The sequence below is a fragment of the Methylomonas sp. 2F7 genome, from assembly GCF_057126975.1.
The window spans coordinates 2,477,699-2,593,041 of sequence record NZ_CP195203.1 but is presented as its reverse complement, the minus strand read 5'-3'; the positions used below and the strand labels follow the sequence as shown (position 1 = coordinate 2,593,041).

Here is a 115,343-nt window from a genome sequence, read left to right as displayed (position 1 = left end):
CGAACAAGAACAGGCCTATCAAACCCTGATTTCCGAACTGCGCTGCCTGGTTTGTCAAAATCAAACCATTGCCGATTCCAATGCCGATCTGGCCAAGGACTTGCGCCGCCAAGTGTATGAAATGCTGCAACAAGGTAAATCCCGCCAAGACATCGTCGATTTCATGACCGACCGCTACGGCGATTTTGTTATGTACAAACCGGCTTTATCACTCAAAACCATGTTGCTTTGGCTTGGTCCCGTGCTGTTTTTAGTGATTGGTTTGGCGACAGTGTGGGTATTGCGCAGCAAGCCTGCTGGCACTGAGGCAGCGTTAAGTAAAGAACAGCAGGCCAAGCTCGATAGCATTCTGGACAAAGGTGACGACGCGTGAATCTTGAGTTTTGGCTAATCATAGCCGTTTTAGTGGCGCTGGCCTTACTGGTGTTGTTGCCGCCGCTGTTTAAGCTGACGCCGCTACGCACCGCCGACGGCGAGCAACGAAATACCAGCATAGCCCGCCAACAACTCGCTGAACTTAAATTGCAATTGCAAAACGGGGTATTGTCGCAAGATCAATATGATGGGCAATATCGCGAACTACAGTTAACCCTGCTGGACGACCTTGAAGGACCGGTAGCCGTCGCTGCAAACTCTAAAACCGGGCGATGGGTAGTGCCAATCATCGCCTTGGGCGTGCCGCTGATCAGCCTGTTTTTTTACGGGATGTTAGGCGAGCCGCAGGCATTGGCCAAGGCTGAGTTGGTGGCTAGCAATCAAAAAGCGGCCGACAATGTGGCAAATATGGTGGCCAAGTTAATTGAGCGACTCAAACAACAGCCTGATGATCTGGAAGGCTGGATGATGCTCGGGCGCTCGTATGTCTACATGCAGCAATACCAAAACGCTGCCGATGTGTTCGCCGAATTGAACAAACGCAAACCCAACGATCCTGCGGTGATGTTGCATTACGCCGATGCCTTGGCGATGGCACGTAACGGCCAAATGGGTGGCGAACCCGCCGAATTGGTTTTTCAGGCGTTGAAATTTGTGCCGGAAGATCACACCGCCTTATGGCTGGCCGGGATGGCCAAAGCCGAAGCCGGGGACTTCGCGCAAGCGATAAGTTATTGGAAAAAACTCTCCGGTTTGCTGCCTGCTGATAACGAAAGCCAGCAACAATTGCAGAAAATGATCCAAATGGCAGAGGCCGAACAGCAAAAGCCGCAGGGCGCCGCATCATCGGCCGGGTCAGTTGATATTCAGGTGAAAGTAGTGATGGACGATGCTTTAAAAACCAAAGTGGAGCCTCAACACACTGTCTTTATCTACGCGCAAGCCATTAGCGGTCCAAAAATGCCATTGGCGATCATCCGTAAACAGGTATCCGATCTGCCGGCCAGTGTGGTGCTGAACGACAGCGTGGCGATGCAACCGCAAACCCATCTGGCCGATTTCAAGCAACTGCGCATCGTCGCCCGGATTTCCAAAACCGGTAATGCGATGTCACAGCCCGGCGATTTGCTGGGTACGGCGCAACTGGATGCGGTAGAAGGTAATCCCAGCGTCAGCATTACCATCAATCAAGAAGTGCAGTAATGGATCAATCAATCAAATTCGACTTGGACTTAATCAAACGCTACGACAAGTCCGGTCCGCGCTATACCTCGTATCCCACTGCATTGGAATTGCACGAAGGCTTCGGCGAAGTCGAATATTTACAGCATATTCAAAAATCCAATGCCGCCGGCGGGCCGCTGTCGTTGTATTTTCATATTCCGTTCTGCGATACGGTGTGTTTTTACTGCGCCTGCAACAAGATCGTCACCAAAAATCGCGCGCACGCTGTGCCGTATTTGGAAAACCTGTGCCAGGAAATTGCCATGCAGGGCAAACTGTTCGATAACAGCCGCCCGGTCAATCAATTGCACTGGGGCGGCGGCACGCCGACGTTTTTAAGCTACGAGCAAATGAAACAGTTGATGGATACCACCCGTCAGCACTTTAACTTACGCGACGATGACAGCGGCGAATATTCCATCGAAGTCGATCCGCGCGAAACCAATGATTTAACCATCGCCCAATTGCGCGAGCTGGGTTTTAACCGCATTAGTTTAGGTCTACAGGATTTCGATCCGGATGTGCAAAAAGCCGTGAACCGCCTGCAAAGCCAGGAGCAAACCTTCGCGGTGTTGGAAGCGGCACGTAAGGAAGGCTTTCGTTCCACCAATATCGATTTAATCTACGGCTTGCCGCTGCAAACCGAACAAACCTTTGCCAACACGCTGGAGCAGGTGCTGGCTTATGCGCCGGATCGCTTTTCGATCTTTAACTACGCGCACATGCCCAGTCGCTTCAAAACCCAGCGGCAGATCAACGACAACGATTTGCCGACAGCGGCGGTGAAGCTGGAAATCCTGCAAATGGTCGGCCAGAAACTGACCGATGCCGGTTACGTTTACATCGGCATGGATCATTTCGCCAAACCCGATGACGAACTGGCCGTGGCGCAGCGCGAAGGCAAGCTATATCGCAACTTCCAAGGCTATTCCACCCATTCCGACTGCGATTTAGTGGGCTTGGGCGTGACCTCCATCGGCCGGGTCGGCGATGCCTACATGCAGAACTACAAGGAACTGGACGAATACGACGCGGCGATCTCGCAGGGTAAACTACCGGTGTTTCGCGGGGTGGATTTAGATGAAGACGACAAACTACGTCGGGCCGTAATTACCCAGTTGATTTGCCATTTCGAGCTCAGCTTCGGCAAAATCGAAACCGAGTTTAAAATCGATTTTGCCGAGTATTTTGCGCCCGAGCTGGAAAACCTGCGGCTGATGAAAGATGACGGCTTGCTGGAACTAAACGCCAATAGCATCAAAGTGTCTTCGGCAGGCCGCTTGCTGATCCGCAATATCTGCATGGTGTTTGACAAATACCTGGCGCAGAAACAGCAGCAGTTCTCTAAAGTGATCTGAGTTTAAGGCTCCGAGTTGGTTTCGATTTGATCACCCGATAAAGAGCGGTAAGTCTTCCCAACACAGGTTAATTTTAGTTTGTGGGATTTAAGCAAATACTGTCATGCCCGCCTAGCCGCGGGCATTCAGTCAAACGTCGGCCCCATTCATACTGCCTCGATCTCGGCAATCCCTGCCGGAATCATGATCACCTTTTAGAATCTGACAAAGTGGAGTCCAGCAGAAACGCGGAAGCCCTGGCTTTACCGGGGGTGTTTACTAGGTATTCCGGCCGGACTGGGTGATTGGTTCAGCTCAGGAACTGATCCGGCGGCAGATAATTAAAACCAAACGCGTCGGCGATTCCTTGGCAAGTAACATTGCCGGCAACTATATTCAAGCCTTTCAGTAACGCCGAATTCTCGCGTAGCGCTTGTTGCCAGCCCTTGTTGGCGAGTTGCAGGGCATAGGGCAGGGTGGCGTTGGTTAAGGCCAGCGTCGAGGTGCGTGGCACCGCGCCGGGCATATTGGCGACCGCATAATGCACGACATTGTCGATAACATAGGTAGGATCGGCGTGGGTGGTAGGGTGAGTGGTTTCCACGCAGCCACCTTGGTCTACCGCTACATCGACGATCACCGCGCCGGCTTGCATCAATTTTAAATCTTCGGCGCGGATCAGCTTGGGTGCGGCTGCCCCTGTGACCAGTACGCCGCCGATGACCAGGTCCGCTGTGCGGATTTGTTCGAGAATGGCGTGCCGGCTGGAGAACAATAGCTGCACATTGGCTGGCAAAATATCGCTAAGTTGGCGCAGACGTTCCAGTGACAAATCCATGACCGTGACTTGCGCGCCCAAACCGGCCGCCATTTTTGCCGCCTGCGTGCCGACTACCCCGCCGCCCAAAATCAAGACTTTGGCCGGCAATACCCCCGGCACGCCACCTAATAACATGCCGCGTCCGCCATAGAGTTTTTCCAGATAGTGCGCGCCTTCTTGCACCGCCAGCCGGCCCGCTACTTCCGACATTGGGGTCAGCAAAGGTAATTCGCCGGACGGCAATTGCACGGTCTCGTAAGCGATGCAGATAGCGCCGGACGCCAGATGTGCCTCGGTCAGCGGACGATTAGCGGCAAAATGAAAATAGGTAAATAAGGTTTGGCCGGGACGAATCCGTGACCATTCGGGTTCTATCGGTTCCTTGACCTTGACGATCATCTCCGCTGAGGCCCAGACTGGCTCGGGCCCGTCCACCAGCTGCGCGCCGGCGGCCTGGTATAGCGAGTCTACAAAGCCGGCGCCAACGCCGGCGCCGCTTTCCATGGTGACGCTATGGCCGGCACTCACCAACGCGGCAACGCCGGACGGTACCACCGATACCCGGTTTTCGTTAGGTTTGATTTCCTTGGGTATGCCGATTTTCATATTCACCTCTTGTGCAATATTAAATGATGCCGGTTTGATGACAGCAATAATCAGACCGTAAGGCTTTGTCAGTCAAAAGTGCCAAATGTTCAACGACTTACTATTATGGGCGTGGCGCCATGTTGTCGCGTTTGTAGCGATTTGTTTGCCATTTTGGCGCAAAACCGCTGCTCTGTCCCTGGCGGATGATTAGACTGTTGTGGCCGGGACGGACCTTAAAAATCGTCTAAGCTTAGCCCAGCGGCTTTACTAGAGAGAACATCATGACGCAGCAAACGCAAAATATCCTCATCGGCCATTTAACCGAAGTCAGAGGTGACGGTATGGATGCCCGTATTACCGAAGAACATTCGACTGCGGCGCCCATCATCAAGCTCGGCGATGAAGAAATCCTGGCCGGCCATATCGGTTCCTATGTGGTGATCCGCCAGTCGCATATCGGCGTGCTGGCGCTGGTGTTCAAAATGTGGGAACGCGATCGCTTCGACGCCGCCGGCAATCGGGCTACGGACCGCTTTATTGCCTTGATCCCGGTCGGCGAGTTGAATGAAAGAAATGTCTTCATTCGCGGCGTGCGTCACTATCCGACGCCGGGCGCGGCGGTATATGCGGTCGGCCTCAGCGAGATTAACGCCATTTTTTCCAAATTCCGCGATTACGAATTTTTTATCGGGCAGTTAGCCAGTCATAAGGATTATCACCTGAGCCTGGACCCGCGCGCCTTGTTCGGCCGGCATTTTGCGATCATAGGCCAGTCCGGATCAGGGAAATCCTGGACTGTGACCAGTTTGATCCAGCATACGATGCGGGCGATGCCGAAAACCCATATGATTATGCTGGATCTGCACGGTGAATATTGCTGGAAGCGCCCGGATGGCAGCATCGAATCGGCGTTTCCCGAAGAGCAAGTCAATTACGTGGATGCCATGGAGCTGGAGATGCCGTATTGGATGATGTCTTACGCCGAGCTGGTGGACTTGTTCATCGATAGAGACGATAGAGGCGCGTCGATGCAGATGTCTTTCATGCGCGAAGTACTGCAACAACTGAAACGCAAAGAGGCCAAAGCCATTGGCCTGGGCGTGGTTTCGATAGACACGCCGATTTATTTCTCGCTGGCGGAAATGTATATGCAATTTAAAGCAGCCAACGAAGAACGCAAGGATTTCGGTAAAACCAAGGGTGCCTTGTTTGGCCAGTTCGATGAGTTTCTGGTGACGATGCAGAGCCGTTTCAATGACGTGCGTTACGACTTTTTGTTAAAACCCAAAAAACGTAACAACTCGGCCAGCATGGCGGATTTGCTCAGGCAATTCGTGGGTCTGGGGCAAAAAAAAGCCAACATCACCGTGGTCGATCTCAGCTCCGTACCGACCGATGTGCGGCCAGCGGTGTCCGCGCAAGTCGGCCGACTGGCGTATGAATTCAATTATTGGAATCCACGACGCCGCGAGTTTCCGATCACGCTAATCTGCGAGGAAGCGCATGCCTATATCCCGCGTGAAAAAGGCGGGCAGTTCGATGGCACCAAAAAAATGATGGAGCGGATCGCTAAGGAAGGCCGTAAATACGGGGTGTCCATCGGCGTGGTCAGCCAGCGGCCCACCGAACTGTCGGAAACCATGCTGGCGCAATGCAGCTCGTTTATTTGCCTGCGCACCACCAACCCGGACGACCAGCAATACATTCGCGGTTTGGTGCCGGAGGCGGAAGGTGATTTGGCCGATATTCTCAGTTCGCTCGGTAGAGGTGAAGCGTTAGTGCTTGGAGAGGCCGCGCCGCTACCGACCCGAGTACAAATCTACCGGCCCAACCCGGAACCGAAAAGTAACGATGTCGATTACTACACGAGCTGGCGCGAGGGCCCGGATGACCTGGATGTGGAAGGCATAGTCGAGAATTGGCGGACGCAGAATCGGCATTGAGTGCTGACGGTTTATGTCTGTTCCGGATACCAAATCAGCAAGGCGTGGCTGTCGGTTGTCTGGGCTACGGTAAAGTCCAGTGTCGCGTAAAACCTTAGCGCGCGTGGATTGTTCAACGCCGCGACCAAGGTCAGCGGAGCTCGGGTTTGAGCGGCGGCTAGCTGTAGGGCTCGGATCACGTGTCCGCCGTGACCTCGATTCCGCGCCGCCGGCAGCAAGGCCAAGTCGATCACTCTGACTTCGTTGTGTCCGAAATCGACGGCGACTCGGCCGACGGCTTCGCGTTGAAGTTCGATAATGAAATACATCGCGTTCGGAAATTGCTGGCCGTAACCTTCACGCTGGGCGCGAAACTGCATTTCAATCAATTCCTCGACGAAAGCATGCTCAGCCTCGAGCATGCGCAAATCGTCCCGCAACGTGCGGTACAGCGCCGCTAAAAACGCCGCGTCGTTATCGCGTTGCGGCCGCAAGTTTAAGCCGGCGGGCAGTGGTGCTATCGCCATTATCGCCTCCTCGTGGGTTTAGGCGGGCCGGGCCGCTGCTGGCGGCAGCCGTATTAGTTGAAAACCGCCTGAAACAGGCTAGCCGGCTGTGGGCCGGTATTTAAAACGCGAGTTAGATAAATGCCGGATACCTCGAGCGCGCCCGCAATTCGTAGAGTGAACACACCGTCCAGATGTGGGCAATCTGCGTCGCCTTTCAGCAATAGCGCGAACGGCGTGCGACGCGACTCGGCTGTCGGCTGGCGGGCCGCCGGTTTTTCGTCCACCCGTTCCAAGACCGTGGCGATCATGATCGTCCCGTTTTCCAATAGACAGGGTTGACCTAAAAAAGGCGAAAAATACCGGCTATGCAATTCGCCTATCATTGGCGCGTCCAGTGTGGTTTTCATCGTCGTTACTGTTGAGGTGGGAATAGACCGTTGAGGGCGATGCAGAAATTCAGCGCTAAATAGGGCGGCATCGTTGCCGGCACGTTGAAATTTAGCGGCGCGCTGACTGGCGCGCCGGCGCCGGTATTGCCGACCGCGACCGTGCCGTTGCCGCTCAGTGTGGTCGTCACTCCGCCGAGGGTGATCGGATTGGTTTGTGGCGTGGCGGCGGGCAGAAACACCGCGGCCGAGGATTGGCCATTAGGTGCGTTAGTCAGCGTGGCATTTGCGTCGGGGGTGACGCCGCCGCCGGCGCCGGTGGAAACCTTGATGGCCGTCGCGGCGTTGACGCCGGTCAGCGATAACTCGGCGGAGTGGTTGTGAGACGGTAGATTGGCGGTCGTCAAACTGAACGCGGTTTGAGTCTGTACCGCGTTGCCGGTGGTACCTCCGACTTGGGCAAGCTGGTACGGTGCTGCGTTGGGAATCGGATTGGCGCCGAAGTGAATCGGCGCCCGGCCTTGCAGATTGGGCAAATTGAAGTAATTTCGACCGTCGCCGCCGAATCGCGTCCCTAGCAGCGCGTACAACGCCGCTTGCTGTTGAATCGCCATTTGCTGGCCATTGCAGAACGCCCAATCTTGTGGCGCGTACGCAAAACCGAATATGCGGATTTCTCCCAAAAATGGATCAGCCATGATGGACCTCCCAGGGTCGATGGATAGAAAGTGGTGTGACGCCGCTAAGTATGCTTTCCAGTGAAATGACAGCGCTTAGAGCTATTTATTGCGGGAGTAAGCTTAGTTGTTTCTAACGGAAAAGCTAGGCGGTTGATCGAATCGCGGCTATAGTTTCGTTCCTTAGGCTTAGTCTGTTTGACAAGGTCACTGTCTGCGACTACTTTTCGAATCGAAACTATCGCCCGCTTGCAAAAACTTCTACCGACTTTGTGCTAATGAAAAATAACGATACGCTTGGGGTTGTTAAAACGACGATTCGCGTCGAACCGGTCGGTTCGCGTTGAGCCACCGTTATCACTTTATTTCCGGCCTGCCGCGCTCTGGCTCGACGCTGCTGGCCGCCATTTTGAAACAGAATCCGCGCTTTCATGCGGGCATGACCAGCCCGGTCGGCTCATTCTTTTCGGGATTGCTCGATCAGGTCAGCGCCGGCAGCGAGTGGGGGCCGGTCGTGACCACCGAGCAGCGTCGCCGGTTGTTGCGCGGGCTGTTCGATAGTTACTACGCCGCCGAAACCGACAAGGATGTGGTGTTCGACACCAATCGCGCCTGGTGCGGCCGCCTGCCTGCCTTGCTGGATCTGTTCCCGGACGCCAAGGTTATCGCCTGCGTCCGAAACGTGGCCTGGGTCATGGATAGTCTGGAACGCTTGTACCGGGCCAGTCCCTACGAAAACAGCCGCTTGTTCGCCGACGATGCCGAGCGCAATACTGTGTATAGCCGGGTGGAAACCTTGGCTCAGCGCAATCGCCTGGTCGGTTTTGCCTGGTCGGCGCTGAAGGAAGCGTTTTACGGCGAACAGGCCGCTTCGCTGCTGGTCGTCGATTACGACTTGCTGGCACGGGCGCCCGAGAAAGTGGTGCCGTTGATTTACGATTTTCTTGGCGAGCCCGCGTATCCGCACGATTTCGCGAATCTGCATTACGACGCGCCGGCCTTCGACAATAATTTAGGCTTGTCCGGTCTGCACAGCATCCGGCCGCAAGTGGGCTTGGAGAACCGGGCGACTATTCTGCCGCCGGATCTATTCGAGCAATACGCCAATATGGCGTTCTGGCGCGACGGCCGCGGCAGCCGTGCCCACGTTGTTTCCGCGCAACCGGCCATCGCCGGGTCGCTGGTGAAATCCGTTTGATGTATCGTCGATTTTGGGGAGTAAGACCATGAAATTATTCGAGCGTATTCGCACGGTCAGCTCTGCCGAGGCACGCCATCGTCCGAAGCCTCCCCCGCTACATGCCTGGGCCTTGGAACCGCGTATTCTGTTCGACGGCGCGGCGGCGATCAGTGCCGACGCCGCTCAAGCGGACGCGGCGCCGACCGCCGACCAGCCGCCGTCGGCATTGGACGCTCAACATTTGCTGGATGCCGCGGCAGCCTGCAATTTTCCGGAAGCGACGGCCGATCAGTCTACCACCGTCATCTTCGTCGACAGCCGGGTCAGGGACGCCGATACCTTGTTGGCCGGCGCCGATCCGCGCGCCGAAGTCGTGATGTTGGCGGCCGGCCGCGACGGCGTGCAACAGATGGCCGATTATCTGGCGGATCGCCGCGATATTTCGGCGATTTCGATAGTCGCCGAGGGCGGCGAGGCCAACATTTGGTTGGGCAATGCCTGGCTGAACAATGATTCGATAGCCGACTACGCCGCGCAACTCGATACGATAGGCCAGGCGTTGGCGGCGGACGGCGACCTGCAAATCTATTCCTGCAACCTGGGACGGGGCACCGAAGGCGCCACGTTTGCCCAGACCCTGGCCGATCTGACCGGGGCCGACGTGGCGGTGTCCGACGACCGCACGGGTGCCGGCGGCGATTGGGACCTGGAAGTCCGTACCGGTGATATAGCCGCGTCGACGCCCTTCGCCGAGTCTGCGTTGGCGAACTACGGTTACACACTGGCGACAGTCACCGTGATCAACAATAACGACAGCGGCGCCGGCTCATTGCGCAATGCGATTTCGACGGCCTTGTCCGGCGACACCATCACTTTTAACGCCGGGATGACGATTACCTTGTCCTCCGGCCAACTGGCGATTGCTAAGAATCTGACCATAGACGGCGACCTGGACGACAACGGCAGCGCGGACGTCACCGTCGATGCCAACTACAACAGCCGGGTCTTTTCGATCACCAGCGGTACCGTGTCGTTGGACGGGTTGACGATCACCCACGGTTTGGTATCGGGCAACGGCGGTGCGTATAACAGTGTCAACGGCGGCGACGCACTAGGTGCCGGAATCTCGGTGACCGGCGCCGGAACCAAAGTGACTTTCCTGCATTCGACGATTACCGGCAACGTCGCGGCCGGCGGTGGCGGCAACGGTGGTAGCGACAACGGAACTTACGGTTACGGCGGTGGCGGCGGCGCGGGTTGGGGCACAACAGTAGGCGGGTCGGGAGGCGCATTCAATGCCTCTACGGCAGGGGCTTCAGGTTCGGCGGGCACGGGTGGCGACGGTGGCTTCACCTCGGTCCCCAGCGCAAAAGGTCGGGGAGGTAGTAGCGGCGTCAGTGGCGCCGGCGGCGCGGGCGGAACCAGTGGTATTGCCAATGCAGGCGGAACCGGGGGAACCGCCGGCTCGGGCGGACTGAGTTTTATCGGCGGTGGCGGCGGCGGATACGGTTCCGGCGGTAGTGGCAGCGCGGTGGTTGGTCGGGGTGGGATTGCTGCCGGCGCTTTAGCGATTGGTTCCGGAGCAACCGTGTACATGGCGTCGACCTCGATCACCAATAATCTCGGTGCCGGCGGCGGCGGCGCGGGTGGCTACGGTGTCGATGGCGGCGACGGCGGAGCCGGCGTCGGCGGAATATACAACAATGGCGCGTTCAAATACGAAAACGCTACCATTACCCACACTTCGAATTACGGAGACGGCGGTACCGGCGGAACTTCCTCGGGCGGCAACGCCGGTACCGCCGGTTCGGGCGGTAACGCCGGAACCGAATGGCTAGACGGACCGGGTAGCACGGCCGCCTGGACGCCGCCGGTGGCGCTCAGTAGCAATCCGACATTGACGTTCTCGACTAATAGTAGCGATATCACGTCCGACGACATTGCACGGGACGGCGAGGGTGGCTCGATTGTGATTTCGGATTTGAATCTCGATACCTACGCCGTGAATGGCAGCGTCAACCAATTGAATGATCTGCAGTTTGTCAATTACAACTTCTTGAATATGTTGACTTACGAGGATGGCAATAGTACGGCGTTTTACGGCTTCGTCATCAAATCCGCTGACGGTAGCAATTTCTCGCTACAAGCCTTGGATGTACACAATTGGGGCGATTACTCCGGCGCCACCGTTAAAGCCGAAGCCTTTGACGGCGGCGTTTCGGTCGGCAGCATCACCTTTAGCGGAAATACCGCGAGCGCTTTCGTGCATCTCAACCAAGGCGACGAAATGGGTAGTACCTTCTTGAATGTCGATGAGATCAGGCTACATCTAAACGACGATAGCCTCTCCTGGTTGGGGGTTAACAATATCCAGGTCGGTTCTCCGGTTAGCGGACCTTCAATCACCTCTGCGACTTACGACGCCAGCAGCAACGTGCTGACTGTCACCGGCGCCAACATGACTACCGGCGATACGATCGATGTGTCGAAACTGACGTTGACCGGAGAAGGTGGCAACACTTATGTTTTGACCAGCGCCAACGTGACCGCCAGTAGCGCCACCAGTTTTGCGTTGACCTTGAACGCCACCGACCAGATTAACGTCGAAGGCTTGTTGAACAAAAACGGCACATCCGCCGTCGGCGCTAGCGCCTATAACTTGGCGGGTGCTCTGAATTGGGACGCTACCGCGTCGGCGCCTGCCGACACGACCGGCAACACCGTGACCGTCAGCAACGTACAAACGCCGACCATTACCGGCGTCACCTACGACGAGAGTACCCATGTCCTGTCCGTGACCGGCACCAACCTCGTTAGAACCGTCGGCGCTACTAACGACATCACCGTCAACAAACTGACCTTCACCGGCCAGGGCGGCGCCACCTATACCTTGACCGCCGCCACCGCGAACGTCGAGATTACCGATGCTACCTCGTTTTCAGTGACCTTGGCGGGAGCCGATATTGCCGGTGTCGAGGCCTTATTGAACAAAAACGGCACCGCCTCGTCGGGCGGCACCACCTACAACCTGTCCGCCGCCGACGATTGGGACAGCGTGATAGGCAGCACCAACATCCAATCGTTGACCAATGGTATTACCGTCAGCGGCGTACCGACTATCACCGGCAGCACCTACGACGCCAGCACCGGCACCCTGGTGGTGACAGGTACCGACTTCGAAGCCAAGGCCGGCGTTCTCAACGACATCGCCGTCTCGAAATTGACCCTGAAAGGCGAGGGCGGCAACACGTATACGCTCACCAGTAGCGACGTCGAGCGCGATAGCGCTACCCAGTTTACCGTTGTGCTGAACGCGGCCGACCAACTGGCAATCAACGGCTTGCTGAACAAATCCGGTGTCACGGCGGTGAGCGGTACCACCTACAATTTGGCGGCGGCCGACGACTGGGATGCTAATCACACCTCGGGCGACACCGCGACCCCTACTACCGCAGTGACAGTTAGCAACGTCCAAATGCCAACCGTCACCTCAGCCACCTACGATGCCAGTACCGGAGTTCTGGCGGTGACTGGTACTCATTTAGTGGCAGCCAGCGGTGCGGCAAACGACATTACGGCCAATAAACTGACGTTTACCGGTCTGGGTGGCGCGACTTATACCTTAACGGATACTTCAAACGTCGAGCTTAGCTCCGCCACCGCTTTTACCATTACGCTTAGCGCTACCGATAAAGCGGCGATCAACTTGATCATCAACAAAAACGGCACGAGCGCTACCGATGCCAGCACTTACAACTTGGCTGTCGCCGATGACTGGAATACCGTTATCGGCAATACCGACATATCCGATGCCACGGGCAACGGTATTACTGCAAGCAATGCTTTCGCCACACCGACCTTGGGCGGTGCCGGCGGCACGACCGCAGCCACCGAGCAGGTGGCCGTTGCCGTCGTGCCGGGACTGACTGTGGCCGATGCCGATAGCGCGACCTTGGTTAGCGCCACTGTTTCGCTGACCGGCGGATTTCAGTCCGCCGAAGACTCGCTCGGGTTTACCAACGACGGCTCGACGATGGGAAATATCTCGGCAGCCTATAACTCGGGAACCGGCGTTCTGACTCTGACCTCTGCCGGCGCAACGGCAACCTTGGCCCAGTGGCAAGCCGCCTTGCGGGCGGTGACCTACACCGATGGTTCGGACAATCCGAATACCGCTAATCGAACAGTCAGCGTGGCGGTTAACGATGGATCCGCTAACAGTAGCGCCGCGAGTCAGACACTCACAGTATCCGCCGTCAACGATGTTCCGACCGCTATCGCATTGAGCGCCACCACCGCATCCACCTACGACAGCGGCAGCAATATAGCGATCGGTTCCCTGAGCCGCACCGATGTCGATGGCGGCGGTCCGACTTACTCGGTCGTATCGGTCGACGCCAACACCTCGGGGGCGACTTACGACCTGTTCAATATCAGCGGCGCCACGTTAAGGGCGGCCAGCCCCTCCACGACCACGCCAGGGAACTACACGGTAGTGATCCGGGTGAACGACGGCGACAACAACTACGACCAGAGCTTTACCATCACCGTCAGTAACACGTTGATCGTGGATACCACCACTGACGACGCGGACGGTGGCGGCACCTACGCTGCGGAAAAGGCGGACGGTACCGGCCTCAGCCTGCGCGAGGCCGTCGGTATCGCCAACCGGGCGGGCGGCGCCACGATCAGTTTCGCCTCTGGCTTGGGGACCGTAACGCTGGGATCCAGCATTACAATCGGCGAGAACATCGCGCTGGACGCCGATGTGGTCAACAGCATCACCGTCGGCGGTGACATCTCTATCGCCAGCGGCAAGACGCTGACCGTCACCAACGGATCGGGCGACACGCTGACCCTATCGGGAAATATCACTGGCGCCGGCAATTTGGTGAAGAGCGGGGCGGGCACGCAAGTCCTGAGCGGCAGCAACAGCTATTCCGGCAATACTACGGTGGCGGCCGGCACCCTGAGCATCGACGGCGATGCCAACCTGGGCTCGGACAGTGCCACCGTCAGCTTGAGCGGCGGTAATCTGACCATCACTTCCGCCGGCACCCTAGACGACAACCTCGCGATGTCGGCGGGCGCCACCATCACCAATGCCAACGCCGTCACTCTGTCGGGGAACATTACCGGCAACAACGCCCTGACCAAGGCCGGGGCCGGTGAGCTGACGCTGTCGGGGACGAACGTTCTTGCCTCATCCACCGTCATCGGCGGAACCCTGACCGTCGCCGACTCGACTAACTTGGGGGCTGGGGCTGTGACGCTGAACGGCGGCAGCCTGACCGTCACCGGCAGCGGGGTCACCGTTAGCAATGCCGTCGCGCTGACCGGCGACGGCACGATTAGCAATGCCAATGCGGTTGCTTTGTCGGGGATCGTCAGCGGCACCGGCGCTTTGACGAAAGCGGGCGCGGGAACGTTGACCCTGTCGGGCGACAACACATACAGCGGCGCGACGGCTGTCAACGACGGCACGCTGGTGGCGGCGCATAACAATGCGCTGGGAACCACTGCCGGTTCGACGACGGTGGCTAGCGGCGCCGCGTTGGGCTTACAGGGCGGCGTCACGGTGGCCGAAGCAGTGTCGGCGGCGGGGACTGGCATATCCAGCGCGGGGGCGATTTACAACGTCAGCGGCACCAACATCCTGTCCGGCAACGTGACGCTGACCGGCGCTACAATTCTGGGCGTTACGTCCGACCAATTGACCATCGGCGGCAATATCGGCGGCGGTTTCAATATCACTAAGGCCGGTGCCGGTGCCCTGGTGCTGTCGGGAAGTAACTCTTACAACAATACCTCGGTTTCCGCAGGCACGTTGAGTCTGGCGACCGACGCCAACCTCGGCTCCGGCGCGGTGACCTTGGCCGGCGGCACGACGCTAATCGTCACCGGCGCGACTACCATCGACAACGCCCTGACATTGTCGGGTAACGCCACACTAGACAATAGCACCGCCGTTACATTGTCGGGCGCCATCAGTGGAGCGGGGACGACTTTAACCAAGAGCGGGGCCGGCACCTTGACCCTGTCCAGCACGTCGAACTCCGCCGCGACCACCACGGCACTGACGGTGACCGGCGGCACGCTGTCGGTAGGGACAGCCACGACGATGGTCGGCGGCACGCTGACGTTGAACGGCGGTAGCCTGACGATCACCAGCGCCGGCAACACCTTCAGCAACGCCATCGCGCTGTCGGCCGACGCCACCATTAGCAACGCCAGCGCCGCCACTTTGTCGGGGCAGCTCAGCGGATCGGCAGCGCTGACCAAGGCCGGGGCCGGCACGCTGACTTTGAGCAACACCGGGAACTCCAGCGCCGCCTCCACCTTGACGGTGACGGCGGGCACAGTGTCGGTGGCTTCGGACAGCCGGCTGCTTGGCGGAGCCGTCACGCTGAACGGCGGCACGCTCAACCTCGCCAACGCGGGCACAATCGACAATGCCATCTTGCTGGGAAGCGGCAACGGCACTATCAACGTCACCAATGGCGCTGCGACGCTGTCGGGCATCATCAGCGGAACGGGGGCGCTGACCAAGACCGGCGGCCCTGCGCTGACGCTGTCGGGAAACAACAGCCATTCCGGCGGCACCACCATTCGCGGCGCCAACGGGGTGAGCATCACCGGCAGTTCCACCGGCGCCATGAATCTGGGAACCGGCGCCGTGACGGTGGAGGGCGGCAGCACCCTGGCCATCACCGGCACCGGCACGACGGTGTCCAACAACATCACCCTTCTGGACGACAGTGATCCCGGCACGTCGGCGACCATCACCAACGCCAACGCCGTCACCCTGTCGGGGATTCTCAGCGGCGCGGAGGCGCTGAACAAGGCCGGCGCTGGGACGTTGACGCTGACCGCGACCAATACCCACACCGGCGCGGTCACCGTGTCCGCCGGCGGATTGACGTTGGAAGGCGGTAGCAGCATCGGCGATAGCAGCGCGGTGACCGTGGACAGCGGCGCTACCCTGACTTTGAACGGCGGGAACGAAACCATAGGTTCGTTGGCCGGCGCCGGCAACGTTGTACTGAGTTACAGGTTGACGGCGGGCGGCGACAACACCAATACCACGTTTTCCGGAGTGATCTCCTCCACCAATACCAGCGGGATCGACAAGTTCGGCACCGGCACTCTGACCCTGTCGGGGGCCAACACCTACACCGGCTCCACCACCGTCTCGGCGGGTACGCTGGCGCTTAGCGGCAACAGCGCCATCGCCGACGCCTCGGCGGTTACGGTGTTGAACGGCGGCACGCTGAACGTGTCGGGCACGGAAACGGTGGGATCCATCGCCGGGGCCGGCGCCATCGCGCTGGTCGGCACCCTGAGGGCCGGCGGCAACAACACATCAACGGAGTTCAGCGGCGCCATCAGCGGTTCCGGCGGCGGGTCGCTCACCAAACAGGGCACCGGTACGCTGACCCTGTCGGGAACCAACACCTACAACGGCGGCACCACCATTTCCGCCGGTACGGTCATCGCCGGCTCCACCGGCGCCCTGGCGGCGTCCGGCGTCGATCTGGCCGCCGGCACGACCTTGACCTTCGTGGCGTCGGGGAGTTTCGGCAACTATATCGCCTTGAGCGGCAGCGCCACCATCAATGTCGGGTCTGGATACGCCGCCACCCTCAGCAACACCATCGACGGCGCCTTCAATCTGACCAAGACGGGAACCGGCGCGCTGACCGTGAGCGGCGCGACGACCTACAGCGGCACCACCACGGTGTCGGAGGGCACGCTCTACGTTACCGGCTCGCTGGGCGCCACCAGCAGCCTTTCGGTGGCGTCGGGGGCGACGCTGGGCGGCACGGGCAGCATCTTCGCGGCCAGCTCAGGCAATAATCTGACGATGAATGACGGCGCGACGCTGGCGCCGGGCGTGGCCGGGGTCAACAATGGGATCGGCACGCTGACGGTCAATGGTAACCTGCGGGTCAGCGGCAGCACGATGATCGACGTGGCGGGCAATGGCGCGGTTGGCGGCACCGACTTCGACCAGGTGATGGTCAACGGCACCGTTGCCTTGAACGGCGGCTCGCTGACCGTCAGCCGAGTCAACAGCTACACCGCGACCAACGGTGCCACCTACCGGATCATCGACAACGACAGCACCGACGCCGTAACTGGCGCGACCGGCATTTTCGGCAGCGTGGCTGAAGGTACGGATCTGACCAGCAACGGCGACATCTACACGGTGCGCTATGCCAGCGGGACCGGCAACGATGTGGTGCTGACGGCGGTGGTTAACCCATCGGTGACCGGCGTATCGGCAACGACTGCCGACGGCACTTACAATGCAGGCGACACAGTGACGATCACCGTTACCTTCGACCGGTCGGTGACGGTGACGGGAGTGCCGACACTGACCTTGAATACCGGGCAGGCTGCGACCTACGCCGGTGGATCCGGCGGCACCACGCTAAGTTTTAGCTACACTGTGCAGGCTGGCGACACGTCCGCCGATCTGGACTACGGTGCGACCTCGTCTCTAGCGCTGAACGGCGGGACTATTCTGGACAGCTCGACCAGCTTGGCTGCTGTTTTAACCCTGGCTTCGCCGGGCGCCGCCAATTCGCTGGGCGCCAATAAGGACATCGTGGTCGACACTACGGCTCCCGCAGCGCCTGGTTTGGCTCTGACCTCCGATAGCGGTAGCAGCAACAGCGACAGGATTACCAACATTGGCGCGATCACCGTTTCCGGCTTGGAGGGCGGCGCTAGTTGGGAGTACAGCACCAATGGAGGCAGCAGCTGGACCACCGGCAGCGGCAGCAGCAGCAGCTTCACGCTGAGCGGCGACGGTGCTAAATCGGTAGTCTTGCGGCAAACGGATACGACAGGTAACACTTCCGGTTCTTCCAGCGCTTATACCTTTACCCTGGACACCTCGGCCACCGCACCCACTCTAACTCTGGCCGAGGATAACGGCAGCAGCAATAGCGATGGCATTACCAATAATGCCACGGTAAACCTCACTGGTTTGGAAACCGGTGCCAGTTGGGAGTTCAGCAGCAACGGCGGTACCTCCTGGACCGCCGGCAGCGGCAGTAGCTTTAATCTGTCAGGTGATGGCGCCAAATCGGTAATCGCCCGCCAGACCGATACTGCAGGCAATGTCTCCGGCAACTCCGCCGCTCTGGCCTTCAATCTGGATACCAGTGCGCCGACACCCCCTGTCGGGACCCTCGGCGTGGCTGAAAATTCGGCCAATGGTACGGTCGTGGGCTCAGTTAGCGCTACCGATACTTTAAGCATCGTTTATAGTTTGGTGGACAACGCCAACGGCCGCTTCGTTATCGACGCCGCCAGCGGCGAGGTCAGCGTAGCCGACGGTAGTCAGCTGGACTACGAAGTCGCAGCCAGCCATGCCGTTACGGTGCGCGCTACCGATGCGGCCGGTAACAGCTCCGACACAGTCCTGACGGTGGCTCTGACCGATGCTAACGATGCGCCGACGGGGGATGTGACCATCAGCGGCACTGCTGTCGTGGGCGAAACGCTCTCCGTCAGCACTACGCTCGCAGACGCTGATGGTCTGGGTAGCATCGTCTACACCTGGACAGATGGTAACGGCAACATCCTGGGGAACGGTTCCAGCTTGGTTCTGACCCAAGCGGATGTTGATAAAACCATTATCGTTACCGCCAGCTATACCGATGGTCTGGGTAAGGTCGAGACCGTCAGTTCGACGACGACCGTTGCAGTGGCGAGTGGCAGCGCCACCAATGCCACGCAAACCGTGGAGTTCAATTCCAGCTCATCCGGCGGCTTCAGCGGCGGGTCCTTTACTACCGGCAGTCAGATCCCGACCAACTTGATACAGCCAATCAATAGCGGTTCTGGCCTTGGCGTGGGAGGGGGGACTGGCGGCGCGCCGACCGGCCCAGGTGGCGGATCGGGCGGCTCCGGCGCCTTTAGCATGGGCGGCGCGGCTGGCGGACTAGGCGGAGGTTTGGGCGATAGCTTGGGTAGCGGTACTGGCGGTGGCTTTGGTTTCGGTCCTTCGATTTTCTCGAGCAGCTTCGGCGACTCGGGTACGTCGTCCACCGGCACGCAAACCACCTCGCTGCAAATGGAGGCGCAGCTCGATACCGGTAGCAACAATAGTTTCACCATGCCCGCAGAAGCCTTGTTGGGTTTGGACACCAGTACCGGCGTCAGTTTTCAGGCGGCACAAGCGAACGGCGGTAGTCTGCCGGCCTGGGTAAGCTTCGATTCCGGGACCGGCAGTCTGAGCCTGAAGGAAGGCGGCGGTGAGAGAACGGTGGTTAAAATTACCGCGACTGACGGTAAGGGTAATCAGACCGTGATTACCGTAGTGTTGAAACCTCAGCAACCGGTGCAGCGTCAAAACGGCGAAGGCAGGCCGGGTGGGCAGGAAGGTCGAGGTGGTCAGGGCAGATCCAATCAGAGCCGGCCGGCCGGCGGCGAACCGCGCGCTCAACTGGGGAAAATGCCGCTTAGCGCGCAGTTGCAAGCTTTCGGTACGCAGCGTACGCACCAGGATGCCGATGCCTTGCTGGAAAATCTGGCGCGTTTGTTCGCCGAACCGCGGGATGCCGCATGAAATTCATTTAAACAGGAACTTGTTATGGCTAAATATCTTTCGCGGCCGCTAGAGCGGTTTGCCCCCAGTAAGCTGGCGATGGCAATTAGTATCGTGTTGCTGAGCGGTTGTTCGTTAGCGCCTTCGCCGCTGACCCAACAGGAACGGCAAAGTCAGATCGGTAGCGATCAAGCCAAGCTGTTCCAGCAGCAGGAGCCGTTGACCGCGCCGCTGACTTTGTATCAAGCCATGTCCCGCGCGCTGAAGTACAACCTGGACCATAGGGTGAAAATGATGGAACGCGCGGTGGCGGAAGGCCAGGCCACTTTGGCACGCTTCGATTTGCTGCCGGATGTGGTGGCCTCGGCTGGTTATAGAAGTCGGGATAATTACAATGCCTCCAACAGTCGTTCTATCTCCACCGGTAGGGAATCGTTGGAAACTTCCACTTCTCAGGACCGTAGCCGGTTCATGGGCGATTTAAGCCTGCGCTGGAACATTCTGGATTTTGGCGTCAGCTATTTCCGCGCGCAGCAGGAAGGCAACAAGGCCTTGGTGACGGCCGAAAGCCGACGCAAAGTCAGCCACAATCTAATGAAAGATGTGCGCAGTGCCTATTGGCGGGCCTTGAGCGCGCAGCGGATGACGGCCAGAATTCAGCCGGTGCTCGCTGAGGCGCAACATGCGCTGGCGCTGGCCGAACAGGCCGAGGCGGAAAAACTACGTTCACCGCTGGACGCGCTACGTTATCGAAAAAGCCTGCTGGAAATTGTGCGCCGCTTGGAAGGGCTGCTGGAGCAGCAACAAATGGCCAAATCCGAGTTAGCGGGTTTGATCAATTTGCCGCCTAATCAGGACTTTAAGCTGGCGGACGATAGTGTCAACCCGTGGCCGCAAGTGGTTAAACCGGAATTGGGTGTCGACAAAATGGGTGATTTGGCGCTACAGCTAAGGCCGGAATTGCGTCAGGAAATGTATCAGACCCGCATCGGCTCAGCCGAAGTCAAAAAAGCCATGCTGCGTTTATTGCCCGGTGTGGAAGTGCAGCTGGGCGGCAATTACGATTCCAACTCTTATCTTTTAAACCAAAGTTGGGGTGAGATCGGTACGCAGATTTCCAAAAACCTGTTCGAATTGCTCTCCGCTCCGCAAGCGATCGCCACCGCCGAAACCCAGGAGTCCTTGGCCCATTCGCGGCGCTTGGCCGCGCACATGGCGATTCTGACTCAGGTTCATCTGGCACAGCAACAGTTGGCCTTGGCGGACAAACAATACCAACGTAGCTCCGAACTGGACGACGTTAACCAAAAAATTCATCACCATGTACTGAATAGCGAGTTGACCGAAGCGATGAGTTCTGTGGAGCGGATTCGGGTGTCGGTCGATTCGGTATTGTCGGAATTGCAACGCCGCCAGGCCTATGCCGAGTCTCAAGATGCCTTGGGCAAACTGTATGTGTCCTTGGGTTTTGATCCGTTGCCGGCGACGATGGCAGATGACTCAGTCGATACCCTGGCCAATGCCATTGAAGCCATCGATCAGGAATGGAACCAGGGGCATTACCCGGTGCAAGCGACTGACGATCCGCAGCCGGAAAATACCGGTGCGGCGCTGGGGGCAGGCAAATCGTGATGCTGAGAAAATCATTGTATGTATGGACGCTAGCCTTATTGCCCGCCTTGTCTTTGTCCAATGCCTCGGCCGAACCGGCTCCCGCGCAATCTTCGTCTGTCGAAACCGAAATCCGCGCCCAACTAATGCCTCGTAACGAAACCACGCTGTCAGCGGAAGTGGCGGCGGTGATTAAAGATTTGACGGTGCGGGAAGGCGAGCGCTTTAAAAAAGGTCAGGTGCTGGTGGGTTTCGATTGTTCGATCCAGCAGGCACAGTTGCAAAAAGCCCAAGCTACCGCGGACGGCGCGGGCAAGACCTATGATGTCAATTCCCGGCTGTCGCAATTGGAATCGGTCAGTTCGCTGGAAGTGGATGTGGCCAAAGCCAAGTTGGGTGAAGCCAAAGCCGACATCGCGCTGACCAAGGCCGGCCTGGAAAAATGTCGGATTCACGCACCGTTCGATGGCCGGGTCGCGGCGCTAAAGGCCCATGAGCATCAGCATTTGAAAGTGGGTGATCCGATCATGGATGTATTGGACGATAGCCAGCTGGAAATCAAATTAATCGTGCCGTCGTTGTGGCTGCGCTGGTTAAAACCAAAACAGGTATTTAAGGTGCACATCGACGAGTTGGACCGGGACTATTCGGCGGAGGTTGTGACCTTAGGTGCTCGCATCGATCCGGTGAGTCAAACAGTTTCGATCACTGGCCGGGTTACCGGCAAGCATAGCGAGTTGCTGGCGGGCATGAGCGGCCGGGCGCTGTTCCCGGATAAGGCGCATTGATTTGGCTGTGCAACAAGAAGACCCTCAGCAACGCCAGTTGCGGGGGCTGGCGCTGCTATTACAGCTGCAACGCAAGGCGCGTGCCGCCGAAGATTTAGCAGCCTTAGGTTTTGTCATCGTCAACGAGAGTCGCAGTTTGGTGGAATACCGCCAAGCCGCGCTATGGTTGGATAGACCGATGCAACCGGTGGCGGCGGTATCCGGCATCGCCCAACTCGACGCGCAAGCCCCTTATATTGTTTGGTTGAACGACGTTTGTCGCCGGCAGTTTGAAGCCGACAATAATTCCACTTATCAATTATTAAATGCCGAAGATTTACCGGAGAGCTTGCGGATAGAGTGGCAGCAATGGTTGCCGGCCTGCGGTTTATGGCTGCCGCTAAAAGTTCAGGGGCGGACACTGGGCGGATGGCTGTTGGCGCGCGAGCAAGCGTGGCAGGAGGGTGAAGCGGTGTTGCTGGCCGAACTGAGCGATGCCTATGCCCATGCCTGGCAGGCTTTGCAGCCGCGTAAGCCCTGGTGGCGCGGTATTTACACGCTCACTGCTCTTAAAAGCTGGGCGGTTGCAGTAATTTTGTTGCTATTGATTCCGGTGCGCCTGTCAGTGCTGGCCCCAGCCGAAGTGATTGCTTCCCAACCGACGGTGATTCGCGCGCCTCTGGAAGGCGTGGTCGACACCTTTCAGATTCAACCCAATCAAGCCGTCGCCGCCGAGCAATTGCTGTTGACGCTGGAGAACACCGATATTGCCAATCGCCTGGAAGTTTCGCGGAAAGTGTTGGCAGTATCCGCAGCCGAATACCGCAAGACCGCCCAGCAGGCTATGTTCGATGCCGACAGCAAGGCGGAAATGACGGTGCTGAAAGGCCGGATGGAGCAGCATGCAGCCGAAGTAGAGTATCTGGCGGAACAGTTGGCACGCTCGCAAATCAGGGCGCCGCATGCCGGCGTGGCAATATTCAGCGATGTACACGACTGGATCGGCCGGCCGGTGGCCTTGGGCGAACGGATATTGAATCTGGCCGATCCGGCGCGAGTGGAGCTGGAAATGCGGGTGCCGGTTGCCGATTTTATTGAATTGGCAGATGGTGCCGAGGCCGTGATGTTTTTGAATATCGATCCGCAACACCCTCTGGATGCTCAGGTGTATTCGCTCAGCTACCAGGCCGAGGTTGGCACCGATCAGGTGTTGGCGTATCGGGTCAAGGCCAGATTGGCGGCTGCGGAGCCATTGCCGCGCATCGGTTTGAAAGGTACAGCCAAACTGTATGGACAACGGGTGACGCTGTTTTATTACCTGTTTCGGCGACCGCTGTCCGGTGTGCGGCAATGGCTGGGGCTGTAGAGACCGCGTCGGCCCTAGCGCCGCTGCGCGAAGAGTTGCATTGTCTGCCCGGACCGCAAGGTTTCGATGGTACGCCGACCTGGACCTTGCATGATCCGGCCAATAACCGGTTTTTTCGGATCGGCTGGCAAGAGTTCGAAATTTTAGCGCGCTGGGCCTTGGGGCAAACGGAAGCGATTGCCAAAGCCGTGAACCGCGAAACCACTTTGCGTCTCGATGCGAGTCAGGTCGGCGCATTCGCTCAATTTTTATTGCACAACAACCTGCTGCGCCTGAGCGGCGATGCCGGGCTCCAATGGCTGCGGCAACAGGTGGCGATGCGCAAGCAAAGCTGGGCGCAATGGTTGCTGCATAATTATCTGTTTTTTAAAATTCCCTTGCTAAAACCGGATGCCTTACTGGCTTGGCTGTATCCGCGCTTGGCCTGGATTTACAGCGGGCAATTCGCCGTGTTGTTGATGGGTTGCGCGCTGCTGGCCGGGTTTTTACTGTCCCGGCAATGGGAACGCTTCTTGGCGACATTTCCGCACTTTTTCAATTGGTCCGGGTTGGCGCAATATTTTTTGGCTTTAATGCTGGCCAAGACGCTACATGAATTCGGTCATGCCTTGACCGCGCATCGCTATGGTTGCCGAGTACCGACCATGGGTGTCGCGTTCATGGTGATGTATCCAATGCTGTATACCGACGCCAGCGAAACCTGGAAGCTCAGTTCGCGTCGGCAGCGGGTGGCGATTGCCGGGGCTGGAATTGCCGCCGAGTTGGGCTTGGCTGTGTTTGCGGCCTTGGCCTGGAGCTTTCTGAGCGACGGCCCCTTACGCAGCGGCGTGTTTTTATTGGCAACCTCGACCTGGATCATGACGCTGGCCATCAATCTGAGTCCGTTCATGCGCTTCGATGGTTATTATTTGTTGGCCGACTGGTTGGGAATCGAAAATCTGCAACCACGCGCATTTGCCTACAACCGCTGGCATTTGCGGCGTTTGCTATTTGGACTGGATCAACTGCCGCCGGAATCGTTATCGAAACGCTGGCACTGGTTTTTTATCGGCTACGCCTGGTTTACCTGGTTGTATCGTTTCTTTCTGTTTCTGGGCATCGCGCTACTGGTCTACCACTTTTTCTTTAAGCTACTAGGGCTGTTGATGATGGCGGTGGAAGTAGGGTGGTTTATTCTGCGGCCGATTTGGTCTGAATTGGCGGCCTGGAAAAACCTGGGACCCGATGTTTGGACTAGTCCGCGGAGTCGAACCTTTCTGTTGCTATTAGTTCTGGGCATCGCGGTTTTGGTTGTGCCGTGGCAAGGCCATGTCAATGCGCCAGCACTGAGTAAGGCGGAGCGTTACGCCGAAATCTATTTGCCAACCGCGGCGCGCCTGGACGCCTGGCAGGTCAAAACCGGACAAGCGGTGAAAAGCGGCGAGTTGTTGGCGCAACTAAGTTCGCGCGAACTGGATTTTCAAGCCCGCAATTCCTCGCTGGAAGGGCAGTTGGTCGAATGGCAACTGGCATATCAGGGATTGGAGCAAAACTTGAATCAGCGCCGGCAGGTGTTACTGAAGGAACTGGAATCGGCCGGCGCGAAGCAAGCCGGTTTTCGGCATCAGCAAACCCAGTTAACGATACAAGCACCGTTTGACGGATTGGCTTTGGATTTAAATCAGCAAGCGCAAGAGGGACAGTGGTTGAAGGAAGGCGAGGCCTTATTGATTGTGGTCGATCCGCGTAGTCAACTGATCGAAGCCTACGTGGCCGAAGAGGATTTACAAGCGGCAGGGCAGGCCGACGGTGCGGTGTTTTATCCCGATCAACCGGGAACGTCGCCGATAATTTGCCGGGTAGAGCGTATCGATCAAGGCGGGGCCGCTCGGGTTCCGCCGATGTTGGCTTCGATGCACGGCGGCGATATTGCTGCCCGGTCCGATGCGCAGCAACAAGCTGTGCCGGAAAGCGCCGTTTACCGCATCATCTTAAGGCCGGAGGCTGAGAGTCAGAACCTCGCACATTTTCCGGGAGAAAGGCGTGGTAGTGTCAGACTGGATACGCCGGCCACTAGTCTGTTGCATCGTCTTGTCCGGCAAGTCGCGACGGTGCTGGTACGCGAATCCGGGTTTTAAGCGAATGCGAAACGTCTGCCTAACCTTGATTCCAAAAAAAAAACAGCGTTTATAGATTCAAACTAAATCGCAGGTATCGAAAAACAGTTCCAACCTATCCAATTCGCTGTTGGCCATTTCCAACGCCGCATCGAAGGTTTGAAAATCGTCGGCGTGCGCCGCGATGTCCAGCATAAGATCGCACAGGGTTCCGGTTTTTAGCAGCGAATCGTGCTTTTTGCCGAGGTTTTCCAGTTGGTCTTCCGTTATCAGATAAAATTTCATTTCTATGACCTTGTTAGTCCAAAGTGAATATTCACGGCTATTTGCGAAGTCTTGCCGATACAAATTAATTTTTTTGGCAACTTTCTTTGTATGATTTTGCGATGCAAATAACAAATGCCGAGCGTTGCGCATATCTTCGCCTTGATGGTAGTCAGTTCGGTATTGTTCTAGCGTACAGGTCTCAGCGATTTTTTTGGCAAAAGCACGGGTGTGAAGTGATTGCTCAAGCCGGGTTCCGACTTAGGCGTATTAGCTGGGCCAATTCGTTTTAGCTGTCATTGCCATATAAGTGGGAGCGATGATATTCAATAGTCGGGTTCAATTAGGATAATTTCCCATTTGGCGAAAGGATGTAATCCCGCCGAGCTTCAGGTTAAACTTCCCAGCTCTAAGGGAGGATATTTGTTGTGAAATAGCGTGTTATGGGTTTTATAACCATTCATCTCCGCGGATTACATCGATTTGTTAGTAAAGCGCAAATCCTCGTTACCCAATAGATCAGTAAAATGACATCAGGCATACCAAGGAAAAATTTATGCACCCGATAAAAATGGCCGGAATGGCCGCCTTCTTATTGGCTTCGGCCGCGCAAGCCGAAACCGTATTCGTCACACTGGAAAAAGATAATGCGATTGCCGTGCTCGATCCCGTCGAAGGCAAGCTGGTCAAAACCGTTCCGGTCGGCCAGCGGCCACGCGGCATAGCGATAAGTAAGGACGGCAAGACCTTGTTCGTTGCCACCAGCGACGACAACACCATTCGCATAATCGACTCGGAAACGCTGAAGGAAATAGGCAAACTGCCGTCCGGCGAAGACCCTGAAACTTTCGCGTTAAGCCCGGACGGCAAATTCATGTACGTGTCCAATGAAGATGATGCGGAAGTGACGGTGATCGACATTACGGCGAAAAAAGCCGTCGCTAAGGTCAAGGTAGGCGTCGAGCCGGAAGGCATTACCGTCAGCCCTGACAACAAATGGACGATTAGCGCTTCTGAAACTACCAACATGCTGCACTGGATCGATACCAATACTCGGCAAATTGCGGATAACACGCTGGTCGATCCGCGGCCGCGCGCTGTGACGTTTACCGACGACAGCCAGCAATTGTGGGCCACCTCGGAAATGGCCGGCACGCTGACCATCATTGATGCGGCGTCCAAACAGATCGTGCAGAACATCAAGCTGGACGTCCAAGGCGTCAGCAGCGACCAGATTCAACCGGTGGGGATCGCGATCGATAAGGAGCGGCGTTACGGCTATGTGGCGATGGGGCCGGCCAATCGCGTTGCGGTGATCAACGCTCAAACCTATAAAGTGGAGAAGTTTTTATTGGTTGGGCAACGGGTTTGGAATCTGGCGTTTTCGCCGGATCAAAAACGTCTGTACACCACCAACGGCGTCAGCAACGATGTATCGATTATTGATTTGGAAAACCATAAGGTGACTAAATCAGTCGCGGTTGGCCGTTATCCTTGGGGCGTGGCGGTTAAACCATGACCGAGATTGCGTTAGCGGTTGAAAACCTGAGCTTTGCCTACGGTGCGAAAAAAGCACTGGATGCCGTGAGTTTTAATGTGCAATCCGGCGAATGCACGATTTTGCTAGGGCCTAATGGTGCTGGCAAAAGTACGCTGTTTTCCTTGATCACCCGGCTTTACGACGCCAGGGACGGGCGCATCGAGCTTTGCGGTTTTGATCTTAAAAAACAAAGCCTGCAAGCTTTGGCGCGCTTAGGTGTAGTGTTTCAACAGACAACGCTGGACCCTGACTTGTCGGTGACGCAAAATCTGCGCTATCACGCGGCCTTGCACGGTATAGGCCGCAAAGCCGCCGATAAGCGCATACAGGAAGAGCTGGAGCGTTTGAACATGTTCGAACGGCGCGGTGAAAAAGTCAGGCAATTGAACGGCGGCCACAAGCGCCGGGTGGAAATCGCCCGAGCTTTGCTGCACAAGCCCAGTTTGCTGTTGCTGGACGAGCCAACCGTGGGCTTGGACATGCCCAGCCGTCAGGCTATCGTTAGCCATGTGCATGACTTGGTTAGTCAGCAGAAGCTAGCGGTGCTTTGGGCGACGCATTTGATCGACGAAATCGCCGCCGAGGACAGTTTGATCGTGCTGCATAAGGGCCAGGTCAAAGCCAGCGGCAAACTCTCGGAGATATTGCAGAGCACCGGTTGGGCCGATCCCGGCCAGGTATTCCAAAAACTGACTCAAGGATCGCAAGCATGAGGCTGTTACATTACTGGCGAGCAACGATCGGCATCGTTGGCCGCGAATTGCTGCGCTTCTTACATCAGCGCGAACGCTTTGTCTCCGCTTTGGTGCGGCCGCTGGTTTGGCTGTTCGTATTCGCCGCCGGCTTCCGAGCCGCGTTGGGTATAGCCATTGCGCCGCCCTACGAGACTTATATCCTCTACGAGGTTTACATTACTCCTGGTCTGCTGGGCATGATCCTGCTGTTTAACGGCATGCAAAGCTCGCTGTCTATGGTTTACGACCGGGAAATGGGCAGCATGCGCATGTTGATGGTCTGCCCGTTGCCGCGCTGGTTTTTATTGTGCAGCAAACTGATCGCCGGTACGGCGGTGGGCGTGTTGCAGTCCTACGCTTTCCTGGGCATAGCTTGGCTGTACGATATTCAAGCGCCGCTGATGGGCTATATCTGGATTTTGCCGGCCCTAGTGCTGGCGGGCATGATGCTGGGCGCCTTGGGTTTGTTGCTGTCGTCGTTCATCAAACAATTGGAGAATTTCGCCGGGGTGATGAATTTCGTCATTTTCCCGCTGTTTTTCATGTCTACCGCTCTCTATCCGTTATGGAAAATCAAAGAATCCAGCGAAGTGCTATATACGCTGGCGCAATACAACCCATTCTCGCAAGCAGTGGAATTGATTCGTTTTGCGTTGTACGAGCAATTTAATCAGCAAGCGCTGATCTTTACCGGCGCGGCATTTTTACTGTTTATGGGGGCGGCAATCATGGGCTATAACCCGAGTAAGGGTATGATGGTTAAAAAAGGTGGTGGAGGAGATTAGTAGCGAATTGCCGAATTTTCTTTAGATGGCCGCAATCCCCTAAAGTAAAGCCGTGCGTGTTGAGCACCGCTAAGCCATGGACTGTTTAAGCCTTCATCCTGCGACAGAGCAAGGCCCGCATCGTAAAAACCAAGCGATAATCTTTAACTCAGCCACATTGGTTGGCGGGGTATTGATCTTATTTTGCTTCGTGACATAACGTATTGCCTTGTAGAAAAGAGTATCCGCAAGACCAAAGTCCTTGCCTCACATTAGAGGTGACCCGGACGTGTGAAAAAATGAGTTGCAATTGTTGCTCAGTGGCGGCCTTAAGAGCAAACGGATTGGGTTTGGTATGCTGCTGGCGGGGAGTCTGCTTTGTCGATAGCGATTCCGGATGGTTTGCAAATAGGCGTGTCCTAGGTATTTTTCCATGGTGGTAACCCGCTTGATTTCGGTTACACACAATGTAAGGCAACGACCCGCTTTTAATGACCCCTTTGGGTTACTTTTAATGTGAGGCCATTCCGGGATTTGGACGACGTCATCGCCTGGGAAGAATCTACGATATAATTCCAAAATTTTCCGGCAACACATATCGCATTGCCGGAAATGTACTTTTAATTTTGTGTACATAGCTATGTACACAACTATGCAAATTCAAATAAAACAATCAATGGAATTCCCTGAATACAAGCGGCGCCGCACTTTTGCCATCATCTCCCACCCCGACGCCGGTAAAACCACCATCACTGAAAAATTGCTGCTGTTCGGCGGCGCCATTCAGTTAGCCGGCTCGGTCAAAGGTCGCAAAGCGGCGCGCCACGCCACCTCCGACTGGATGGAAATGGAAAAAGAGCGGGGGATTTCCGTCACCACTTCTGTCATGCAGTTTGAGCATAATGATTGCATCATCAATTTGCTGGACACCCCGGGCCATGAAGACTTTTCCGAAGATACTTACCGGACATTAACAGCCGTAGACTCGGCGTTGATGGTGATCGACGTGGCGAAAGGGGTAGAGGATAGAACCATCAAATTGATGGAAGTATGCCGGCTACGGGATACGCCAATCCTGACCTTCATCAACAAGCTGGACCGTGAAGGCCGTGAACCGATCGAACTGCTTGACGAAGTCGAAAGCGTGCTAAAAATTCAATGTACGCCAATGACTTGGCCGATAGGTATGGGCAAGCGCTTCAAAGGGGTTTACCAGCTGTATAAAGATGAGATCTTGCTGTTCAGTCCACACCACGGCGGTCGTATCGCCAAGGCCGAAATCATCAAAGGCTTGAACAATCCTAAGCTCGACGAACTGCTAGGCTATCAGGCGGAAGAATTGCGTGACGAGATTGAACTGGTAAAAGGTGCCAGCCACGAATTCGATCATGCTAAATATTTGGCGGGTCAACAAACGCCGGTGTTTTTCGGTTCGGCGATCAATAACTTCGGCATCATCGAATTGCTGGACGCCTTTGCGGAATACGCGCCCGGTCCTAGATCACGCCAAGCCGAGCAACGCGAAGTGCTGCCCGATGAAGAAAAATTCACCGGCTTTGTGTTTAAAATCCAAGCCAATATGGATCCGGCGCACCGCGACCGCGTGGCTTTTTTAAGAATCTGTTCCGGCAAATTCGATAAAGGTATGAAGGTCAATCATGTGCGGATTGGCAAAAACATCCAGGTCGCCAACGCCATTACCTTTCAGGCGGACAGCCGTAAAAACGTCGAGGAAGCATATGCCGGCGACATCATAGGCTTGCATAACCACGGCACCATTCAAGTTGGCGACACCTTTACCCAAGGCGAAGTATTGAAATTCGGCGGCATCCCATACTTCGCGCCGGAATTGTTTCGCCGCGTGGTGTTAAAAGATCCGCTCCGTGCCAAAGCGCTGCAAAAAGGTTTGATTCAATTGACCGAAGAAGGCGCTACCCAGCTGTTCCGCCCGCTGAAAAACAACGATTTAATCCTTGGTGCGGTGGGTATTTTGCAGTTTGATGTCACCGCCCATCGTCTAAAAAACGAATACAACGTGGAATGTGCTTACGATGTTTCGCCGATCAATACCGTGCGTTGGGTCAGCGCGAAAAATCCGGCCAAACTGGAAGAGTTTAAGAACAAGGCCTTTGAAAATCTTGCCGAAGATGGCGGCGGCTATTTGGTTTATCTGGCCAGCAGCCGGGTGAACTTGCAATTGACTGAAGAGCGTTGGCCCGACATTCATTTTAGTCAGACTAGAGAACTTTGAAAGCTCATTCAAAGCCAATCTTTTAAGTCGAAATCATGCGGAATCGCTTGAGGCCAAGCGATTCCTGCAAAGCTCTTCCACGGCCGACACCATCACCCGCAGCCGTTGATTGTCCACGAAAGACCCCGTGCCGCTATACCCCAGCACAAAAACTCAGCTCAATAAAAATTTGCTAACCAATTAATATTTATAGATATATTTGCATAAGGGATATACACTGCCGAAGCCAATCCGATAAAGATACGACTTTAAGCAACATCCGCAGGAGTAAGCTTATGCGCACACTTTACTATAGTCACCCGGATTTTTTGGGCCACGACACCGGCGTAGCCCATCCAGAGAGCATCGACCGGCTCCATGTGATCGAACAAGCGTTGTCGGCACCCCAATTTGCACCATTGCAAAGAATCGCACCCGATATTCCCACCGATATCCAAGATAAGATTGGCTTGATACACAGCAAAGCCATGATAGCGAAAGTGCTATCAACCATCCCTGAACAAGGCTACGCCAATTTTGACGCGGATACCGTGGTATCGCCCGGCTCCAAACCAGCGGCTCTGCGCGCGGTGGCCGCAGTGTGCGACGCCGTCGATAGAATTTGCACCGGCCAAAACGCCAGGGCCTTTTGCGCTACCCGCCCTCCCGGCCACCATGCCATGCCGGATTATGCGATGGGGTTTTGCCTGTTCAACAATATCGCCATTGCCGCCGAATATGCCCGCAGCCGCTACGGCCTGACCAGGATAGCCATCGTGGATTTTGACGTGCACCATGGCAACGGCACCCAAGCGGCTTTTTGCGAACAGCCGCAAGTACTGTATGCGTCCAGCCATCAATGGCCGCATTACCCCGGCACCGGCCATCCCTCGGAATGCGGTGTCGGGAACATTATCAATGTTCCCCTACCCACAGGCAGCGGCGGCGAGGTTTTTCGGGATAAATATCGCCAGTCCATTTTGCCGGCACTGAAAACATTCAACCCCGAACTGATTTTGGTTTCCGCCGGTTTCGACGCCCACAGAGACGACCCTTTAGCATCACTTGGCCTAGTGGAAGACGACTATCGCTGGATTACCGACGAATTGCTTTGCATCGCCGATGCCTGCTGCCAGGGGCGAATCATTTCAGCATTGGAAGGCGGATACAATTTAAGCGCGTTGGCTAACAGTGTTGCCGCCCATGTCGGCAGTTTGATGGGTAGCCCAACTAGAGGCGAATGAACCGCCTCTTGTCTCAAAAAACCGCGTTTATTGGAGATTAGGCAGGGTATAAACGTAGTCGCTGTCTTTCATGGGCAAATGGCAAGCGAAACACGGCGCGGATTTTTCTTGATCCAGCATTTTTAAGGTTTTGCCTTCCCAAATGCCGAAACCCCAACCGCCGGTATCAGCGTATTTCTTGCTGTCTTTCACCATCGCTTCCGCAGCGGTGAATTCGCCTGGCACAGTCGCTTGTTCCCAATTCGGATGCTTTCTTTCGCCCCACTTAATTTTGGCTATGATGCTGCCGTCCGGCCATGGTTTAACTTTACCTGCGCGTGCGGCGGTGATAGCCACATGGTTACCGACGATGGCGCGTATGCTGTTTTTGTCGTGGCGCAAAGATACACCCAACAAACGCCAGTCGCGGTATTCGCCATGTTCGGGTTTAGCAGTCGGTTGGGCTTCCGCGAAAGCCCAGCCAAACGGCATTAAAGCCAAAGCAACCAAACATAAACCGCTGAAAATCGTTCTGTTCATCTTCTCGTCCTCCTTTATCTGTAATGGATAGCAAGTCTTAATTATACGCCGGCAAGTCAGCGGCTAAGGCCTATTCAATCCACTTGAACAAAACCAGCCAATGGCGGTGGCGAATTGACGGTAAAACTGTTCAAAACAGTAGGTTTCCGAGCTAATCCGCCAACAGCAATTGACGCTGACATGCTACCATTTTGCGAACTCTATCACGCAGTACACCGATTACAATCCAAAGGAACTCGCCATGTCTGGCCCCAACAAACAAGTACCGTCCATTTTTTTCTGGGCTTGCGTCGCCCTGACCGGCGCCTTCGCCGTCGGCGGCATTGCTTTGCAACGCGGCGAATCCATTAATAGCATGTGGCTGATCGTCGCGGCGATTTGTATCTACGCGCTGGGTTATCGTTTCTATAGCGCATTTGTTGCGACCAAAGTTTTGGTATTGGACCCAAGCCGCGCCACCCCCGCAGAGCGTTTCGACGACGGCCGCGACTTTATGCCTACCCATAAATGGGTGGTGTTCGGGCACCATTTTGCAGCAATCGCGGGTCCCGGCCCCTTAATCGGGCCGACCTTGGCCGCCCAATTCGGCTATCTGCCGGGCACGCTGTGGATACTGGTGGGAGCAGTGCTTGGCGGCTGTGTACAGGATTTTGTCACGCTATTTTTCTCGATCCGCCGGGATGGCCGTTCACTAGGGCAAATGGCGAAAGACGAGTTGGGCGCTATTGGCGGCACCGCAGCCATGATAGGCGTGATGATGATTATGGTGATCCTGATCGCGGTACTGGGGTTGGTGGTCGTGAATGCCATGAAACACAGCCCTTGGGCCACTTCCACAGTAGCGGCTACTATTCCGATAGCCGTACTGATGGGCTGTTACTTACACCATTTAAGACCGGGCCGGGTGTTGGAGGCCACTTTAATCGGGGTCTCGTTGTTGATATTTGCGGTCCTCGGCGGCGGCTGGATCGATGATAGTCCGACAATACGCAGCTGGTTTGATTACGACGCCCCGCAATTGGCGGTTATGGTCATTTTGTACGGCTTCGCGGCGGCGGTATTGCCGGTCTGGCTTTTACTTGCGCCGCGCGACTATTTGTCCACCTTTATGAAACTGGGTACCATCGCCGCGTTGGCAGTTGCTATCGTCGTGTTACGCCCGGAATTGAAAATGCCGGCGCTCACCCAATTCATCGACGGCACGGGGCCGATTTTCGGCGGCAAACTGTTTCCGTTTGTGTTTATCACCATCGCCTGCGGAGCCATTTCCGGCTTTCATGCGCTGATTTCCTCCGGGACTACGCCCAAATTGCTGGCTAACGAGCAAGACGCCCGCTTCATCGGCTACGGGGCGATGATGATGGAATCCTTCGTCGCCATCATGGCCATGATTGCCGCATCGGTGTTGGAGCCTGGCGTATATTTTGCGATCAACAGCCCGGCTGGCATTGTCGGTAAAGAAGCGGCGGATGCAGTCGCCAAGATCAGCAGCTGGGGCTTTCCGGTGAGCGTCGAGCAGATGCAGACCCTGGCCAAAACCATGGGCGAATCCACGCTGTTCGCCCGTACCGGCGGCGCGCCGTCGCTGGCGGTAGGTATGGCAAGTTTGTTCGCGCAGGTGTTCGGCGAGCACCTGCTCGCGGCCTGGTACCACTTTGCGATCATGTTCGAGGCCTTATTCATTTTGACCACTCTGGACGCAGGCACTCGCGTCGCCCGCTTCATGCTGCAAGACATTCTGGGTAATGTGGGTCTGGCGAAAACCAACAGCTACCCCAGCATCTTGTTGACCAGTGGATTGGTAGTGGGCGCTTGGGGCTATTTTCTGTACATGGGCACCATCGACCCCTTGGGCGGTATCAACAGCCTGTGGCCTTTATTCGGTATTGCCAACCAAATGCTGGCGGCAATTGCCTTATGCGTGGCCACCACAATCTTGGTGAAGTCGGACAAACTGAAATACGTTTGGGTAACGGCAACGCCCTTGGCCTGGTTGATTATCGTCACCAGCACCGCCGCTTGGGAAAAATTGTTTGCCGCCGATTTGCGGGTGGGATTTTTATCGCATGCCGCGGATTTATCCGCCCGACTCGCCAACGGCGCTCTCCCAGCCGAGCAAGTGAAAAGCGCGCCCCATTTGATCTTCAATGACTATTTGAATGCCGGCTTAACCAGCTTATTCATGCTGATCACCTGGCTATTACTGGCAGACACCCTGCGCGTGATCTATTGCGTCATCGCCGGCAAAAACCACCCGCAATCCAGCGAATCTCCGCATATACCAAGCCGTTTGGTTGAAGAGTGGGTAAGGGATTAAAGCTTACGTTTACCGATTTGGCCGCGGGCACGATTTAACTGACATGATTCCTTGCTTTGGAATTAGTTAAAATGAGCGCCGCCACGGACGCTCCAGCGTCCGTCACTAAACGTCGATCACCATCAACCCCATCAAGCCCTCATAGTTAGCGGCGCTAGAATAGCGCCAATGCTGCGGCAAATTCACGTAACCGCGTTTAACCGGGTTGGCGAGGATGTAAATCCAGCTTTCCCGCATCATCGCTTCGTTCAAAATCAATTCGGCATGCACGCCTTCTTGCCAGAACGGATATTCGCGATCTTGTTTATGCGCCGCTTTGGCAAAGCACAGCCGTTGGAGCAGTTTTGTTGCTGCAAATGATTGATGATCCTGCGGGCGGTATAGGCTTTGAAGCTGGTCACGTATTTGTCCAGCTCCGGGGCCAGGGCGATGAAGTGCAGATGATTTTCCAGGATCACGTAGCCGTAAAGTTTCAAACCGATGCGTTGGCGTTGATATTGCCAACTGTCCAGGACGACTGGCCCGGTTTCGGGCGCGTGAAAACGGCCAGCCATTCCACTACCGTGCAGGTGATGACATGCGCTTTGTTGGCTTCGGTGATGACGTAGCGGCTTCTGCCCATGTTTGCCTTGTTCAGCAGGACGCCGGAGCGTCAGAGGCTGCGTTCCTACGCAGAGCCTGGGAACGATGATTAATCCGGGTTCGCCCGGCTAAGCGGCGGCGGTTTGTGCGCAAATTGACACAATTGTTTAGCGAAGACGCGGATAAGCTAATCGCCCTCGTCAAAAACCAACTTTAAACTTTTCCAGCAACTGGTTTACTTCCGGATTTGTAGCCGCCGAGTCCTGGTAAACCGCACAAATCGTGCGCCGAATTTCCGGATCGGATAAATATCGGGTTTTGAGCTTATCGCCCCGCTTCGGTACGCTGAATTCCGGCATCAACGCCACGCCTATCCCGGCCCGCACCATGCTCAATATCCATTCCTCGCTGTTGCTTCTATAAGCCGCATAAAGATTGATCTGCCGGCCTAGGCAAACGCCGCGCAAGGTTTCGCGTAATTCGCAGTTTAGCCGGTCCAGATAAGGCTCGGATTGGATGGTCGCCAAATCGATGACCGATAATTGATTGAAGCGATGCTTGTCGTTAAAAACCACGACATAACGCTCTTCGTAAAGCTTTAAGGACTGTAAATGCGCCGGTAGCGGCGAGGTCGGCGCACTGACCATCAAATCCAGCTGCCCCTCGTCCAATTGTTGCAACAGATTACACTCGTTATCCACCACCAGTTCCAATTCCACATGCGGCCGTTCTTGCTGGAAGTCGGCGAAGAACGGGCTCATATGCTGCGCGGCAATAGTAGCCATCACGCCTATGCGTAGCGGCACGGTGTTCAAACGGCTGAAGCGGACAGCCTCGGCTTTGATGGTTTGCGCCTCGCGAAAGATCTGCCTCAGGCTCGGCTCCACCAAACGCCCCAGCGATGTCAAACGACAGCCGCTACGTTCGCGGCTGAATAACTCCCCGCCCAGTTCGTCTTCCAACTTTTTGATTGCTTGCGTCAACGACGGCTGCGCGACGTAAGTCGATTGCGCGGCGCGGGTAAACGAGCCCTTATCGCAAACTGCCAGGAAGTAGCGTATTTGTTGCATTTCCATGTTTAGCTCATCACTTAAATAGGCAAAGCCTATTATTCCATAGAAAACCGGTATTTTACTAATTAACAAAATAGGAGTCTCATAGCATCTCCCCTTTACAAAAACATTCGAGAAACCTATGAAAGCAGCAAAATTAATTGTGATGTATCCAGTACCGACCGATCTGGAAACCTTCGAACGCCGCTATGCCGACGAACACGTGCCGATGGCCGTGGAAAAACTGGCCGGCAAAACCCGCTTCGTCGCCTCCCTGATTAAAGCCAATGCCGACCAAAGCGCCGCGCAGTTTCATCGTATCGCGGAAGTGTACTTCCCCACCCTGAGCGACTTGCAAGCCTGCCTAAGTTCGCCCGGCGGCCAGGAAACGGCGGCACATGCGGTCGAGATTTCCAGCGGCGGCACGCCGACGTTTCTGATTTCCGAAGTGGAAACCTTCGATTTCTAATTGCGTTGACCAGCTTAAGTTAAACGCTTTGCAGGAGGAACCCGATGAACACCGCACATAACAGTTATAAAAGCCAGGGAACAAGGTTTGCCTTGACCTTGGCGCTGGCCTGCCTGCTGTTGGGCAATGCCCACGCTCATCGCGGCGCGGCCGAAGAGGTCGATAACTGCAATGCGCGAGTGGGCTTTGAACGCGTGCATTTTACGGCGTATACCCCGACATTGTCCGGCAACCGGGAATACTGCAACATCATTCCAGGCGTCGGCCCCACCAAGCTAGTGTTCGATTACGAGGGCAAAAGCCTGCGCCATGTCAGCGTCGAATTCGAGATCACCAAAGAACCGGATGGTACGCGGGTGTTTTATCGGGAACCACAAAAAGTCAAAACCGGCACGGCGAACGTCTCGGTGGACTTTAGCCGTTATGGCGCCGGCAATTACCTGGCGCATATTGCTATCGTTGATAAGGATAAGCGCCTGGATACCCATATTCCGTTCTCAGTCGGGCTGGAGTCGGTACCGGGTAAAAACTATACGCCGCTGCTGATAACGATAGCCAGCCTGTCTTTGCTGGCTTACGGTTTATTCCGGGCTGCGTTAAAGCTTACGCCCAAGCAAAATCCGGAAGCCTAAACCAAGCGTCGAACCCATCAAGGGAGCCATCAAAATGAACATTGCGCAGTTAAAGTCCTATCTTCTTGAAAGCAATCGTTGGCAAAAAGTCTTATTCGGATTGCCGGTAATAGCGCTGGTCGGCATGCTCTGGCTGGATCATAGCGGCGTTCCGGTGGAACTAGGGCAAACCGTTTACCGACCGGATATGCTGCATGGCGCTTGCCAGCCGGACCTATTGAGTGGCGATGCCGGAGAAACGTACGGGGAAGAAACCGAAAACGGCATAAATTACAACGTCCGCACCCCTAAGAATTATGATGCATCGATTGCCCATCCTTTATTACTGGTATTTTCAGCGGCGGGTGCGAATCGCGCCAAGACGGAGAAGATAACAGGATTCACTTTACCCGCTACCCGCTCCGGCTTTATCGTTGCTTATGCCGATCATCCCGAGCTTTCGCCGAGCACGACCGTGGAACTGGGTACGATCCCCCATGCGATGGCCAAAAAATGGTGTATCGATGAAAAACAGGTCTATGTAACCGGCCATTCCGATGGCGGCACCTCGGCAATGGCTTTAGCCTTTATGACCGGCACCCGGCACGTTCCTACAGCAATTGCCCCCAGTGCCGCCGGCGTAACGTATGAGGACTTACGCGACCGCAAATGCCCGGAACCCTTGCCGGTGATGATAATGCACAGCAGCAAGGACCGGCTGTTTCCGGGTTACGGGCAGCAAACGGCCGGCTGGTGGGCGGCCTGTAACAAATGCGAGCCGATTCCCGATACGATAGGCAACGGTTGCGTGGCCTATTCCGGTTGCGCCAATGGCGTAAAAACCGTGTATTGCGAAGGCGACAAACCGCATGCGCAATGGCCGGAACAGCGTAGCGATGCCATCATCGATTTTTTCTTGCATCACCATGCCAGTATGTAACCGGCGGCTGCGAGACAATGAACGCTGCAAGCCTAAGCGTCAGCCGCTAAGCGAAGTAGCGACGATTTCCAAGCCGGTGTATCGGTTGGCGTTTCCCTCCCACAAGTGCATTATCCACGTCGCCCTAATCGACAGTCATGAAGAGCCGGAATCGTTTCCCGTGCTTTTAAAAAACGCACATAAGGCTGTCACGGCCACAAAGACGTTAACGAGCATAATACCGGACGGACCGCACTATGCCCGTTATCGTGTTCAGGTCTAAAAGCCAAAAGCCCGTTTAGACCTTAGGCATAGCGCGCAGCTTCTCGACCACTTTATCGCCGAATTCGACGGTGCTGATCATCGTCACGCCGCTGCCGGGCTTGGACAGATCGGCGGTGGAATAACCGTCGGCAAACACGCCCTGCATCGCCGCCCAGACGTTTTTCGCTTCCGCTTCCATATCGAAGCTGTTTTCCAGCATCATCGCTACCGAACCAATCATCGAATAGGGGTTGGCGATGTTTTTGCCGGCTATGTCCGGCGCCGAACCGTGGGATGGCTCGTAATAGGCTTTATCCGGACCGATGCAGGCCGAAGGCATCAAGCCGAGGGAGCCCAAGATACCGCCACCTTGGTCGCTCAAAATGTCGCCGAACATGTTTTCCATCACCATCACATCGAACTGGGTGGGTTTCAGGCACAGCGCGGTAGCAGCAGCGTCGACCAGCATATTCACGACTTGTACGTCCGGATAATCTTTCGCGACTTCTTCCATCACCTCATTCCACAACACGCTGGATTTCAGCACATTGCTTTTATGGATGTTGTGTAGCAATTTGCGGCGTTTGCTAGCCAGTTTGAAGGCTTGCTGCATGATTTGGCGAATTTGCGACTCGTCGTATTCCAGCGTTTCGCGCACATAACGTAAACCGGCATCGTTGACGCCCATTTCTTTCTCGCCGAAATACAAGCCGCCGACCAATTCGCGGACGATCACCAAATCAATGCCTTCCCCGATGATTTCCGCTTTTAACGGCGAAAAGTGCGCCAGGGATTTTGGCAGCGATACCGGGCGAAAGTTGGCATAAGTGTTGTAACGACGGCGCAGAGGCAGCAACGCGCCGCGTTCGGGCTGCTCGTCGATGGGAATGCGCTTGGAGTCTTCGTGGCTCAAGCCAATTGGACCTTTCAAGATCGCGTCGGCCTCGTCGCAAATGGCTTTGGTTTGATGCGGAAACGCCGAACCGGATTCGAAATACGCGCAGGCGCCGAAGGCAGCCGGCAACAATTCGAAGCTTACGTCGTTACGTTCTTCAATCACTTTCAGAACCTTAACGGCTTCCGCGGTAATTTCAGGGCCGATGCCGTCGCCGGCCAATATTGCGATTTTGTAATTTTTCATAGGATGGTGAGTGCTCAGTGGTTAAAGCGATAAATCGGGAATGTTTGATCGATAAATTAACCACGGATTTTATCAGATTGCTTGCCATGCTTCCCTCGAAAAACCGCTTTCCGGATTAACGTAGGCTAAACCTGAGCGGAACGGGTTTTGTAAACGTTTTAACTGAATTACCGGGAAGCAAAACGAGGGTGTAAGAATTTTTGTGTAAACGGCCCTGAGGTAGGAAACTACCGATCCTGACAAGGAGGAAACCATGACCGTATCATCAAAAGCCATACCGGATGACCTACTCGACGCCTTGATGTCGCACTATCAAAAACCCGAGGACCTGATCGGTGCCAATGGTCTGCTGAAGCAGTTGACCAAAGCGATAGTCGAACGGGCCCTGGAAGCGGAAATGACCGCGCACTTGGGCCACGGTAAGCATGAGGCGGTGACCAACGCCAGCAGCAATGCCCGAAACGGCAAAAGCCGGAAAACGCTGAAAGGTGACTTCGGCGACTTGCCTATCGAGATTCCCCGCGACCGTCATGGCGAATTCGAACCGCAGATCATTCCTAAGCATCAACGGCGCTGGACCGGTTTCGACGATAAGATCATTTCGTTATATGCCCGAGGACTGACGGTACGGGAAATCCAAGCCCATTTATTCGAGCTTTACGGCACCGAGGTATCCCCCACCTTGATTTCCTCGGTGACCGACGCGGTACTCGAAGAGGTGGGCGTCTGGCAAAGCCGCCCGCTGGATCCGATTTACCCGATTGTGTACCTCGACTGTCTGCATACCAAAGTGCGCGATAGTGGCAGCGTGCGGGTCAAGGCCGTCTATCTGGCCATCGGTGTCAATCTGGACGGCCACAAAGAAGTGCTGGGGCTGTGGATTGCCCAAAGCGAAGGCGCCAAATTTTGGTTGCAAGTGGTCACCGAGCTCAAGAACCGTGGCGTCAACGACATCTTTATCGCCTGTGTCGATGGTCTGAAGGGATTTCCGGAGGCTATCGAAACCGTGTTTCCCAAAGCGGCCGTTCAACTGTGTATTGTCCACTTGGTCCGTCATAGCCTCAACTATGTCAGCTACAAAAGGCGCCAGTCGGTTGCCGACGACCTCAAGCAGATTTATCGAGCCGCAACGGCGAGGGAAGCCGAGCAAAAGCTGACCGAATTCGAGGCCAACTGGCTGGAGACCTATCCCACGATCGCCCCTATCTGGCGACGAAACTGGGGGCACATCATCCCTTTTTTTGACTATCCGCCCGAGATTCGCAAGGTGATCTACACCACCAATACCATCGAATCGGTGAATCGAAGTCTGAGAAAAATCATGAAAAACCGCGCGGTCTTCCCCAGTGATGACGCCTTGTCCAAACTGCTCTATTTGGCGTTGCGCAATATCAGCCAAAATTGGACCATGCCCGTCTACGATTGGAAAGCCGCTTTGAATCGGTTTAGTATTCAGTTCGAAGATCGCTTCCCTAGCCATTAAACCAAACTACCGTTTACACAAAATTTGGGACACTCCCAGCAAACCGTTGCTGCCGGGTTAAATGGCCCATTGAGCTGTTAGATATGGTGGTAATTCGAGTAATTTTCTCCAACGCTCGAGCTCAGAACTGCAACGTTTTAGTAATTTTCCGGAACGGCCGAGCTCGGAACTCAAAGAATCACGAAAATTTCTGCATTGTTCGAGCGTCGAGCTCGAACGACCGAGAAATCTTCTAAAACGCTGCGGCTCAAAACCAAAACGTCCGAGCATTTTTCTCGATCATTCTCTCGCGGAGCTTCATCGTTCAAGCTCCTGACGAAAATGTTGGAGTTATTTTGTTCAATGACCGAGAAAAAAGCCTGGCCGTGGGAGAAATTTTGTTCAACGGTCAACTAAAAAAGTAAAACGGTGGCGACCGGATAATGAGCAGTCGGCATTTTTACCGCAGCGAACGAGCTGGTCTTAAGCGGGACGGGTTTCGTGAGCCGGTCCTAATTGTCCCCACGCTCCGGCGTGGGGACACAGCGGCGGACGCTCTAGCGTCCTGGGCAGTACGCCGCTGGAGCGGCGCGGCTGTATTCCCACGCTGGAGCGTGGGAACTATGAAACGGATCAAGCATGAAAGACACGGGTATGCAGCCGGTTGGTTAGAATATTACGGTTATCCAACCAAATACCCCTAAGGAAACAACATGAGTCATTTTTATCGATTACATACCGTTAACAACGTTAGCGAGAAAGCCAAATTAGGTTGGCGTGGTCACTATCGGCCTTCCGGTGTCGCTGGCTCCTATTTAGAATTCGAAAAATTGTTCGAAGAAATTCCGCTAAGCCCGCCTTGGCCGCATTGCAAAATGTATCGTGCGCCCGAGTTTCCGGAAGCCTATATAGAAGACTACGAAATTTTCCGTTACACCGGTGAAAAACCGTTGCCCGACATGTGGGTTGCCGGCCAATACGCGCTTGTGAGTCAAAAGGTCAAGGAAATCGTCGAGTCGTTCGACGATTTCCGCCACCAATTTCATGAAGTGCCTGTTTGGGTCCGAAAAAAGAAGCCGATCAACACTGTTCCTTATTATCAAATGAACGTACGCCGGTTTGTCGAAATCGACAATTTGGGCGGCAGCATCCCTGTCTAACAGCAGCTCAAAATGTTTGCGCTTGATTATTATGAGGAAAAATACCTGCCGATCGTACAACAGACTCCGGAGTTGCTGGATAAACTTGCCGCCTTGCCGTTGTGGCGCCATAGACGGAATCACGGTGTCTTGTACTTAAGCGAAGACTTATTGCAACAATTGCAAGAAGCCGGTGTAACCGGACTGGAACCTTACCGCGACACTTATGTTGGCAAACCCTATGAAGCACTGGCGCGGTTTATGTAGGGTAGACAGCTGGAATGTATATAAGCGCAAACTGCACGTATCACTGACGAATTGAACTCATCCCACAAGGAACGTCCCGATGGCTACCCCACAAGCTAGTAGCGTGCGGTGAGGTAACGATCCGCGCGGAACGCGTTTAAGTCAATTCGTGCTCTGCAATGTTTGATAAGCCGCGCCAATCTGTACTTGCCTCATACTAATGCAGTCGACTATTGATCGACGGAAACCAACCCATCGCCAGCACTATTTGTCATCATCAGGCATTTCAGGAGCCTTCCAAGAACCTCGTTTATGTGCATCCATAACTGTTTGCCAACCATCCTTTACTTCCTTTTCGGTGATGCCGAAATGCTGGAGAATTCCATCAAGCCCGGACGGCAGGTCAAGCCCTGGTTTAGCGCTACCATTTGGTGCATCTGCACCCTTCTTTGGAGAAGATGACATTAGCACACTACCATTGATGGGCTTGATGGCTCCCTTGACGCAACGGGCCTGATCGTCGGTGTAAAGAGTTTTTCCTTCCACTACGCACTTCATAGGTTCCGCCAGCGCCTGGGAATCCGGAAAAAACACGGACATGCTAAAGCCGATCAGGAATAGGATTTTCATGGCTTCACTCCATCAATACATAAGAATGACATTCACTGCCTGAACCCGGATTATTTTGGATAAACTGGGCTTGAGATGTTGTTGATACATAATTCTAATTACCACGATACGATGCGCCAAATTAGAGCAATCATTCATCGTTCCCACGCTCCGCGTGGGAACGATGAATAGTATCTTGCGTTTGGTGTCATTGCCGTTGGCGTCAGCAATTTTGCTCCCGCATGTCGGGCCGGTAGATACGCACGCAATTCCTGCCTTCGCTTTTTGCGTAATACATCGCCGTGTCCGCGCGATTGATCAATTGCTGTATTTCATCGGCATGATCCGGATAAACGGCCAGGCCGATGCTAGCGGAAATGCCGAGCGTCAAGCCTTCGATCTCGAATGGCTGACTTAACCCGTACCGGACCTTTTCCGCGATTTCCAAGGCATTCTGCTCGGTTTTGATGGCCGGCAACAGCACGACAAATTCGTCGCCGCCGATTCTGGCCGGGGAATCCGATTTGCGCAGACAGCGGCCAATGCGTTCGGCAACGGCCTTTAACAGCAGGTCGCCGATGCCGTGTCCATAGCCGTCGTTCACCGGTTTGAATTTATCCAGATCGACAAACATCAGGGCTAGCGCGCTTTGTTCGCGTTGGGCGGTGGCGATGGCTTGTTGCAGGCGATCCCGGAACAGCGAGCGGTTCGGTAAACCGGTCAGCGTGTCGTGATAGGCTAAATGTTGAACCCGGTCTTCCGAAATCTTACGGTCGGTAATATCGTAGAACCAAACCAGAAGCGCCGATTTATTCTGATATTCCACCGGAAAATAGGATGTCAATGTCCACTTAATCCAGTGAGGTTCGCCTGGGCTACGCAACTCGACCAGTTGGTTGGTGACGTGTTCGCCCTTACTCAGCCTGTCCATCACCTCGGCATATTCTTCCGGACGGGCGTAAAAATCGGTGGTAAAGGCACCGATGGCCCGGTCCGGCGTGGTATCGATCAGCGAGGCGTAGCTTAAGTTGGCAAAAATCACCCGGCCGTCGACGGCATCCTCGATGCAGGTCGCGATTGGGCTGCTCTCCAGCATATGGCGCAATCGGAATTCGTTTTCGGTAGCCCTTAATCGCAATCGTACATTTTCCTCCAGGTGCAGACGCGTTTGTCTGGAACTAGCCAATAGGAACAGCAAAAACAGGGTTTCCATCGCGCTCATGCCATAGGAGAGCGTATCGTCCTGTAAGGCCAGAAAAACAATTTGCGGCAGCAGAACCGTCAATAAAAAGCCAACTACGGAGAGGCGGTCGATCGCCAGGGTCGAGGCGGCGCCGGCGCACAAGCCGCCCAACGCAAAGGATACGTAGACCTTATGACCTATATCGCCCAACGGCGCAAGCACGATGCCGCCGATGCCCCAAACGACCCCGCCGGCAATCGTCCCGATGCGGAACCATCGGAGCCAGTCGTCCAGATCGTCGATTTCGCCGCTGGAATAAGCGTGTTTTCGCCAAAAAGCAAACAGTATGCCTCTTGCCATTAAAACCAAGCTCAATATGCCGAACCAGGCGAGCAAACGATGGGAATTGCTTGCCGGCGTTAAAACGAACATCAGGATGCAAGCAAGCAATCCGCTAATGCCGATGGAAAAAGGCAGATTGGAATAAAGTAGATGGACTCGTGCGACTTGCTCGGCGGTTGGCGATGGTTGCCGGAAGCCTGGCGGCTCGGATATGAACCGGGGTTGTTCATTCGAGCCGTGCATCTTGCCGTTTTGATTTTGTTTTTCCACGATAAGCGTTTTTCCGGAACCCAGCGGCGGATTTTAAGACTGTTTTCCAGCCGTTGCCCGGTTTTATCTGTCCCAAGTTCAGCGGCGCATGAATTCCTGGGCTCCGCAAGGTGCGATTTCGCAGAACGGTAAGGTATCTACACCGTTGTCTGTGGATTGCCTGTCATCTCGTGTAATTGAATGTTGATCAATTTGATCGTCGCCAAAATCCCGGCAAACACCTGGTTGACATGAACGCCGCGGGTTTTGCGCAGCTCGGTGCCGCAATCCCAGGTAATCACGCATTCGGTCAGGGCGCTGGTGTGGCCGCCTTTGGGAATGCGAATTTCATAATCGGCCAGGGTCGGCAAGGTGTAATCGTAATGTGGCAGCACTTTGCCGATGGCATCAATAAAGGCGTCGAAACCGCCGCTGCCGGCGCCGGTGGTCTGATGTTTCTCGCCTTTCACATCGACGCGGATGCTGACGGTGGACGGTAAATCCAGGCCGCTGTTGATGGAGCAAGCCAGTAATTTGATGTGCTGGTAACTCTTGCTTTCCAGCACGTCGGCGATGATGAAGGGCAGGTCGTCGGTAGTGATGGTCTGTTTGGAGTCGCCGATGCTGACGATGCGTGCCAATACTTTCTTTTGGTCTTCTTCGGATAAATCCAATTCGAGTTGTTCGAGATTTTTCTTCAACGATGCCTTGCCGCTCATCTTGCCCAAGGCGTAACTACGAATCCGCGAGAAACGCTCCGGCCCCAGTTTGGTTTTATACAAACCGCCTTTTTGGTCGCCGTCGGCGTGGATGCCGGCGGTTTGCGTGAAGACATCGGCGCCGACGATAGGGGCGTTGGCTGCAACGCGCTTGCCGGAGAAGTTCTCCACCATCTCGCTGATGCGCACCAAATGGCTTTCGTCCACGGACAATTGCATCGCCATTTTATCGCGCAGCACCACCGCTACTTCGGCGATAGAGGCGTTGCCGGCGCGCTCGCCCAGGCAATTGACGGTGCAATGCACCGCGCTGACGCCGGCCCGCACCGCCGCCATCACATTGGCGGTCGCCAGACCGTAATCGTTGTGCGGATGGAAATCAAATTGCAGGGCAGGGTAGCGCTGGCACATATCGCTAAAGCTGGCGAAAACTTCGTCCGGCGCCATCACGCCCAAGGTATCGGGGAGCATGAAATGACTGATCGGGGCTTGTTGCAAGCGTTCCATCAAGCCGTAAACATAATCCCGGCTATCTTTGTAACCATTTGACCAGTCTTCCAGATACACATTGATCTTCAAGCCTTGCTCGTGGGCATAGGCGATGGTTTGCAGGACATCGGCGCTGTGTTGCTCCAGAGTTTTGCCGAGCTGTTCGCGGCAATGTTTTTCGCTGCCCTTCGCCAGTAGATTGATCACGCTGCCGCCGGTCGATTTGATCCAATCGACGCTGCGGGTATGGTCCACAAAACCTAGCACTTCGACGCGTTCGGCAAAACCTTCCTGCCGCGCCCACTGATTGATCAGGCTGACGGCTTCCTTCTCGCCTTCCGAAACCCGCGCCGAAGCGACTTCGATACGGTCAACGCGCAAAAACTGCAACAAAGCTTTGGCTATGCTGACTTTTTCCATCGGCGTAAACGCTACGCCCTGGGTTTGTTCGCCGTCGCGCAGCGTGGTATCCATTAACTGGATGTGTCTTGAATGGGTAGACATGATTTTTGTTATTCTCGATGCGTCCTGTAGCTGTATCTGACTAAGTGAATGCCGTAGACAGGGTACAGCGACACCCCGTGCGACATTTAGTCAATGGCCTTTGTGCATAAGCCCGTCGCGCGGCTTATCAGCAATCTGATTGCTTATTCCGGCAGAGACTGAACTATGCGTAACTTGCCATTTTCACCTAAAACAGAATGAATTGGCAATTTGCGGCTAATTCCGGGTCTGCGAGCAGCCAAACTCATGGGAGGGAAATCGGCTCTCAGAATCCTCGTTTGGAGCCAGAGAGTTCTGGGCGGAACGATAATGAAATGACCGAAATTTTTTGATGGTTAGGCGGAGTTTTTACTTTCCGCCTATTTTCGCCGAACAATCGGAGTGGGTGTTTGCCCGTAACCCCGACGGTTCAGCCTAAAACATGGTTACTCTTTGGTCCACTTGGCGGCTAATTGCGCGGACAGCTGGCCAAAATATGTGCCCACCACAATCGAGATCGAAATCACCAGCAAAGGATTGCTCAGCGACGCGCCGAACAAGACTTCTTGCGTCAACTTGTCCGGTGTTTGCAATAAATAGGCGAATGTAGACGAATAGCCCAAAACGCTGGCGGGAATGGTCGCCAATTGTGGAAAATTGGCGGCCAGACACATCACCACGACCGCAAAAGTTACCGTAATGGCCGCCATTGCCGGGAAACCTAAGGCGGTATCCGGCGAAATACCGGTCAAGATAATCGCTGTTACCCAGGCCATGAATACGCCGAAAATCCCGCAGACGATAGTATTTTTCAAGGCTTCCTTGGTCGCACCCAAGAAAAAATAGGCTGCCCAGGCAATGGTGGCGGCCCAGATAAAGAACACGCCGCTAGCCGGCCCCACCGCCAAAAATGTGGCGACTCCAGCCAATACGCCGATGCTTAAAGAAAGTGCTGTAAGTTTGTCCATTATGGTCCCTCTGATATTGCGCCTCATCGATAGTGGTTTGCTCGATCATGCATTGAGGCTGCCCTGCAAAACCGAAATCCATTTACGGCCAAGCAATCCCGCCTTGACCGCTCCGAATGGTAGCAGAGAATAGACTCCAGAGGTACAAATGCTCGTTTGTTTTAAACGGATGCTTTATTATCAGAAGGCATCATTTCGACCGGCGGAAATGTCAGGTAACGCTAGCGCGCAACCTGACCTACTTGGCGACAACCATTGAAGAAACCGCCAACACATTCGAGGGCTGACGGCTAATAATATTTGGGATAGAGAGATCAGGCATTAACAAGGATTAGACAAGCCGCGCGGCGACACCGCGACGACTGTAGCCGACAAAACCGAGCAGGGTTGAACCAAATAACCAAAAAGCGGCAGGAACGGGTACGGGGGCTGCGACGACTGTTCGCGCAAATATGTCCGAGCAAGTTGGGCCTGTTTGGACTGCACAGGCTGTAGTGGCGATTTCCAGACTCCCTTCAGCGTTAACAAAATCCACCAAAATTGGATCGCCGTTCCCATCCAGAACCGGCGCACCGTTTTCATCCAATTTCGGGCCCCTAACCGTGCCGTAAAAATACATAGTCAATCCCGATGCATAAAACTCGTAGTTGCCGGCTGGGGCTGCGCCATTGGTTGGGGTAAAGTTGCCGAGCAAATACTCAAAGCTATCGCCAGGGTTTAAGGCGATATTCTGTTGGGTGAGGATACTGTCCGGGCTAGTGGTGTCGAAGTTGAATTCGTAAGGTCCGGAAGAACAGGTATCGGCCAGAAATGTACCGTTACAACCAATAGAGGTACTGAAAGAAATGCTATTCACGGCGATGAGTACGCCATTGTTTATGTAGATGCTTTGGCTAGTGTTTGAATCGTAATAAGAAAAGTTGGTTGGGTAGTTGGCTGGATTGATGCCAAACGGCGGGGTACCGCCACCCGTGCTGGAATAAACCAAGGGATCTGATACGGCGTACAAACTTAGTTTCAACCAAACTGGAATGTTATCGGTCGCAACGACAGTGCCGGTAGGTTGAACGAAAGACAGACTACCGCTGTAGGCCGCCTGCGCATTGGGTAGCCAAGCCAGCGCCAATGTGGAAACAACAAATCTTAATTTAGACATAACGTATTTCTCCAATTTATAAGCGCTTGAAAATCATTTTCCCCAAGAGGCCTAAGCCTTTAGCTCGATTACTAATTCAACCCGTCAATATCGCCGCTCTCACGAAGGAGATAGCCCAGCGCTTAAAATGGTTTGCTTCGCGATCTAAAGGCGCTCGCCCCGCGGGAACGAAGAATGCCGGGAATGTAAGGGCCGGGTTAATATTCTAGGCAGATAGCAGTCTGCATATGCGATTCTGATCATAACAAAATATTGCTGGGTTTATATGACAATAACGCTTTATCGAGTTGCCCCGTGTGTAACTGAATCGCCCCGGATTTCCTGGAGGCTCCAATTTTGAGAGAAAGGAGCAATGAGACGGAAAAGGTCAAACCAAACTTCATCGGAAATCCGAGAACCGGCCGTTCGTATGGTGCGCGAGCATCAAGGTGAATACTTGTAGGAATGGGCCGCATGAGCACTTTGAAACTTTTCGCTGCCGAAGCCCGTTACATCGGTACATTAAGCTGACATGCAAATCATCTTGATCAGACACGGCAAACCGGCCGTCGAACTGTCGGGCATGGCTCGCGGCAGGGATTTGCCCGCCATCGCCAAGGCTTACGACGCATCCGGCATCGTCGACCGGCCGCCGCCGGAAACCTTGGCGGAGCTGCGCCATACCAACTACGTAGCGTGCAGTGACTTGCCGCGCTCTGTCGAATCGGCTCATGCGTTGGGGTTTGCCCAATTGCCTGTGGCGGATAGCTTGTTTCGCGAATCGGCGCTGCCGCATTTCGGCAGCGGCGCGATAGCGCTACCCATTACGGCGTGGGTGACGGTTTGTCGATTGCTCTGGTTGGCCGGTTTCTCGCAAAACGGCGAAGCTTATGCGTTCGCCAAATGCCGGGCGCGACAGGCCGCAAACCGGCTGATCGAATTGGCGGAAGCACACGACAACGTCCTGCTGGTCGGCCACGGCCTGATGAATTACCTGATTGCCGAACAACTGCGCGCCAACGGCTGGCACGGCCCGACCAAGCCGGGAAAGCGGTTTTGGGAGTATGGAGTGTATGAATGCGGCGGCGTCAATGTTGGTCTGCGTGAGAACGTAAAACGCTAATCGCTCAGAATGGCCTGATTACGAAATAGTATCGGCTGGTCCCTGATTAAAGCCGACCCTAGCAGCCGCAGCTTCAAGTTTTCAAACGGAAAGTATTCCTGCAAAAGCAGATAAAAGCAGACAAACGATTCGGGTGCGGTGAGGCACGAATCGCATCAATTGAGAAAATTATCGACATAAACCAAAACGATGACTGATTACCGCCGCCGACCTGCTCTTGAGTCGGCAGGCGTTTTTACGGGGAAATCAGGGTTAACTTTTAACCGTACTATGATTAAGTAAACCGAATTTTGGAAAATACAGGAAAAGAAATAAAGTAGGGGCGGTTTGAAGCGAGCTATTTTATTTGGTAAAGCGAAGTACTCGATCGCACTGGATGATTGGGAGCGTGGACAAGGTAGATGACGCATTATTTTTTCAGTAGCGGCAATCGCTTTTGCACGGCAGGGGGCATGATGAAAAGTTTGACAGTATCTCTTGTGACTGCCGCGCCAGTATTGATCTGGGCGACAGCCTCGCTGGCCGCATCGTCTATCGAGGAAGAAGACTTGGCACAGATATACGGCAGCGAGGAAATGGTCAGCATCGCCACCGGCACTCGGCAGCCGGTGAGAAAGGCGCCAGCGGTGGCGTCGGTCGTCACTGCGGCGGACATCAAGGCCATGGGCGCGACGGACATCGACGAGGTGCTGGAAACCGTGCCAGGCTTGCACGTAGCGCGCAGCAATAGCGGTTACAACCCCATTTACACTTTTCGCGGAATCCATTCGGCATTCAACCCGCAGGTTCTGGTGCTGGTTAACGGCATACCCATCAGCAACTCGTTTGCCGGCGATAGGGGGCAAATTTGGGGCGGTATGCCGATACAGTCCATCGCCCGCATTGAGGTGGTGCGCGGGCCGGGGTCGGCCGTGTATGGCGCCGATGCCTTCGCCGGCGTGATTAACATCATCACCAAGACCAAGCAGGACATCGAAGGCACGGAGGTCGGTGGCCGCGTCGGCAGTTTCGACACCTACGAGGGCTGGGCCTTGCACGGCGGCGAATGGGCCGGCTTCGACGTGGCCGCAAGCGTGGAATACCACACCTCTGCCGGGCAGAAATCCATTATCGAATCCGATTTGCAGAGCCAATTGGACCAGGCTTTGGGCACCCATGCCTCGCTGGCGCCCGGTCCGGTCAATCTGTCGCGCGACAATTTGGACGCACGTCTGGATTTGTCCCGCGACCATTGGCGGTTCCGCGGCGGCTTGCAGCACCGCAGCAATTTTGGCAACGGCGCCGGTGTCGCCCAGGCTCTGGATTCCACCAATCGTTACGGCAGCGACCGCTGGAATGCGGACCTGACCTATCAGAATGCCGAGTTTGCCGATAACTGGGAGGTCACGGGGCAACTCAGCTACCTGAACACCAGCCAGATTGTCGAGCGTAATCTGACCCTGTTTCCCCCCGGCGCTCGCCTGCCCATCGGCGCCAACGGCCAGATCGATTTTGCCAATCCCGTGGGTTTGGTAGCCTTTCCCAATGGCTACATCGGCAACCCGGAGAACTGGGAACGCCATGCCCGCGGCAACCTGTCGGCGATTTATAATGGATTTGAAAATCACATCTTGCGATTCGGCGCCGGCATCAACTACGACAGCATTTACAAGGTTAAGGTCAGCCAAAACTTCGGCGTGGATCCGGCTACGGGAACTCCGATTCCTTTCATGCCCGGTGTACCGCTGATAGACGTCTCAGGTACCTCCTCGACCTTCTTGCCGACAAAAGACCGCAAGGATTTTTTCTTTTTCGTTCAGGACCAATGGAAATTCGCCAAGGATTGGGCCTTGACCGGCGGAGTGCGTTACGACAGGTATTCTGACTTCGGCGAAACGGTAAACCCGCGGGCGGCCCTGGTGTGGGAAACCCGATACGACCTCACCACCAAATTCATGTATGGCAGCGCCTTCCGCGCGCCGAATTTCGCGGAATTGTATGCCACGAACAATCCGGCGCAGCTGGGCAATTCAGGTCTTAAGCCGGAAACTATGGATACCATAGAGCTGGCCTTCGATTACCGGCCCCACGATAAGCTGCGGCTGGGCTTGAACGTCTTCAATTATTGGTGGAAGGACATCATCCGCTACGTACCCGACACCAGCGCGCCTTCATCCACCGCGCAGAACACCGGCACCCAGACCGGCTACGGCGGCGAACTGGAGGCCGAATGGAAAGCCCTAGACAACCTCAAACTGGCGGGAAGCTATTCCTATCAGAAATCCACGGACAACGCAGCCCAACAAGACGCCGGCTATGCGCCGCATCACCAAGTCTATCTGCGTACCATCTGGGAATTTGTCCCTGACTGGCAATTCACCCCTCAGGCCAAATGGATCATCGGTCGCGAACGGGCCGCCGGTGACAACCGCCCTGCCATAGACGATTACACTTTGGTCGACCTGACCCTGCGCCGTAAGAATATCCACGATCATTTCGAAGTGGCGTTCTCGGTGCGGAATTTGTTCGATGTGGACGCCCGCGAACCCAGCTTGACCGGCAATCCCACGGCCGCTATCCCCAACGACCTGCCCTTGGCGGGTAGGAGTTTTTACGGGGAAATCAGGGTTAATTTTTAACCGTGCTAATTTTAAATAAACCGAATTTTGGAAAATAAACGAAAAGAAATAAAGTATGGAGCAGTTTGAAGGTAGCCCGGAGGATGCGGTAAACAACGTGCTCCGCATCGTTCGCGATTGGTGCGGTTCGTAAACTCACCACACCCTATGCCTGCTATTGGCTGGATTTTTGCAATTGGCATTTTCGTTTCTTCTGGCGAATTTTGGCCGAACTGACACAATCAGATAAACATTTGAGCATGAAAGCCGTGCGAATATCGAAGAATACTCGCACGGAAAAAGGCCTCCCATTCCTCCGAAAACGCTTCGCTATTTCAGGCTGCGCGGGCTAACGTTTTGCCGATTTCTCCGCCGCAATCTCGAGCAAGACCATAGCCATATGGGCTTTGTCATCAGTTCTTTGGCCCATTGCTGTTGGGCTTGCGAGTTTTGTGCATAATCCTGGGCACTCCAACGGTAAGTATTCAATGTTGTCTCCTGTTTCACTCTGTAGGGGTTACGGCTGGCGTGCTATCCGCACTAAAACCGCCGTTATCAAACTCGCCGCCTTGCCAGCCGGTATCGTTGGCCAAGCGATTGCAGCCACCGATCAGCGCCTTGATAGATGCGGTGACGATGTTGCCGTCCAGGCCGACACCATAGGCGGTTGGGCCGTTTGCAGCCGTGAGTTCGACAAAGGCGCAGGCCTGGGCATCGCCGCCGCTGCCGACCGAACGATCCTCGTAGCTGCATACCGACACTGCGCCGCCGAGCGAGCCTAAAGCCTGGACGGCCGCGGCTATCGGTCCGTTACCCACGCCCGCTAAATATCGCGGTTCGCCGTCCCATTCAATTTGCAGATGTATGCCTTGTCCTTGCGCATGCTCGAACAATTGATGGCCGAGGTAACGCAACGGCTTTGCCACATCGAGATAAGTCTGGGCAAATAGCTGCCACAACTGTTCCGCGCCGATTTCACCGCCGTGACAGTCGGTATGGACTTGCACTACTTGCGAAAACTCGACCTGCAGACGGCGCGGCAGCACCACACCATAATGACTTTCTAGTAAGTGCGCGATACCGCCCTTGCCGGACTGGCTGTTGATGCGGATCACCGCGTCGTAACCGCGACCGACGTCGGCCGGATCGAACGGCAGATACGGCACGTTCCAGACGCTACCGGGCTGCCTGGCGGCAAAGCCTTTCTTGATGGCGTCCTGGTGCGAGCCGGAAAACGCGGTGAACACCAACTCGCCGGCATAGGGTTGGCGGGGCGGCACGCTTAGGCCGGTACAAGCCTGGAAATCGCGCACCACCGCATCGATGTCCGAAAAATCCAAGCCCGGCGCCACGCCCTGGGTATACAGATTCAATGCCAGCGTCACCAAATCCACGTTGCCGGTGCGTTCGCCGTTGCCGAACAAGCAACCTTCGATGCGCTCGGCGCCGGCCATTAATGCCAGTTCGGCGGCAGCTACCGCGGTGCCGCGGTCGTTGTGCGGATGCACGCTGAGGATAACGCTGTCGCGGCGGGAGATATGGCGGTGCATCCATTCGATCTGGTCGGCGTAGACGTTCGGCGTCGCCGTTTCCACCGACGCCGGCAAATTCAGAATGATCTTGTTATCCGGTGTCGCGCCCCAGGCGGCGCTGACCGCATCGCAAACCTCGACGGCGAAATCCGGCTCGGTGGCGCTGAAGGTTTCCAGGCTGTATTGCAAGCGCCACAGGGTGTGCGGCTGGTCGGCGGTCAATTGTTTGACCAGCCGCACCGCATTGACGGCCATCGCCAATACCTCGGCCCGGCTCATGCCCAATACCAGTTCGCGAAACGGTGGGGAGGTCGCGTTGACGATATGGACGATGGCCGAGCGCGCACCGCGCAGGGCTTCGACGGTGCGGCGGAGCAACGGTTCGCGGGCGTGGCTGAGCACTTCGATGGTGACGTCTTCGGGGATCAACGCCTCGTCTATCAAACGGCGCACGAAATCGAAATCAGTCTGCGAGGCCGACGGAAACGCCACTTCGATTTCCTTGAAACCGATGCCGCACAAGGTGCGGAACAGGCGCAATTTGCGTTCGGCGTTCATCGGTTCGAACAAGGCCTGATTGCCGTCGCGCAAGTCGGTGCTCATCCAGATCGGCGCTTGGCTGATTGTGCGATTGGGCCATCGGCGGTCGGCAAGCGCCACCGGCGGGAATGGGCGATATTTGCGGGAAGGGTCGGTCAACATGGCTGCTTACTCTCGGTCAATGGGATGCCGATAAGATAAGCCAAACCGTCCGCTAGGCGATTGCGTTTATGCCATATAAAACACAAATCATTGATAGAATATTGCTTTATAAATAAAATATTGTTTATTTAATTGTTTTAATATGTAAATATCGGGTATTTTATGGAACTGGATCGCTACGACAGGCAAATTTTGAACATCCTGCAAGCCGATGGCCGCATCAGCAATCAGGAGTTGGCTGATCGCATCGGCTTATCGCCGTCGCCTTGCTTGCGGCGGGTGAGGGCGTTGGAGGAGGGCGGCCTGATCGTCGGCTATCGGGCCTTGTTGGATGCCAAAGCCTTGGGTATGACGCTGATGGCCTTGATCCACATCTCGATGGACCAACACACGCCGGAACGTTTCAGCGCCTTTGAAGCGGCGGTTGCCGGGATTCCGGAAGTGATGGAATGTCTGTTGATCACCGGCCAGACCGCCGATTACCAGCTCAAGGTTATGGTCAAGGACTTGGACGCTTACCAGGAATTGCTGCTGAAACGTATCACCAGTATTCCGGGCGTGACCGGGGTGCATTCCAGCTTCGTGTTGCGGCGCGTGGTGGATAAGACGGCGTTTCCGGTCGGGGTAGGGCTATGATCGTTCCGAACCCATTGCTGGCCGAGTTTGCTAATATGGCAAAACACTGACTCAAACCGTTACACAAAAAATGAACACTGCAATCATCACTCAACGCGCAACTACTTCCGATGTTAAAGTCTGCCATCGCGTAGGCTCAAGGCCGCACTGTTAAAACGTTTGACTGTAATGGGCTCGCCAAATACTATCCTCGTACCCCATTAGCTTTGGTAAAAGCCTCGCAGCCCCAGCCACACGGGCTTAAAATCTTGCTGGCCGACTAATCGATGATCACCCCTTCAAGGACCAGATGAAAACCTATTTGACCTATTTAAGCGCGATATTGCTTTTGCTAAGCGGTTGCGCCGGTTCGCCCCCGCTAAAGCCGGATACTTTACAACACGGCGATTACACTTACCTCAAAGCCCATCTGACCTGGTTGATTGAACAGGAAATGTCCGAACAGGACGTGGAAGGCTTGAGTATTGCCGTGGTGGACGATCAACAGGTCGTCTGGTCGCAAGGGTTCGGCTATGCCGATCAAGCCAGGCAGATTGCCGCGACACCGGAAACGGTTTATCGAGTCGGCTCCATCTCCAAGCTTTTTACCGATACGCTGGTGATGCAACTGGCCGAGCAAGGCAAGCTGGATATTGATCGACCGTTGCAAACCTATCTGCCAAATTTCGCCATCAAAAGCCGCTTCCCGGACGCCGGACCTATTACGGCGCGCAATATCATGACCCATCACTCCGGTTTGCCGGGCGATAGAGGCAATGGCATGTGGACTAAAACACCTGCACCGTTTAGTCAGCTTGTCGGCATGCTGAAAGACGAATACGTCGCTTATCCGCCCAATCGTATCTGGGCCTATTCGAATCTGGGCATCACCTTGTTAGGGACGATGTTGGAACAGCTTACCGGCCAGGATTTCAGCCGTTATGCCGACTGGCAGCTGTTAAAACCGCTTGGGATGACGAATGCGGCATTTTCGCTTGGCATCGAGGGGGAACTGGCCTCGAAAGCCTATAAGAATGATCAGGAAAAGACGGAAGTGGCACTGCGCGATATGCCGGCCGGCGGCTTGAACGCGAATGTCTTGGACCTAAGCCGCTTTATCGCCATGGTCTTGGCGGACGGCAAAACCAATGGCCGGCAAATACTCAAGCCGGAAACCCTACATGAAATGCTGCGCCAGCAAAACCAGGATGTGGCGCTGGATGTCGGTACCAAAACCGGTTTGGGTTGGTTCTTAACCAGCAAGCCCGGTATCGGCGAAGTGGCCGCACACGGCGGCGCAACACTGTTTCACCGTAGCCTGCTGACGGTGGCGCCGGAACACAAGCTGGGCGTGGTCGTGCTGGCTAACTCCCCGCCCACCGGCGACTTGATCGACAAAGTCACCGATAAAGCCCTAAAACTGGCGGTTGCGATAAAAACCGGTATGCCGCTGCCGGAAGAAACCGAAACACCCGTGGTCGAAACCCGCGGCTTAACCCCGCAAGAACAGCAACTGGCAGCCGGGCACTATGCAACCGCGCTGGGCTACATCAAGTTAACGGCGGATGGCGATACCCTGTCCACGGAGTTGAACGGTAACAGCATGGATTTGGTCGGTAGAGCCGATGGTAAATTCGGCATTCGCTACAAGCTGTTGGGTTTGATACCGCTACAACCCAAGCAACTGGCCGAAGTGGGCGTGTCGGTGCGCCATGTCGACGGCCATGACCTGGCGCTGGCCCATTGGCACGGCCAAACCTTTGTGTTGGGAGAAAAAATTCAACCGGTAGCGATTCCCGACTCCATGCGTAGTCGTCTGGGCGAATACGAGATTGTGAATCTTGCCGAAGGTGCGGCGATGGTTCCGGAAAAATGCGCGCTACGCGAACGGGACGGTTTTTTGATGCTGGAGTATTCCATCCCCACTTTCGACATGAATAATCTGACTTTTCCCATTGCACCGGTATCGGAAAATGCAGCCGTCATTCTTGGGCTGGGACGAGGCATGCAGGAAACCGTTCGGCTGGAGACGATCAATGGCCAAGATTTTGTCGCCTATTCCGGATATTTATTGCGGAAGAAATAAGCAAAACCTTCAGGTCTAACAGACTCTCAAACAATTGGCATTCTTCAACACTTTCACACGCATGGACGTTTTATCACCGCATAAGCTTTGCCATTGACGGACGCGTGGCGGGTTACAAACCTTTGCCCTGGTCGGCAACCCATGTCTTAGCAAAGCTTCGATACGCTTTAACCGATTTTCTAACCGATAGGCTGTTTCATGGCACCAACCTCAATTAGTGGCAACAAAAAATATACGTCCTGGTCGTTACGCCCTTGGCGGGCAGAGGAGCACGTAGAAACTGTAATTAGTCAGGCGTTTACAGAATGAAGGCTAAGATTTGGGCCGCGTTGTTGGCCGTTTATCTGGTGTGGGGATCGACTTATTTGATGATTCGCTTTGTGGTCGAGACCTTGCCGCCATTTTTGTCGGCCGGATTGCGTTTTGTGGTTTCCGGCGCCATTTTGCTGGCCTGGCGGCGTTTGGCCGGCGATGCCGCGCCGACTTTTCGGCAGTGGCGTTCGGCTGCCGTTGTCGGTATTTTGCTATTGCTCGGCGGCAACGGCTTGGTCTGTTGGGCGGAACAAACCGTCCCGTCCGGCGTCGCCGCGCTGATCATCGGTGCCGTGCCTATGTTTCTGGTGATTGCCGACGCACTCAGACCTAACGGCGTCCGGCCGACGCTACGCGTACTGGTCGGTCTTATCATAGGCTTCCTGGGAATTTACCTGCTGGTCGGTCCGTCGGTGTTTTCGGACGGTATGCCATTAAACATGCCCGGTGTAGCGGCGCTACTGCTCGCCAGTTTGCTTTGGGCCGTGGGTTCAATCTACAGCAAGACCGCGGATTTGCCGAAGACGGCGCTGATGACAACCGGTGCGGAAATGCTGGCCGGCGGCTTTGCCTTGTTGCTTGTCAGTGCGCTCAGCGAACAATGGAGTGTTTTCAACCTGTCCCAGGTATCGCTTAACTCCTGGCTGGCCTTGGCGTATCTGATAGTGTTCGGCTCTATGATCGGTTTCGCGTCTTACGCTTGGCTACTGCAGAATGCGCCGATCCCGCTGGTAGCGACATACGCTTACGTCAATCCGCTGGTAGCGGTGTTGTTAGGCAACTGGTTTGCGCAAGAACCGCTCACGCCGCGCATCCTGAGTGCGTCGGCGATCATTATCGGGGCTATCGTATTTATGAATAGCGCGCACGGTTCACAGGCCAAGCCGGCAGCGGGGCGAGGCGTGAACAAATGAGGCATCTCAACACGAGTGAGCCCTCTTGAGTCTCGGCGCTGAAAGCAAAAATCGAAATGCTCTTTTAAGCCAACGGCCATCCTTTTGTTTGTTAAGCAATACCCCATGACTCTCGATATATTTATTGCCGATACCGACGCCGAAATTCAAGCCTGTTTTCCGGTGTTCCAAGAGTTGCGCCCGCATATTGAGGCGGATCAATTTCTGGCCCAGGTTCGCCGCCAGCAAACGCAGTCCTACCAAATTCTGGCTGTTAGACAGCAAGGCACGGTTAAAAGCGTGGCGGGTTTTCGTTTCGCCGAGTTTTTGACCTGGGGCAAAGTTTTGTATATTGATGATTTAGCCAGGCTAAGCGGCGAAACGTCGCAAGGCTTCGCCGGCGCCTTGCTCGATTGGCTGATCGAACATGCGCAAGCGCAAGGTTGTCAGGATGTGCATTTGGATTCCGATTATCGGCGTTTTTCCGCCCATCGTTTGTATCTTAACAAGGGCTTTCGACTGAGCAGCCACCACTTTTCCCTGACATTCAACATCTAACATTGCCATGAAAATACTGGCTTTATCCGGCAGCTTACGGGCGGCGTCCATTAATTCCGCTGTGCTGCGCACTGTGAAGTATTTAGCGCCGGCCTCCATCGAAGTTCGTTTGTTTTCTGGGCTTGGCGACTTGCCCTTATACAATCCGGATTTGGAAAGCGCGCTTCCCGGCGTCGCACAGCACTTGCGCAACGAAGTGGCCGCGGCGGATGCCTTGCTGATCGCCAGCCCGGAATATGCTCACGGTGTTACCGGCACCGTCAAAAATGCGCTGGATTGGTTGGTGGCATTTGAGGGCTTTGCCGACAAGCCGGTGGCGGTATTGAACGCCGCGCCGCGCGCCCACCACGCCGATGCCGCGCTCCGGGAAACCTTGGTCACCATGTCAGCCACGCTGATCGAAGCCGCATCGATCACCTTGGCGTTGCCGAGTACCAATATCAGCGAAGCGGAACTGTTGGCCGCGCCGGAAATCGTTTCATTACTGACCGGCGTGATAACCAAAATCCAACGCGCGGTAAAGCGCTTGCCGGACATGAAGCCTTACCTCAGCAGCAGTCTTTATATCGATAGCCAACATCCGGCCATCGTCGCCCAAGCCGCAAAACTGGCGGACGGCTGCGCCGATGAGGTAGCAATCACCAAGCGCTGTTTCGAATTCGTCCGCGACCAAATCAAGCATAGCTGGGACTACCGGCTGAACCCGGTGACCTGTAAAGCCTCCGAAGTGTTAATCCACGGTACCGGCTACTGCTATGCCAAAAGCCATTTGTTGGCCGCGCTGCTGCGGGCCAACGCCATTCCGGCCGGACTGTGTTACCAGCGGCTGACGTTAGACGGCGACCAGCCGCCTTTCTGCCTGCACGGTTTGAACGCAGTTTACCTGCCCCAACACGGTTGGTACCGGGTTGATGCGCGCGGCAACAAGCCCGGCGTGGAGGCTGACTTTTGCCCGCCGCTGGAGAAATTGGCCTTTCCGATTATGAATCCCTTGGAGCAGGATTTGCCCGGCATCTTGGCGGAACCCTTGCCGGCCGTTGTCAAAGCCTTAACCGAAAACCAGACTATCGAGCTGGTTTATCAGAATTTGCCGGATATTGCCGCTACCGAGCCATGACGACAAACTCGCCGTTGATCATCCGTCCCGCCGTAGCGACCGATGCCGAATGCGTCAGCCAACTGATTTGCAGCGTTGCCAGCTGTTGTACAATTTCCCCGGCTGGCGAAGGGGCCGAGTTGTTTTATTCGAGCATCAGCCCTCGAGCGATTGGCAGCTATATCAACGATGCCAATTTTCTTTATCTCGTGGGTTGGCTAAACGGTAAGCTTGCCGGCGTCGTTGCCGTCCGCGATGCCCGGCATCTGTTTCATCTGTTTGTTGCGCCTGCCTGCCAATACCAAGGTATCGGCACGGCATTGGCGTTGCGCGCCATCACCTTATCGTTGGCCGCAAGCCCGTCGGAGACCTTCACGGTGAATGCCTCGCTGCCCTCTGTGCCGTTTTATGTTCGGTTGGGCTTTCAGCCGCTGGGGCCAAAGATTGAGGACAAAGGCGTGGCATTTGTACCGATGCAATTGCCAACCTCAGCTCTAAACTCCGGTTCGTAGCGATGATGCCTATTTCCCCAAGAAACTTTTTACGGATAGGGTGTAGACAAAACAAATCACCCGGCTGACCGGCAAGCCGGCATGAGACCAGCGCCACATGCCGTTTGGGTATCGTAAGCGGATGGTTCGCCCTGCTACGGATTACTGAAATGTTTCACGATTTGCCGGCGGTTTTGTCCTTGGGTTTCTCCGTCGGTTTTGCTTGGGCTTCCACGACACTTACCGTTTCGCCTTCCACCAATAGATCAGAAGGGCTTGCGACCAAGGTATCGCTAGGCGAAATGCCTTCCAATATTTCCAGTTCGCGGCCGAAGTCGCGGCCCAATTTTACCGGGCGAAACGCCACGCGATGTTCCGCATCGACCACTACCACATGCGGACCAGCTTGATCGATCACCAACACATTAGCCGGCACCACCAAGGGGCTGGATTTGCCGGCGACGTTGATGGAGATTTCCACGTAGGAGCCGGGCAGTAACTTACCGTCCTTGTTGGGCAGGGTAATATCCACCTGTCGAGAGCGGTTGACCGGGTCTAATGCCCCGGCGACATGATCCACATGGGCGCTAACCGGTTTGCCTTGCGAATCCAGTACTCTGACCGAGACTTCCTGGCCGGCCTTGATGTCGTCCGCGTAGACTTGCGGCACCCAAACCGTCAACCGCAACGGGTCGGTTTGGGTCAAGGCAAATAACTCCTGACTGCCCGCCACGATCAAGCTGCCGACATCGACCGCCCGACGGGTAATCACCCCGGAAAACGGCGCGACGATGCGCCGATAGCCTTCGATATTTTCCAGGCGTTTAACGTTGGCTTGCGCGGCTGAGAAATCGGCTTCGGCTTGCAGGAAAGCGCTACGTTTTTCGTCGAACTCCTGTTGCGTGCCGCTGTCGGTGCCGTTTAATTGCGTCCAGCGTTGCAGGGTAGTGCGGGTCAGTTCCAAGCGGGCTTTGACCTGGGCCAGCGCGGCGCGCGATTGCGCCAGTTCCTGTTCAAGCTCGGGTACGTCGATAACCGCCAACAGGTCGCCTTTTTTGACCTGATCGCCTATGGTCTTGTGCCAGGCGCTTAAGTAGCCGTTGCTGCGCGCGTAGAGTTGGGTTTCGGTGTTGCCGCGCAAACTGGCAGGCAATACCAGTTTGCGGGTTGCCTCGCCGGGCCTTGAATGCGCGGCGATGACGCTGCGCTGTTGGCTGGCCGCGGTTTGTGCCTGCAAGGTTTCTGCTTGTCGCAGGTTCTGCGCCAGGCGCCAGGCGCCCGCCAGCAGGAGCAATAACAATAGCCCCAAACCGAGCCGTTTTACTACCAGCAGGGTACGGTGCGAATGCTCGGAAGCCGGTCGCGCAAAGGGCGATGAAGGGATGCTATTCATAAGATTTTAGGGAGTTACAAAGCTTGTACGATGCGAAAGTCGGTGCGCCAGCCAGCGATGAGTGCCGGCAAAAACCAGCGGCACGAACAGTAAAGTGGACACGGTGGCAAAGGCCAGGCCGCCGATTACCGCGCGGCCGAGCGGCGCATTTTGTTCGGCACCTTCGCCCCAGCCAATAGCCATCGGTAACATGCCGACGATCATCGCAAAGGCGGTCATTAGTACCGGTCTGAGCCGTGTGGCCGCAGCTTCCAAAGCGGCCGTCACCGGTGGTACGCCATCAGCCAAGCGAGTACGGGCAAACGACACCAATAAAATACTGTTGGCGGTGACGACGCCCATCGCCATGATGCTGCCGGTCAAGGCCGGGATGCTTAGCGTGGTGCCGGTTAAAAATAGCGTCCAGGCGATGCCGGCTAAGGCGGCGGGCAGGGCGCTGACGATAATCAGCGGGTCCAGCCAGGATTGAAAATTGACTACCAGCAGCAGATACAGCATGACGATAGCCACGGCCAAGCCGGCGCCCAAGCCAGTGAACGAGCTTTTCAGGGTTTCGATTTGGCCGCGCACGCTCAATTCGACGCCGCGCGGCAAATGGCCGCGGCTGTCGGCAACCAGCGTTTCGATTTCCCGGCTCACCGAACCCAAATCGCGGCCTTCGACGCTGGCGTAAATATCGAACACATTATTGGCGTTGTAATGCGTTACCGCGACCGGTAACACGGTGCGTTTCAGTTTGACCAGATTGCCCAGCAATTGCGGCTGGCCGTTACCGCCGCCGACCGGCGTGCGCAGCAAGGCATCCAGATTATCCAAGTCCAGCGGATTACCCATCACGCCGATATTCACCGAATTGCCGTTGGCCGGATTCAGCCAGAATGACGGCGCGGTCTGCATGCTGCCGCTCAAGGTCAGTAACAGATTTTGCGCCAGATCCCGAGCTGACAAACCCAGTTGCTGCAATTGCTGGCGGTTCATTTCCAAATCCAATGCCGGCCGATTCATGCGTTGATAAATATGCGCATCGACGATGCCGGGAACTTGCCGCAAACGATTTTGCAAGGCGATAACGTGCGGCATCACGTCTTCCGGCTTGCCGCCGATGAACTGGATGTCGATAGGGGCGGGCACGCCAAAATTCAAAGTCTGGCTGACCTGATCGGCGGGTTGGAAGAAGAATTCCAGGTTGGGAAAGCGTCCGGGCAGTTCGGCGCGCAGGCGTTTGATGTAGTCGGCGCTGGGGGCATGGTTGCCTGGTCGCAGCGAAATCATGATCTCGGTGTCGGCGGTTTCCACGGTGCCGGAGTTGCCGAACAAAGTGTTACGGGTGCTGTACGGGCCGCCGATGATGTCCAATAAATCGGCAATCTCCTCGGCGGGAATGATGCCGCGAATGACTTTTTCCACCGCGTCGATCTGTTGCGGCATTTCCTCGATCCGGGTGCCGGACGGCGCGCGAACGTGCAGACGAATCTGCCCGGCGTCCACCGCCGGAAACAAATCTTCTCCGAGCAGTGGCACCAGACCCAGGGATGCCAGGCAAAAACCTAAAATCGCCGAACTGTAGCGCAAGCGGTGTTTGAGTAAATGACTGGCCAGGATCAGATAGTGGCCGCGAAACTGTTCGAAGCCGCGCTCGAAGGCGTGATGCAGGCGTTGAAAGCCGCGCGCCAGTGCGTTGGTTGGTGGCGCATCGGTATGCCCATGATGGCCGGACATTACATACATCACCAGCGTCGGCACCAGGGTGCGCGATAAAACGTAAGACGCCAGCATGGCAAATACTACAGCTTCGGCCATGGGTACGAACAGGCTACGGGCCACGCCGGACAGGAAAAACATCGGCACAAACACGATGCAGATGCATAAGGTGGACACGAGCGCCGGCATCGCGATTTCCGCAGCGCCGTCCAGGATGGCTTGATGCGGGTTTTTGCCCAGCAGCATTTGCCGCTCGATGTTTTCGATTTCCACGGTGGCGTCGTCCACCAATATCCCCACCGCTAAAGCCAAACCGCCCATCGTCATCAGATTGATGGTTTCACCGACTAAATATAAAGCAATCAAGGAACACATAATCGACAGCGGTATCGACACCGCAATGATGCAGGTGGTACGCCAGTTACCCAGAAACAGCAAGATCATCGCCGCAGTGAGGCCGGCGGCGATCAGTGCTTCGTGCAGCACGTTGCCGATGGCGGCCTTCACGAACAACGATTGGTCGAACATCAAACGCATATTGATGCCTTCCGGCATCATCCCCAGCATTTTCGGAATGGTTTGCCGGACGTGTTCCACCACTTCCAGAGTCGAGGTGCGACCGACCTTGAAGATCGAAGTCAATATGCCACGCTCGCCATTTTGGCGGGCGATGGTCGTAACCGGTGCCGCGCCGTCTCTAACCGTAGCTACATCGCGGACCAGCGTCGTCACGCCGTTCACGGTGCGCACCGGCAGGTCGGCCAGACGGGGAATCGCGGCCACCGCACCATTTAGGCTGACATCGTATTCGTTACTGCCGATTTTTACGGTGCCGGTGGGTAGAATCAGATTTTGCGCTGCCAACGTATCGTTTAAATCGGCGGGAGACAGACCGCGCGCCAACAGGGCCGGCGCATCGACATCCAACGTAATTTGCCGGCTTTTGGCGCCGAACGGATTAGTCATTGCCACGCCGGGTTTGGATTGCAATGCGGTTCTGGCGATGTTATTCACCAGATCGTTGACATCGGTTTCCGGGACGGTGCTGCTGGAAATGCCCAATTGCACCAGCGGCAGGTCGGCGGCCGAATATTGAATGACTTGCGGTGGCGCCACGTTGGTCGGCAGTGAGCGATAAACCGAGTTGCTGCTGGACATCACCTGAGCGATGGCAGTACGGATGTCGGTGCCTGGATGGAAAAATACTTTAACCACGGCCGCACCGCTGTAGGACAAAGATTCGCTGTGTTCTATGCCGTCGATCAAGGCCATGGAGCGTTCGACCGTGGTCGTTAAGCGGTCCGCTATTTCCTTGGCGGTCATGCCGTTGTATTGCCACAGCATCGCTACCACCGGAATATCGATGGTTGGGAAAATATCGGTGGGCATTTTCCGCAGCACGTAGGGGGTAGACAATAGAATCAACAGCGCCGCCACGATAAAGGTATAGGGGCGGCGTAAAGCAATATTAACGATCCACATGGATTTCTCGGGAGATCCGATTGGTTAGCGAGGTCCGGCCGGTTTTAAAGCTAGCGTTTATCCGGCAAAGGCAATTTAGTGTTTGTCTTAAGCAAGTGCTATACCAAGCAATCTCCATCGGTTTTTACAAGCATAGTGTCCTGCATGCGCTTGAGCTTAGGTGAGAATCAGCAGCATAATTTTTGCCGGCAAATGTTCCAAGCTGTTGGTATGCAAACAGGCGGCGATCAAAAGCTGCTGCTTTGGCAGCAGGACGCGGGTCTAAGCGCCTTTAGCCTGAGAACAGCAACCCGGCGTATCAAGCCTTGGTGCGGTCAGCTTTGCCTATCAACTCGCCGGATAATTCTTCCTGATAGAGTTGGGTGATCGCTTTGGCCTCTTCGGCTTCTTCGCTTTCCTTTACCGCATTACGAAATCCCTTGATCGCATCGCCCAGATCGGCGCCGACATTTTTCAGGCGCTTGGTGCCGAACACCAAGACCACAATCGCTAAAACTACTAATAAGTGGGGAATGCTCAAGCCCATGTTTTTCTCCAAAGTTGAAAGTTGCGAATTTTAGGTAAGTCGCTTGTGAATATTGACTTAGCCTTTTCAATCCGGTCTTCAGCAAGATAAGGGCCAATATGCTGGGTGATTGCTGGAATACGCCAAATTACCCCTGTGTTCCAGGCAGATCGACAACACCCGTTTGAGTTACCGAACATGGAAGCACGCGGGTTAACGGCAAATATCCAAAAAAATGCTGATTTACCAGCATGGTGTCAGCAAATGCTGCTGGTATACGAACAGGTCGAAACATAGCGGGCATGTTTGGCGAACGATTTCGGCTGACTGGGCTTGTCGAAAAAGCCCGACTCAATTGGATTAGCGCGAAAAAGGCCAATGCTTCGCAAGTAAAATTCAGACTCATGGAAATGTGTTGATATATCAACACTTAAACAACAGATTATGTTGCTGTGGCAACATTGGTGTTTCGCAAAAACCTGTAATCCTTTATTATGCGCTGTAAATACGAAGTGGCATGAACCATGCTTGGAGCCTGGTATCTCGCTGTTATTATCCGAGCATTTTGTCTCCATAACATCCACTTCTGCTGACCGGACCGCCGGAAGCCAGTTTGTCCCCAAAGGACTGCTGGCTTTTTTTTGGCCTGTGCTCAGCGAAAGCGCCGGTTTGTGGACTGACTTTGGACACGGTAAGGCTGATTTTTGTTTGGTGTTTGCGTTTCGGCAGTTAACTTGTGATGCCGCGACGAATCACTATTTTTGACATCTTAGGAAAAGATCTTTCATGGATATATTTTTGAGTAACGGCATCGTTGCTCGCAGTACAGGGGAAACCGTATGACATTATTGGCATTTGACGAGTTGCAATTACGACAGCTGTCGCACACGGTGCGGGCCACGGCGATGGTGTTCGAGGATCCGGTTTCACGAAAACTGTTGGAGCACATCGAGCGGATCGCGCCCAGCGATGCGACGGTACTGATCATCGGCGAGACGGGCACCGGCAAGGAATTGGTGGCCAGGCATGTACATGCACTTAGTAAGCGCGCCAAAGGACCGTTCGGTGCTCTAAATTGCGCGGCACTCAGTGAAAACCTCATCGAAAGCGAATTGTTCGGCCACGAAAAAGGCGCTTTCACCGGCGCCTTGAATACAAAAGAAGGTTGGTTCGAAACCGCCAATAAAGGCAGTTTGTTTCTGGACGAAGTCGGCGATTTACCGCTCGGCTTGCAAGCGAAATTATTGCGGGTATTGCAGGAAAGGGAAGTGGTAAAGGTGGGTTCGCGGACGCCTTCGCCGGTGGATGTCAGAGTCATCGCCGCTACCAATGTTAATTTGGAAGAAGCGGTGGCGGCGTCGCATTTTCGCGCCGACCTGTATTACCGTTTTAACGTGGCGGCGATTCACTTGGCGCCGTTGCGGGAACGGCCGGGCGATATTTTGCCCTTGGCCAGGCACTTTCTTAAAGTCTACGGCGACCGCTTGGGCTACGGTGAAATCAAATTATCGCCTTCCACCGAGCTGGCCTTGTTAAATTACGACTGGCCCGGCAATATTCGCGAGTTGGAAAATGCCGTGCATAGGGCCTTGTTGGTCTGCCCAGGCAATCGCTTGCGTCCGGAGGACTTTAAGTTATCGGGGGTACGAGTCTCGCAGAGCGGGCCGGTGGTTTCCACCTCTTCGCTGGAAAGTTCGCTACTGCGTTTGTGCGAACAAGCGCCGCCCAAGTTGTTCGACATCATCGAAGAAACCGTGATTCGCACGGCATTCGAGTTTTGCGAAGAAAACCAAGTGCAAACCGCGCGTTTGCTGGATATTAGCCGCAATGTCTTGCGGCACAAGCTGGGGTTGTACGGCATGTTGGCTAATGGCCAGCGGAAACTGGCCGTCGCTTATCAAGAAGGCGAAGAGTAATCTTCGCCAAGTTCCTTCCGGCATCTCAGCTGTAGCGGGGTGCCGGCATCGCAATACCTTACTTTGCAGGTGCCGGGGTCGATGTAGCCGGACCGATGCCGACAATCTGTAAAACCGTGTCTTCGTCCTTCGCGCCGTCGTAATGGATTTCGTTACCGTAATGGGTGACGAAGCTGCCCGCCGGTACCGGTTGCAAATGCTCGGGGTCGTAATCGCTGCCGGTGCCAACCCACCAAGTGCCTGAAATCACAGTGATGAAGCGGTCTTTTGGGTGCGAATGCGGCTTGCTGTTGTGATGAGCCTTCCATTTATTCAGCACCACATACAGGCCGGGTTTGTTCGGATCGCCGACCAGTACCGCGCTTTCCGACCCGCTGGGATTTGCGACCCAATTAATTTGGTCTGGCAGCTTGATGGAAATGGCTTTGGGGTCAAGTTCCACGGCTGCCGCAAAGTTATAAGCTAAAGATAACGCGATTGCCAAGGCTGGTAGTGATAACTGCCGTCGAATACGTGCCTGTAACATTTTAATCTCCAAATTTAGGGTGTTAGTGCCATGGGCTTGGGGGTATCCGGTTGTGGAGTGCCAGTTCCTTTTAGCTTAATGGCAGTAACCCGTCTGCCAAACATCACGACCGGATACCCCGAAACCCACGGCTGTTAAATTGAATGCAGCGTGCTGTGTTTTTTGCCCAATCTGCTTCAGGGCTTATTACCCGCCACTGGCAGTCGAAATTTGGTTAAATCGGGAGGGGCGACCGGATTTTCGCTATGCGGTGTGCCCGCGGGTACCCAATCGTAAGGTACCGGTTGGCCGCGATATACCGAGTTATTGGCCGTGGCTCGGCCGGTCACAGCGTCCTTACCAGTACGAAAATACGGGTTGATGTATTCCCAGACTATGTCGCCGTCGCTTGTTACTTGAAACAAGCGGCCGCTCTGGCCTTCGTCTATAAAGGTATTGCCGTTAGGCAGGCGGCGGGCGGCGCTGATATGCGTGCTGCGAAACGACCAACTCGGTCCGCCCGAACTCTCACCTGTGTACTGCCAGACAATTTCTTTCTTGATCGGATCGATTTCCAACACCCGCGAACCGCCGGTCCGCGGCACCGGGGCCGGCGGATAGCCGGCGATGCCTTGATTGTCGAACACCAGTAAATTACCGGCGCCGGGCAAGCCTTCCGGGATGATGTGCGCATCGTGCTGAGCACTGATTTGATCGACCGGACGCGGTACCTTGCGGGCTAATTGTTCTTCAATGGACGCGGCTGGGTAGTGCGGTCCCAGGTTCCAGACCACTTTGCCGGTCTTGCGGTCGATGATGATTATGAAATTAGCGTTGCGCGCATCGATCAACAGATTATCGGGATGAAAGCGCTGGTCGCCGGCCGCATACCAGCGGTTCGGGCCAACGACTTTCAGATTGTTCACATGCAGGTAGTCGGCTATCTCGGCGCTGCGGACCAATTTAAGTTCGGCCGGCGTAAAGCCGAACTCCTGCAAATGTTCCGAGGCGATCCATTTCCAGACCACTTCGCCTGCCGGATTGACTTCATAAATCACGTCGTCCAACACTTGCGGCTGCTTAAAGCCTTTCACCGGATGCACCAGGTTTGCTAACACCACGGTATTGCCGTTCGGCAATCTGGCCCAGTCATGATGTTGTTGCGCAGCGCCGCCAGGGGCTTTGTCGCCGAAACGCCAGACGGTTTTGCCGTCCCAATCCAGCTCGGCGATGGTTTTGGTGATTTTCTTGCTGACTTGGCCGGGCACCAAATCAGTACCTTTGCCTTCGGTGGTTTCCTGCGTGACAAATATATGTCCCAGTTTACCGCCGTTCACGGCGGGATTGATAAGGGTGCTGTGGCTGGCGGCATCCGGCCATTCGTGAACGGAATTGCCGTTTAAATCGATCAGATGCGCGATGTTGTCGCCGCCGCTGAACAATACAAACGAGTTATACGCTTTGCCCGGGTCGTAGCGTGTGGTGCCGGTAGGGAACACGCTCGGTCCTGATAAGGCCGAGACGCTAAGCGCGGTACCCAGCACAATTAACGCCGCTTGCTGCCAGGCTTGGGATTTACGTGATGGTCGGTTTGGTTTGCGGCCGCGTGCGGTTACGGATGGTTTTATTTGGGTCATTGCTTATTCCTTTATGAACGGGCGGATGGCTGTGCTGGTGCTCGAGGATGGGTGTAAGCAATGATCAAGCCAACAATTTTAATTTAATCCATTTGCCTGCCGAAAACCTCCACCTAATAAACTCAAACCCGATAAAGGCCTCGTGAATCAAGGCCTTGCCATCAATGCAGCGTTGCTGCCGGGAAATGTTTTCAAGCAAGCCGTGCTGCAAATTGATCCGGAATCTATCGGCTTCTGGCTGAGCTTGTTGAATGGCGGGCAGGCTGCCAGCAAATTGTATTTCTAATTCAACAGATGCCGATCAGGTGCTCAGCAAGGCTGATTCAGGCTAACAACAAAGGCTATTCATACTGTCAGCAGCTGCTGTTTGAGTTTCAGCAGTTTTACGTAAAAACGCCGAGTGATTTTTTGTTTGTTCTCGCTGATTAATAACTTGTAGAAAATTTAAAAAATAAATAAAAACATGTAGTTGTGAATTATTTTGCGAATGTAATTCGCCTGTTAGCGCTATTTACTTACTGCTGGCATGCCTATTGCAAAATTGATATTAGAGCCGGTTTTATTTTGTTGCCGGCAGAGTTTTGATGTTGGTTCATATCGATTTTTTTAACATTCGTTTAGGTGGAATAGTGAGCGATAAATTAGCAAGTGCTTTTTCAGTAAGCGCTACTCGACAGGATGGAGTTCCTCAAGCAATCAGTGCGCGCCGCAGGTTATCGACTTGCGTGGCAATGGCTATCGCCGGGGTGTCCCTGGTATCGGCATTTGACGTGGAAGCCGCACCGAAAAAAAACAGCAAAAGCAAAAGCATAAATAGCAAAGCGGTTAGCGATTTGGAAGCGGAAAATCAGGCTTTGCGTCAGCAGCTTGCCGCCGCCAAACAACGTGAATTGGAATTTATCAAGCAAGGTGCAATAGGTGCTGCGCCAGCCGGAGCCGCGGTAACCTCTACAGAAACCACTGCCGCGCAGAATGAAGCGCCGGCTGAGGCTTTAGCCAAGAACGACGAAGACCAAAAAGAGGATTTGGGTGAAGTGGTTGTGAAGGCCAAACCCAAATTGGCGAAATTACACGAGGTGGCGCAATCGGTATCGGTGGTATCCGGCACCGAGCTTAACCGGGAATTGTCCAGAGACTTGGGCGACATCACCCGCCGCGCTTCCAACGTACAATTCAACCAGAACAACACGCGTGGTGCCTCGCTATCGGTGCGCGGTTTGGGTAAACGAAGTTTCACCGAAACCCAGGACCCCAGCGTCGGTGTGACAGTGGACGGCGTACCGTACGCCTTAACGCAGCTGGCTAACTTCAGTTTTTACGACGTGGAAGCGGTGGAAGTAACGCGCGGGCCGCGCGGTACCGAAGGTGGTCTAGCGGCAAGCTCGGGTAAGGTTAATGTCACCTCTAAACTACCGACCTTCGCACCCACGGCAGAATTGTCCGCTGCCTATGGGCAACGGGAGTCGCTGATATTGCAAGGTGCCTTGGGTGGGACGGTAATCGATAATTTTCTGGCCTGGCGCGGTTCGTTTATCGTCGATAAAGCGCGTGGTTTTTATGAAAACGAATACGACAGGAATTACACCCTGTACAACCGTGATCGCTTGAGTGGTCGCGCCCAGTTGCTATTTACCCCAACGTCCAATCTGACGGCCAGATTCATCGCCGACTTCGAACCGAAACAGCCGCAGGTGCAAAACGGTTTGACGTTCTATCACGACCAGCCTTTCAGATTTGCCGACGGCAGTCTCACGGATAGAAACGGTACGTCCGCCTACTCCAAACTTAACGGCTATTTTAGTCACAGCAATCAATTTGCGATGACCGACACCACCAGTCCGGGGGCGATCAGCGCCGTAGGCTCAAGGGCGGCAGCCGGACAATACTTTGCTAATCGGGGCTTTACCTATAACGACTACATTGGTGGCGAACAACGCGGTACGGTCTGGTTCGATCAAAATAAAGGCCAGACCGTCAACAACCAGGGCGCGGCGGCCTTAATCGACTGGGAAGTCGGTGATCATGTGTTGAGTTCCAGGACCGGGGTGCGCGAGTATCGCTTCGATGCGCACAACGACGAAGGTACGCCGTTTGATATCAACGTCGATGGCGGCGGCGGGGTTAAATACAATCAATGGACGCAGGAATTTAAAATCGTCAACAAACCGGGCGGCTTTCTGGATTACAAGGCCGGCGTGATCGGTTTGTGGACCAAAGACAATGTTGACTCGAAAGCCGGTTGGGGCGCCGACGCCGGAGCCTGGTTTGCCACCAATGGCCAATACAATGCTTTATATAGAAATGCCGGCGCCAATAGAGGCGCCGGCGAAGCAATCCTGAAAGACTTGTTGCAGGATGCACGGACCTTCGAATCCACCGAGATCCGCACCCAATCCGGCGCCTTATACGGCGAATCGGATTTGCACTTTACCGATAAATTCACCCTTACAGCGGGGGTACGCGCCACCCATGAAGACCGTAAATCGCGTAACTTTAAGATTATTGGCCGAAACGGTGTTGGCGGGGCCTTTAATCCTGTAACTGTCCGCGATGTGTCGACTGGTGGCTTTAATTCCGACACGGCGCAATCCTTTACGGTGGATCAGAACGGCGATGGCGTGCCCGACAAAAACCCCGATGGATCAAATAAAACGGTGACCAACACCTTCTACGGATCGACCACCAACTACGGAAAGCTCAACGCGGCGCAAACCGGCGTAGTTGCGGGTGACGCTGTAGCGAATAGTGCCGAGCAAACCGCTCTGGCCGATTCCTTGGCGGCTCGGTACTTTGGGGGTTCCAGCTATTCGGCGTTGACTGCCGCGCAAAAAACCATGGTGGCCAACGCCAAAACCTTGCGTGCCTCGCAAATCGGTCGCTTGAATCAAACCGTCGAGGATAATTACCGGGACGTGTTGTATACCGCGCAACTGACGCCCAGTTATAAAATCAATGAAGACCTGACGACTTATTTGTCCTGGCAATACGGCGAGAAATCCGGTTCGATTGCGCCGGTTAACGGGCTGCCTTTTACGGTCAAGCCGGAGGAGACCCATGCTTTGGAGTTGGGTTTTAAATCTTTTTGGCTGGATAAGTCGGTGGTCGTGAATGTCGATGCGTTTGTCATGGATATTAAAAACTACCAGCAAGCGGTACAGGTGGTCGATCAATTCCAAACCGAAGTCAATCTGGCGCCCGGCGGCTCCGGCTTGACAGCCTATGCGACGACTCAGGGCAATGTCGGCAGGGTGCGGGTGCATGGCGTGGAATTGGACAGTGTAATCCACACCATTCCCGATTTGTCGATCCGTTTCAACGGGGCCTATAACGTGGCCGAATACCTGGATTACAAAAATGCGCCTAAACCCGATGAACTGGGTTATCTCACCGGGGATTACGTCGATATGACCGGCCAGTATCTGCCGGGCGCTTCCAAATGGAATTTCAACGTTGGTGCCGAATATGCCAAGCCGATTTTCGACAGCAAATACATTGCACACACCAGCTTTAACACCAACTACCAAACCGAGTTCAATAACAGCGATACCTTATCCGCCTATGGTTGGGTGGGGGACAGAGCCAGAACGGACGCGGCGATCGGCATAGGTACCCGCGACAAACACTGGGATTTAAGCCTGATCGGTAAAAACATCTTCAACGATAGAAATCACGAAGTAGGCTGGAATTCCTATGCGCCGGACCCTTATCCGCGTTGGTTCGGTATTCAGCTAAGCGGGAAAATTTAGGATGGGAGCCGGAGCAAAAGATGCCATTCAGACCAACTCGTAAACTTGGAATAGAACTGTTGACAGGCAGACAGATGGTCAGCACGGACTGATGACCTTTCAACAGTTTTTCAGCTGGCGGCTTTCTCATGGTGTTAGAGGGATGGATAAATTGGGTTTTAAAGTTAGTTATTAAATTCAATTGTTTAAATCTAATTAATGGATGGCTAGGCGGATGTTTATCATCCTGTGGCACGGTCGTTGCGTTGAGCGTTACAGAAAGTTCGGATTGCGGGCGTCGTCGTGGCGTTGGCTCGAATTGGTTTTTGTAACATTCGAATAGGTGAGATCGTGAAGGAATATTCAATTGGGAGTCTGTCGGCAGACAACATTGAAACGGTGAAAGTGCCGCTGCACATCAGCAATCGGCGCGGTTTGTCGGTGTGCGTGGCAATGGCAATAGCAGGTGGTTCAATGTTACTTGCTAACGATGCGACCGCCCAAACGGCATCGGTAAAAAAGAGCGCGAAAAAAACCGGAAACAAACAAGTTGCCGATACCCAGGTTAGCGATTTACAAGCACAAGTCGAGCGCTTGAGCCGGGAGCTGGAAGCCTCAAAACGGCGTGAGCAGGATCTGCTTAAGAAAGGCGTGGCCGCTGCGCCAGCTGCTAGCAATGCCGATGCGGCTACGCTAACCAGCCAGGAGCCGGACAATGTCGTCGCCGCTGCCGAGCCGGAGCCGGAAGAAAAAGCCGACGAGCCGCAAGATCTGTCGGAAGTGGTCGTCACGTCTCGGCGTAAGGAAGAAAAATTACAGGAAGTCCCGATTCCGGTGGCGGTAATCAACCGGGAAACACTGGAGCGGGATAACGTGGTGTCGGTACAAGATTTCTCGCGGCGCGCGCCCAACCTGGGTGTCACGTCGGCTAACGCTCGGCAAACCAGTATTGCTTTGCGGGGTTTGGGTAAAAACAGCGGTAACGAATCCATGGAACCCAGTGTTGGGGTGATGGTGGATAACGTCTGGCGGGCCTGGACCGGGGCGGCCTGGGCCAACTTTGCCGACCTGGATCAAGTGGAAGTGTTACGCGGTCCGCAAGGTACGCTGCAAGGTAAAAACAGCAACCTGGGTTTGCTGAACATTACCACCAAGGCACCGTCGTTTAAAAACAGCTATTACGTGGATGGTTTTGCCGGAAGCCGCGATGCGCTGCAAGGCAAGTTCGGCGCCACAGGCACCATCTTGCCCGGCTTATTAGCCTACCGGGCTTCGGGTTTTATCGATAAGCGCGACGGTTTTGTAAAGAACTTTGATGTGCATCGTAGCGAGGGTGATTTAGGCGAAACCAACGCCCTGGGCGGCCGTTTGCAATTTTTGTTTACGCCGAGCGAAGATTTGAGCGCGCGGCTGATTGTCGATAAAACCGCCTCGACCCAAACCATGAGCGTGCAACCACTCATCGCCGATCCAACGCGATTTGATGATGGTACCCTGCGGACTACGACCTTCAGCACCCGCTTGGCCAGGGATTGGTTTAATACACTGCGCAGCAATGGGCAAGCCGTGACCGTCATCGGCGATCCTAGGGCGATGGCGAATAATGAAAGACGCCAATCGCGCGGCGACGGGTCGGGTGTGTCCGCCGAAATTAACTGGGATGTGGCAGGACATCGCTTTACCTCTATCTCCGCTTACCGGGATGCGTTGTTTGAACCGAATCATGATGGCGAATCAAGCACCGCTGACGTCGAGCGCATCTCCGGTTGGACTGTTAAAAACGAGCAATGGTCGCAGGAGCTTAGGCTGGCGTCTAAAGACCCCGGACCAGTCGATTACCAATTTGGGGTATTTGCGATGCGGGCTATCGCCGATACGTTTAATCAACGCCTTTTCGGCGTTGATGCTGGCGCCTTCCACGCAAGCAACAGCCAATATGCCCTATTGAATGCCACTCCGGCATCCCGGCAATTATTGGCGGCGTCCATGCGCGACACCATGTTGACGCAAAACGTGGTGCCGGCCACTGACAGCTATGCCGGCTATGGTCAGATCAACTGGCATGTCACCGATGATGCGACCTTGACCTTGGGCTTGCGCAACACCTTTGAGCGTCGGGAGAACACTGGTTACAGCCGGAATTTAGGCGGGGTCAATTTGGATGCCTTGGGAGCGTCATTGGGGGCCAACGCGGCGCAAATTGCCGCTGCCAAAGCCATCCGCAGTAATCGTCTGGGGCCGGAATGGGACGCTCCGCGGCAAGGTTTTGATCAGAATTCGCAAAACTGGTTGATCAACCCCAGCTACAAAGTCAATAAAGATCTGATGGTCTACGGTTCGGTGGCCGGCGGTCAAAAATCCGGGGCCGCACAATTCAACTTTAATACCGGGGCCACGGAAAACGTCAAACCGGAAGACGTGATGGACTACGAATTTGGCTTTAAGAGTACTTGGCTGGATCGCAAGCTGGTGTTCAACGTCAACTTATACCAAACCGATATTCAAAGTTTTCAATCGCAGTTGGTTGCGCCCGATCCATTGCGCTCAGGCCAATTTTTGTCGCAGCTCGGCAATATTGGCGGTATCCAATTGCGCGGTATCGAGCTGGAAACCAATTGGGACATTACTCAAGGTTTGAATGTGTTTCTGAACGGTTCGTATAACAAAGCTATTTATACCGACTTTGCCAACGCGCCATGCCCGCCGGAGGCTAATAACACGGGATATTGCGATCAGACCGGCAAAACCATCCCCAACGCGCCGGCCTTTACCGCCAACTACGGGATAGATTACCGGGCACCGCTCACCTTTGGTTACGGTAACGACTACGGTCTACAGTGGCATGCCTATCTGATCGATAGCTTTAAATCGGCGGCTAACTACAACGCCAGCTTATCGCGTTACGGTAAGCAGGATGCCTATCACGTCACCGATGGTGGGATTGGTGTGGGTACCAAAAATGGTAAGTACAACCTGGATTTGGTCGGCAGAAACATTTTCGACACCATCTACTTTACCAATGCCAGTAACTTTTCCGGTACCGGCGCGGCTAGCGCGTCATTCGGCGATGCGCGTTACTACGGGGTGCACTTTAGAGCCAAGTTCTAATTTGAATAGTCGCCGGGCGGTTAGAGCGCCGCTCGGCAACCTGATTGATCGAAACATTTGCAAAGGAAATACTTATGTTATCTAAACACTTATATTTACTTGGTTTTGGGGCGTTGATTTACGCGGCGGCCGCTTGCGCGGACGACCCGGTTACGCCGGCTATTCCCGGTGTCTCCGCCGGCGGTGTCGTGGCCGAGCTTATTAAGGATGGCTTTAACGGTACGGAAGGTCCAATTGGTTATACCGACGGCAGTTTATTGTTTACCGAAACCCAAGCCAACAAAATCGTCCGCATCGGTTTGGACGATAAAGTGTCGACGTTTCTGGAAAACTCCAACGGCGCTAACGGTCTGGCTTTGACGCCCGATGGCGAAATCGTCGCGGTACAAACTTTAAAGACCAAAGTCGGCGTGATTTATCCGGCTAACAAGAAAAACAGCTTGGCCGAAAACTATCAAGGCACGGCATTTCAGCGTCCCAACGATTTAGTGCGCGCCAGCAATGGCGGCATTTATTTTACCGACAGCGGTACCCGGCCGAGTAAGGAAAATCCTAATCCGCCGCCATCGCATCCCGGCGTGTTTTATATTTCACCGGGCGGCGATCTTAAGCAGTTGGCTACCGATATTGAGCGTCCCAACGGGATTCAATTGAGTAAGGACGAAAAGGTCTTGTACGTTGCTAATACTCAAGGCGAACACATTTTGGCTTACGACGTTGCTGCGGACGGTTCGATTCAGAATCGCCGTAATTTTGCCAAGTTGGACGGTTGGAAAAAAGGTGAAGACGGCACTTGGTCCAGCGGCGCCGATGGCATTGCATTGGACGATGAAGGCAGATTGTATGTTGCCTCCAACGCCGGCGTAGAAATCATCAGCGCTAAAGGTGAGATTCTGGGCGTGATTCCGCTACCCAAAAAGCCGCAAAACCTGGCATTCGCCGGTATCGATAAGAAAACGTTATATGTAGTCGGTCGCGGCGCGGCCTATAAAATTCCGTTGCTGACTGCCGGTATTAGCAGTCGGCCGAAATAACATGGTGCTGTTGGTTCATCTGAATTAACCGGACTCTTAAACCATCGTCGCGCTGGCGAATTTAAAGGCTACCGCAATCATTCATCAAGCTCTCGTGGTGATAACCTCTAACGGGCAAGGATTTATCCTTTGCCCGTTTTTTTTGTCCGGTGTTTTTTGCCGAGATCCAAGTTTCGCAGATCGGGAAGTTACAAAGTGCCTGCTCGGCCTATCTGTATGCCTCCTTTCTTCATACCAAAACCACTTTATCAACACCGCCCTCAGTACCGCTCGCCTTTATGCCTTTGAGGGAACTGTCGAATGGCCAAGCACCTCAGGCTTCGACGAACTCAGCCCGAACGGGGCATCAGGGATAAATCGGGCCGGGTTAATCAACGGTTGGTGTGGTGCTAGCCCAGCAACAGCGCATGTTGCGCCCCTGCTGAATTTCCACCAGTTGCTTGGGCTTTACTTGGATATTTATGGATTTATCAAGTGTTATTGAATGGGGTGTTGAATAAATATACCGTTTTAAATCAATGATTAACAAGCTAATTATCGTTTTTGGTGGCAGGTGTTTTTTGAGTGGCATGCTAGTTGCTTTTTACCTAATGAGGAACCTTATTTACGCGCGCTAAACCGTGCAGTTAGCAAAATTAATAACAGGAAGAAATATTGATGAAAAACACGACCACTGCTGCTTTATTAGCTCTGATCTTGGCCGCTCCGGTAGCGTTTGCCGCCGACGCGGATGCAGGCAAAAAAACCGAGGCGCCGGCTGCGCGGCCTTATACCTATAAAACCCCAAAATTGAAGCGCGCTGAAATCGATGCCTTGCTCGCCAAGCCCGAGCAAGTGTTGTTTATCGATGTGCGTCGTCCCGATGAAATCAGCAAGATCGGTACCTTTCCCGTCTATTTGAACGTACAAATTGATGAGCTGGATAAGGTTTTACCGTTTATTCCTAAGGAGCGCTCCATCGTCACCGTCTCCAATCACGCTGGCCGTGCCGGTAAATCCGCCGACTTGTTGGCTGAGAAGGGATTCAAAGTGGTGGGTGCGATAGGTTCGCAAAACTATGAAGAGGAGGGCGGCAAAATTACCAAAATCGTTCCTCCCGCGCCTAAGCCTGAAGAACATGCCACAGAGCAAGAGCACAGCAAAGGCCATAAGCACAAAGGTTAATTTCCGAATGAGGCTGGGTGATCCCGGCTTCGTTCCATCAAGCTGACATTTTGGAGGAATTCCATGAAAATCAAACTCTATTGCGCTGTGGTCTGGGGGCTGGCAATTGCGCTCTCAGACGCAGCCCAGGCAGCCGATGAAAAGCCGGCCACCGAAGCGGCTGCGCCAGCCGGACAATCCAAATCCAAACTCTGGTCGTATCAGCCGGTAAAAGCGCCGGCCGTTCCTGACGTGCAGCAGAAGGATTGGGTGAGAACCCCTATCGATGCTTTCGTGTTGGCGCCTCTGGAAGCCAAAGGCATCAAACCTTCGCAAGATACCGACCGCGCGTCGTTCATTCGCCGGGCCACGCTGGACGTTTGGGGTGTCATCCCAACCCCGGAAGAAGTCGATGCGTTTGTTAATGACAAATCGGCCGATGCTTACGAAAAATTGGCTGACCGTTTGTTGGCTTCGCCGAAATACGGCGAGCGTCAAGGGCGTAAATGGCTGGATTTGGCACGTTACGCCGACAGTACCGGCTTTCAAAACGATAACGACCGCTTGAACATGTGGCGTTACCGCGATTACGTGATTAACTCATTTAATCAGGACAAGCCGTACAGCAAATTTATTCAGGAACAATTAGCCGGCGACGAATTGTGGCCGGGCGACGAACAAGCCTTGGTTGCCACCGGCTTCATGGCGCAATTCCCGGATAACAGCAACTCCCGCGACTTGGTGCAGCGCAAATACCAAATTACCACGGATATAACCGATACCGTGGGCAAGGTGGTGCTGGGTCAAACCGTGGAATGCGCGCGTTGCCATAACCACAAATTCGACAAGATCAGCCAGAAAGATTATTTCTCCTTACAGTCGTTCTTTGCCAATGTCGCGCCGGTAGACAATATCCCCGCGAAGAAAGGCGAGGTGGAAAAAGCCTACGAACAGCAGTACGCCAAATGGGAAGAGGCGACTAAAGATATTCGTGCCAAGAAAAAGGCCATTATCGATACGCATAGGGAAGAAGCGCTTAAATATCACAAGGAACGTTATTTGACCGACTCGCGGGAAGCGATTTTCAAACCCAAAGAGCAATGGACCGCTCGCGACCGTTGGGTAAACCACCGTTTGGCTAATGTGACCGATGAAGGTAGCTTGGAATCGTATTTCCGGGAAAAAGGTGAAAGTACCGATGCAAAAACGCGCGATCCAAAAATCGCCGAGCAATGGGCCGAGTTGGAAAAACTGGATAAGGAGCTGAAAAAATTCAACGATCTGAAACCGACCACATCCTCCAACACTATTTCAGCGATGACCGAACTGGGTCATCCGGATGCGCCGCCTAGCTACGTATTTGCGGTGGGCGATCACGAAAAGCCATTGGAAGAAGTGCAGCCGGCGTTCCCGGAAGCGATTACCGACGAAAAACCGGATATCAAACCTTTACCGTTTTCATCCGGTCGCCGTTCAGCATTGGCTAAATGGATTACCAGCCCAACCAATCCATTGACCGCTCGGGTATTTACCAACCGGATTTGGGACCAGTATTTCGGTAAAGGTATCGTTACCACCGTCAGCGATTTCGGTAAAGCCGGCCAAAAACCGACGCACCCCGAGTTGCTGGATTACCTGGCCTCCAAATTCGTCAACGACGGCTGGAGCGTGAAAAAACTGCACCGCGAAATTTTGCTTTCAAGCGTCTATCGCCAATCGTCCGCTTACCGCGAAGATGTGGCCCAAGCCGACGCCGAAAATCAATTGCTGGCAGTGTTTCCACGCCAACGTCTGGAAGCGGAGCAAGTCAGGGATTCCTTGTTAGCCGCGGCGGGCAAATTGGAAGAGAAAGTGGGCGGTCCTAGCGTTTACCCACCGTTGCCAAAAGCGATTAACACCGCCAGCGGTAACTTCCAAGGCGATCCTGCCTGGAAAACCTCTAAGGATGTGCACGATCAGAACCGCCGCAGTTTGTACATCTTTACCCGGCGCAGTATCCCTTATCCGATTCTGGACTCCTTCAACATGGCGTCGCCGCAGGAAGCGCACAGCAAACGCGAGGTAACCACCACGCCGCTGCAAGCCCTGACCTTGTACAACAGCGAATTGATTTTCGATTGGTCAAAATCTTTGGCTGGCCGGGTGATCAACGAAGCAGGTGAAGACGAGGAAGATCGGATCAGCAGACTCTATCAAATCTTGTTTGCACGGCAACCGAAGGATGAAGAAAAAGAGTCGCTGCAGGCCTTCTTGAATGAACAGGAAGCCATCATTCGCGCCAAGGCAGCGGATGGCAAGTTTGAAGTAAACGTGCCGGCAGGCGTCAAGGACAAGCCGCTGGGTGACCCTGTTAGAGCTGCTGCATTCGTGGATTTGGTCCACGTGGTAGCTAACTCCAACGAATTCATCTACCGGTTTTAACGATACATACGACTCGGTTTAAGTGGGCGTCTGCCAAATCGGCGGGCGCCTTACCGAACCCGAAACAGTTGCCGACACAAAATAATATTCAAGAGGTTTAGATAATGAACAACAAATCACGTCGCGATTTTTTAGTAAAAACCGGCTATGGCTTGGGCGGCTTGGCCGTCAGCGGTTTCCTGCCGGGCGGTGGCGTCATTGCCAGCGCGTTTGCGGATGATCCGGCTTTGAAAGCCTTGGCCGGTGCCAACCCCTTAGCGCCGAAAGCGCCGCATTTCGCGCCTAAAGCCAAAACCGTCATCTGGCTGCACATGTCTGGAGCCCCTAGCACCCTGGATTTGTACGACTATAAACCCCAGTTGGTCAAACAGGCAGGTACCGGTATTCCCGCGTCGTTTTTACAAGGTATCAAAACCAGTACCCAAGGCGGTATCACCAAATTAATCGCCACCAAACGCGACTGGAAACAACACGGTCAAAGCGGCGCCTGGTTTTCCGACTGGCTGCCCAATCTGGCGGAACATGCCGACGACCTGGCCTTCATTAAATCCAGTGTGACCGTGGGTGCTACCCACGATATTTCCATCATGAAGTTGAACACCGGCGGTTTGAACCCCGGCCGGCCAACGCTGGGCGCCTGGGTGCAATATGCCTTGGGTTCCGCGAACCCGAATCTGCCTGCCTACGTGGTGTTGTATAACGACAAACGTGAGCCACGCGGCGGTGTGACCAACTGGGAGTCCGGCTTTTTGCCTGCGGTGTATCAAGGTACGCCGTTCCGCCCAGGTAATTCACCGATCCTGCATTTGAACAACCCTGAATATCTGGCTAACGCGGAAAAACGCCATGCGCTGGACTTGTTGAAACAGATTAATCAACAACATGCGTCCAACTATCCCACCGATAGCGAGCTGCAAGCTCGCACCGAATCTTACGAGCTGGCTTACCGCATGCAGGAAACCGCACCGGAAGCGGTCGACTTTAGCAAGGAATCAGAAGCCACTAAAGCGCTGTATGGTTTGAACGACGAAATCACCCGCCCATACGGCGAGTTGTTATTGCGTGCCAGACGTTTGACCGAGCGCGGTGTGCGCTTCGTGCAAGTCGTATCCGGCCCGACTGACATCAAAGGTGACAGCCGCGATTGGGACGCCCATCAAAACATCGAAGACAACCACAGCAAGCATTCAAAAATTATCGACAAACCGATTGCCGGCTTGTTGAAAGATTTGAAAGCCAAAGGTTTGTTGGATGAAACGCTGGTGGTGTGGACCTCCGAGTTCGGCCGCACGCCATGGAGCGAATCCGGCGACGGCCGCGACCACAACCCTTGGGGCTACACCCAATGGATGGCGGGCGGCGGCGTCAAAGCCGGCTATACCCATGGCGGCACCGACGAGCTGGGCGTACAAGCCATCAAAGGCACCGAAGTGGATACCTATGACTTGCATGCGACGGTGCTGAACCAGTTGGGTCTGGATCACTTGAAACTGATTTACAAGTATCAAGGCCGTTCGGAACGCCCAACCGTGGTGTACGGCAAAGTGATCAAGGAATTGATTGCCTAAGGCCGAGCTTTAGAGTCTTACCCGAAGGCGCGGCGCTTTCGGGTAAGCGATTCGCCGAGCCGGCTATTAGCCTGGTGTAACGCGAATTTGAATCAATGTGGACATCTCTGAAATTCCTTCTTTATTAAACAGGGCGTTAGGACGACGCTGTCAGAGAGCAAGCGTTTATCCCGGCAAGGAAGTCGGGTGGCCAATGGATGGCGAACCGGATTATCTCCCGGTAAAACGCGAAGCTAGGCCTTTGTGGGGGCCTTGGGTGACAGTGTTTCGTTTGAGTCTTGTTTGACGAAGAGGGAATTTTAGAGATGTTCTGAGAAAACAATTTAGTGCGGTATGCAATGCCGTGACAGGGTTAGTGATATGCGAAAGACGATTTACCTTTTCGGAATTTGGTTAGTTCTCAGCAGCAGCGCGGTGATTGCCGAAAGCGAATTCGATTTCGAAGAGTTAATGAATGATGTGGAAACCAAAATTCAGGAAGTGCAAAACAATATTGCCGCCAAGGACGCCAACACCGCGGTAACGCAAGCCAAGCAATTACAGGACGAATTCAAACTGGTTGAAGGCTTTTTTGCCAAGCGCGGCAATGCCGACGATGCCACGCATAACGCCAAGGAATATCAGGATAAGGCAGTCAATATTCAGAATGCGCTGGCTGCCGGCGATTTCGATACCGCTGCCGTTGCCGCCAACGACTTTTCCAAACAATGCCGCGGCGCCTGCCACGACAAATACAAACCCCTCTAATTGAAGAATTATGAAAAACTTATTTTTGAAAAGCCTGCTGCCTGCCGTATTTGCTTTGCCGGTGATGGCCGCACTCCCGGAGGGCCATCCCGCGCCGGATTTTCAAGCGCAAGCTTCGCTGGCCGGCAAGGCTTTTAATTACACGCTGGAAGAGGCTTTGAAAAAAGGCCCGGTAGTCGTTTATTTCTATCCGTCCGCTTATACCGGCGGCTGCAATTTGCAGGCGCATAGCTTTGCGGTCAATTACGAAAAATTTGCCGCCGCCGGTGCCAGCATTGTTGGTGTATCGCTGGACAGTATCGAACGCCTGAACGACTTTTCCGCCGACCCTAATTACTGCGCCAGCAAATTTCCGGTGGCATCCGATGCCGACGGCAAAATCTCCGGTAATTACGATATTGCTGTCAAAGCCGCCGCGCCGGGTAAAACCGATAGCCGAGGCGTGGAAATCAATCACGGCTTTGCCGAACGCACCACCTTCGTGGTCACGCCGAACGGCAAAATCGCCGCGACCTTGGGCGGATTGAAGCCCGAAGAAAATGTCGCCAAAGCGCTGGAAATCGTGGAAAAGCTCGCCGCTGATCGATCGAAGGCAAACTAGGCATGGGGTTTTGCCGCTGGGTATTTGCTGTGACGCCCGAAACCAAACCCCGCAGAGCAAGAGCACATTGGCGCCGTCGCAGTCCGTGGCTGGCCGTCAGTACCTTTGCGTTGTTGGCCTCGGCGAAAACCGTATTCGCCGAGCAGAGCGCTGAGCTTGCCGTGCAACGCATCGGCAACGGCAACCCGGTCGCCGGTAAACAAAAGTCGGCTGACGAACGTTGCCAGGAATGTCATGGTGAGGACGGCAACAGTGGCGATGTCAGAATTCCCAGCCACGCCGGTCAATACGCCGGCTATTTGGTTAAACAGCTCAGCGATTTTAAATCCGGCGCTCGCAGTCACGAGATTATGAATGTGATGGCTGCGGATCTTTCCCAAGAAGATATGGCCGACATCGCCGCTTATTTTGCCAGCCAAAAAGTCATGCGCGGCGAGCGGATTGCCGACAATCCTCTTGCCAAGAATTTGTTTGTGAACGGCGATGCGGCGCGGGATTTGCCCGCGTGTGCCAGTTGCCACGGCGAAAACGGTAAGGGCATGGTAAAGGACAACGTCATTTATCCGGTAATCGGCGGGCAGCGCCGGGTTTATCTGCGTAGTCAATTGACCAACTGGAAGCTGGGCGAACGGAATAATAGCTCGGAAGCCGTGATGAATAAGGTGGCCAAGTCGTTGAACGACGACGAATTGAATGGCCTGGTCGAATACCTATCGGGGTTGTAAGCATATGAGTGTGTCGCCGGAAGCTTATTCCCATCCCTTTTACGGAGTTGATATGAAACGTTTTTATCGGTAGCGCTTGTGGTTGTAAATCGCGAAAAGAATCAGGAGAGCGTAAGCGCTGGTCAATAGCTGTTTAAGGAAAGGTATAGGGGGCGAAGTGCAAGCTTATTTTCAACGGATAGTGTCATCAACAAAAGGTGTTTAAGAGGGCGGCAATGAAGAAGTCTTTGAATTGGTTGTTATATGAAACCCACCGCTGGCTGGGGGTGGTGTTGGCTTTGTTCATGTTTTTCTGGTTTTTTACCGGCATCGCGATCATCTATTCGACGCCGACCACGCAAAGCCGCAGTCAACAACTGGCGCATGCGGAAAGCCTGGCCCCGGAAGCGGGCTGGTTGAGCCTGGGCGAAGCCTGGGAGCGCAGTACCGAGCAACGTAAGCTGTTTGCCGCGCAACATAAATCCAAGCCGGCAAACATGGGGGAACACGGCGGGCAGGCAAAAGCCGAGGTGGGCCATGGCGTCGAACAAGTGGTCGGTATAGCCGATGCCCGCTTGGTAAGACGTAACGACGAGCCGTTTTGGCTGGTGGAAGATAGCAAAGGCGCCCGCTTTGCACTGTCCGCGTTAGATGGCAGCTTACGCGAAACCTCGGTGGAGCAGGCGTTACGCATCGCCGATGACTGGTTCAAACGCGATGGTATTAACCAAAATTTGCACGTACTGGAAACGGTAGAAGCGCCGATTATTCTGCGCAATCAGGATGCCTTGCGGCCTTTTCATCGGGTGGCTAGCGACGCTGGCGACGAGTTGTTGATTTCTGCGCGCACCGGCGAAGTGCTACATGCCTCGACCCGCGTCGATAGAGCGTTTTACTATGCCGGCAACTGGCTGCATTTGTTCAAACCTCTGGAAGCCATCGGTCTAGGTCAATATCGCCATGATGTGCAACTGTGGTCCGGCTTGGGCGCGACCATCGCTTGCATTACCGGTTTGATTATCGGTTGGCTGCGCTGGCGGCCGGGTTTTAATGGCAAGCCCACTTACTCGCAAGGTCGCACGCAGCCCTACCGCGAATTTTGGTTTAAATGGCATTTTTGGAGCGGTTTGATCGGCGGTACCGTGGCGCTGTCCTGGGCGTTGAGCGGATTTATCGATACCAATCCCGGCAAATTATTTTCCGAAGCCAATCCGACGCGGCAAGAATTGAACCGTTATTTGGGCAGGGTATTGCCTGACGCGATGCGCAACTGGCAACCCGGCCCGCTTAACACGGCTCAGGGTAAGGACATTGTCGAACTGGGCTGGCGCCGCTTGGGCGGCGAAGCAGTGTTATTGGCCTACAGCCGCGATGGTCAGCGATTGCCGCAAGCGGTGGATGGGGCGGTTCAGCAATTCAATAAGGTCTCGGTAACCGAAGCGATTCAGCGTGTGGCGGAAGATACGCCAATCGCCAGCCAGGAACTATTGGACGACTACGACAGTTATTATTATCCGCGACATAATCAAAGCTTGGTGGAAAAACCCTTGCCGGTGGTGGCGGTGCAGTTGGCCGACGAAGCCGGTACCCGGTTTTATCTGGATCCGCAAGACGGTAGCTTGCTAGCCAAGCTGGATCGCAGTCGCCGGGTGTTTCGTTGGTTGTATTCCGGCTTGCATCATTGGGATTTCGGTTGGCTCTATCACCGGCCGATTTGGGATGCCTGGATGTTGACCTGGGTGGGTTTCGGTTTGGTACTGGGTGCCAGTTCGCTGGTGGTCGGCTGGAAAAGGCTGGTTAAAACCTTTAAGCCGAAAAAACGCAAGGCGGCCGGACCGCAGTCGGTGCTGGAACTGGCTACGGAAACTCGTAGTTAAGATAGTAAATGCTCGGTAACGCCAGGACAATTGGCGTTACCGATAAGCTAAGATATAAGGTGTAGAATCAAGATGGTTTTATAGCGGCTTATGCCCATTTCCTCACGTTGTAAATGCTTCTAAGAAATATGTTGGCATGTCCAGCGCGAGTATTTGAGGTCAAGACTGTAGTCTTGACCTCAAAATGCTAGTCTAAAACCTCCGAGAAGTGCACTGCAGCCGTTTTAGGGTTGCCGATAACCTATCGATTTCCTCGTAAGTGTTATAAAACGCCAACGAAGGTCTTACGGTACTTTCCAAACCAAAACGCCGCAAGATGGGCTGTGCGCAATGGTGGCCTGAGCGAACGGCAATACCCACCTCATTCAGGGCTTTGCCAATATCTTGCGTGCTATGACCGTCCATTACGAACGAAACCACACTGGTCTTTTCCGGCGCGGTGCCGATCAAGCGTAGTCCGGGAATAGCTTGCAAGGCATGCATCGCATAAACCAGCAATTCATGCTCGTAGCGGGCTACGTTCTCGATGCCAATCTTGTTCAGATATTCCAGCGCCGCACCCAAGCCTACCGCATCGGCAATATTCCCGGTGCCGGCTTCGAATTTGGCGGGTGCCGGCTGATAGACGGTTTTCTCGAAGGTGACGTCTTCGATCATATTCCCGCCGCCTTGCCACGGTTGGGTAGCCTCCAAAACTTCCGCCTTGCCGTAAAGCACACCGATACCGGTTGGACCGAAGATTTTGTGGCCGGAAAATGCCAGCCAATCGCAATCCAAGGTCTGTACATCAACCTTCAGATGCGACACCGATTGGGCGCCATCCAACAATACCTTAGCGCCGGCCCGGTGTGCCAATTCGATCATTTCCTGCGCCGGCGTGACGGTGCCCAACGCATTCGAGACCTGCGTAAACGACACCAGCTTGGTTTTGGCATTTAGCAGTTTTTGATATTCGGCCAAAATCACCTGGCCGTTGTCGTCGACCGGAATGACTCTTAACACCGCACCGGTTTCTGCACAAAGCTGCTGCCAGGGCACGATATTGGCGTGATGTTCCAGCCAGCTGATGACGATTTCGTCGCCTGCGCCAATATTCTGCTTGCCCCAACTTTTCGCAACCAGATTGATGGCTTCGGTAGCACCGCGCACGAACACCACTTCATCGGCCGACGAGGCATTAACAAAACGCGCGACGATTTGTCGTGCTCCCTCATAAGCATCGGTCGCTCGTGCCGCCAATTCATGCGCGGCGCGGTGGATGTTGGAATTTTCGTGTTGATAAAACTCGGAAATCCGATCAATCACCACCTGCGGTTTTTGCGTGGTGGCGGCGTTATCCAGCCAGGCTAGCGGATAACCGTTCACGCGTTCTTGCAGAATCGGAAAGTCTTTGCGCACCGCATGCACATCAAAGGGCGGATGCGCGGAACCTAAACCCAGTATTTGCGCCGCGCGAGCCAATGCCGATACGTCGTTTAAAAAATAAAACGCTGAACCGCCAGTCGTCGGCGGTTGCGGCGCATGGCCCATGGGCGTGGACAAGGCGGTTTGCAAATCCGTGGTGCCGGGCAACGCAAAACTGCGCTGCACCAGGGCCGAAATCGCGCTGTCGTCGATGCCGGGCCGGGAATCGAAACCTGCCGGTACATTGGTGAACGGAACTGATGTTGCCGCCGACACTGGCACGGTATCGATTGCTTCGCCTGCGTTAGGTACTTCTTGGAAAAACTGGTTGGCCAAGCGCGTCAGTTCGGCGGTATCCGGCAAGCCCTCGGGCACCGTGCCGCCGCTCAGCGCTTGTTGCGCCAGACCGGCTAAGTCTATGTTATTGGTAGTCATAGTAGTTGCCTATTTCGACATTCTCCAATACGCCGATGGCATCTTCAGTTAACACCGCCAACGAGCAATACAGCGATACCAGATAGGAAGCGATGGCCTTGTGGTTGATGCCCATGAAGCGCACGGACAGGCCCATGCTCAATTCGTCGGTCAAGTTGGGTTGATACAAACCGACCACGCCTTGACGGCTTTCGCCGGTGCGCAACAACAGGATGTTGGTTTTGCCGTTGGTGATTTTTAGCTTGTCGGTCGGAATTAAGGGCAGGCCGCGCCAGGTTAAAAATTGCGAACCGAACATGGAGATGGTAGGTGGCGGTGTGCCGCGGCGAGTCGCTTCACGGCCGAACGCGGCGATGGCGCGTGGGTGGGCTAGAAAGAAAGCGGGTTCTTTCCAGACTCTGGCAATCAACTCGTCCAGATCGTCCGGGGTTGGCGAACCTTTGCGGGTTTGCACTTTTTGCGCGGGCGCAACGTTGTTCAACAAACCGTATTCGGCATTGTTAATCAATTCGCTTTCTTGGCGCTCTTTGACGGTTTCGATGGTCAGGCGCAGCTGTTCGTGGATTTGGTTGTACGGACTGCTGTACAAATCAGCGACGCGAGTGTGAACGTCCAGCACGGTGTTGACGGCGTTCAGGCGATATTCGCGGCCCCATTCTTCGTAATCCACGTAGGTTTGCGGTAACACTTTTTCGTCGAGGCTGGAGCAATCGACGGCAATGCTGGTTTCGCTTTTTACTTTGTTGACCCGGTAAATACCCGCTTCGACTGGTACCCAGTGCATCAAATGCACCAGCCAGCGCGGGGTGATGGTACCCATCATGGGCACGGTTTTGGTGGCGTTGGATAAGGTGCGCGCAGCGACGTCGCCTAACGCGGTATGGGCTTGATGAATGTCTGACATGATGATTTTCCTTTCTTAGTGGCTGGTGGGTTGTTAACTGGGTGTTTTCGTTGCAGATGTTTTTAATGTTGGTGTTAAAAATACGGATTTGCCGTCGGCGTTTAAATCCCGCCACCGCCGGCAAATACTTCGGTGCGGTTCTGGCCTTGGCTGACCAGGCTGTCGGGCGGTACGCTGTGGGTGAGCCAGACGTTACCGCCTATCGTCGAGCCGTGGCCGATGGTGATGCGCCCCAAAATCGTGGCGCCGGCATAAATCACCACATCGTCCTCGACGATGGGGTGGCGGGCGTGGCCCTTGACCAGAATGCCGTTGTCGTCTTTGTCAAAGCGTTTGGCGCCGAGCGTGACAGCTTGATACAGGCGCACCCGGCGGCCGATGACGGCGGTTTCGCCTATCACCACGCCGGTGCCGTGATCGATAAAAAAGCTTTCGCCAATTTGCGCACCCGGATGGATGTCGATGCCGGTGGCGGAATGCGCTACTTCACTAATCACGCGCGCCACCAGCGGCAGCCCCAATTCGTAGAGCACATGAGCCAGCCGATGGTGGATTACGGCGGTGATGCCGGGATAGCAGACCAAGACTTCGTCGGCGCAGCGTGCGGCCGGGTCGCCTTCGTAAGCAGCTTGAATGTCGCTGTCGATCAATTGCCGCACGCCAGGTAGCTGGGCTGCAAACTGCCGAGTGATGTCTGTCGCTTGACTATGCGTGTCCAGGGACAGGCCTTGCTGTTCGGCGACAAATTGCAATTCCAGGCCGATTTGCCGTTGCAATTGTCGTAGCAGACTATCCAATGTGTGGCCGACAAAATAATCGATACCTTCGTCAGTCAGGTCGGGCATCCCCAGCCGGTTTGGGAACAGCACCGCGCCCAAATTGTCGACGATTTGGCTCAGCACTTTGCGCGAAGGCAATTTGGGTGGATGTTCGCGGCGGTGGCGGCTTTCCAAGGATTGCAGACGCAGTTCGCGTAGTTCGGCGACCAGTGCATCGATTTCCCAGCGTTGGCCGTTTTCAGTTAAGGTCATAGCGCCACACCTTGCGGGTTGAATAGGCCTTCGAACAAGGCCGAGCTCAAGTAGCGCTCGCCGGAGTCCGGCAAGATGACCACAATCGTTTTGCCTTCGTGTTCCGTACGCTTTGCCACCCGCACCGCCGCAGCCACGGCCGCACCGCAGGAGATGCCAGCCAGGATGCCTTCCTCGCGCGCCAGACGGCGGGCATAGGTTATGGCATCGTCGTTACTGACCAGGGCAATTTCGTCAACCAGGGACAAATCCAATACCTCCGGCACAAATCCCGCACCGATGCCCTGAATCTTGTGCGGCGCCGGCTGCAGGGGTTCGCCGGCGCGGAATTGGGTCAAGATCGGACTGGCTTCGGGTTCTACTGCTACGGAAATGATCGGTTTGCGCTGTTTGAATTTGATATAGCGCGAAACCCCGGTAATGGTGCCGCCGGTGCCGACGCCGGACACCAAAATGTCGATAGCGCCGTCGCTGTCGGTCCAGATTTCCGGGCCGGTGGTCAGTTCGTGGATGGTTGGATTGGCGGGATTTTTAAACTGTTGCAGCAATACGTAACGGTCCGGATCGGATGCGGCAATTTCTTCGGCTTTGGCGATCGCGCCTTTCATACCCTTGGCGCCCTCGGTGAGGACTAGTTTGGCACCGTAAGCCACCAATAATTTGCGCCGTTCCAGACTCATCGTTTCCGGCATCGTCAACGTCAACGGAATACCGCGGGCGGCGGCCACGAAGGCCAGGGCGATGCCGGTATTGCCGCTGGTCGGTTCTATCAATTCTTTGCCGTCGGCGAGCAGACCGCGCTGCTGAGCGTCGTTAATCATCGCCGCACCGATGCGGCATTTCACGGAATAGGCTGGATTGCGGCCTTCAATCTTGGCCAGCAAAGTCACCGGAGCGCCGTCGGTAATGCGGTTTAGCCGGACTAATGGGGTGTTGCCTATCGATTGCGAGTTATCTGGATACCAATGCGTCATGGCGGTATTACTCCCTGTCGGTTTTCTGCGGGCCAAAAAAAAGCCAGCAGCCTGCTTATGAGTTCAGGCGTACTGGCTTCCGGCGGTCCGGTCAGCGATTTTTTTTAAAGTACTTGGTTTAAACGAAGGCTGTCAATACAGGTGCGGGCAGCCTAGGTTTGTGTAATGCCTATTTGAGATATATAAATCTAAAAATATGATTTACCTCGTTGCAACGGGCTTGCTGCGGTGGTTGGGTTGTTTGTAAGTCTTTGTTTTTGCGTGAAGCAGCGCAAAGTCAAAATTTTTAGGGCTGCTCTTATGATAAATATGGAAATAAAAACCGAAATTCCTGCTGGATTTTAATATTGATGCTCCTTGGTGGCTTTGGAAAGCAGCTCGTTAATGAAATATTGCAAATAAGTCGGCAGATATAATTGCTTCAAGTAGGCAATTTTCGTTACCGAGCGCGGGATCAGGTGTGACAAATCCCTGGCGACCAAATCATTGTCGTTGCGCGATTCATACGACGTGCCGGCGATAATCCCCACGCCCAAACCCAGTCTGACATAGGTTTTGATGATGTCGGAATCGGCGGCGGACAGGGTGATGTCCAGCTCTTTACCGGCGTTCTTAAAGGCTTTTTCGATGGTCGAACGGCCGGTATAGCCTTGCGAGTAAGTTAAAATCGGAAATGCGGCCAGCCGGCCCAGCGTCACATCGCCCTGCGCCAAGGGGTGATGGCGCGGCACTACGGCAATGTGCTGCCATTCGTAGCAGGATTTGACGACCAGTTTCTCGTCCTCATCCAGCTTTTCGGTGCAGATGGCAATATCGGCCCGATGCTGATGGAGTTGCTCAATCAGCTCCTGGGGCGAAGATTGCACCATATAAATGGTAATGCCCGGATATTTTTCCCGGAATTTTTGCACCGGTTCCGGCAGCAAGTACTTGGCTTGAGTATGGGTGGTGGCGATATGTAAAGCGCCGTTGCGATTCTCGCGAAAGTCGTCGGCTATGGACAGGATGTTCTTTTTGGCCTGATTGATCCTGTCCACCTGTTCCATCACCTGCTCACCCAGCGGCGTCAGGCCCAGCAACTTTTTGCCGTGCCGTTCGTAGAGCGGCGAGCCTAATTCCTCCTCCAGTAACTGCAATTGCCGGCTGGCAGCCGACTGCACGACATGCATGATTTCCGCGGCTTTGGATTGGTTGAACTGGGTGTCCTTCAGGACACGCAATAATTCAAGCTGATTTAGATTCATATCGGTCTTTCCATGGGGTGATTTGAGCGATGGGGCAACAATCGTGAACCGTGTCAAATGCCTGTTCGGGGCTATGCTCGGCATAGCCCGAGCTATGAAGGGATGCTGTCAATTAAACCAATGCGCTTGCTTGATATGCACAGCCACGCGGTCGCCCTTGTTTAAATTCAATTGTTTGAAGCGTTCGTTAGGCATTTCCGCAAACAGTGTTGCGCCGGAACCGTTATGTTGCGGATTGAACAGCTCGATGCGTATCGTCGCGCCCAGATGTTGCCAGTCTTTCAACGTCACCGGCGAGCCGAAAGGTTCTTCGGCCTTGACGATGTCGATATGATGCGGGCGCACGTGCGCGAAGATGCCTTGCGGTTTTTCCGCCAGAATCCCCGCACGTTGCAGCCAATTGCTTTCGGTTTCCGATAGATCGAAAACGTTGGTTTGGCCGATGAATTTGGAAACAAAGGCATTGGCCGGATGATCGTAAATATCGGCCGGTGCGCCTTGCTGCTCGATACGGCCTTGATTCAATACGACGACTTGGCTGGCCACTTCCATGGCTTCTTCCTGATCGTGGGTCACAAAAATACTGGTGACGTGCAATTCCTGATGCAGATTGCGCAGCCATTGCCGCAGATCCTTGCGCACGCTGGCGTCCAGTGCGCCGAACGGTTCATCGAGCAACAAGACGCTAGGTTCCACCGCCAAGGCTCTAGCTAAGGCAATCCGCTGCCGCTGCCCGCCCGATAGTTGATCCGGAAAACGATCCGCCAGCCAATCCAATTGCACCAACTCTAATAAGGCGTGCACTTTTTTGCTGATAAAGGCCTCGGTTGGCCGTTCCTTGCGCGGTTTGACCCGCAAACCAAAGGCGATGTTGTCGAACACCGTCATATGCCGGAACAAGGCGTAATGTTGAAACACAAAGCCGATGCCGCGCCGGCTGACATGTTGCTCGGTCTTGTCTTCGCCGCTGAGTAGAACCCGGCCGAAATCCGGAGTTTCCAGGCCGGCGATGATGCGTAACAAGGTGGTCTTGCCGCAGCCGGACGGACCCAACAAGGCTACCAGTTCGCCTTCCGGAATTTCCAAACTGACGTCGTACAAGGCGGCAAATTTGCCGAAGTTTTTGCTGATATTGTTTAACAAAATACTCATGTCTTTTATCTCATAACGGATGTTAAGCGGACGATGGAACGCCTGCGTTTTTTCGTCTTTCGTCTTTAAACCCTGGCCTGCTTCCATTCCAAAAAGCTTTTCAAAACCAGCGTGACGATGGCCAGGCCGGCCAGAATCGACGCGCTGGAAAACGCGCCTATGACGTCGTAATCGTTGTAACTGACCTCGACATGCAGCGGCAGGGTGTTGGTCACGCCGCGAATATGCCCGGATACTACAGACACCGCGCCGAATTCGCCCATCGCCCTGGCATTGCACAGCAACACGCCGTATAGCAAGGCCCATTTGATATTGGGTAAAGTCACTTTAAAGAATGTCTGCCAACCGCTGGCACCCAGCGACAGCGCGGCTTCTTCCTCCTCGTTACCCATTTCCTGCATCAGCGGAATCAGTTCGCGCGCCACAAAGGGGAAGGTGATAAAGATAGTGGCCAGCACGATGCCGGGCACCGCGAAAATGACCTTGATGTCATGCGCGGAAAACCATTGCCCGAACCAACCTTGGGCGCCAAACATCAGCACGAAAATCAGACCCGAGATCACCGGCGATACCGAGAACGGCAAATCGATCAAGGTGGTTAGCAAGCTTTTGCCCCAAAACTCGAAACGAGTAATCGCCCACGCTGCCGCGACGCCAAATACGGTATTCAGCGGAACCGTTATCAATGCAACCAGCAATGTCAGTTGCATGGCGGCGATGGCATCCGGCTGCGCCAGTGCCGTCCAATAGGCTTGCCAGCCTTTAGAGAAGGCCTGATATAAAACCAAGCCCAGCGGCACACATAGAAACAACACAATAAAACCCACCGCTACGCCAACCAGGCCCCAGCGCACCCAAAACGGATCATGTAGTGCTTTGAAGTTGGCTTGGCCGGCAGCGTCGCCGATGACATGAACGTTGGCGTGCATGATTCCTCCTAAATTTGCCCGGAGCGGCGGCGCGCCCAGAGTTGCAGTAAATTAACGATCAGCAACAACAGGAACGATACCAGCAACATCGTCAGAGCTATCGCCGTGGCGCCGGCATACTGGTACTGCTCCAGTTTGGTGATGATGAGTAGCGGAACGATTTCCGAGACATAGGGCAGATTGCCGGCGATAAAAATCACCGAGCCGTACTCGCCAACCCCGCGGGCAAACGCCAGCGAAACGCCGGTCAACAGCGCCGGAAAAATATTGGGAAAGATCACCTGAGTAAACACTTGCAGGCGTGTGGCGCCTAGGCTGGAGGCGGCTTCTTCCATCGTGGTGTCGAATTCTTGCAACACCGGTTCGACGGTCCGCACCACAAATGGAATACCGATAAAAATCAATGCCACCACAATGCCCAGCGGCTTATATGCCACCTGCACGCCAAAGGAGGCCATCAACCATTTACCCAGCAGGCCGCTGGGCTGAAAAATGGTCGCTAATATGACGCCGGCCACCGCCGTCGGTAAGGCAAAGGGTAGATCGATTAAAGCGTCCAAGAAGCGTTTGCCGGGAAAGGGATAACGCACCAACACCCAGGCAATCACAAAACCAAACAGGCCGGCCACCAAGGCGGCTATCAGAGAGGTACCGAAACTGACCCGGAACGACGATACCACCCGATTATTGGTAATGATGTCCACATACTCGCCCCAACCCAGTTGCAAACTCTTGAATACCAGAGTGCTCAAGGGGATTAGTACCACCAATGCCAGATAGAACAAGGTGTAGGACAGTGCCGGTCGAAAGCCGGGCATGATGTTGCTTTGAGTCATTGTGTTTCTCTGGAAACAGTCAGTAGGTGCTGACAGGATAGAGAAACTTAAATGCCAACGGAAATGATATAAATTGAATTGATAATCTGATATTCAGATAACAGATAGTTGAATTTCAGCGTTTAGAGCGAGGATGAGATGCTGCGCATCGGCGACTTTGTGTATCCCATTAACAGATATACATTTCTGTTTATATCGTTTTCAATCGCTTTTGGGTTTTCTTACCATTTATCTCACGGTCAGGGGCACTACCGGTCCCGCGACACGGATTCATAAACCCAAGATAACCCACCATACCTCAGGAGGCTATATGGCGATTGAACTCAACAGTCATGCGTTAAAGCAAGGCGACAACAAGGAGATTGCATTACAAATTGCCACGATTGTGCAGGATATTCGTTTTGGCTCGGTGGAAGTCGTTATTCACGACGGCCGTATCGTCCAAATCGACAAGCGCGAGCGCTTTAGACTGGGTCAGCAAAAAGATTCGGCATAAGCGGGTTCCTGGGCCAGACTTGGACTAACGCCGCTAAATACCTGTTTGTTTCTACCTAGCTAAAGGATGGCGAGATGGGCAGAATCTTTTTGTATACCGATAATTAACTACTCTAACCCCACAGTTAACCACATGAAACTACCATTAATTTACACAATACCGGCAGCAGGTTCACTATGCCTGTTGCTAGCTTGGCCGGGCTTAGTTTACGCCGAAGATTATTACGTGCCGACCAAAGGCTATCGCGTCGAACCTGCGCCAACCGATCCGCCCTTGTATGTGCGTAATTTAAGTAAAACCCAGTTCGAGCAGTTTCGTGATGTGAAATGGTTGGATGTGGGCTTGGATTTTCGCACCCGCTACGAATACCGGGAGAACGACTTTAGGCCGCAACGCTCCGGCACCTCAGAGTGGCGGCCCGATGCCGATAATTTGTGGTTACTTAGAACCCGCGCCTACGTCGGCATTAAGGAGATACTCGATCCTTTACGCTTTGCGGTCGAGATGGAAGATGCGCGCAGTTATAACGGCTTGTACCCCAAAACCGATGCCGATGTGAACGAGTTTGAAATGATCCAGGGCTATGGCGAGTTGTATTTCGACAATGCCTTGGGGCATAACCGGCCGATCAGCATTCGTGCCGGTCGTATGCATTTGGAGTTATTGGATCGACGCTTGATTGGTAACAACGAGTTCCGTAACACCACCAATAACTTTGATGGTTACCGGGTACGGTTCGGTAAAAAGCAAAACAACTGGGACCTGGACACCTTCGCGCTGCAACCGGTCGAGCGGCTTAAATACGAACTCGATCAGCCTGACGAAGACACCTGGATATATGGCGCGGTATTGAGCCTGAAGCAATGGTCCGAGTTTATTACTATCCAACCTTATTTCTTGGGGCGCAAAACCGATGGCGATCCCTCCAACCGGGTTCAGGCAAATCGCAAACCCACTATGGACATTTATGCGCCGGGTCTAAGGGCTTATGGCTTTTTTGGGGGCGGCTTTGACTTTGACGCGGATATTAACAAGCAATTTGGTCGTTACGGCTCATTGTCTGCTACTAGGGGGGAGTCCTTACGCCAACACGATGCGCTGGCCTATTCTTTGGAGTTAGGTTATAGCTTCGACCACGACTGGAAGCCCCGAGCCAGTGTCTATTACGGCTACGGTACCGGCGATAAAAACGCCGGCGACAACATCAACCAACGCTTCGATGCGTTCTACGGCTTTAATCAACCCTGGTCGCGGAACGATTATTTTTCCTGGGACAATATTCACGCACCGAAGGCCAGGCTGGAGTTTACCCCCTACAAAGACGTGCGTATCGATACTGGCTACAACGCTTACTGGCAGGAAAGCGAGACCGGCGGCTGGAATCGGGCCGGTTTGCGCGACACCACCGGCCGCAGCGGGGCCTTCTTGGGTCACGAGTTTGATATCCGCCTGCGACATAAACTCAATGCCTATGTGGATTGGAGCATGAGCTACGCGCGGTTTACGCCGGGCGACTTCACCGAATCCAGAGCTTTACCGGTAGCGCAAGGCGGGCAGGGCGCTTACACCAGCGAACCGAGCAATTTCTTCTATTTCGAAGTGTCATTGAACGCGTTTGGTGATGGTAAGCCTACTTACAAATAAAGATTCCCGTCCTCGCGGGAGCGAAGATAGATAACAACCCGGCTAATAATCAGCCGGATTATTTAAATTAGAAATCCCCCGGGCAGTCGCTATACTCTCAGCTAGAGGAGGGTTTATGCGTGAAGCAATCGCGCCTGCATGGCTGAGATGGATAGCTGCTGCCGGGCTTTATATCTTAACGGCCAGATTGGCTTTGTTGTATTTCGCGCCTAATGGCAGTGCCAGTGTGTTTTTTATTGCCAGCGGGCTGGCATTGGCGGCTATTTTGCTGGGCGGCCGCCACTATGTCTGGGCAATATTCATCGGAGCGTTGGCGCTTAATGTCTGGCAAGGCAAAGCGTTATTGAGCGCGACAAGCATATCGATCGGTAGCACTTTCGGAGCCTGGTCAGGCGCTTGGTTGCTCCAGCGCATCCGTGGCTTCGACCAATCTTTGAAAACTCTGCGCGATTACCTGGTGCTGATTAGTCTCGGCGGGGTTGTGGCATGTTCGCTGACGGCGGCGATAGGCACGTTGACCTTGTTTGCCGCCGGATTTATCGGCGAGGAGGCAGTTCTTTCCTCGCTGCTACATTGGTGGATGGGCGATACGCTGGGCGTGATATTGGTTACGCCGCTGATTCTGGTCTGGGCTAACAGTTCCTGTAAGGTGCAAGGTGTTAAACAATTCAGCGAAGCATTACTGATCATTGCCCTGAACTTTTTGGTGGGTCAGTTGGTTTTTCTCGATTGGTTTCACGACAGCCTCGGTGCTTACGCGAAAAGTTACTGGATATTTCTATTCGTCAGTTGGGCGGCGGTTCGTCTTGGCAGCCGCGCTACCACGCTGATCTTGGTCGTTACCGCGACACAGGCCATGTTCGGCTTGGTTTGGCGACGCTCCGGCTTGGCCGATCCCAGCTTGGGAGATAATCACGAAATCAACTACTGGTTTTTCATGGTGGTGCTATCGGTAGTGGGCATGGCATTAGCCTGCTATTTTTCCGAGCGGCAAAGGGCCTTGGAAACCTTGGCCGACAAAGAAGATTTGCTACGCACCCTGTTAAAGGCCATGCCCGATAAAATATGGCTGAAAGATCCCAACGGCGTTTACCTGCTGTGTAACCCGAGTTTCGAACCCCTTTTCGGCAAACCCGAACATGTTATCGTCGGCAAGACCGATTACGATTTTGTTAGCCGTGAACAAGCCGATACCTACCGCGAACAGGATTTTAGAGCCATCGCTGCCGGCGAACCTATTCGCAATCAGGACTGGGTAACCCATGACGACGGCAAGCATAAAGTACTCTACGAAACCATTAAAACCCCGGTTAATTCCAGCGACGGCAAATTGATCGGCGTGCTGGGTATGGCCCGAGACATTACCCAACTGCATGCAACGCAGATCGCCTTAAACGAGCGCATCCAGGAACAAAAATGTCTGCACGCGGTTTTTCGCGCCACCGAGGATTTAGAAAAGCCGTTGCCGGAGGTGCTACAGCTTGTTGTTGACCTATTGCCTGCCGGCTGGCTTTGTCCGGAAGCAACTGCCTTCCGCATGGAATGGGAAGGCCAAAGCTATTTCAGCGGTAATTTCAAACATCCTACCGGCTTGCTGACCGCGCCCATTCAAATCGACGGTGTAGCCTCCGGCAGCATTTCGGTCGCTCATCCGCAATCGCAGCCCGGACTGGACGATCAGTTTTTGGGCGAAGAACGACTCTTGCTCGATGCCGTGGCGGAACGGGTGAGTAGTTTTATAAAACGCCGGATCATCGAGGAAAAAGCCAGAAATCGCGAGCGGATTTTCAGTGCTATCGTCTCGCAGGCCACCGACGCGATTACCCTGATCGATGCTGAAACTTTCGAATTCATCGAATTCAACGATGCCGCCTGCCAACACTTGGGTTATAGCCGCGAGGAATTCGCCTGCTTGCGCCTGCCTGATATACAGGGGGAATTCGACGCAGCCCAGGTGCGCCAGATAGCAGACGATTTCATGCAAGCCGGCGGTGCGCAATTCGATACCTTACGCCGCCACAAGAACGGCACTTTGCTGAATGTCCATGTCAGCATAAAAGTGATTGAAATCAGAGGCCGCAATTATTTGTCCCTGATCTGGTCCGACATTACCGAACGCAAGCAGATTGAACAACAGTTCCGCCATCTCTTCGACCACAATCCGGCACCGATGTTGATCTACGAGCGCGGCACGCTGGCCATGGTTGCCGTGAACGACGCCTTTAACCAGTTATATGGCTACAGCCAAGCGGAAATCACCGCGCTAAAACTCACCGATCTGTTCCCGGAACAACAGAAACAAGCCATTACTAACTTGGCTGCCGGACTGCGCGGATTTGCCTATATCGGCGAGTGGCAGCATATCCTCAAAGACGGCCGGGTGATCGACATCATCGTGCGTTCGCACGACATCCATTTTTCCGAGCGTAACTGTCGAGTGGCAGTGATTACCGATATTACCGAACTGAAGCAGGCGGAAGCGGAACTACGCAAACTGTGGCTTGCGGTGGAGCAAAGCCCCAACAGCATCGTCATCACCGATCTGCAAGCGGAAATCGAGTACGTTAATCAGCATTTTACTACGGTCACCGGCTACAGTCGCGAGGAAGCCATCCGCCAAAATCCGCGCATCCTGCAATCCGGACACACCGGTCAAGCCACTTACGACGAAATGTGGAATACCCTGACCCAGGGTAAAAGCTGGTCCGGCGAATTGATTAACCGCCGCAAGGACGGCAGCGAATACATAGAATGGGCACAGATTACGCCGGTACGGCAAGCGGACGGTGCCGTCACTCACTATCTGGCCATCAAGGAGGATATTACCGAGAAAAAACGGGTAGAGCTCGAACTGGATTCTTATCGCCACCATCTGGAAGAGCTAGTGGCGGCGCGCACCGTAGAGCTGGAACAAGCCCGGCAGGCTGCGGAAGCCGCTACGCTGGCGAAGAGTCAATTCCTGGCCAATATGAGCCACGAAATCCGCACACCGATGAATGCGATTTTGGGCATGTTGTATTTGGCGCTGAAGCAGGATTTACCCTCAACCTTGCATAACCATTTGACGAAGGCGCAGAGCGCCGCGCATTCGCTGTTGGGTATCATCAACGACATTCTGGATTTTTCCAAAATCGAAGCCGGTAAGCTGGAGGTTGAGTCCACCGAATTTGCTCTGGATAGAGTGCTGGAACAACTCACAGACGCTATCGGATTACAGGCTGAGCAAAAAGGCGTGGAGTTTTTAATTCGCTACGATGTGAATATCCCCACCACCCTGCGAGGCGATCCACTGCGCTTAAAACAGGTGCTGTTCAATCTGTGCGGCAATGCCATCAAATTCACCGAACGCGGGGAAGTGGAATTGGCGTTACGGATGCTCAGCAAAAAGGCTGACGCGATCATCTTACAGATTTCGGTTCGCGATACCGGCATCGGTATGGATCGGGAGCTGCAAGGGCGGATATTTCAGAAGTTTACCCAGGCCGATCAGTCCACTACTCGGAAGTTCGGCGGCACCGGATTGGGATTGGCAATCAGCAAACACCTGGTGGAACTGATGGGCGGCAGGATCTGGCTGGAAGATTCACAACCCGGACAAGGCACGACTATTTGTTGCACGGTGCAACTGCAAATTGCCCAACAGGCCGAGGCGCGCCGCCGGGAGTTGTTGGATCAGACCGGGTCTTTACTGAAAGGCATCCGCGTCTTGGTAGTGGACGACAACGAAATTTCCCGAGAAATTCTCGCGGAAATGTTACGTTTCTTTCAATTGGATGTCAGTTTGGCCGGCGATGGCGCCAGCGCGATTCGTTTGCTGGAAACCGCCGCCGACCATCCTTTCGATCTGGTGTTGATGGACTGGCGGATGCCCGGCATGAATGGCGACGAAGCCACTAGGCGAATTCATGCCGATGCGGCAATTGTGCTGCAACCTAAGGTGATCATGATCACGGCATACGGCCGCGAAGACGTGATATTGCTGGCTCACCAAGCCGGAGTAGACGGTTTTCTGATCAAGCCGGTTTCGCCGTCGTCGCTGTTGGATAGTATGCTGTCGGCATTGGGGCGGGGCGACGTCCTCGAAAGGCAGGAATCGCAGTATGCCGCCGCTCAGGCGCCGCCGAATTTGCTTGGCCGCCACGTCTTATTGGTGGAAGATAACGCCATCAATCGCGAATTTGCTGTCGAATTGCTGCGCAGTATGAATATCGAGGCGGATGAGGCGGTGAATGGGGAAGAAGCATTGGCGATGGTGCAGCGGTACCAGTACGATTGCATATTGATGGACATCCAGATGCCGGTGATGGACGGTCTGGAGGCAACGCGGCGGATTCGCGCTTTGGCCGGGCAAGCGGGGGGAGAGCGCTTCGCCAGCTTGCCGATTATCGCCATGACCGCGTTGGCAATGGCTCGCGATGCCGAGGAAAGCCGGGCGGCCGGCATGAACGACCACATTACCAAACCGGTTGAACCGCAAAGCTTGTTTTCCTGTTTGGCAAAATGGCTGCCTGCCGTTTCCACCGTTGCTCTGGCCGAGACTTATCTGGTCGATGACGCGCCGGCACGGGTGGTTTGTTCGCCAGAGTTATTAGGCTTGCAAAGTTTGCAAGTCAGCGAGGGTATTCGCCGCATCGGCGGAAAGGAAACCGCTTACCGTAAACAACTCAGGCGTTTTCGCGAACATTATGCCAACGCAGTTGACGAATTACAGCGTATATTGCAGACCGACAATCTCACGGCCGCTGAAAATTATTGTCATTCCTTGAAAGGCGTGGCCGGCAATATCGGTGCCAACGCGTTTTACGAGTGCGTCGCCGGCATTGATGCCGAGCTTAAACAGCAGCAAAGGCCGGCCGCAGAAAACATGGAGCAGCTGCGCAATTTACTGCAACAGGTGATGACCGACATCGATAGTCTTGCCGCACCGCCGGCGCCGGCCGCATTGCCGACAAAACGGCTGTCCGCCGATGCCGTGAACGCTAAAATTACCCGGCTAATGGCTGTTTTGGAAACTGATTTAGGCGCAGCCGAAGCGTTGATCGGCGATTTACGCCAGGGTACGGCCGCTAGTGAATTCGAAGCCGATTTCGCCAAGATTGCCGCCGAGGTCGATGCGTTTAACATAGATCAAGCCATAGCCCTGTTGGTTGCGGTGCAACAACGCCTGTTGGCTGGACCATCACTAGATCAGCGAAACTAACATGTCCCAGACGAATAACAGCAAACCGAGTATTTTGATCGTCGATGACGTCAATGAAAACCTGCATGCTTTATTGAGCATTCTACGCGAAGACTACGCCATTCTTGCCGCGACCAATGGCGAAAAAGCGCTGGAACTGGCGACACGCGCCCCAGGCCCGGATCTAGTATTGCTGGACATCAAAATGCCGGGCATGGACGGTTACGAAGTGTTGCGGCGGCTGAAGACCGATCCGATGACGGCCGATATTCCGGTGATCTTCGTCACGGCCTTGTCGGAAACCGCCGACGAGGCCGCCGGTCTTAAATTGGGCGCTGCCGATTACATCACCAAACCGATTAATCCCGACCTGCTGAAACAACGGATACTGACGCAACTGGAATTGCGCCAATATCGCCGCAAGCCGCTCATGTCCTTAAACGAACAGATGTTGATCAGGGCAGAGCGACCGGCACTGCTGTTGGTTGACGATATGCCGGAGAATATCCACGAGTTGGCCGAGGCCCTAAAGGAGGAATACCGCATCCTGGTAGCCAACAACGGCCGCAAAGCCGTCGAAATAGTGCTGGGCCCCCATCCGCCCGATGTGGTGCTGCTTGACATCCTGATGCCGGAAATGGACGGGTATGAAGTGTGTCGGCGCATCAAGGCAACAGCCGTAGGTAACCGGATACCGGTGTTATTCGTCAGCGTGGTTGATAAAACGGTGGACAAAGTGCGCGGCTTCTCGATTGGTGCCGCCGATTACATTACCAAGCCTTTTGATATCGACGAAGTGCGGGCGCGGATACGCACGCATTTGGAACTTAGCCGCCTGAATCATCATTTCGAGCAGTTGATTGAGCTGCACACCGCCGAGTTGCAACACTTGGACTCTATCGTCTGCCGGTCTCCGGTGGTCGCGATTACCTGGCGCAACACCGAGGATTGGCCGGTGAGTTACGTCAGTGCCAATATCTCGGATTGGGGTTATCGTCCGGAGGATTTGCGCTTGGGCAAAGTGAAGTATCTGGATTTGCTCCCGCCCGAAGACCGGTTTCGGATCGAAGCCGAAGTCGCTGAACATATTGCCCATGGCCCGGACGAATATCATCAGGAATACCGCCTATTGCACGGTGACGGCCATTGGCTCTGGATCGATGAATTTACCCGACTAAGCCGTAACGAACAGGGCGAAGTGGATTCCTTCGATGGCTTGTTGAATAACATCACCGCACGCGTCGAAGCCGAGCAGGCTTTGCGGGAGCGGGAGCATCAATTGCGGGTGATGGGCGATAATCTGCCCGATGGTTATGTGTATCGTTACCAAATCTGGCAGGACGGGCGGGCTGCTCTGCAATACATTAGCGCCGGGGTGGAGAAATTGCACGGGCTGAAACCCGCGCAACTGATCGACGACATCAATCCGTTCTTTGCGCAAATGGCGCCCGAGTCGCTTCAGCAATACCGGGAAGCGGAAGCCGAATGCTTAAGGGAATTAAAAGTCTACAAAGGCAGCGTGTTGTTCAATCCGCCCGGCGGCCGCCAGCGCTGGATTGCTTTTCAGTCCAGCCCAAAACAGAAAGCCGATGGCAGCGTGGTTTGGGATGGTGTTGGTGTTGATGTCACTCAGCGTATAGAGAACGAACAAAAGCTGATTTTACAGGCCCGGCGTGCGCAAGCTTTGTTGGAACTGCCAAAGGCATCGGAAGACTTGAATGAAATGGAATTCATGCAGCGGGGTATGGTTCTGGCGGAGGATCTGACCTCTAGCCAGCTGGCTTTTGTGTACTTCATCAATGTTGACGAAGACAGTATGGAGCTGGTGGCTCAATCCCATGGCACTCCGGAATCAAAGGGCCACAGAGTCCCAGAGAAGTGCATTCCTCTGGCTCAGGCCGGTATCTTGGCCGAGTCTGTCAGAAGCCGCGAACCGGCCGTTTTCAATGATTACCCGGTTCATCTCCCTGAACAAGGTTTTTCTGAAACGCAACCCGAACTGCGTCGCCTGATTACCGTGCCGGTAATCGAGAATGGCAAAGTGCTGATGTTAACCGGTGTAGGGAACAAATCGAGCGAGTATACCGGGCTGGATGTCGAAACGGTTCAACTGATAGCCAATGCCCTCTGGCGCATCGTCCAACGCCAGCGTGTCGAGAAAAAGGCCGCCCGTTTCAGCCAGGTGTTGGCCCGCTCCACCAATGAAATTCATATTTTCGATAGCCGGACCCTGCGGTTTATTGATGTTAACCAGGGCGGGCGGGACAATCTTGGTTATTCAAGCCAAGAGCTCGAAGGGATGACGCCGTTGGACATAACACCCGAGTTAACCTTGGAAGCGTTTGAACTGTTGTGCGCGCCGCTGCGTGCGGGCAGCAAGAGTCGCTGCGATTTTTCAACCATCCATCGACGTAAAGACGGTAGCGAGTATCCGGTTGAAGTTCATCTGGAATTAATCGACGATCAACCTCCGTTATTTGTGGCCATCATCAACGATTTGACGGAAACCCGGCAGATGCAGGACCGCATCGTACAATTATCGCGGTACGACCCGGTCACCGGTTTGCCGAATCAATTTTTCTTCGAAGACCTGTTGTCGTCAGCCATCGCGCAAGCCGAGCATCAGCATCACGATATTGCGGTATTGCGTTTGGATATTGAAAATTTCCACATGATCGATGATACCTACGGTTACGAAATTGGCGACCAAACCTTGAAAATCATTGCCAATCGTTTGGTTAAGGCCGCAGGTAGCGAAGGCCTTGTCACCCGCATGGCCAAGGATAATTTCAATATTGCCTGTTCGGACATCAACGGCCCCTCGGCAGCCGAACAACTCGCTGAAACGGTGAGAGCGGCGGTCACGGAAGCAGTGGTTTTAGCCCAGCATGAAATCCATCTGGAAGCCAAGATCGGTATCAGTTTTTATCCCTCTGACGCTAAATCGGCCAGCGAATTGGTGCAGCGCGCCGGGATAGCTTTAAATCACGCCAAAGCCGATAAAGCGTCTGGCTTTCGTTTCTTCAAACAGGACATGAATGAGCTGTTACTGTGCAGAATCGCGCTGACCAACGATATGCGCCACGCGGTCGAGCGCGAACAATTTGAGCTTCACTACCAGCCTCAGGTCGATCTTACCAGCGGAAAAGTCATTGGCCTGGAAGCCTTGGTGCGCTGGAATCACCCGCGTGAAGGATTTTTGCCGCCGAATAAATTTATCCCCTTGGCGGAAGAGTCCGGCTTGATCGTGCCCTTGGGAGATTGGATTATCAAGCGGGCCGTATCGCAAACCAAGGAATGGCGCGATGCCGGCCTAATCCCTGAGGGGTTTACCGTTGCTGTCAATGTCTCCGCCATACAAATGCAGGCGGGTGGCTTGGTCGATTTGCTAAAGCAGTTATTCGCTGACACCGATTTGCCGGCCCATTATATTGAATTGGAACTTACCGAAAGCTTGTTGATGACAAATGTAGCCGAGACCCTTACGCTGCTGAAACAGCTGAAGGATCTCAGTATCCATCTGTCGATTGACGATTTCGGCACCGGCTATTCTTCGCTTTCCTACCTCAAACAATTCTCGGTGGACAAGCTCAAGATAGATAAAAGCTTTATCGACCATGTCATCACCGATGCCAACGATGCGGTGATTGTGCAAGCCACCATCGCGATGGCGCACAGCATGGGCCTGGCCGTCATCGCGGAAGGGGTGGAAACCCAGGGGCAAACCACTTACCTGAGAAGGCTGCGCTGTGATCAGCTACAGGGCTATTATTTCAGCCGACCCTTGCCCAGCGCTGAGATTCGGCAGTTATTGCAGGCTGGAACACTACTGCGATTCCCCTCGGATGAGCAAAAACCGCAGGTGCTTATCGTGGATGACGAACCCTATATCATGTCGGCGCTGAAGCGCTGCTTGTGGCGGGATGATTATGAAATTTTGACGGCCGGCAGTGGTGGAGAAGCACTAGAGTTATTGGCCAATCATCCTGTCATGGTGATTATTTGCGATCAACGCATGCCCGATATGACCGGTACGGAGTTTTTGTCGCGCGTTAAAATCATGCACCCGCGAACGGTACGAATGATTATTTCCGGCTATGCCGACCTAAACACTATTACCGAGGCTGTTAACAAAGGCGAAATATACAAATTCCACAACAAGCCTTGGGACGACGATGAATTACGGAATGACGTTCGGGAAGGCATCGCGCGTTACTATGCCTCTGAAAAAAACAGGTAATTGTAACGGCTTGCAATCGGTCATTTTGTGTCATCGGGCAAAGGGAAATATGGCAGCTTTAAAGGTCAAGGTTTTTGTTTAAAAGAGGGCATTTCGCAAACCAGCCAAGATCCAAATAAGCTACTTTGATCAGAATCTTGTGCACCAATTTAGATCTAATTTTGTCTGTGATTGCACCACTAAAACGCAAAAGGTTGGATTTTGCAATCGGTGTGATTATGTATATTATTGATTTGTATGCAGAGTTAAATATGGCATATTGCTTGCTGAATAGTTTTGCAACACGTGAGGTGCGATCATAAAAGCGCCTTATCAAAATGGTGACTAGGGTTCCGGTTCGATTTCGAACGTCAGCGACCGAGAGTTGCCGGCTTCTTTCGGGGAGCTACACGGCGGGATAAAAGCCCGGGAGGTCAGACGGTTTAACAAACCGGTCCGCCTCTACGTGTAGCTTTTTCAACCCGACCGGAGCTACTCATGACATCTACTTTCTCCCACTGCCTGTCCCGATTAATTGCGCTTGTTCTCGCTGCGGCGTTGTTTTGCTTATCTAAACCGGCTTTCGCCGAGGTAAAGGTCGGCGTCAGCGATTGGCCTGGCTGGGTGGCCTGGTATGTCGCCGAGAAGAACGGCTATTTCAAAAAATACGGTGCCAAAGTCAAACTGGTTTGGTTTGCCAATTACACCGACTCGATCTCGGCCCTATCGGCCGGCCAACTCGATGCCAACTGCCAGACCTGGTCCGACACGATGGCGCCGCTCAGCAAGAACGTGCCGATCAAAGCCATTTTGGTCAACGACAATTCCGACGGCAACGACGCCTTGATGGTCAATCCGGGCATCAAAAGCTTCGCCGACCTGAAAGGCAAAACCATCGCCCTCGAGCAATATTCGATATCCCACTTCGTGCTTGCCACGGCGCTGAGCAAGAACGGCCTAACATTCAACGATATTAAAACCGTAAACCTGTCGGCCGGCGATGCGGCGGCGGCGTTTCTGAGCGGTCGGGTCGACGCGACCGTGGTCTGGAATCCTTGGGTCAACAATATCCAAAGCAGCGGCAAAGGTTCTGCCTTGTTCACTTCCAAAGACATGCCCGGCTTGATCCCGGACTTATTGGTAGCAAGGGTTAAAGCCATCGAAACCCACCGTGCCGAACTGGTCGGCATGATCAAGGCTTGGCAGGATACGCAACGCTTTATCCGCGAGCAGCCCGACCAAGCCGTTACCGTTATGGCCAAAGTGGTCGGCATGAAACCTGACGCCTACAAAGTGTTTCTGCCCGGCACCCGCTTCTTCACATTGGAAGACAACTTGAAAGCCTTGGGACCTGCCGGCGAAACGAACTCGTTGGCAGCCGTCGGCCCAACCATCGCCGCCTTCTTGAAAGATAACCGTTTGATCGACAGCGTGCCGGATTTGGCGGTCGGCGTCGATGCCTCATTGGTGGCCGAAGCGCTCGCCGCTCACTAACGCAGGGTGGCAACTATGACTGGCAATTTAAATCCGCGCCGACCATTGTGGGCGATACGCGGCAGTTTGGAACGGCGCGCGCATTGGCTGATTGCAATGAGCGGTTTACTGTCGGTGCTGCTCGGTTGGTGGTGGGCTTCCGCCGGCGGCGCGATAGACCCGGTGTTCCTGCCGACGCCGCCTTTTGTGTTGGACAGTGCCTGGGAATGGCTGCGCGACGGCGATTTGCTCGGCGACATCGCCATCAGCGTTTACCGGGTCGTGGCCGGGTTTCTATTGTCGGCAGTGCTGGCCTTGCCCTTGGGCGTACTGGTCGGCACTTATGCGCCGGTCAAGGCCCTGTTTGAACCGTTGACCGACTTCATCCGCTATATGCCGGCGGCAGCCTTCATCCCGTTGGTGATGCTGTGGGTCGGCATAGATGAGGGCGCCAAGATCGCGATTATTTTCATCGGCACCTTTTTTCAAATGCTGTTGATGATCGCCGAGGACGTGCGGCGGGTGCCGATGGAGCAAATCGAAGCGGCGCAGACCATGGGCGCCGACCGCGACGAAATCGTGATGCGGGTGATCATGCCGTCGGCCAAACCGGCGATTCTGGATACCTTGCGGGTAACAATGGGCTGGGCCTGGACCTATCTAGTGGTAGCCGAACTGGTCGCGGCCAATTCCGGCTTGGGCTTTGCCGTGCTCAAAGCGCAACGCTTTTTACAGACCGACAAAATCTTCGCCGGCATCATTCTGATTGGGTTATTCGGCCTGGCTACCGACCAATGCTTCCGCTGGGCGCATCGCCGCAGCTTCCCTTGGCTGTACCGGAGATAGCGCCGATGACGACTCCCATCATTCAAATCCGCGACTTGCAAAAACGCTTTGCCGCCAACGGCGCGGACATCGTCGCCTTGCAGGATGCCGATCTCGACATTGCGCCCGGCGAGTTCGTCACGCTGGTCGGTGCGTCCGGCTGCGGCAAATCGACCTTGCTGCGCATCGTTGGCGGCCTGGAGCCAGCCAGCGGCGGTAGCGTCAACGTCGACGGTTTGCCTATCGCCGGCCCCGGCATTGACCGGGCCATGGTATTCCAGCATTACAGCCTGTATCCGTGGTTGAGCGTGACCGACAACATCAAGTTCTGTCGGCAATTAAAAGTGCATCGGGACGTATCGACGCTGGGCGATGTTGAATCAGCCGAAGGCCGGGCCGACGCCTTGATCCGCTTGATGGGTCTGAGCCACGTCGCCGACGCCTATCCGAATCAACTGTCCGGCGGCATGCAGCAGCGGGTGGCCATCGCCAGGGCCTTGATGGCTCGGCCGCGCATCTTGTTGATGGACGAGCCGTTCGGCGCATTGGACGCCCAGACCCGCGAAGTGATGCACGATCTGATTTTGCATGTATCCATCCTGGAAAAAACCACGGTGCTGTTCGTCACCCACGACGTGGAAGAAGCGATATATCTGGCACACCGGGTGGTGTTGATGGCCCCCCGGCCGGGACGCATCGCCGCAGTGCACACGGTACCGTTGCCGGACCACCGCGACCAGGACATGAAACAGAATCCGGACTTCATTGCCTTGAAAAAACAGATATTGGCCGGTATTCGCGAGACTTCCGGCATGCAAACCAATTACGAACTACTCGAGCGTCTGGGGCAGAGCCCGGCGCTATAACCGATTCAGGAGACCACGATGAGCTTAGCCTCTATAAATAACGAAGACCTGCTGTGGAGCGAAAATCTGCCGGCCGGCGCCCATACCTCGTTCCGGATGCGGCGCGGCAACCGCTTGCGCCTGACCGATTGCGAAGGCGGCGCCAATCTGGCGGCCTTGTTTATCAATGACGACGAACGCACTGAGCGCTACAACATGGCCGACACGCTGAAGGCCCAACATACCTTTCATCTGAGCGAAGGCTTTGTCTGCTATTCGGACATGGGCCGGGTGTTGTGCTCGATTACCGCCGATACGCTGGGCTGGCACGACACGGTGTGCGGTGTATCCGACGCCGCACACGTGCTGGCCAAATACGGCACGGCCAGTTACCAAAGCCATCGCAATGCCATGTATCGCAACGGCCGCGACAGCTTATTGATCGAATTGGAAAAGTGGGGCTTGGGCAAGCGCGACCTGGTCGCCAACGTCAACTTCTTCAGCAAGATCGCGGCCGACGACGATGGCAATCTGCAATATCAAGTTGGACATTCCGCCCCCGGCAACCAAGTAGAGCTGCGCTTTGAACTGAACACGCTGGTGCTGCTCAGCACCTGCCCGCATCCACTGGACCCGAATCCGCATTACCAGCCCAAATCGGTAAAGCTCGAGGCTTACCGTGGCGATTTGCCGGACCAGGACGATAAATGTCGCAATTTCCGCCCGGAAAACAGCCGCGGCTTTACCAATACCGAACGCTATTTCCTGTAATCACCGATTTTACGAGAACCAACCTATGCCCATCGTCGAAAGCACGCTCGACCCGAGCACCGCACTTTACGATTACACCTTGCCGGCCGGCGAACCCTGGCTATATACCATCAAACAAGGCCAGACCTTCCGCATCTTGGATCTGGAAGGCAACCAAGCCGTCGACACCTTGTTTTACAGCGCCGCCGACCATGAAGAACGCTACAGCGCCACCGACACGATACGCCACCAAGGTAATTTGTACCTGAGTGCCGGCACCAAGCTGATGTCCGGCGAGGGTAACGTGCTGCTGACCATCGTGGCCGACACCTGTGGTCGCCACGATACCTTGGGCGGCGCTTGTGCCGCCGAGAGCAACAGCGTGCGCTATGCCCTGGATAAGAAGCACATGCACAGTTGCCGCGACAGCTTTTTGTTGGCCATCGGCCACGCCGACTGCGGGCTGGCCAAGCGCGACATCGCCAGCAATATCAATTTTTTCATGAACGTGCCGGTCACGGCAGACGGTCAATTGACCTTTGCCGACGGCATTTCCGCGCCGGGTAAATACGTGGAAATGCGGGCCGAGATGGACGTCATCGCGCTGATTTCCAACTGCCCGCAACTGAATAATCCGTGCAACGCCTACAACCCGACGCCGGTGCGCCTGCTGATCTGGGATTGACCCGTAATCCGCGCCGGGACGACCCGGCGTTGGCAAAGCAAGGCGGGACGGCCCGCCAGAAGAGGATTCATGTTTAACAAGGTATTGATCGCCAATCGCGGCGAAATCGCCTGCCGCATCATTCGGACCTTAAAGCAATTGGGGGTCGCCAGCGTCGCGGTGTATTCCGAAGCCGACGCCCACGCCCGCCACGTGCAGGATGCCGACGAAGCGGTTTGCGTCGGCGGCGCGGCGGCGGCCGACAGCTATTTGCGCAGCGAGCGGATTTTGGCAGCGGCGAAGGCCACCGGCGCCCAGGCCATCCATCCCGGCTACGGCTTTCTGAGCGAAAATGCCGAATTTGCCGAACAATGCGCGGCGGCCGGTATCGTCTTTATCGGCCCGACCCCGGAGCAATTGCGGCGTTTCGGCTTGAAACATACTGCCCGCGAGATTGCCAAAACCTGCGGAGTACCGTTACTACCGGGCACAGGCTTGCTGGCGGATATCGCCCAGGCCTTGCAAGCGGCGGCCGACATCGGCTATCCGTTGATGCTGAAAAGCACTGCCGGCGGCGGCGGTATCGGCATGCGCTTGTGCCGCAACGATACCGAACTGAGCGAGGCGTTTGCCGTGGTGCAGCGCTTGAGCGCGGCCAATTTCAAGGACAGCGGCCTGTATCTGGAAAAATTCATCGAACGCGCCCGCCATATCGAGGTGCAGATATTCGGCGACGGCGCGGGCCGGGTGATCCATTTAGGCGAGCGCGATTGTTCGGTACAGCGCCGCAACCAGAAAGTGATCGAGGAAACCCCGGCGCCAGGCATCAGCGAGGCGACGCGCGCTGCGCTTTACAACCATGCCTTGGCACTGGGCGAGGCGGTGGCTTACCGTTCGGCCGGCACGGTCGAATTCGTCTACGACCAGGACAGCGGCGAGTTTTATTTTCTGGAGGTCAACACCCGGCTGCAAGTCGAACACGGTGTCACTGAACAAGTCACCGGCACCGATCTGGTCGAGTGGATGGTGCGGCTGGCGGCCGGCGATAGCGGGTTTCTGGATCGATACCGGCACGCGCCGCGGGGCTGGTCGATGCAGGTTCGGGTCTACGCCGAAGACCCGAACAAAAACTTCCAACCCTCGGCCGGCCTGTTGACCGATTGCCGGTTTCCGGCCGCAGTCAGGATCGACCATTGGCTGGAAAACGGCTTGGAAGTCACGCCGCATTACGATCCGTTGCTGGCCAAGGTCATCGTCCACGCCGCCGACCGCGAACAGGCGTTGGCGGAGATGCACGCCGCACTGGCCAACACCCGTTTGGCCGGTATAGAAACCAATCTGGCCTATTTACGGCAGATCGTCGCCGACGACGTGTTTCGCAGCCGCCGGCAGATCACCGCTTATCTAGCCGGACTGACTTATCGTCCGCGCACCTTGGATGTGCTGGAAGCCGGCACCCAAAGCATGATCCAGGACTATCCGGGCCGCCTGGGTTATTGGGACGTAGGCGTACCGCCGTCCGGGCCGATGGATATGCTGGCCTTTCGTTTAGGGAACCGGATTTTGGGCAACCCGGAACACGCGGCCGGTCTGGAAATGGCGATCAACGGTCCCTGCCTGCGCTTCAATTTCGCCACCCGCATCGTTTTGACCGGAGCGGCGATGCAAGCCGAGTTGAACGGCGAATCGGTGGCATTCTGGCAAGCCATTCAAGTGTCCGCCGGCGACGTATTGAAACTGGGTACTATTGCCGGCCAGGGTTGCCGAACTTATCTGGCGATCCAATGCGGCTTCGACGTGCCGGAATATCTGGGCAGCCGCGCCACGTTTACCTTGGGCCAGTTCGGCGGCCACGGCGGCCGGGTGCTGCGGGTCGGCGACGTGTTGCCGATTGCGGTGGAAATCGCCATGACCGAGGAAGTCGTGCCGAATTCGGCCGCGCTACCTGTCTACGCCGAGCATTGGCACATCGGTGTGCTTTACGGGCCGCACGGCGCGCCGGATTTTTTTACCGATGCGGACATCGCCGAATTCTTCGCGACCGATTGGGAAGTGCATTACAACTCCAACCGTACCGGCATTCGCCTGATCGGCCCGAAACCGCGTTGGGCGCGTAGCGACGGTGGCGAGGCCGGCCTGCACCCGTCCAACATCCACGACAACGCCTATGCGATAGGCGCCGTGGATTTTACCGGCGATATGCCGGTGATACTCGGTCCGGACGGTCCCAGTCTGGGCGGCTTTGTCTGTCCGGCTACGGTGGTCGCTGCGGAATTGTGGAAACTGGGCCAACTGAAGCCAGGTAATACCGTGCGCTTTATCCGCTTGAACCGCGAACAGGCTGCACATCTGGATGCCGAGGTCGAACGGGTCATAGCCAATCCTGCCGATGCGGCTTTGCCCGAATTGCCAGCGGAAACGGATGCCCAGGAAAGCTGTATCGTCACCGCAACGCCGGCCAGAGAAGATCAGGTAGCCGTCACCTACCGCCAGGCCGGCGACCGCAACCTACTGGTCGAATACGGGCCATTGATTTTGGACCTGAATCTGCGCTTTCGGGTGCACGCCTTGATGACTTGCCTGCAACAGCGCGGCATTCCCGGCATTGTTGACCTGACGCCGGGCATACGTTCCTTGCAAGTGCATTATGATCGAAGCTTGGAGCTGGACGAACTGATGCGGATTCTGGCGCAGGCCGAAGCCGAATTGCCCGGCATCGAAGACATGGAAGTGCCGACCCGCATCGTCCATCTGCCGCTGTCCTGGGACGACCCGTCCACCCAATTGGCCATCGAAAAATACATGCAGTCGGTGCGCAAGGATGCGCCGTGGTGTCCGAGCAATATCGAATTCATCCGCCGCATCAACGGCCTGGACAGCATCGAACAGGTCAAGGAGATCCTGTTCAACGCCAGTTATCTGGTGATGGGCTTGGGCGACGTCTATCTCGGCGCACCGGTGGCAACCCCGATCGATCCGCGCCACCGACTGGTGACGACCAAATACAACCCGGCTCGAACCTGGACCCCGGAGAATGCAGTCGGCATCGGCGGCGCTTACCTGTGCGTCTACGGCATGGAAGGCCCGGGCGGCTATCAGTTCGTCGGCCGCACCGTGCCGATGTGGAATCGCTACCGGCAAACCGCCGATTTTCGCGACGGCAAGCCTTGGCTG

Annotated in this window: 81 protein-coding genes and 1 riboswitch (2 of these 82 running past the window's edge); of the genes, 52 read left to right on the top strand and 29 right to left on the bottom strand. The window is 54.7% G+C overall.

Annotation, left to right across the window (positions count from 1 at the left end; genetic code table 11):
- The 3 genes in view from ACR64Q_RS11515 to hemN are tightly spaced (each overlapping or abutting the next) and all read left to right on the top strand, a layout consistent with a single transcriptional unit that may run on beyond the window.
- Positions 1-373: the 3' portion of a cytochrome c-type biogenesis protein gene (locus ACR64Q_RS11515; protein WP_313734849.1), read on the top strand. The gene continues 83 nt to the left of window position 1, outside the view; only the last 373 of its 456 coding nucleotides appear in the window; the start codon falls outside the window, past its left edge; it ends in the stop codon at positions 371-373.
- On the top strand, positions 370-1,578 hold the full coding sequence (gene ccmI, locus ACR64Q_RS11510) for a c-type cytochrome biogenesis protein CcmI (RefSeq protein ID WP_313734848.1): 1,209 nt from the start codon (positions 370-372) through the stop codon (positions 1,576-1,578). Before ACR64Q_RS11515 ends, ccmI begins: the two co-directional genes overlap by 4 nt.
- Entirely contained in the window at positions 1,578-2,957 is a 1,380-nt protein-coding gene (gene hemN, locus ACR64Q_RS11505; protein ID WP_026600989.1) for an oxygen-independent coproporphyrinogen III oxidase, read from the top strand. Before ccmI ends, hemN begins: the two co-directional genes overlap by 1 nt.
- Before the next feature lie 289 nt (positions 2,958-3,246).
- On the opposite strand, the gene ald is transcribed toward hemN, so the two are convergent.
- Positions 3,247-4,362, bottom strand: coding sequence for an alanine dehydrogenase (gene ald, locus ACR64Q_RS11500; RefSeq protein ID WP_313734847.1), 1,116 nt, complete (start codon positions 4,360-4,362; stop codon positions 3,247-3,249).
- A 263-nt stretch (positions 4,363-4,625) separates the two neighbouring features.
- Between ald and ACR64Q_RS11495 the strand changes: the two genes are divergently transcribed.
- Complete coding sequence (locus ACR64Q_RS11495) at positions 4,626-6,287, top strand: ATP-binding protein (protein WP_313734845.1); 1,662 nt, start codon at positions 4,626-4,628, stop codon at positions 6,285-6,287.
- Between the two features lie 11 nt (positions 6,288-6,298).
- On the opposite strand, the gene ACR64Q_RS11490 is transcribed toward ACR64Q_RS11495, so the two are convergent.
- Genes ACR64Q_RS11490 through ACR64Q_RS11480 form a run of 3 tightly spaced genes read right to left on the bottom strand, consistent with a single transcriptional unit; the run spans position 6,299 to position 7,859 of the window.
- Positions 6,299-6,793: a GNAT family N-acetyltransferase gene (locus ACR64Q_RS11490; RefSeq protein WP_313734844.1), complete on the bottom strand. Its 495-nt coding sequence runs from the start codon at positions 6,791-6,793 to the stop codon at positions 6,299-6,301.
- 53 nt (positions 6,794-6,846) lie between these two features.
- Positions 6,847-7,182: a DUF6916 family protein gene (locus ACR64Q_RS11485; protein ID WP_313734843.1), complete on the bottom strand. Its 336-nt coding sequence runs from the start codon at positions 7,180-7,182 to the stop codon at positions 6,847-6,849.
- Between the two features lie 5 nt (positions 7,183-7,187).
- Positions 7,188-7,859, bottom strand: a complete 672-nt coding sequence (locus tag ACR64Q_RS11480; protein ID WP_313734842.1) for a phage tail protein — start codon at positions 7,857-7,859, stop codon at positions 7,188-7,190.
- 322 nt (positions 7,860-8,181) lie between these two features.
- On the opposite strand from ACR64Q_RS11480, the gene ACR64Q_RS11475 reads away from it, so the two are divergent.
- The 6 genes from ACR64Q_RS11475 to ACR64Q_RS11450 are packed head-to-tail and all read left to right on the top strand — an operon-like array spanning position 8,182 to position 25,440.
- Complete coding sequence (locus ACR64Q_RS11475) at positions 8,182-9,036, top strand: sulfotransferase family protein (protein ID WP_313734840.1); 855 nt, start codon at positions 8,182-8,184, stop codon at positions 9,034-9,036.
- Positions 9,037-9,064: 28 nt separating this feature from the next.
- Complete coding sequence (locus ACR64Q_RS11470) at positions 9,065-19,600, top strand: DUF4347 domain-containing protein (RefSeq protein WP_313734838.1); 10,536 nt, start codon at positions 9,065-9,067, stop codon at positions 19,598-19,600.
- A 24-nt stretch (positions 19,601-19,624) separates the two neighbouring features.
- Positions 19,625-21,211 (top strand): TolC family protein, encoded by a 1,587-nt coding sequence (locus ACR64Q_RS11465; protein WP_313734836.1) that lies wholly within the window; start codon positions 19,625-19,627, stop codon positions 21,209-21,211.
- Entirely contained in the window at positions 21,211-21,978 is a 768-nt protein-coding gene (locus ACR64Q_RS11460; RefSeq protein WP_313734834.1) for an efflux RND transporter periplasmic adaptor subunit, read from the top strand. Before ACR64Q_RS11465 ends, ACR64Q_RS11460 begins: the two co-directional genes overlap by 1 nt.
- A gap of 7 nt (positions 21,979-21,985) precedes the next feature.
- Positions 21,986-23,323, top strand: a complete 1,338-nt coding sequence (locus tag ACR64Q_RS11455; RefSeq protein ID WP_313735076.1) for an efflux RND transporter periplasmic adaptor subunit — start codon at positions 21,986-21,988, stop codon at positions 23,321-23,323.
- Positions 23,308-25,440, top strand: coding sequence for a site-2 protease family protein (locus tag ACR64Q_RS11450; protein ID WP_313734832.1), 2,133 nt, complete (start codon positions 23,308-23,310; stop codon positions 25,438-25,440). The genes ACR64Q_RS11455 and ACR64Q_RS11450 overlap by 16 nt, the downstream gene beginning before the upstream one ends.
- A 57-nt stretch (positions 25,441-25,497) precedes the next feature.
- Here ACR64Q_RS11450 and ACR64Q_RS11445 read toward each other — a convergent pair whose 3' ends face one another.
- Positions 25,498-25,704 (bottom strand): hypothetical protein, encoded by a 207-nt coding sequence (locus tag ACR64Q_RS11445; RefSeq protein WP_155931079.1) that lies wholly within the window; start codon positions 25,702-25,704, stop codon positions 25,498-25,500.
- Between the two features lie 535 nt (positions 25,705-26,239).
- Here ACR64Q_RS11445 and ACR64Q_RS11440 point away from each other — a divergent pair.
- The 5 genes from ACR64Q_RS11440 (at position 26,240) to ACR64Q_RS11420 (ending at position 32,195) form a co-directional block, all read left to right on the top strand.
- Positions 26,240-27,202 (top strand): PQQ-dependent catabolism-associated beta-propeller protein, encoded by a 963-nt coding sequence (locus tag ACR64Q_RS11440; protein WP_026600976.1) that lies wholly within the window; start codon positions 26,240-26,242, stop codon positions 27,200-27,202.
- Entirely contained in the window at positions 27,199-27,936 is a 738-nt protein-coding gene (locus ACR64Q_RS11435) for an ABC transporter ATP-binding protein (protein WP_026600975.1), read from the top strand. Before ACR64Q_RS11440 ends, ACR64Q_RS11435 begins: the two co-directional genes overlap by 4 nt.
- A complete protein-coding gene (locus ACR64Q_RS11430; protein ID WP_026600974.1) occupies positions 27,933-28,742 on the top strand; it encodes an ABC transporter permease in 810 nt (269 codons plus the stop codon). Before ACR64Q_RS11435 ends, ACR64Q_RS11430 begins: the two co-directional genes overlap by 4 nt.
- Before the next feature lie 655 nt (positions 28,743-29,397).
- Complete coding sequence (locus tag ACR64Q_RS11425) at positions 29,398-30,972, top strand: peptide chain release factor 3 (RefSeq protein WP_036276855.1); 1,575 nt, start codon at positions 29,398-29,400, stop codon at positions 30,970-30,972.
- A 275-nt stretch (positions 30,973-31,247) separates the two neighbouring features.
- A complete protein-coding gene (locus ACR64Q_RS11420; protein WP_026600972.1) occupies positions 31,248-32,195 on the top strand; it encodes a histone deacetylase family protein in 948 nt (315 codons plus the stop codon).
- A gap of 27 nt (positions 32,196-32,222) precedes the next feature.
- Here the strand turns inward: ACR64Q_RS11420 and ACR64Q_RS11415 are convergent, their stop codons facing one another.
- On the bottom strand, positions 32,223-32,714 hold the full coding sequence (locus tag ACR64Q_RS11415) for a cytochrome P460 family protein (RefSeq protein ID WP_026600971.1): 492 nt from the start codon (positions 32,712-32,714) through the stop codon (positions 32,223-32,225).
- Between the two features lie 241 nt (positions 32,715-32,955).
- Between ACR64Q_RS11415 and ACR64Q_RS11410 the strand changes: the two genes are divergently transcribed.
- Positions 32,956-35,031 (top strand): carbon starvation CstA family protein, encoded by a 2,076-nt coding sequence (locus tag ACR64Q_RS11410; RefSeq protein ID WP_313734826.1) that lies wholly within the window; start codon positions 32,956-32,958, stop codon positions 35,029-35,031.
- 105 nt (positions 35,032-35,136) lie between these two features.
- Here ACR64Q_RS11410 and ACR64Q_RS11405 read toward each other — a convergent pair whose 3' ends face one another.
- The 3 genes from ACR64Q_RS11405 to ACR64Q_RS11395 all read right to left on the bottom strand — a co-directional run bounded on the left by ACR64Q_RS11405 (position 35,137) and on the right by ACR64Q_RS11395 (position 36,689).
- Positions 35,137-35,301 (bottom strand): hypothetical protein, encoded by a 165-nt coding sequence (locus ACR64Q_RS11405; protein ID WP_313734824.1) that lies wholly within the window; start codon positions 35,299-35,301, stop codon positions 35,137-35,139.
- On the bottom strand, positions 35,286-35,585 hold the full coding sequence (locus tag ACR64Q_RS11400) for a hypothetical protein (protein WP_313734822.1): 300 nt from the start codon (positions 35,583-35,585) through the stop codon (positions 35,286-35,288). The genes ACR64Q_RS11405 and ACR64Q_RS11400 overlap by 16 nt, the downstream gene beginning before the upstream one ends.
- 228 nt (positions 35,586-35,813) lie before the next feature.
- Positions 35,814-36,689, bottom strand: coding sequence for a LysR family transcriptional regulator (locus ACR64Q_RS11395; RefSeq protein WP_313734821.1), 876 nt, complete (start codon positions 36,687-36,689; stop codon positions 35,814-35,816).
- A 118-nt stretch (positions 36,690-36,807) separates the two neighbouring features.
- On the opposite strand from ACR64Q_RS11395, the gene ACR64Q_RS11390 reads away from it, so the two are divergent.
- Genes ACR64Q_RS11390 through ACR64Q_RS11380 form a run of 3 tightly spaced genes read left to right on the top strand, consistent with a single transcriptional unit; the run spans position 36,808 to position 38,685 of the window.
- The gene (locus tag ACR64Q_RS11390; protein WP_313734819.1) at positions 36,808-37,134 is read left to right on the top strand and encodes an EthD family reductase; all 327 of its coding nucleotides are present in this window, start codon (positions 36,808-36,810) and stop codon (positions 37,132-37,134) included.
- Between the two features lie 44 nt (positions 37,135-37,178).
- A complete protein-coding gene (locus tag ACR64Q_RS11385) occupies positions 37,179-37,766 on the top strand; it encodes a hypothetical protein (RefSeq protein ID WP_313734818.1) in 588 nt (195 codons plus the stop codon).
- 34 nt (positions 37,767-37,800) lie between these two features.
- A complete protein-coding gene (locus ACR64Q_RS11380) occupies positions 37,801-38,685 on the top strand; it encodes a CE1 family esterase (RefSeq protein WP_313734817.1) in 885 nt (294 codons plus the stop codon).
- 277 nt (positions 38,686-38,962) lie between these two features.
- Here ACR64Q_RS11380 and leuB read toward each other — a convergent pair whose 3' ends face one another.
- On the bottom strand, positions 38,963-40,069 hold the full coding sequence (gene leuB / locus ACR64Q_RS11375; protein ID WP_313734815.1) for a 3-isopropylmalate dehydrogenase: 1,107 nt from the start codon (positions 40,067-40,069) through the stop codon (positions 38,963-38,965).
- A 253-nt stretch (positions 40,070-40,322) separates the two neighbouring features.
- On the opposite strand from leuB, the gene ACR64Q_RS11370 reads away from it, so the two are divergent.
- The 3 genes from ACR64Q_RS11370 (at position 40,323) to ACR64Q_RS11360 (ending at position 42,937) form a co-directional block, all read left to right on the top strand.
- On the top strand, positions 40,323-41,552 hold the full coding sequence (locus ACR64Q_RS11370; RefSeq protein ID WP_026600850.1) for an IS256 family transposase: 1,230 nt from the start codon (positions 40,323-40,325) through the stop codon (positions 41,550-41,552).
- Between the two features lie 692 nt (positions 41,553-42,244).
- Positions 42,245-42,691 (top strand): hypothetical protein, encoded by a 447-nt coding sequence (locus tag ACR64Q_RS11365; protein ID WP_313734813.1) that lies wholly within the window; start codon positions 42,245-42,247, stop codon positions 42,689-42,691.
- Positions 42,692-42,703: 12 nt separating this feature from the next.
- Entirely contained in the window at positions 42,704-42,937 is a 234-nt protein-coding gene (locus ACR64Q_RS11360) for a hypothetical protein (protein WP_313734811.1), read from the top strand.
- Between the two features lie 243 nt (positions 42,938-43,180).
- Here the strand turns inward: ACR64Q_RS11360 and ACR64Q_RS11355 are convergent, their stop codons facing one another.
- The 5 genes from ACR64Q_RS11355 to ACR64Q_RS11335 all read right to left on the bottom strand — a co-directional run bounded on the left by ACR64Q_RS11355 (position 43,181) and on the right by ACR64Q_RS11335 (position 49,114).
- Complete coding sequence (locus ACR64Q_RS11355) at positions 43,181-43,546, bottom strand: hypothetical protein (protein ID WP_313734809.1); 366 nt, start codon at positions 43,544-43,546, stop codon at positions 43,181-43,183.
- A gap of 202 nt (positions 43,547-43,748) precedes the next feature.
- A complete protein-coding gene (locus ACR64Q_RS11350) occupies positions 43,749-45,320 on the bottom strand; it encodes a diguanylate cyclase domain-containing protein (RefSeq protein WP_313734808.1) in 1,572 nt (523 codons plus the stop codon).
- 137 nt (positions 45,321-45,457) lie between these two features.
- The gene (locus ACR64Q_RS11345; RefSeq protein WP_036275595.1) at positions 45,458-47,011 is read right to left on the bottom strand and encodes an alpha-isopropylmalate synthase regulatory domain-containing protein; all 1,554 of its coding nucleotides are present in this window, start codon (positions 47,009-47,011) and stop codon (positions 45,458-45,460) included.
- A gap of 425 nt (positions 47,012-47,436) precedes the next feature.
- Positions 47,437-47,958: a DUF1097 domain-containing protein gene (locus ACR64Q_RS11340; protein WP_020481413.1), complete on the bottom strand. Its 522-nt coding sequence runs from the start codon at positions 47,956-47,958 to the stop codon at positions 47,437-47,439.
- Between the two features lie 331 nt (positions 47,959-48,289).
- Complete coding sequence (locus ACR64Q_RS11335; protein ID WP_313734806.1) at positions 48,290-49,114, bottom strand: hypothetical protein; 825 nt, start codon at positions 49,112-49,114, stop codon at positions 48,290-48,292.
- A gap of 511 nt (positions 49,115-49,625) precedes the next feature.
- Here ACR64Q_RS11335 and ACR64Q_RS11330 point away from each other — a divergent pair.
- Together ACR64Q_RS11330 and ACR64Q_RS11325 are read left to right on the top strand one after the other, a co-directional pair.
- Positions 49,626-50,216 (top strand): histidine phosphatase family protein, encoded by a 591-nt coding sequence (locus tag ACR64Q_RS11330; RefSeq protein ID WP_026600958.1) that lies wholly within the window; start codon positions 49,626-49,628, stop codon positions 50,214-50,216.
- A gap of 401 nt (positions 50,217-50,617) precedes the next feature.
- Positions 50,618-52,834: a TonB-dependent receptor plug domain-containing protein gene (locus ACR64Q_RS11325; protein WP_313734805.1), complete on the top strand. Its 2,217-nt coding sequence runs from the start codon at positions 50,618-50,620 to the stop codon at positions 52,832-52,834.
- Positions 52,835-53,316: 482 nt separating this feature from the next.
- On the opposite strand, the gene leuA is transcribed toward ACR64Q_RS11325, so the two are convergent.
- Positions 53,317-55,047, bottom strand: a complete 1,731-nt coding sequence (gene leuA, locus ACR64Q_RS11320; RefSeq protein WP_313734803.1) for a 2-isopropylmalate synthase — start codon at positions 55,045-55,047, stop codon at positions 53,317-53,319.
- A 162-nt stretch (positions 55,048-55,209) separates the two neighbouring features.
- Here leuA and ACR64Q_RS11315 point away from each other — a divergent pair, with 162 nt between their 5' ends.
- The 6 genes from ACR64Q_RS11315 (at position 55,210) to ACR64Q_RS11290 (ending at position 61,119) form a co-directional block, all read left to right on the top strand.
- Positions 55,210-55,683, top strand: a complete 474-nt coding sequence (locus ACR64Q_RS11315; protein ID WP_313734801.1) for an Lrp/AsnC family transcriptional regulator — start codon at positions 55,210-55,212, stop codon at positions 55,681-55,683.
- Between the two features lie 289 nt (positions 55,684-55,972).
- Positions 55,973-57,748 (top strand): serine hydrolase domain-containing protein, encoded by a 1,776-nt coding sequence (locus tag ACR64Q_RS11310; RefSeq protein ID WP_313734799.1) that lies wholly within the window; start codon positions 55,973-55,975, stop codon positions 57,746-57,748.
- Between the two features lie 305 nt (positions 57,749-58,053).
- Positions 58,054-58,974, top strand: a complete 921-nt coding sequence (locus ACR64Q_RS11305; RefSeq protein WP_313734797.1) for an EamA family transporter — start codon at positions 58,054-58,056, stop codon at positions 58,972-58,974.
- Between the two features lie 105 nt (positions 58,975-59,079).
- Positions 59,080-59,511: a GNAT family N-acetyltransferase gene (locus tag ACR64Q_RS11300; protein ID WP_313734796.1), complete on the top strand. Its 432-nt coding sequence runs from the start codon at positions 59,080-59,082 to the stop codon at positions 59,509-59,511.
- Between the two features lie 7 nt (positions 59,512-59,518).
- A complete protein-coding gene (locus tag ACR64Q_RS11295) occupies positions 59,519-60,628 on the top strand; it encodes an NAD(P)H-dependent oxidoreductase (RefSeq protein WP_313734794.1) in 1,110 nt (369 codons plus the stop codon).
- The gene (locus tag ACR64Q_RS11290) at positions 60,625-61,119 is read left to right on the top strand and encodes a GNAT family N-acetyltransferase (protein WP_313734792.1); all 495 of its coding nucleotides are present in this window, start codon (positions 60,625-60,627) and stop codon (positions 61,117-61,119) included. The genes ACR64Q_RS11295 and ACR64Q_RS11290 overlap by 4 nt, the downstream gene beginning before the upstream one ends.
- A gap of 154 nt (positions 61,120-61,273) precedes the next feature.
- On the opposite strand, the gene ACR64Q_RS11285 is transcribed toward ACR64Q_RS11290, so the two are convergent.
- From ACR64Q_RS11285 to tatA, 3 genes are all read right to left on the bottom strand, one after another.
- Complete coding sequence (locus ACR64Q_RS11285) at positions 61,274-62,491, bottom strand: efflux RND transporter periplasmic adaptor subunit (RefSeq protein ID WP_313734791.1); 1,218 nt, start codon at positions 62,489-62,491, stop codon at positions 61,274-61,276.
- Positions 62,492-62,497: 6 nt separating this feature from the next.
- Positions 62,498-65,674: an efflux RND transporter permease subunit gene (locus ACR64Q_RS11280; protein WP_313734789.1), complete on the bottom strand. Its 3,177-nt coding sequence runs from the start codon at positions 65,672-65,674 to the stop codon at positions 62,498-62,500.
- A gap of 298 nt (positions 65,675-65,972) precedes the next feature.
- Positions 65,973-66,200, bottom strand: coding sequence for a twin-arginine translocase TatA/TatE family subunit (gene tatA, locus ACR64Q_RS11275; RefSeq protein WP_313734788.1), 228 nt, complete (start codon positions 66,198-66,200; stop codon positions 65,973-65,975).
- Positions 66,201-67,018: 818 nt separating this feature from the next.
- On the opposite strand from tatA, the gene ACR64Q_RS11270 reads away from it, so the two are divergent.
- The gene (locus ACR64Q_RS11270; protein ID WP_313734786.1) at positions 67,019-68,095 is read left to right on the top strand and encodes a sigma-54 interaction domain-containing protein; all 1,077 of its coding nucleotides are present in this window, start codon (positions 67,019-67,021) and stop codon (positions 68,093-68,095) included.
- A gap of 58 nt (positions 68,096-68,153) precedes the next feature.
- Here ACR64Q_RS11270 and ACR64Q_RS11265 read toward each other — a convergent pair whose 3' ends face one another.
- Together ACR64Q_RS11265 and ACR64Q_RS11260 are read right to left on the bottom strand one after the other, a co-directional pair.
- A complete protein-coding gene (locus tag ACR64Q_RS11265; RefSeq protein WP_313734784.1) occupies positions 68,154-68,621 on the bottom strand; it encodes a cupin domain-containing protein in 468 nt (155 codons plus the stop codon).
- 176 nt (positions 68,622-68,797) lie between these two features.
- Entirely contained in the window at positions 68,798-70,237 is a 1,440-nt protein-coding gene (locus ACR64Q_RS11260) for an arylsulfotransferase family protein (protein WP_313734783.1), read from the bottom strand.
- Between the two features lie 142 nt (positions 70,238-70,379).
- Here ACR64Q_RS11260 and ACR64Q_RS11255 point away from each other — a divergent pair, with 142 nt between their 5' ends.
- From ACR64Q_RS11255 to ACR64Q_RS11205, 11 genes are all read left to right on the top strand, one after another.
- Positions 70,380-70,523, top strand: coding sequence for a hypothetical protein (locus ACR64Q_RS11255; RefSeq protein WP_313734781.1), 144 nt, complete (start codon positions 70,380-70,382; stop codon positions 70,521-70,523).
- A 445-nt stretch (positions 70,524-70,968) separates the two neighbouring features.
- Entirely contained in the window at positions 70,969-73,983 is a 3,015-nt protein-coding gene (locus ACR64Q_RS11250; RefSeq protein WP_483823431.1) for a TonB-dependent receptor, read from the top strand.
- Between the two features lie 330 nt (positions 73,984-74,313).
- Complete coding sequence (locus ACR64Q_RS11245; RefSeq protein WP_313734778.1) at positions 74,314-77,070, top strand: TonB-dependent receptor; 2,757 nt, start codon at positions 74,314-74,316, stop codon at positions 77,068-77,070.
- A gap of 74 nt (positions 77,071-77,144) precedes the next feature.
- Positions 77,145-78,104 carry an SMP-30/gluconolactonase/LRE family protein gene (locus tag ACR64Q_RS11240; RefSeq protein WP_313734775.1) on the top strand — a complete coding sequence of 320 codons (960 nt, stop codon included), beginning with the start codon at positions 77,145-77,147 and terminating at the stop codon, positions 78,102-78,104.
- Between the two features lie 657 nt (positions 78,105-78,761).
- On the top strand, positions 78,762-79,268 hold the full coding sequence (locus ACR64Q_RS11235) for a rhodanese-like domain-containing protein (protein ID WP_313734773.1): 507 nt from the start codon (positions 78,762-78,764) through the stop codon (positions 79,266-79,268).
- A gap of 63 nt (positions 79,269-79,331) precedes the next feature.
- Entirely contained in the window at positions 79,332-81,668 is a 2,337-nt protein-coding gene (locus ACR64Q_RS11230; protein ID WP_313734771.1) for a DUF1549 and DUF1553 domain-containing protein, read from the top strand.
- Positions 81,669-81,772: 104 nt separating this feature from the next.
- The gene (locus ACR64Q_RS11225) at positions 81,773-83,236 is read left to right on the top strand and encodes a DUF1501 domain-containing protein (RefSeq protein ID WP_313734769.1); all 1,464 of its coding nucleotides are present in this window, start codon (positions 81,773-81,775) and stop codon (positions 83,234-83,236) included.
- Between the two features lie 360 nt (positions 83,237-83,596).
- Positions 83,597-83,983, top strand: coding sequence for a hypothetical protein (locus ACR64Q_RS11220; RefSeq protein ID WP_313734767.1), 387 nt, complete (start codon positions 83,597-83,599; stop codon positions 83,981-83,983).
- A gap of 10 nt (positions 83,984-83,993) precedes the next feature.
- Complete coding sequence (locus ACR64Q_RS11215; RefSeq protein ID WP_313734766.1) at positions 83,994-84,584, top strand: peroxiredoxin; 591 nt, start codon at positions 83,994-83,996, stop codon at positions 84,582-84,584.
- A 29-nt stretch (positions 84,585-84,613) separates the two neighbouring features.
- The gene (locus ACR64Q_RS11210) at positions 84,614-85,309 is read left to right on the top strand and encodes a c-type cytochrome (protein WP_313734765.1); all 696 of its coding nucleotides are present in this window, start codon (positions 84,614-84,616) and stop codon (positions 85,307-85,309) included.
- 215 nt (positions 85,310-85,524) lie between these two features.
- Entirely contained in the window at positions 85,525-87,165 is a 1,641-nt protein-coding gene (locus ACR64Q_RS11205; RefSeq protein WP_313734763.1) for a PepSY domain-containing protein, read from the top strand.
- 192 nt (positions 87,166-87,357) lie between these two features.
- Here the strand turns inward: ACR64Q_RS11205 and ACR64Q_RS11200 are convergent, their stop codons facing one another.
- The 8 genes from ACR64Q_RS11200 to cysT all read right to left on the bottom strand — a co-directional run bounded on the left by ACR64Q_RS11200 (position 87,358) and on the right by cysT (position 96,074).
- Positions 87,358-89,004: a family 2A encapsulin nanocompartment cargo protein cysteine desulfurase gene (locus tag ACR64Q_RS11200; protein WP_313734762.1), complete on the bottom strand. Its 1,647-nt coding sequence runs from the start codon at positions 89,002-89,004 to the stop codon at positions 87,358-87,360.
- Positions 88,991-89,908 carry a family 2A encapsulin nanocompartment shell protein gene (locus tag ACR64Q_RS11195; protein ID WP_020481377.1) on the bottom strand — a complete coding sequence of 306 codons (918 nt, stop codon included), beginning with the start codon at positions 89,906-89,908 and terminating at the stop codon, positions 88,991-88,993. The genes ACR64Q_RS11200 and ACR64Q_RS11195 overlap by 14 nt, the downstream gene beginning before the upstream one ends.
- A 101-nt stretch (positions 89,909-90,009) precedes the next feature.
- Positions 90,010-90,939 (bottom strand): serine O-acetyltransferase EpsC, encoded by a 930-nt coding sequence (gene epsC, locus ACR64Q_RS11190; protein ID WP_313734760.1) that lies wholly within the window; start codon positions 90,937-90,939, stop codon positions 90,010-90,012.
- A complete protein-coding gene (cysK, locus tag ACR64Q_RS11185; protein ID WP_483823327.1) occupies positions 90,936-91,913 on the bottom strand; it encodes a cysteine synthase A in 978 nt (325 codons plus the stop codon). The genes epsC and cysK overlap by 4 nt, the downstream gene beginning before the upstream one ends.
- A 341-nt stretch (positions 91,914-92,254) precedes the next feature.
- Positions 92,255-93,157: a LysR substrate-binding domain-containing protein gene (locus ACR64Q_RS11180; RefSeq protein ID WP_020481373.1), complete on the bottom strand. Its 903-nt coding sequence runs from the start codon at positions 93,155-93,157 to the stop codon at positions 92,255-92,257.
- A gap of 108 nt (positions 93,158-93,265) precedes the next feature.
- Positions 93,266-94,309: a sulfate/molybdate ABC transporter ATP-binding protein gene (locus tag ACR64Q_RS11175; RefSeq protein WP_313734756.1), complete on the bottom strand. Its 1,044-nt coding sequence runs from the start codon at positions 94,307-94,309 to the stop codon at positions 93,266-93,268.
- A gap of 65 nt (positions 94,310-94,374) precedes the next feature.
- On the bottom strand, positions 94,375-95,238 hold the full coding sequence (cysW, locus tag ACR64Q_RS11170) for a sulfate ABC transporter permease subunit CysW (RefSeq protein WP_020481371.1): 864 nt from the start codon (positions 95,236-95,238) through the stop codon (positions 94,375-94,377).
- An 8-nt stretch (positions 95,239-95,246) separates the two neighbouring features.
- Positions 95,247-96,074, bottom strand: coding sequence for a sulfate ABC transporter permease subunit CysT (cysT, locus tag ACR64Q_RS11165; RefSeq protein WP_020481370.1), 828 nt, complete (start codon positions 96,072-96,074; stop codon positions 95,247-95,249).
- A 310-nt stretch (positions 96,075-96,384) separates the two neighbouring features.
- Here cysT and ACR64Q_RS11160 point away from each other — a divergent pair, with 310 nt between their 5' ends.
- The 10 genes from ACR64Q_RS11160 to uca form a co-directional block, all read left to right on the top strand.
- Positions 96,385-96,570, top strand: a complete 186-nt coding sequence (locus ACR64Q_RS11160) for a YezD family protein (protein ID WP_064010329.1) — start codon at positions 96,385-96,387, stop codon at positions 96,568-96,570.
- 132 nt (positions 96,571-96,702) lie between these two features.
- Positions 96,703-98,214, top strand: coding sequence for an alginate export family protein (locus tag ACR64Q_RS11155; protein ID WP_313734753.1), 1,512 nt, complete (start codon positions 96,703-96,705; stop codon positions 98,212-98,214).
- A 115-nt stretch (positions 98,215-98,329) separates the two neighbouring features.
- Positions 98,330-103,414 (top strand): PAS domain S-box protein, encoded by a 5,085-nt coding sequence (locus ACR64Q_RS11150; RefSeq protein WP_313734751.1) that lies wholly within the window; start codon positions 98,330-98,332, stop codon positions 103,412-103,414.
- A 1-nt stretch (position 103,415) separates the two neighbouring features.
- Positions 103,416-107,633, top strand: coding sequence for a response regulator (locus tag ACR64Q_RS11145; RefSeq protein WP_313734749.1), 4,218 nt, complete (start codon positions 103,416-103,418; stop codon positions 107,631-107,633).
- Positions 107,634-107,946: 313 nt separating this feature from the next.
- Positions 107,947-108,047: riboswitch (guanidine-I (ykkC/yxkD leader) on the top strand.
- A 63-nt stretch (positions 108,048-108,110) separates the two neighbouring features.
- Positions 108,111-109,106: an ABC transporter substrate-binding protein gene (locus ACR64Q_RS11140; RefSeq protein ID WP_313734747.1), complete on the top strand. Its 996-nt coding sequence runs from the start codon at positions 108,111-108,113 to the stop codon at positions 109,104-109,106.
- 15 nt (positions 109,107-109,121) lie between these two features.
- Positions 109,122-109,931, top strand: a complete 810-nt coding sequence (locus ACR64Q_RS11135) for an ABC transporter permease (RefSeq protein WP_313734745.1) — start codon at positions 109,122-109,124, stop codon at positions 109,929-109,931.
- Positions 109,932-109,936: 5 nt separating this feature from the next.
- Positions 109,937-110,776 (top strand): ABC transporter ATP-binding protein, encoded by an 840-nt coding sequence (locus ACR64Q_RS11130; RefSeq protein WP_026600918.1) that lies wholly within the window; start codon positions 109,937-109,939, stop codon positions 110,774-110,776.
- An 18-nt stretch (positions 110,777-110,794) separates the two neighbouring features.
- The gene (locus ACR64Q_RS11125) at positions 110,795-111,526 is read left to right on the top strand and encodes an urea amidolyase associated protein UAAP1 (RefSeq protein ID WP_313734743.1); all 732 of its coding nucleotides are present in this window, start codon (positions 110,795-110,797) and stop codon (positions 111,524-111,526) included.
- A gap of 25 nt (positions 111,527-111,551) precedes the next feature.
- Positions 111,552-112,190, top strand: coding sequence for an urea amidolyase associated protein UAAP2 (locus ACR64Q_RS11120; protein WP_020481361.1), 639 nt, complete (start codon positions 111,552-111,554; stop codon positions 112,188-112,190).
- Between the two features lie 69 nt (positions 112,191-112,259).
- A protein-coding gene (gene uca / locus ACR64Q_RS11115; RefSeq protein ID WP_313734740.1) for an urea carboxylase crosses the window boundary here: on the top strand, positions 112,260-115,343 show its 5' portion. The gene runs 525 nt beyond the window's last position; the window shows 3,084 of its 3,609 coding nt (coding positions 1-3,084); its start codon is at positions 112,260-112,262; its stop codon lies beyond the right edge, outside the window.

Excerpts from the sequence above, each read along its gene's own strand:
- ACR64Q_RS11435 (WP_026600975.1), top strand. The coding sequence starts at position 27,199 with ATGACCGAGATTGCGTTAGCGGTTGAAAACCTGAGCTTTGCCTACGGT.
- leuA (WP_313734803.1), bottom strand. The coding sequence starts at position 55,047 with ATGTTGACCGACCCTTCCCGCAAATATCGCCCATTCCCGCCGGTGGCG.
- ACR64Q_RS11365 (WP_313734813.1), top strand. The coding sequence starts at position 42,245 with ATGAGTCATTTTTATCGATTACATACCGTTAACAACGTTAGCGAGAAA.
- ACR64Q_RS11425 (WP_036276855.1), top strand. The coding sequence starts at position 29,398 with ATGGAATTCCCTGAATACAAGCGGCGCCGCACTTTTGCCATCATCTCC.
- ACR64Q_RS11180 (WP_020481373.1), bottom strand. The coding sequence starts at position 93,157 with ATGAATCTAAATCAGCTTGAATTATTGCGTGTCCTGAAGGACACCCAG.
- ACR64Q_RS11370 (WP_026600850.1), top strand. The coding sequence starts at position 40,323 with ATGACCGTATCATCAAAAGCCATACCGGATGACCTACTCGACGCCTTG.
- ACR64Q_RS11480 (WP_313734842.1), bottom strand. The coding sequence starts at position 7,859 with ATGGCTGATCCATTTTTGGGAGAAATCCGCATATTCGGTTTTGCGTAC.
- ACR64Q_RS11430 (WP_026600974.1), top strand. The coding sequence starts at position 27,933 with ATGAGGCTGTTACATTACTGGCGAGCAACGATCGGCATCGTTGGCCGC.
- ACR64Q_RS11260 (WP_313734783.1), bottom strand. The coding sequence starts at position 70,237 with ATGACCCAAATAAAACCATCCGTAACCGCACGCGGCCGCAAACCAAAC.
- ACR64Q_RS11130 (WP_026600918.1), top strand. The coding sequence starts at position 109,937 with ATGACGACTCCCATCATTCAAATCCGCGACTTGCAAAAACGCTTTGCC.
- ACR64Q_RS11415 (WP_026600971.1), bottom strand. The coding sequence starts at position 32,714 with ATGAACAGAACGATTTTCAGCGGTTTATGTTTGGTTGCTTTGGCTTTA.
- hemN (WP_026600989.1), top strand. The coding sequence starts at position 1,578 with ATGGATCAATCAATCAAATTCGACTTGGACTTAATCAAACGCTACGAC.
- ACR64Q_RS11495 (WP_313734845.1), top strand. The coding sequence starts at position 4,626 with ATGACGCAGCAAACGCAAAATATCCTCATCGGCCATTTAACCGAAGTC.
- ACR64Q_RS11360 (WP_313734811.1), top strand. The coding sequence starts at position 42,704 with ATGTTTGCGCTTGATTATTATGAGGAAAAATACCTGCCGATCGTACAA.
- ACR64Q_RS11225 (WP_313734769.1), top strand. The coding sequence starts at position 81,773 with ATGAACAACAAATCACGTCGCGATTTTTTAGTAAAAACCGGCTATGGC.
- ACR64Q_RS11355 (WP_313734809.1), bottom strand. The coding sequence starts at position 43,546 with ATGAAAATCCTATTCCTGATCGGCTTTAGCATGTCCGTGTTTTTTCCG.
- ACR64Q_RS11215 (WP_313734766.1), top strand. The coding sequence starts at position 83,994 with ATGAAAAACTTATTTTTGAAAAGCCTGCTGCCTGCCGTATTTGCTTTG.
- ACR64Q_RS11175 (WP_313734756.1), bottom strand. The coding sequence starts at position 94,309 with ATGAGTATTTTGTTAAACAATATCAGCAAAAACTTCGGCAAATTTGCC.
- ACR64Q_RS11250 (WP_483823431.1), top strand. The coding sequence starts at position 70,969 with ATGGCTATCGCCGGGGTGTCCCTGGTATCGGCATTTGACGTGGAAGCC.
- ACR64Q_RS11300 (WP_313734796.1), top strand. The coding sequence starts at position 59,080 with ATGACTCTCGATATATTTATTGCCGATACCGACGCCGAAATTCAAGCC.
- ACR64Q_RS11145 (WP_313734749.1), top strand. The coding sequence starts at position 103,416 with ATGTCCCAGACGAATAACAGCAAACCGAGTATTTTGATCGTCGATGAC.
- ACR64Q_RS11195 (WP_020481377.1), bottom strand. The coding sequence starts at position 89,908 with ATGTCAGACATTCATCAAGCCCATACCGCGTTAGGCGACGTCGCTGCG.
- ACR64Q_RS11265 (WP_313734784.1), bottom strand. The coding sequence starts at position 68,621 with ATGTTACAGGCACGTATTCGACGGCAGTTATCACTACCAGCCTTGGCA.
- ACR64Q_RS11310 (WP_313734799.1), top strand. The coding sequence starts at position 55,973 with ATGAAAACCTATTTGACCTATTTAAGCGCGATATTGCTTTTGCTAAGC.
- ACR64Q_RS11445 (WP_155931079.1), bottom strand. The coding sequence starts at position 25,704 with ATGAAATTTTATCTGATAACGGAAGACCAACTGGAAAACCTCGGCAAA.
- ACR64Q_RS11305 (WP_313734797.1), top strand. The coding sequence starts at position 58,054 with ATGAAGGCTAAGATTTGGGCCGCGTTGTTGGCCGTTTATCTGGTGTGG.
- ACR64Q_RS11200 (WP_313734762.1), bottom strand. The coding sequence starts at position 89,004 with ATGACTACCAATAACATAGACTTAGCCGGTCTGGCGCAACAAGCGCTG.
- ACR64Q_RS11290 (WP_313734792.1), top strand. The coding sequence starts at position 60,625 with ATGACGACAAACTCGCCGTTGATCATCCGTCCCGCCGTAGCGACCGAT.
- ACR64Q_RS11285 (WP_313734791.1), bottom strand. The coding sequence starts at position 62,491 with ATGAATAGCATCCCTTCATCGCCCTTTGCGCGACCGGCTTCCGAGCAT.
- ACR64Q_RS11155 (WP_313734753.1), top strand. The coding sequence starts at position 96,703 with ATGAAACTACCATTAATTTACACAATACCGGCAGCAGGTTCACTATGC.
- epsC (WP_313734760.1), bottom strand. The coding sequence starts at position 90,939 with ATGACCTTAACTGAAAACGGCCAACGCTGGGAAATCGATGCACTGGTC.
- ACR64Q_RS11330 (WP_026600958.1), top strand. The coding sequence starts at position 49,626 with ATGCAAATCATCTTGATCAGACACGGCAAACCGGCCGTCGAACTGTCG.
- ACR64Q_RS11270 (WP_313734786.1), top strand. The coding sequence starts at position 67,019 with ATGACATTATTGGCATTTGACGAGTTGCAATTACGACAGCTGTCGCAC.
- ACR64Q_RS11420 (WP_026600972.1), top strand. The coding sequence starts at position 31,248 with ATGCGCACACTTTACTATAGTCACCCGGATTTTTTGGGCCACGACACC.
- ACR64Q_RS11135 (WP_313734745.1), top strand. The coding sequence starts at position 109,122 with ATGACTGGCAATTTAAATCCGCGCCGACCATTGTGGGCGATACGCGGC.
- ACR64Q_RS11345 (WP_036275595.1), bottom strand. The coding sequence starts at position 47,011 with ATGTCTACCCATTCAAGACACATCCAGTTAATGGATACCACGCTGCGC.
- ACR64Q_RS11400 (WP_313734822.1), bottom strand. The coding sequence starts at position 35,585 with ATGGCTGGCCGTTTTCACGCGCCCGAAACCGGGCCAGTCGTCCTGGAC.
- ACR64Q_RS11440 (WP_026600976.1), top strand. The coding sequence starts at position 26,240 with ATGCACCCGATAAAAATGGCCGGAATGGCCGCCTTCTTATTGGCTTCG.
- ald (WP_313734847.1), bottom strand. The coding sequence starts at position 4,362 with ATGAAAATCGGCATACCCAAGGAAATCAAACCTAACGAAAACCGGGTA.
- ACR64Q_RS11490 (WP_313734844.1), bottom strand. The coding sequence starts at position 6,793 with ATGGCGATAGCACCACTGCCCGCCGGCTTAAACTTGCGGCCGCAACGC.
- ACR64Q_RS11235 (WP_313734773.1), top strand. The coding sequence starts at position 78,762 with ATGAAAAACACGACCACTGCTGCTTTATTAGCTCTGATCTTGGCCGCT.
- ACR64Q_RS11450 (WP_313734832.1), top strand. The coding sequence starts at position 23,308 with ATGGCTGGGGCTGTAGAGACCGCGTCGGCCCTAGCGCCGCTGCGCGAA.
- ACR64Q_RS11325 (WP_313734805.1), top strand. The coding sequence starts at position 50,618 with ATGACGCATTATTTTTTCAGTAGCGGCAATCGCTTTTGCACGGCAGGG.
- ACR64Q_RS11230 (WP_313734771.1), top strand. The coding sequence starts at position 79,332 with ATGAAAATCAAACTCTATTGCGCTGTGGTCTGGGGGCTGGCAATTGCG.
- ACR64Q_RS11410 (WP_313734826.1), top strand. The coding sequence starts at position 32,956 with ATGTCTGGCCCCAACAAACAAGTACCGTCCATTTTTTTCTGGGCTTGC.
- ACR64Q_RS11390 (WP_313734819.1), top strand. The coding sequence starts at position 36,808 with ATGAAAGCAGCAAAATTAATTGTGATGTATCCAGTACCGACCGATCTG.
- ACR64Q_RS11220 (WP_313734767.1), top strand. The coding sequence starts at position 83,597 with ATGCGAAAGACGATTTACCTTTTCGGAATTTGGTTAGTTCTCAGCAGC.
- cysW (WP_020481371.1), bottom strand. The coding sequence starts at position 95,238 with ATGCACGCCAACGTTCATGTCATCGGCGACGCTGCCGGCCAAGCCAAC.
- cysK (WP_483823327.1), bottom strand. The coding sequence starts at position 91,913 with ATGACGCATTGGTATCCAGATAACTCGCAATCGATAGGCAACACCCCA.
- ACR64Q_RS11395 (WP_313734821.1), bottom strand. The coding sequence starts at position 36,689 with ATGGAAATGCAACAAATACGCTACTTCCTGGCAGTTTGCGATAAGGGC.
- ACR64Q_RS11485 (WP_313734843.1), bottom strand. The coding sequence starts at position 7,182 with ATGAAAACCACACTGGACGCGCCAATGATAGGCGAATTGCATAGCCGG.
- ACR64Q_RS11240 (WP_313734775.1), top strand. The coding sequence starts at position 77,145 with ATGTTATCTAAACACTTATATTTACTTGGTTTTGGGGCGTTGATTTAC.
- ACR64Q_RS11335 (WP_313734806.1), bottom strand. The coding sequence starts at position 49,114 with ATGTCTAAATTAAGATTTGTTGTTTCCACATTGGCGCTGGCTTGGCTA.
- ACR64Q_RS11460 (WP_313734834.1), top strand. The coding sequence starts at position 21,211 with ATGCTGAGAAAATCATTGTATGTATGGACGCTAGCCTTATTGCCCGCC.
- ACR64Q_RS11125 (WP_313734743.1), top strand. The coding sequence starts at position 110,795 with ATGAGCTTAGCCTCTATAAATAACGAAGACCTGCTGTGGAGCGAAAAT.
- ACR64Q_RS11205 (WP_313734763.1), top strand. The coding sequence starts at position 85,525 with ATGAAGAAGTCTTTGAATTGGTTGTTATATGAAACCCACCGCTGGCTG.
- ACR64Q_RS11295 (WP_313734794.1), top strand. The coding sequence starts at position 59,519 with ATGAAAATACTGGCTTTATCCGGCAGCTTACGGGCGGCGTCCATTAAT.
- ACR64Q_RS11340 (WP_020481413.1), bottom strand. The coding sequence starts at position 47,958 with ATGGACAAACTTACAGCACTTTCTTTAAGCATCGGCGTATTGGCTGGA.
- ACR64Q_RS11380 (WP_313734817.1), top strand. The coding sequence starts at position 37,801 with ATGAACATTGCGCAGTTAAAGTCCTATCTTCTTGAAAGCAATCGTTGG.
- ACR64Q_RS11465 (WP_313734836.1), top strand. The coding sequence starts at position 19,625 with ATGGCTAAATATCTTTCGCGGCCGCTAGAGCGGTTTGCCCCCAGTAAG.
- ACR64Q_RS11280 (WP_313734789.1), bottom strand. The coding sequence starts at position 65,674 with ATGTGGATCGTTAATATTGCTTTACGCCGCCCCTATACCTTTATCGTG.
- ACR64Q_RS11150 (WP_313734751.1), top strand. The coding sequence starts at position 98,330 with ATGCGTGAAGCAATCGCGCCTGCATGGCTGAGATGGATAGCTGCTGCC.
- cysT (WP_020481370.1), bottom strand. The coding sequence starts at position 96,074 with ATGACTCAAAGCAACATCATGCCCGGCTTTCGACCGGCACTGTCCTAC.
- ACR64Q_RS11385 (WP_313734818.1), top strand. The coding sequence starts at position 37,179 with ATGAACACCGCACATAACAGTTATAAAAGCCAGGGAACAAGGTTTGCC.
- tatA (WP_313734788.1), bottom strand. The coding sequence starts at position 66,200 with ATGGGCTTGAGCATTCCCCACTTATTAGTAGTTTTAGCGATTGTGGTC.
- ACR64Q_RS11120 (WP_020481361.1), top strand. The coding sequence starts at position 111,552 with ATGCCCATCGTCGAAAGCACGCTCGACCCGAGCACCGCACTTTACGAT.
- ACR64Q_RS11160 (WP_064010329.1), top strand. The coding sequence starts at position 96,385 with ATGGCGATTGAACTCAACAGTCATGCGTTAAAGCAAGGCGACAACAAG.
- ACR64Q_RS11140 (WP_313734747.1), top strand. The coding sequence starts at position 108,111 with ATGACATCTACTTTCTCCCACTGCCTGTCCCGATTAATTGCGCTTGTT.
- leuB (WP_313734815.1), bottom strand. The coding sequence starts at position 40,069 with ATGAAAAATTACAAAATCGCAATATTGGCCGGCGACGGCATCGGCCCT.
- ACR64Q_RS11470 (WP_313734838.1), top strand. The coding sequence starts at position 9,065 with ATGAAATTATTCGAGCGTATTCGCACGGTCAGCTCTGCCGAGGCACGC.
- ACR64Q_RS11315 (WP_313734801.1), top strand. The coding sequence starts at position 55,210 with ATGGAACTGGATCGCTACGACAGGCAAATTTTGAACATCCTGCAAGCC.